At 70.2% G+C, this 115,343-nt stretch carries 96 protein-coding genes and 7 pseudogenes (2 of these 103 running past the window's edge); 56 read left to right on the top strand and 47 right to left on the bottom strand.

From position 1 onward, the window contains the following. The 3 genes in view from OG456_RS02075 to OG456_RS02065 are tightly spaced (at most 29 nt apart) and all read right to left on the bottom strand, a layout consistent with a single transcriptional unit that may run on beyond the window. Positions 1 to 435 carry the 5' portion of an SDR family NAD(P)-dependent oxidoreductase gene (locus OG456_RS02075; RefSeq protein WP_266556636.1) on the bottom strand. It extends 324 nt beyond the left edge of the window, so 435 of the gene's 759 nt are visible here — the first part of the coding sequence; it begins with the start codon at positions 433 to 435; its stop codon lies off the left edge, out of view. Between the two features lie 29 nt (positions 436 to 464). Next, positions 465 to 1,493 carry a phosphotransferase family protein gene (locus tag OG456_RS02070; protein WP_266556634.1) on the bottom strand — a complete coding sequence of 343 codons (1,029 nt, stop codon included), beginning with the start codon at positions 1,491 to 1,493 and terminating at the stop codon, positions 465 to 467. Further along, complete coding sequence (locus OG456_RS02065; protein WP_266556632.1) at positions 1,490 to 2,695, bottom strand: acyl-CoA dehydrogenase family protein; 1,206 nt, start codon at positions 2,693 to 2,695, stop codon at positions 1,490 to 1,492. The genes OG456_RS02070 and OG456_RS02065 overlap by 4 nt, the downstream gene beginning before the upstream one ends. 138 nt (positions 2,696 to 2,833) lie before the next feature. Between OG456_RS02065 and OG456_RS02060 the strand changes: the two genes are divergently transcribed. After that, positions 2,834 to 3,496, top strand: a complete 663-nt coding sequence (locus OG456_RS02060; protein WP_266556630.1) for a TetR/AcrR family transcriptional regulator — start codon at positions 2,834 to 2,836, stop codon at positions 3,494 to 3,496. Between the two features lie 34 nt (positions 3,497 to 3,530). On the opposite strand, the gene OG456_RS02055 is transcribed toward OG456_RS02060, so the two are convergent. Beyond that, complete coding sequence (locus OG456_RS02055) at positions 3,531 to 3,998, bottom strand: helix-turn-helix domain-containing protein (protein ID WP_266556628.1); 468 nt, start codon at positions 3,996 to 3,998, stop codon at positions 3,531 to 3,533. Positions 3,999 to 4,090: 92 nt separating this feature from the next. Here OG456_RS02055 and OG456_RS02050 point away from each other — a divergent pair, with 92 nt between their 5' ends. Next, complete coding sequence (locus tag OG456_RS02050) at positions 4,091 to 4,585, top strand: PaaI family thioesterase (protein WP_266556626.1); 495 nt, start codon at positions 4,091 to 4,093, stop codon at positions 4,583 to 4,585. Positions 4,586 to 4,766: 181 nt separating this feature from the next. On the opposite strand, the gene OG456_RS02045 is transcribed toward OG456_RS02050, so the two are convergent. Then, positions 4,767 to 5,006, bottom strand: coding sequence for a hypothetical protein (locus tag OG456_RS02045; RefSeq protein WP_266556624.1), 240 nt, complete (start codon positions 5,004 to 5,006; stop codon positions 4,767 to 4,769). 224 nt (positions 5,007 to 5,230) lie between these two features. On the opposite strand from OG456_RS02045, the pseudogene OG456_RS02040 reads away from it, so the two are divergent. Continuing rightward, positions 5,231 to 6,404 (top strand): annotated as a pseudogene (locus OG456_RS02040) (RNA-guided endonuclease InsQ/TnpB family protein); the annotation flags it as partial. 153 nt (positions 6,405 to 6,557) lie between these two features. On the opposite strand, the gene OG456_RS02035 reads toward OG456_RS02040, so the two are convergent. After that, positions 6,558 to 7,061 (bottom strand): MarR family winged helix-turn-helix transcriptional regulator, encoded by a 504-nt coding sequence (locus OG456_RS02035; RefSeq protein ID WP_266556622.1) that lies wholly within the window; start codon positions 7,059 to 7,061, stop codon positions 6,558 to 6,560. 135 nt (positions 7,062 to 7,196) lie between these two features. On the opposite strand from OG456_RS02035, the gene OG456_RS02030 reads away from it, so the two are divergent. Then, a complete protein-coding gene (locus OG456_RS02030; RefSeq protein ID WP_266568997.1) occupies positions 7,197 to 7,712 on the top strand; it encodes a YceI family protein in 516 nt (171 codons plus the stop codon). Between the two features lie 864 nt (positions 7,713 to 8,576). On the opposite strand, the gene OG456_RS02025 is transcribed toward OG456_RS02030, so the two are convergent. Beyond that, positions 8,577 to 9,173, bottom strand: a complete 597-nt coding sequence (locus OG456_RS02025) for a contact-dependent growth inhibition system immunity protein (protein ID WP_266568995.1) — start codon at positions 9,171 to 9,173, stop codon at positions 8,577 to 8,579. Between the two features lie 447 nt (positions 9,174 to 9,620). Between OG456_RS02025 and OG456_RS02020 the strand changes: the two genes are divergently transcribed. Continuing rightward, positions 9,621 to 10,595 carry a DUF1259 domain-containing protein gene (locus OG456_RS02020; protein WP_266556620.1) on the top strand — a complete coding sequence of 325 codons (975 nt, stop codon included), beginning with the start codon at positions 9,621 to 9,623 and terminating at the stop codon, positions 10,593 to 10,595. A gap of 165 nt (positions 10,596 to 10,760) precedes the next feature. Here OG456_RS02020 and OG456_RS02015 read toward each other — a convergent pair whose 3' ends face one another. The 3 genes from OG456_RS02015 to OG456_RS02005 all read right to left on the bottom strand — a co-directional run bounded on the left by OG456_RS02015 (position 10,761) and on the right by OG456_RS02005 (position 12,776). After that, positions 10,761 to 11,576: an SAM-dependent methyltransferase gene (locus OG456_RS02015; protein ID WP_266556618.1), complete on the bottom strand. Its 816-nt coding sequence runs from the start codon at positions 11,574 to 11,576 to the stop codon at positions 10,761 to 10,763. Positions 11,577 to 11,661: 85 nt separating this feature from the next. Beyond that, on the bottom strand, positions 11,662 to 11,913 hold the full coding sequence (locus tag OG456_RS02010) for a DUF397 domain-containing protein (protein ID WP_266556616.1): 252 nt from the start codon (positions 11,911 to 11,913) through the stop codon (positions 11,662 to 11,664). Continuing rightward, the gene (locus tag OG456_RS02005; protein ID WP_266556614.1) at positions 11,910 to 12,776 is read right to left on the bottom strand and encodes a helix-turn-helix transcriptional regulator; all 867 of its coding nucleotides are present in this window, start codon (positions 12,774 to 12,776) and stop codon (positions 11,910 to 11,912) included. The genes OG456_RS02010 and OG456_RS02005 overlap by 4 nt, the downstream gene beginning before the upstream one ends. A gap of 369 nt (positions 12,777 to 13,145) precedes the next feature. On the opposite strand from OG456_RS02005, the gene OG456_RS02000 reads away from it, so the two are divergent. The 3 genes and pseudogenes from OG456_RS02000 to OG456_RS01990 all read left to right on the top strand — a co-directional run. Beyond that, positions 13,146 to 13,550 carry an ATP-binding protein gene (locus OG456_RS02000; RefSeq protein ID WP_266556612.1) on the top strand — a complete coding sequence of 135 codons (405 nt, stop codon included), beginning with the start codon at positions 13,146 to 13,148 and terminating at the stop codon, positions 13,548 to 13,550. 205 nt (positions 13,551 to 13,755) lie between these two features. Beyond that, complete coding sequence (locus tag OG456_RS01995; RefSeq protein ID WP_266556610.1) at positions 13,756 to 14,139, top strand: recombinase family protein; 384 nt, start codon at positions 13,756 to 13,758, stop codon at positions 14,137 to 14,139. Between the two features lie 27 nt (positions 14,140 to 14,166). Continuing rightward, positions 14,167 to 14,299 (top strand): annotated as a pseudogene (locus tag OG456_RS01990) (IS5/IS1182 family transposase); the annotation flags it as partial. 42 nt (positions 14,300 to 14,341) lie between these two features. Here the strand turns inward: OG456_RS01990 and OG456_RS01985 are convergent. After that, positions 14,342 to 14,443: pseudogene (locus OG456_RS01985) on the bottom strand (XRE family transcriptional regulator); the annotation flags it as partial. Between the two features lie 326 nt (positions 14,444 to 14,769). Here OG456_RS01985 and OG456_RS01980 point away from each other — a divergent pair. After that, positions 14,770 to 16,320, top strand: a complete 1,551-nt coding sequence (locus tag OG456_RS01980) for an alpha/beta fold hydrolase (RefSeq protein WP_266556608.1) — start codon at positions 14,770 to 14,772, stop codon at positions 16,318 to 16,320. Positions 16,321 to 16,332: 12 nt separating this feature from the next. Further along, positions 16,333 to 17,925 carry an alpha/beta fold hydrolase gene (locus tag OG456_RS01975; protein ID WP_266556606.1) on the top strand — a complete coding sequence of 531 codons (1,593 nt, stop codon included), beginning with the start codon at positions 16,333 to 16,335 and terminating at the stop codon, positions 17,923 to 17,925. A 70-nt stretch (positions 17,926 to 17,995) separates the two neighbouring features. Here the strand turns inward: OG456_RS01975 and OG456_RS01970 are convergent, their stop codons facing one another. The 3 genes and pseudogenes from OG456_RS01970 to OG456_RS01960 form a co-directional block, all read right to left on the bottom strand. Beyond that, a complete protein-coding gene (locus OG456_RS01970) occupies positions 17,996 to 18,472 on the bottom strand; it encodes a CBS domain-containing protein (RefSeq protein WP_266556604.1) in 477 nt (158 codons plus the stop codon). 200 nt (positions 18,473 to 18,672) lie between these two features. Continuing rightward, positions 18,673 to 19,971 (bottom strand): ArsB/NhaD family transporter, encoded by a 1,299-nt coding sequence (locus OG456_RS01965; RefSeq protein WP_266556602.1) that lies wholly within the window; start codon positions 19,969 to 19,971, stop codon positions 18,673 to 18,675. A 44-nt stretch (positions 19,972 to 20,015) separates the two neighbouring features. Continuing rightward, positions 20,016 to 20,171 (bottom strand): annotated as a pseudogene (locus tag OG456_RS01960) (sodium:proton antiporter); the annotation flags it as partial. 562 nt (positions 20,172 to 20,733) lie between these two features. Between OG456_RS01960 and OG456_RS01955 the strand changes: the two are divergent. The 4 genes from OG456_RS01955 (at position 20,734) to OG456_RS01940 (ending at position 29,126) form a co-directional block, all read left to right on the top strand. Further along, a complete protein-coding gene (locus OG456_RS01955; RefSeq protein ID WP_266556600.1) occupies positions 20,734 to 21,168 on the top strand; it encodes a hypothetical protein in 435 nt (144 codons plus the stop codon). A gap of 143 nt (positions 21,169 to 21,311) precedes the next feature. Then, positions 21,312 to 23,354 carry a flotillin family protein gene (locus tag OG456_RS01950; RefSeq protein WP_266556598.1) on the top strand — a complete coding sequence of 681 codons (2,043 nt, stop codon included), beginning with the start codon at positions 21,312 to 21,314 and terminating at the stop codon, positions 23,352 to 23,354. 104 nt (positions 23,355 to 23,458) lie between these two features. Further along, a complete protein-coding gene (locus OG456_RS01945; RefSeq protein ID WP_266556596.1) occupies positions 23,459 to 28,312 on the top strand; it encodes a DNA repair ATPase in 4,854 nt (1,617 codons plus the stop codon). A 163-nt stretch (positions 28,313 to 28,475) separates the two neighbouring features. Then, positions 28,476 to 29,126 (top strand): DUF6226 family protein, encoded by a 651-nt coding sequence (locus OG456_RS01940; RefSeq protein WP_266556594.1) that lies wholly within the window; start codon positions 28,476 to 28,478, stop codon positions 29,124 to 29,126. A 33-nt stretch (positions 29,127 to 29,159) separates the two neighbouring features. Here OG456_RS01940 and OG456_RS01935 read toward each other — a convergent pair whose 3' ends face one another. Then, entirely contained in the window at positions 29,160 to 30,743 is a 1,584-nt protein-coding gene (locus OG456_RS01935; RefSeq protein ID WP_266556592.1) for a long-chain-fatty-acid--CoA ligase, read from the bottom strand. Between the two features lie 223 nt (positions 30,744 to 30,966). Here OG456_RS01935 and OG456_RS01930 point away from each other — a divergent pair, with 223 nt between their 5' ends. Next, entirely contained in the window at positions 30,967 to 32,130 is a 1,164-nt protein-coding gene (locus OG456_RS01930) for a TetR/AcrR family transcriptional regulator (RefSeq protein WP_266556590.1), read from the top strand. 170 nt (positions 32,131 to 32,300) lie between these two features. Here OG456_RS01930 and OG456_RS01925 read toward each other — a convergent pair whose 3' ends face one another. Then, on the bottom strand, positions 32,301 to 33,509 hold the full coding sequence (locus tag OG456_RS01925; RefSeq protein WP_266556588.1) for an oxygenase MpaB family protein: 1,209 nt from the start codon (positions 33,507 to 33,509) through the stop codon (positions 32,301 to 32,303). Between the two features lie 439 nt (positions 33,510 to 33,948). On the opposite strand from OG456_RS01925, the gene OG456_RS01920 reads away from it, so the two are divergent. The 3 genes from OG456_RS01920 to OG456_RS01910 all read left to right on the top strand — a co-directional run bounded on the left by OG456_RS01920 (position 33,949) and on the right by OG456_RS01910 (position 38,214). Beyond that, complete coding sequence (locus tag OG456_RS01920) at positions 33,949 to 35,511, top strand: succinic semialdehyde dehydrogenase (protein WP_266556586.1); 1,563 nt, start codon at positions 33,949 to 33,951, stop codon at positions 35,509 to 35,511. A 153-nt stretch (positions 35,512 to 35,664) separates the two neighbouring features. Continuing rightward, positions 35,665 to 36,828, top strand: coding sequence for an acyl-CoA dehydrogenase family protein (locus OG456_RS01915; protein WP_266556584.1), 1,164 nt, complete (start codon positions 35,665 to 35,667; stop codon positions 36,826 to 36,828). A 441-nt stretch (positions 36,829 to 37,269) separates the two neighbouring features. After that, positions 37,270 to 38,214 carry a TauD/TfdA family dioxygenase gene (locus tag OG456_RS01910; RefSeq protein ID WP_266556582.1) on the top strand — a complete coding sequence of 315 codons (945 nt, stop codon included), beginning with the start codon at positions 37,270 to 37,272 and terminating at the stop codon, positions 38,212 to 38,214. Between the two features lie 102 nt (positions 38,215 to 38,316). Here OG456_RS01910 and OG456_RS01905 read toward each other — a convergent pair whose 3' ends face one another. From OG456_RS01905 to OG456_RS01890, 4 genes are all read right to left on the bottom strand, one after another. Beyond that, positions 38,317 to 39,771 (bottom strand): amino acid permease, encoded by a 1,455-nt coding sequence (locus OG456_RS01905; protein WP_266556580.1) that lies wholly within the window; start codon positions 39,769 to 39,771, stop codon positions 38,317 to 38,319. 142 nt (positions 39,772 to 39,913) lie between these two features. Further along, entirely contained in the window at positions 39,914 to 41,059 is a 1,146-nt protein-coding gene (locus tag OG456_RS01900) for an aminotransferase class V-fold PLP-dependent enzyme (RefSeq protein WP_266556578.1), read from the bottom strand. 146 nt (positions 41,060 to 41,205) lie between these two features. After that, complete coding sequence (locus tag OG456_RS01895) at positions 41,206 to 41,742, bottom strand: helix-turn-helix domain-containing protein (RefSeq protein WP_266556576.1); 537 nt, start codon at positions 41,740 to 41,742, stop codon at positions 41,206 to 41,208. 92 nt (positions 41,743 to 41,834) lie between these two features. Next, the gene (locus OG456_RS01890) at positions 41,835 to 42,392 is read right to left on the bottom strand and encodes a TetR/AcrR family transcriptional regulator (protein WP_266556574.1); all 558 of its coding nucleotides are present in this window, start codon (positions 42,390 to 42,392) and stop codon (positions 41,835 to 41,837) included. Positions 42,393 to 42,469: 77 nt separating this feature from the next. Here OG456_RS01890 and OG456_RS01885 point away from each other — a divergent pair, with 77 nt between their 5' ends. Next, positions 42,470 to 43,861 (top strand): carboxypeptidase regulatory-like domain-containing protein, encoded by a 1,392-nt coding sequence (locus tag OG456_RS01885; RefSeq protein ID WP_266556572.1) that lies wholly within the window; start codon positions 42,470 to 42,472, stop codon positions 43,859 to 43,861. Positions 43,862 to 44,192: 331 nt separating this feature from the next. Here OG456_RS01885 and OG456_RS01880 read toward each other — a convergent pair whose 3' ends face one another. Both OG456_RS01880 and tnpA (OG456_RS01875) read right to left on the bottom strand, forming a co-directional pair. Beyond that, positions 44,193 to 45,401, bottom strand: a complete 1,209-nt coding sequence (locus tag OG456_RS01880; RefSeq protein ID WP_266556570.1) for a transposase — start codon at positions 45,399 to 45,401, stop codon at positions 44,193 to 44,195. Beyond that, positions 45,398 to 45,835: an IS200/IS605 family transposase gene (gene tnpA / locus OG456_RS01875; protein ID WP_266556568.1), complete on the bottom strand. Its 438-nt coding sequence runs from the start codon at positions 45,833 to 45,835 to the stop codon at positions 45,398 to 45,400. Before tnpA (OG456_RS01875) ends, OG456_RS01880 begins: the two co-directional genes overlap by 4 nt. A gap of 491 nt (positions 45,836 to 46,326) precedes the next feature. On the opposite strand from tnpA (OG456_RS01875), the gene OG456_RS01870 reads away from it, so the two are divergent. After that, a complete protein-coding gene (locus OG456_RS01870) occupies positions 46,327 to 46,857 on the top strand; it encodes a TerD family protein (RefSeq protein WP_266556566.1) in 531 nt (176 codons plus the stop codon). 71 nt (positions 46,858 to 46,928) lie between these two features. On the opposite strand, the gene OG456_RS01865 is transcribed toward OG456_RS01870, so the two are convergent. Next, positions 46,929 to 47,816 (bottom strand): helix-turn-helix transcriptional regulator, encoded by an 888-nt coding sequence (locus tag OG456_RS01865; protein ID WP_266556564.1) that lies wholly within the window; start codon positions 47,814 to 47,816, stop codon positions 46,929 to 46,931. A 233-nt stretch (positions 47,817 to 48,049) separates the two neighbouring features. On the opposite strand from OG456_RS01865, the gene OG456_RS01860 reads away from it, so the two are divergent. From OG456_RS01860 to OG456_RS01845, 4 genes are all read left to right on the top strand, one after another. After that, positions 48,050 to 48,373, top strand: a complete 324-nt coding sequence (locus OG456_RS01860; RefSeq protein ID WP_266556562.1) for a carboxymuconolactone decarboxylase family protein — start codon at positions 48,050 to 48,052, stop codon at positions 48,371 to 48,373. Positions 48,374 to 48,448: 75 nt separating this feature from the next. Continuing rightward, positions 48,449 to 48,853 carry a cupin domain-containing protein gene (locus OG456_RS01855; protein ID WP_266556560.1) on the top strand — a complete coding sequence of 135 codons (405 nt, stop codon included), beginning with the start codon at positions 48,449 to 48,451 and terminating at the stop codon, positions 48,851 to 48,853. Positions 48,854 to 48,903: 50 nt separating this feature from the next. After that, the gene (locus tag OG456_RS01850; RefSeq protein WP_266556558.1) at positions 48,904 to 49,737 is read left to right on the top strand and encodes an alcohol dehydrogenase catalytic domain-containing protein; all 834 of its coding nucleotides are present in this window, start codon (positions 48,904 to 48,906) and stop codon (positions 49,735 to 49,737) included. 56 nt (positions 49,738 to 49,793) lie between these two features. Then, positions 49,794 to 50,048, top strand: coding sequence for a LapA family protein (locus OG456_RS01845; RefSeq protein WP_266556556.1), 255 nt, complete (start codon positions 49,794 to 49,796; stop codon positions 50,046 to 50,048). A 126-nt stretch (positions 50,049 to 50,174) separates the two neighbouring features. Here the strand turns inward: OG456_RS01845 and OG456_RS01840 are convergent, their stop codons facing one another. Then, on the bottom strand, positions 50,175 to 50,552 hold the full coding sequence (locus OG456_RS01840; protein WP_266556554.1) for an amphi-Trp domain-containing protein: 378 nt from the start codon (positions 50,550 to 50,552) through the stop codon (positions 50,175 to 50,177). A gap of 405 nt (positions 50,553 to 50,957) precedes the next feature. Here OG456_RS01840 and OG456_RS01835 point away from each other — a divergent pair, with 405 nt between their 5' ends. The 5 genes from OG456_RS01835 to OG456_RS01815 all read left to right on the top strand — a co-directional run bounded on the left by OG456_RS01835 (position 50,958) and on the right by OG456_RS01815 (position 56,817). Further along, positions 50,958 to 51,284 (top strand): carboxymuconolactone decarboxylase family protein, encoded by a 327-nt coding sequence (locus OG456_RS01835; protein WP_266556552.1) that lies wholly within the window; start codon positions 50,958 to 50,960, stop codon positions 51,282 to 51,284. A gap of 131 nt (positions 51,285 to 51,415) precedes the next feature. Then, positions 51,416 to 52,846 carry a DUF2252 domain-containing protein gene (locus OG456_RS01830; RefSeq protein ID WP_266556546.1) on the top strand — a complete coding sequence of 477 codons (1,431 nt, stop codon included), beginning with the start codon at positions 51,416 to 51,418 and terminating at the stop codon, positions 52,844 to 52,846. 574 nt (positions 52,847 to 53,420) lie between these two features. Next, positions 53,421 to 54,755: a PP2C family protein-serine/threonine phosphatase gene (locus OG456_RS01825; RefSeq protein WP_266556544.1), complete on the top strand. Its 1,335-nt coding sequence runs from the start codon at positions 53,421 to 53,423 to the stop codon at positions 54,753 to 54,755. A gap of 103 nt (positions 54,756 to 54,858) precedes the next feature. Continuing rightward, positions 54,859 to 55,911 (top strand): MASE1 domain-containing protein, encoded by a 1,053-nt coding sequence (locus OG456_RS01820; RefSeq protein WP_266556542.1) that lies wholly within the window; start codon positions 54,859 to 54,861, stop codon positions 55,909 to 55,911. 243 nt (positions 55,912 to 56,154) lie between these two features. Further along, positions 56,155 to 56,817 carry a histidine phosphatase family protein gene (locus OG456_RS01815; protein ID WP_266556540.1) on the top strand — a complete coding sequence of 221 codons (663 nt, stop codon included), beginning with the start codon at positions 56,155 to 56,157 and terminating at the stop codon, positions 56,815 to 56,817. A 206-nt stretch (positions 56,818 to 57,023) separates the two neighbouring features. Here the strand turns inward: OG456_RS01815 and OG456_RS01810 are convergent. Both OG456_RS01810 and OG456_RS01805 read right to left on the bottom strand, forming a co-directional pair. Then, positions 57,024 to 57,284 (bottom strand): annotated as a pseudogene (locus OG456_RS01810) (VWA domain-containing protein); the annotation flags it as partial. A gap of 85 nt (positions 57,285 to 57,369) precedes the next feature. Further along, complete coding sequence (locus OG456_RS01805; RefSeq protein ID WP_266556538.1) at positions 57,370 to 57,558, bottom strand: transposase; 189 nt, start codon at positions 57,556 to 57,558, stop codon at positions 57,370 to 57,372. A gap of 115 nt (positions 57,559 to 57,673) precedes the next feature. On the opposite strand from OG456_RS01805, the gene OG456_RS01800 reads away from it, so the two are divergent. Next, positions 57,674 to 58,831, top strand: coding sequence for a transposase (locus OG456_RS01800; protein WP_266556536.1), 1,158 nt, complete (start codon positions 57,674 to 57,676; stop codon positions 58,829 to 58,831). Positions 58,832 to 58,900: 69 nt separating this feature from the next. Here the strand turns inward: OG456_RS01800 and OG456_RS50370 are convergent. Then, positions 58,901 to 59,011 (bottom strand): annotated as a pseudogene (locus OG456_RS50370) (VWA domain-containing protein); the annotation flags it as partial. 548 nt (positions 59,012 to 59,559) lie between these two features. On the opposite strand from OG456_RS50370, the gene OG456_RS01790 reads away from it, so the two are divergent. Together OG456_RS01790 and OG456_RS01785 are read left to right on the top strand one after the other, a co-directional pair. Continuing rightward, entirely contained in the window at positions 59,560 to 61,140 is a 1,581-nt protein-coding gene (locus tag OG456_RS01790) for a carboxylesterase/lipase family protein (RefSeq protein WP_266556532.1), read from the top strand. Between the two features lie 130 nt (positions 61,141 to 61,270). Beyond that, entirely contained in the window at positions 61,271 to 62,716 is a 1,446-nt protein-coding gene (locus OG456_RS01785; protein WP_266556530.1) for a glyceraldehyde-3-phosphate dehydrogenase, read from the top strand. Positions 62,717 to 62,789: 73 nt separating this feature from the next. Here the strand turns inward: OG456_RS01785 and OG456_RS01780 are convergent, their stop codons facing one another. Continuing rightward, a complete protein-coding gene (locus tag OG456_RS01780; RefSeq protein ID WP_266568993.1) occupies positions 62,790 to 64,148 on the bottom strand; it encodes an aminopeptidase P family protein in 1,359 nt (452 codons plus the stop codon). A gap of 236 nt (positions 64,149 to 64,384) precedes the next feature. On the opposite strand from OG456_RS01780, the gene OG456_RS01775 reads away from it, so the two are divergent. The 7 genes from OG456_RS01775 (at position 64,385) to OG456_RS01745 (ending at position 71,046) form a co-directional block, all read left to right on the top strand. Beyond that, entirely contained in the window at positions 64,385 to 65,551 is a 1,167-nt protein-coding gene (locus OG456_RS01775; protein ID WP_266556528.1) for an FAD-binding oxidoreductase, read from the top strand. Positions 65,552 to 65,577: 26 nt separating this feature from the next. Continuing rightward, positions 65,578 to 65,880: a (2Fe-2S)-binding protein gene (locus OG456_RS01770; RefSeq protein ID WP_266556526.1), complete on the top strand. Its 303-nt coding sequence runs from the start codon at positions 65,578 to 65,580 to the stop codon at positions 65,878 to 65,880. Then, positions 65,877 to 67,316 carry an NAD(P)/FAD-dependent oxidoreductase gene (locus OG456_RS01765; protein WP_266556524.1) on the top strand — a complete coding sequence of 480 codons (1,440 nt, stop codon included), beginning with the start codon at positions 65,877 to 65,879 and terminating at the stop codon, positions 67,314 to 67,316. The genes OG456_RS01770 and OG456_RS01765 overlap by 4 nt, the downstream gene beginning before the upstream one ends. A gap of 129 nt (positions 67,317 to 67,445) precedes the next feature. After that, a complete protein-coding gene (locus tag OG456_RS01760; protein WP_266556522.1) occupies positions 67,446 to 68,342 on the top strand; it encodes a dihydrodipicolinate synthase family protein in 897 nt (298 codons plus the stop codon). A gap of 59 nt (positions 68,343 to 68,401) precedes the next feature. Then, the gene (locus OG456_RS01755; protein WP_266556520.1) at positions 68,402 to 69,403 is read left to right on the top strand and encodes a proline racemase family protein; all 1,002 of its coding nucleotides are present in this window, start codon (positions 68,402 to 68,404) and stop codon (positions 69,401 to 69,403) included. 133 nt (positions 69,404 to 69,536) lie between these two features. Next, on the top strand, positions 69,537 to 70,220 hold the full coding sequence (locus tag OG456_RS01750) for a GntR family transcriptional regulator (protein ID WP_100592868.1): 684 nt from the start codon (positions 69,537 to 69,539) through the stop codon (positions 70,218 to 70,220). 142 nt (positions 70,221 to 70,362) lie between these two features. Further along, positions 70,363 to 71,046, top strand: coding sequence for a DUF6629 family protein (locus OG456_RS01745; RefSeq protein ID WP_266556515.1), 684 nt, complete (start codon positions 70,363 to 70,365; stop codon positions 71,044 to 71,046). On the opposite strand, the gene OG456_RS01740 is transcribed toward OG456_RS01745, so the two are convergent. After that, complete coding sequence (locus tag OG456_RS01740; protein ID WP_266556513.1) at positions 70,988 to 72,784, bottom strand: acyl-CoA dehydrogenase; 1,797 nt, start codon at positions 72,782 to 72,784, stop codon at positions 70,988 to 70,990. The two genes, OG456_RS01745 and OG456_RS01740, sit on opposite strands and share 59 nt — an antisense overlap. A gap of 163 nt (positions 72,785 to 72,947) precedes the next feature. On the opposite strand from OG456_RS01740, the gene OG456_RS01735 reads away from it, so the two are divergent. Then, complete coding sequence (locus OG456_RS01735; RefSeq protein ID WP_266556511.1) at positions 72,948 to 73,376, top strand: hypothetical protein; 429 nt, start codon at positions 72,948 to 72,950, stop codon at positions 73,374 to 73,376. Here OG456_RS01735 and OG456_RS01730 read toward each other — a convergent pair. The 5 genes from OG456_RS01730 to OG456_RS01710 form a co-directional block, all read right to left on the bottom strand. Then, a complete protein-coding gene (locus OG456_RS01730; RefSeq protein WP_266556509.1) occupies positions 73,290 to 73,820 on the bottom strand; it encodes an HIT family protein in 531 nt (176 codons plus the stop codon). The genes OG456_RS01735 and OG456_RS01730 overlap by 87 nt on opposite strands. Beyond that, positions 73,802 to 76,048, bottom strand: coding sequence for a toll/interleukin-1 receptor domain-containing protein (locus OG456_RS01725; RefSeq protein WP_266556507.1), 2,247 nt, complete (start codon positions 76,046 to 76,048; stop codon positions 73,802 to 73,804). Before OG456_RS01725 ends, OG456_RS01730 begins: the two co-directional genes overlap by 19 nt. Next, entirely contained in the window at positions 76,045 to 77,130 is a 1,086-nt protein-coding gene (locus OG456_RS01720; RefSeq protein WP_266556505.1) for a toll/interleukin-1 receptor domain-containing protein, read from the bottom strand. The genes OG456_RS01725 and OG456_RS01720 overlap by 4 nt, the downstream gene beginning before the upstream one ends. 85 nt (positions 77,131 to 77,215) lie before the next feature. Further along, positions 77,216 to 78,715: a branched-chain amino acid ABC transporter substrate-binding protein gene (locus OG456_RS01715; protein WP_266556503.1), complete on the bottom strand. Its 1,500-nt coding sequence runs from the start codon at positions 78,713 to 78,715 to the stop codon at positions 77,216 to 77,218. Beyond that, positions 78,712 to 80,697, bottom strand: a complete 1,986-nt coding sequence (locus tag OG456_RS01710; RefSeq protein WP_266556501.1) for a hypothetical protein — start codon at positions 80,695 to 80,697, stop codon at positions 78,712 to 78,714. The genes OG456_RS01715 and OG456_RS01710 overlap by 4 nt, the downstream gene beginning before the upstream one ends. 330 nt (positions 80,698 to 81,027) lie before the next feature. Between OG456_RS01710 and OG456_RS01705 the strand changes: the two genes are divergently transcribed. Then, on the top strand, positions 81,028 to 82,200 hold the full coding sequence (locus OG456_RS01705; RefSeq protein ID WP_266568991.1) for a transposase: 1,173 nt from the start codon (positions 81,028 to 81,030) through the stop codon (positions 82,198 to 82,200). 80 nt (positions 82,201 to 82,280) lie between these two features. Here the strand turns inward: OG456_RS01705 and OG456_RS01700 are convergent, their stop codons facing one another. Both OG456_RS01700 and OG456_RS01695 read right to left on the bottom strand, forming a co-directional pair. Beyond that, positions 82,281 to 83,921, bottom strand: a complete 1,641-nt coding sequence (locus OG456_RS01700; RefSeq protein ID WP_266556499.1) for an IS4 family transposase — start codon at positions 83,919 to 83,921, stop codon at positions 82,281 to 82,283. Positions 83,922 to 84,166: 245 nt separating this feature from the next. Then, the gene (locus OG456_RS01695) at positions 84,167 to 84,709 is read right to left on the bottom strand and encodes a MarR family winged helix-turn-helix transcriptional regulator (protein ID WP_266556498.1); all 543 of its coding nucleotides are present in this window, start codon (positions 84,707 to 84,709) and stop codon (positions 84,167 to 84,169) included. Positions 84,710 to 84,748: 39 nt separating this feature from the next. On the opposite strand from OG456_RS01695, the gene OG456_RS01690 reads away from it, so the two are divergent. After that, entirely contained in the window at positions 84,749 to 85,672 is a 924-nt protein-coding gene (locus OG456_RS01690; RefSeq protein ID WP_266556497.1) for an EamA family transporter, read from the top strand. Between the two features lie 9 nt (positions 85,673 to 85,681). Here OG456_RS01690 and OG456_RS01685 read toward each other — a convergent pair whose 3' ends face one another. From OG456_RS01685 to OG456_RS01660, 6 genes are all read right to left on the bottom strand, one after another. Next, on the bottom strand, positions 85,682 to 86,158 hold the full coding sequence (locus OG456_RS01685; RefSeq protein ID WP_266556495.1) for a thioesterase family protein: 477 nt from the start codon (positions 86,156 to 86,158) through the stop codon (positions 85,682 to 85,684). Then, positions 86,155 to 87,123, bottom strand: coding sequence for a 3-hydroxyacyl-CoA dehydrogenase NAD-binding domain-containing protein (locus OG456_RS01680; RefSeq protein ID WP_266556493.1), 969 nt, complete (start codon positions 87,121 to 87,123; stop codon positions 86,155 to 86,157). The genes OG456_RS01685 and OG456_RS01680 overlap by 4 nt, the downstream gene beginning before the upstream one ends. 2 nt (positions 87,124 to 87,125) lie before the next feature. Then, positions 87,126 to 88,046, bottom strand: coding sequence for a 3-keto-5-aminohexanoate cleavage protein (locus OG456_RS01675; protein WP_266556491.1), 921 nt, complete (start codon positions 88,044 to 88,046; stop codon positions 87,126 to 87,128). Between the two features lie 62 nt (positions 88,047 to 88,108). Further along, positions 88,109 to 88,966 carry a TetR/AcrR family transcriptional regulator gene (locus tag OG456_RS01670; RefSeq protein ID WP_266556489.1) on the bottom strand — a complete coding sequence of 286 codons (858 nt, stop codon included), beginning with the start codon at positions 88,964 to 88,966 and terminating at the stop codon, positions 88,109 to 88,111. A 127-nt stretch (positions 88,967 to 89,093) separates the two neighbouring features. Continuing rightward, entirely contained in the window at positions 89,094 to 91,142 is a 2,049-nt protein-coding gene (locus OG456_RS01665) for a hypothetical protein (protein WP_266556487.1), read from the bottom strand. Positions 91,143 to 91,189: 47 nt separating this feature from the next. Next, positions 91,190 to 92,431, bottom strand: a complete 1,242-nt coding sequence (locus OG456_RS01660; protein ID WP_266556485.1) for a glycosyl hydrolase — start codon at positions 92,429 to 92,431, stop codon at positions 91,190 to 91,192. A 198-nt stretch (positions 92,432 to 92,629) separates the two neighbouring features. Between OG456_RS01660 and OG456_RS01655 the strand changes: the two genes are divergently transcribed. From OG456_RS01655 to OG456_RS01620, 8 genes are all read left to right on the top strand, one after another. Then, a complete protein-coding gene (locus OG456_RS01655; protein ID WP_266556483.1) occupies positions 92,630 to 93,679 on the top strand; it encodes a LacI family DNA-binding transcriptional regulator in 1,050 nt (349 codons plus the stop codon). Between the two features lie 85 nt (positions 93,680 to 93,764). Continuing rightward, positions 93,765 to 95,453, top strand: a complete 1,689-nt coding sequence (locus OG456_RS01650) for an ABC transporter substrate-binding protein (protein WP_266556481.1) — start codon at positions 93,765 to 93,767, stop codon at positions 95,451 to 95,453. A gap of 7 nt (positions 95,454 to 95,460) precedes the next feature. Further along, on the top strand, positions 95,461 to 96,537 hold the full coding sequence (locus OG456_RS01645) for an ABC transporter permease (protein WP_266556479.1): 1,077 nt from the start codon (positions 95,461 to 95,463) through the stop codon (positions 96,535 to 96,537). Continuing rightward, the gene (locus OG456_RS01640; RefSeq protein ID WP_266556477.1) at positions 96,534 to 97,526 is read left to right on the top strand and encodes an ABC transporter permease; all 993 of its coding nucleotides are present in this window, start codon (positions 96,534 to 96,536) and stop codon (positions 97,524 to 97,526) included. The genes OG456_RS01645 and OG456_RS01640 overlap by 4 nt, the downstream gene beginning before the upstream one ends. Beyond that, entirely contained in the window at positions 97,523 to 98,599 is a 1,077-nt protein-coding gene (locus OG456_RS01635) for an ABC transporter ATP-binding protein (RefSeq protein ID WP_266556475.1), read from the top strand. Before OG456_RS01640 ends, OG456_RS01635 begins: the two co-directional genes overlap by 4 nt. Beyond that, positions 98,583 to 99,602: an ABC transporter ATP-binding protein gene (locus OG456_RS01630; protein WP_266556473.1), complete on the top strand. Its 1,020-nt coding sequence runs from the start codon at positions 98,583 to 98,585 to the stop codon at positions 99,600 to 99,602. The genes OG456_RS01635 and OG456_RS01630 overlap by 17 nt, the downstream gene beginning before the upstream one ends. Beyond that, on the top strand, positions 99,602 to 100,861 hold the full coding sequence (locus tag OG456_RS01625) for an alpha-L-fucosidase (RefSeq protein WP_266568989.1): 1,260 nt from the start codon (positions 99,602 to 99,604) through the stop codon (positions 100,859 to 100,861). The genes OG456_RS01630 and OG456_RS01625 overlap by 1 nt, the downstream gene beginning before the upstream one ends. A 65-nt stretch (positions 100,862 to 100,926) precedes the next feature. Further along, positions 100,927 to 103,311, top strand: coding sequence for a beta-N-acetylglucosaminidase domain-containing protein (locus OG456_RS01620; RefSeq protein WP_266556471.1), 2,385 nt, complete (start codon positions 100,927 to 100,929; stop codon positions 103,309 to 103,311). Positions 103,312 to 103,364: 53 nt separating this feature from the next. Here OG456_RS01620 and OG456_RS01615 read toward each other — a convergent pair whose 3' ends face one another. Continuing rightward, the gene (locus OG456_RS01615) at positions 103,365 to 104,687 is read right to left on the bottom strand and encodes a transposase (RefSeq protein ID WP_266556469.1); all 1,323 of its coding nucleotides are present in this window, start codon (positions 104,685 to 104,687) and stop codon (positions 103,365 to 103,367) included. On the opposite strand from OG456_RS01615, the pseudogene tnpA (OG456_RS01610) reads away from it, so the two are divergent. Continuing rightward, positions 104,646 to 104,993: pseudogene (gene tnpA / locus OG456_RS01610) on the top strand (IS200/IS605 family transposase); the annotation flags it as partial. The gene OG456_RS01615 and the pseudogene tnpA (OG456_RS01610) overlap by 42 nt on opposite strands. Continuing rightward, positions 104,981 to 105,172 (top strand): transposase, encoded by a 192-nt coding sequence (locus OG456_RS50365; protein WP_266932845.1) that lies wholly within the window; start codon positions 104,981 to 104,983, stop codon positions 105,170 to 105,172. The pseudogene tnpA (OG456_RS01610) and the gene OG456_RS50365, both read left to right, overlap by 13 nt. A gap of 84 nt (positions 105,173 to 105,256) precedes the next feature. Here the strand turns inward: OG456_RS50365 and OG456_RS01605 are convergent, their stop codons facing one another. Then, entirely contained in the window at positions 105,257 to 108,205 is a 2,949-nt protein-coding gene (locus OG456_RS01605) for an NACHT domain-containing NTPase (RefSeq protein ID WP_266556465.1), read from the bottom strand. 159 nt (positions 108,206 to 108,364) lie between these two features. On the opposite strand from OG456_RS01605, the gene OG456_RS01600 reads away from it, so the two are divergent. Together OG456_RS01600 and OG456_RS01595 are read left to right on the top strand one after the other, a co-directional pair. Beyond that, positions 108,365 to 110,119 (top strand): histidine kinase, encoded by a 1,755-nt coding sequence (locus tag OG456_RS01600; protein ID WP_266556463.1) that lies wholly within the window; start codon positions 108,365 to 108,367, stop codon positions 110,117 to 110,119. Continuing rightward, positions 110,110 to 110,754 (top strand): response regulator transcription factor, encoded by a 645-nt coding sequence (locus OG456_RS01595; protein WP_323136276.1) that lies wholly within the window; start codon positions 110,110 to 110,112, stop codon positions 110,752 to 110,754. Before OG456_RS01600 ends, OG456_RS01595 begins: the two co-directional genes overlap by 10 nt. Before the next feature lie 215 nt (positions 110,755 to 110,969). Here OG456_RS01595 and OG456_RS01590 read toward each other — a convergent pair whose 3' ends face one another. Continuing rightward, complete coding sequence (locus OG456_RS01590; RefSeq protein WP_266556461.1) at positions 110,970 to 112,082, bottom strand: cobalt-precorrin-5B (C(1))-methyltransferase; 1,113 nt, start codon at positions 112,080 to 112,082, stop codon at positions 110,970 to 110,972. 17 nt (positions 112,083 to 112,099) lie between these two features. On the opposite strand from OG456_RS01590, the gene OG456_RS01585 reads away from it, so the two are divergent. Further along, positions 112,100 to 112,861, top strand: a complete 762-nt coding sequence (locus tag OG456_RS01585) for a cobalt-precorrin-6A reductase (protein ID WP_266556459.1) — start codon at positions 112,100 to 112,102, stop codon at positions 112,859 to 112,861. 63 nt (positions 112,862 to 112,924) lie between these two features. Here OG456_RS01585 and OG456_RS01580 read toward each other — a convergent pair whose 3' ends face one another. Next, entirely contained in the window at positions 112,925 to 113,566 is a 642-nt protein-coding gene (locus tag OG456_RS01580) for a precorrin-8X methylmutase (protein ID WP_266556457.1), read from the bottom strand. A gap of 100 nt (positions 113,567 to 113,666) precedes the next feature. On the opposite strand from OG456_RS01580, the gene OG456_RS01575 reads away from it, so the two are divergent. Further along, positions 113,667 to 114,854 (top strand): acetyl-CoA C-acyltransferase, encoded by a 1,188-nt coding sequence (locus tag OG456_RS01575; protein WP_266556455.1) that lies wholly within the window; start codon positions 113,667 to 113,669, stop codon positions 114,852 to 114,854. 272 nt (positions 114,855 to 115,126) lie between these two features. Here the strand turns inward: OG456_RS01575 and OG456_RS01570 are convergent, their stop codons facing one another. Next, positions 115,127 to 115,343 carry the 3' portion of a hypothetical protein gene (locus tag OG456_RS01570; RefSeq protein ID WP_266556453.1) on the bottom strand. 533 nt of this gene lie beyond the right edge of the window, so the window shows 217 of its 750 coding nt (coding positions 534–750); its start codon lies beyond the right edge, outside the window; the stop codon is at positions 115,127 to 115,129.

The raw sequence follows: 115,343 nt of genomic DNA, 5'->3' as shown, positions 1-115,343 counted from the left end.
GAAGATCGACGCGATGTTCACGATCGAGCCGCCGCCGGCCTCCTCGATCGCGGTGCCGGCGTGCTTCATACCGAGCCACACACCGGTCTGGGTGACCGCGATGACCTTCTCCCAGGACTCCTGGGTCTCCGTCTCCACCGTGTGCATCGCGGCGATGCCCGCGTTGTTGACGAGCACGGACAGGCCGCCCAGCTCGTCGGCCACCTGCGCGACCGCGCCGCGCCACGCCTCTTCGTCGGTGACGTCGAGGGCGAGGCCGAGCGCCCGGGCGCCGTCGGCAGTCAGCTCCTTCGCCAGTTCCGCACAGCGTTCGGCGTCCACATCGGTCACCACCACCGCGGCGCCCTCGGCGGCCAGCCGGCGCGCCACGGCGGTGCCGATGCCGCCCGTGGCACCGGTGACCAGGCAGACCCGTCCGGACAGTCGGCTCGACACATGAACTCCTTGGTTGCGTTCGACGGCGGTCACGACAGCAGCTCCGCACCCGAGCGCAGCAGCGCCGGCACCGCCGAGCCGACGCGCTCGAACCCCGTGCCGACGGTCTGTCCCGCGAGATAGCGGGCGTGGATGCCCTCCGCGATCACCGCGAGCTTGAAGCACCCGAGCGCCTGGTACCAGGCAATGGAGGCGACGTCCCGGCCCGACCGCGCGGCGTACCGCTCTGCCAGTTCGCGGCCGGTGGGGAAGCCGGGGTTGGCGCTCGGGACATGGCTCGTACCGAGGACGGGTTCGCAGACCGGATCCCAGTACATGAGGAGCATCCCGAGGTCGGCGAGCGGGTCGCCGAGCGTGGCCATCTCCCAGTCGACGACCGCCGCGATCCGCCCGAAGTCGCCGGGCGCCAGGATCGTGTTGTCCAGGCGGTAGTCGCCGTGTACGACGGCCGCTCCGCTGCTCGCCGGAAGGGAGGCGGCGAGCCGGTCGTGCAGCGCGCCGAGGCCGGGCAGTTCGCGCGTGGCGACCTTGGCCCACTGCCCGCGCCACCGTCGCAGCTGGCGCTCCAGATACCCCTCGGGCCGGCCGAAGTCGCCGAGCCCGGCCTCGGCGGCGTCCACCGAATGCAGCTCCACCAGGGCGTCGACGAGCGCGTCCCCCGCGCGGCGGGCGTCGGCGGCGGGCAGTGCGGCGGCTTCTTCGCCGTCGCGCAGCACGGCGCCCTCGACGAAGTCGACGACGCAGAACGGCGCGCCGATGACCTCGGCGTCCGTGCACGACAGCACCGCGCGGGCGACCGGTACCCCGGTCCCGCCGAGCGCCGCGACGACCCGGTACTCGCGGTCCATGTCGTGCGCGGTCGGCGTCAGCACGCCCAGCGGCGGCCGGCGCAGCACCCAGCGGTGCGTCCCGTCCGTCACCTCGTACGTGAGGTTGGAGCGCCCACCGTGCAGCAGGCTCAGGCTCAACTCGCCCGCACACTCGGGCACATGACGCTCGAAGTGGCGCTGCAGGGCGGGCACGTCGACGCCGACCACCGCGGCGCGCGCCGGGCTCATCGCGCGTCCCGCTGCTCGGCCGCGGCTCGCACCGCCCGCTTGGCGATCGCCCAGCGATGGGTCTCGGACGGGCCGTCGTAGATACGGAAGGGACGCACCTCCCGGTACAGCCGGGACAGCGGGGTGTCCCCCGAGATGCCGAGTGCGCCGCACACCTGCACGGCGCGGTCGACGACGCGGTTGACCGCCTCGGACACGTAGGTCTTGGCGATGGAGGTGTGCTGGGCGGCCGAGCGGCCCTGGTCCAGCTCCCAGCAGGCCCGCCACAGCACGGCGCGGCTGGTCTCGATGTCGATCTCGGAGTCGGCCAACAACTGCTGCACCATGCCCAGTTCGGCCAGGCGGCCGCCGAAGGCCGAGCGCTCCGCCGCCCGCTCCAGGGCGATGTCCTGCGCCCGGCGTGCCACCCCGAGCCAGCGCATGCAGTGCGTCATGCGCGCGGGGCCGAGCCGCACCTGTGCGTACCGGAAGCCTTCGTCCACCGCGCCGAGCACGGCACTGTCGGGCACTTCGCAGCCCTCGAAGACGACCTCGCTGTGCCCGCCGAAAAGGCCGTGGTCCAGTGTGTCGATGTTCCGGACGATCTTCAGCCCCGGGGTGTCGGCGTCGACGAGGAACATCGTCGCTCCGCCCGCGTCGCCCGGAGCACCGCTGGTGCGGGCCATGCAGATGGCGACCGCCGCCCCGTCGGCGCCGCTGATGAACCACTTGCGGCCGTCGATCCGCCAGCCGCCGTCCGTACGCGTCGCCGTGGTGGCCAGTGCGCGCGGATCGGATCCGGCCCCGGGCGCCGGCTCGGTCATGGCGAAGCAGGAACGCACCTCGCCCGCGGCGAGCGGACGCAGGTACCGCTCCTTCTGCTCCTGGGTGGCCACCACCTCGAGCAGATGCATGTTGCCTTCGTCGGGCGCTGCGCAGTTCAACGCGAGCGGACCCAGCAGCGACCGGCCCGCCGCCTCGAACACGACGGCCTGATCGCGCAGATCGAGCCCGAGCCCGCCGAACTCCTCGCCGACGTGCGGGGCGAACACCCCCGCCGCCCTTGCGGCCTCCTGAAGCCGCCGCCGCAGCGGTTCGGGCCCGGCGTGCACGTCACCGCCGCCGCATGTCTGTTCCTCGGGTATCACCACGTCGCGGACGAACTCCGTGGTGCGCCGTGCGATCGCGGCGACCCGCTCGTCGATCTCGAAGCTGATGGACACATCTCACCCCTGATCTTGGCTACTGACCATTAGCCATCAGATGGCCGAACCAGGCGTGGTGTCAAGAGAGCGAGCTATAGTGACTGCTCAGCAGGAGCACCACGGGCGGCTAACCATCAATAGCTTCATGGGGGTCAAGTGAGCGCATCGCCACGCGAGACGTACGAGCGTCCGCACCGGCCGCCGCGCCCGGAGGGCGCACCCGCGGCCGACCGCCGGTCCGGGATCCGCGAGGCCGCGCTGAGACTCTTCGCCGCCCAGGGCTACCGGTCCACGACCATGACCGACATCGGCGCCGCCGTCGGCATCCGCGGCCCGAGCCTCTACAAGCACGTGGCGTCCAAACACGAACTGCTGGCCGAGATCATGATCGGCACGATGGAGCAGCTCATCGCCGACAACACGGCGGCCGTCGCGGGCACCGACGATGTACGGGAGCAACTGCGCCGCTCCGTGGAGGCACACATCCGCTACCACGCCCGCCACCGCCTGGAGGCGTTCGTCGGCAACCGCGAGATCGGCAGCCTCGAAGAGCCCGACCAGGACCGGGTGCTCGCCCGCCGCAGCGACTACGAGCGCCGCTTCCGCGAACTGATCGAACGAGGCATGGCCGAGCGCGCGTTCGGGGTGCAGTCGGCCAGGATCGCCTCGTACTCGATCCTCGACATGGGCATCGGAGTGGCCAGTTGGTTCCGTGAGGGCGGGGAGTTCACCGTCGATCAACTCGCTTACCAGTACGGCGACATCGCGCTGCGCATCGTGGGCGTGCGCACCCCGGACGTGTCGGGTGACGACCAGTAGTACGTCGTCGGGCGGGGGGAGTCCGCTGGTGGGGTCAGGCGCGGGGGAGGGCCGCCGGGCCGGGCCGTGCGGTGACGTCGGCGGGGGACAGGGCGGTGTGGCCCTGCTCGCACTCGACCGCCACGCGCACCGGGGCTCCGCACTCCCCGTGCCGCAGGTCGATGACCGGCCCCTGCCCCTCACCCGTGTGTGCCTCGCCCCACTGCTTCAATGCCACCAGGACCGGCCACAGGTCCCAGCCCTTGCGGGTCACCCGGTACTCGTTGCGGGAGCGGCTGCCGGGTTCCTGGTACGGCACGGCCCTCAGGATGCCGGCCGCGGTCAGCTTCCGCAGGCGGTCGCTGAGGAGCGCCTCCGACAGGCCGATATGGCGGCGGAAGTCGTCGAAGCGGCGGACGCCGTTGCAGGCATCGCGCAGGATCAGCAGCGTCCACTTCTCCCCGACCACGTCGAGCGTGAGCTGGACCGGACAGTTCTCCGTGCTCGTCTCAAGCCACTCCATCCCCCCATCCTAGGACCCTGACTTCATGATTGACAGCCAGATGGTCCAGGGCTAACTTCAAGTTGCAAAGTCAGATCGGGAGGAGCGGGGCTGTGGGACGGACGCGTACGTATGAGTGGGAGGACCCCGCGCTCACGGCAGCCGCCGTGGGGCAGTCCTCCGGCCTGGACTTCCTGCGCGAGATACAGGCAGGACGCCTGCCCGCCGCGCCCGTGAGCGCGACCGTGGACTTCCGCCTCGACGAGGTGGAGAAGGGACGCGTGGTGTTCTCGCTGGTCCCCGGGGAGGAGCACTACAACCCCATCGGCAGCGTGCACGGCGGGATCTACGCGACCCTGCTCGACTCGGCGGCCGGCTGCGCCGTCCAGTCGACGCTGCCCCAGGGAGTCGCGTACACCTCGCTCGACCTGACCGTGAAGTTCCTGCGGCGGATCACCGTGGACACCGGCAGGGTCCGCGCCATCGGCACGGTCGTGAGCAGCGGCCGCCAAACCGCCCTCGCGCAGGCCCAGTTGGTCGACGCGACGGACCGCGTACTCGCCCACGCCACGAGTACATGCATGCTGTTCCCGGTGCCGGCCGCGTGAACCGGTTCGCCTGAGTGCTCCGCCTGAGAGGAAGCGCCAGAGTGTGACGTGCGTCGGTTCGGGGAGATAATTCGAGATGCCGCGCAATGTCCCTCTCGCTCAGAGTGAGGGGGATGAGGGCGCCTGGCGGGGCAGAACCCTGTGGGGTTCCAGAACTGGGGCGCTGTGCTGACCTGCGTCTCTACGCCGCTCGCTCGTACTCGTTGATGAGGCCGCTGAGGACTGGGTGGCGCTTGATGCTCCCGTGGGTGAGGTCTGCGGTGGGGTGGTCGGGTCGCGGTGGGCGCAGCTGTGTGTCTGCAGTGTGGTCTTCGCCCACGTTGTAGTGCTGGGCGTACTTGTTCTGCCCGGTGCGTAGGTGGCGCTGGCTGAAGACGGGCATCCGGTCGGTGACCTCGGAGTGGACGGTGCGCACGAACATCTTCGCGTACCCACTCGCGTGAGGGCATCGCGGAGGGATCTTCACCGGATTCCTCCGAGGATGCCCCGGCCTTCAGGCCGGGGAGGAATCGGACTCCTGCGGAGCAGGGCAGGAGAAGCCGATTCGCCGGCGGGGCGGATCGGCGTCCGCCCGCCGTGGTGGTGAGGCAGCACATGTTGGGTCAGAGCTCTCGACTGTCAGTCCTCCCGGATAGGTTGTTGTTCATGACGAGTGCGGCGCTGGAGACGGCAGGTGTCGGGCATACCCGCTACACCTTCCGCCTTCGTGTGTCGTCCACTGCGACTGGCGCCCTCGAAGCGGAATGGGCGCGGTGCCGGTGGCTGTGGAATGAGTGCTGCGCCCGCTCGAAGAAGGCGCACGCCGAGAACGAGAAGTGCGGTCCGGCCCGGCTGGACAAGATGCTGACCGAGGCGCGTGCCTGTATGGGCTGGCTGTGTGAAGGCTCCAGTGTTCCTCAGCAGCAGGTGATACGCGATTTCGCGAAGTCGCGGGCGAAGGCGCTGAAGGACATCAAGGCCGCTGTGCCGGTGCGGCAGCGGGCCGGGATGCCCCAGTACAAGAAGAAGCACCAGGACGACCTGTCGCTGAACTACACCCGGCGGGGTTTTCGGCTCAAGGACGGCCGCCTGCACCTGGCGGGCGGCATCGCTGTGACGGTCGTGTGGTCGCGTGCCCTTCCCGAGCCGCCCTCCAGCGTCCGCGTCTACCGCGACAGCACCGGAGCTTGGTACGCGTCGTTCGTCGCCCGGGGCATGACCGAGACGCTGCCGGGAACCGGCCGGGTGATCGGGATCGACTGGGGTGTGAAGGAGATTGCGACCACTACCAGCGATGACCACGACCTTCCTCACCCGCAGCACGGGAAGAGTGCTGCCCAGCGCTTGGTGCACTATCAGCGGATGATGTCCCGGCGTAAGCCGAAGCGTGGATGCGCCGGGTCGAAGGGCTACCGCGAGGCGAGGCGGCAGGCGGCGAAGCTGCACAAGAAGGTGGCCCGGCAGCGTCAGGACACCGCCCGCAAGTGGGCCAAGAAGGTCGTCCGTGACCATGACGCCCTGGCCGTGGAGGACTTCCGGCCGAAGTTCCTTGCGAAGTCCACCATGGCCAGGAAGGCCGCTGACGCGGCGATCGGCGCGACCAAGACTGCCCTGGTCGAGATGGGCCGTAAGCACGGCCGGTGGGTGCATCTGGTGCACCCGGCGCACACCACGATGGACTGCGCAGACTGCGGAGCGAGAACCAAGCACGCGCTGCCTCTCTCAGAACGAACGTATACGTGCACCACGTGCGGGATGTCCCGGCCTCGGGACAAAAACTCGGCCCGTGTGATGCTCGTCCGGGCTGGTCTCTGTCCCGGCTAGTACTGATCGTGTAAGACCTGCATCCCCGCCGGGGATCAGGCCACGTGAGCTAGGAATCCCCCTGAGCAGGGGGAGGTTTCAAGACCTTGATGTCCTCGCTGTGCTGGCGAGGACAGTGTCGAATGACTTGCTTTGCACTTGCTGAACTGGCCGGCCCGGCCCAGCGGTCCTACGGTTCCTGTGGCTGCTCGGCGAGGTCGGGCAGGAGACCGGACATCGCCTCGTGCTGGTCCGGCCCCATGACGTGGGAGAGGGCCCGGGTGACCGTCGCGGCGAGGGTGTCCGAGGCCTCCTCCAGAAGGCGGCGGGCCTTGTCGGTGAGGGCAACCTCGATGCCACGTTTGTCACCACAGACCGAGCTGCGGGTGACGAGGCCGGCGTGCTGGAGGCAGGCGATCTGGTAGGTGAGCCGGGTCTTGGGGCGGCCGAGGAGTTCCGCGATGCGCGTCATGCGCAGGCCCGCCCTGGGCTGTTCGGCGAGCAGGCACAGGATCAGGAACTCGTCGTGAGAGACGTCCAGCCGCTCCTTCACAACCGTGCGCAGTTCCTGCTCCACCGACCCCATGGCTGCCAGCATCAGCATCCAGGCGCGCAGCTCCTTGGGCAGCAGTCCGCCACCCTGCGCGGACGGGCATTCGGGCAGGTCACTGCGGGGCGCCTCGGGGTCGGCCATGGATTCGAGTGTACCTGTCGTTCAATTTTGGACGAGATCGTTGTTCAAAATTGGATGATGAGCTAGCGTGCAGTCATCCAATTTTGAATTACTCATCCTCGAATGAACCCCCGCCCCCGCTCACTGGAGAAGATCATGACCGTCGCCGTCGAAACCGGTGTGTGGCAGCTCGACGCCGCAGCCTCCACCGTCGCCCTGCGTCACAAGACGATGTGGAACCTGGTCACCGTGAAAGGCACCTTCGGTGTCGTCGGCGGCCGCGGGGAGGTGAGTTCCGACGGCTCCGCCATCGGCACGATCACCCTCGACGCCGCCTCCCTCGACACCAAGAACAACAAGCGTGACGAGCATCTGCGCTCGGCGGACTTCTTCGACGCCGCCAACCACCCCGAGATCACCTTCGCGGTCCACAGCGCGAAGGTCCGTACCGCCGACTCCGTCGAGGTGTCCGGTCAGTTGACCGTGCGCGGCATCAGCCGCGCGCAGACTCTCACCGCGCGCCTGGTCGCGGCGGACGGTGAGGCGGTCACGCTGGAGACGGAGTTCACCGTGGACCGCGGCGAGTTCGGCCTCAAGTGGAATCAGATGGGCATGATGCGCGGCCTGGCGACGGTCTCCGCCACACTCCGCTTCATCCGCGCAGCAAGCTGACGCACCGTCATGCGACCTGTCGGGCACGCGCGTCGGCACTGTGCGCCGTCAGGTGGACGTTCCGAGAGGGCGCGAGTCTTCTGGTGGGAGCCTCGTCGGCCGACTCGAGGGTTCGGAAGGTTCGCTTCCCTCCACGCAAGCAGGCCCGGTTGAGGCAGCACCGGAAGGCCCTCTATGAGGGCGAGCCGTAAGGCCGTGGATCGCGACCGGAGCCGATGACCGGCCCCCAGGTGCGGGCTTTCGGGCCCTTCGCCGCTCTTTGCGACCGTGGCCTGGGTCGCCGACACCGACTCGGGCCTCGCAGAGCCGGCGCCATCGTGCAATCAGTGAGCATCCACTTCGCGTTGCCTGGACCGCCGCCTCACTCCGCGATCCCGGAGAGGACGCGGGGCGCCCGGCAGACTGACACACGCTCTGCCGGGCGCCCCGAGACGCCTACCGGTGACGAAGGTGCACGGTGACGTGGAGTAGAGCGCGGAAGGCCGGTGGAGCGAGAGCAATTGTCAAAAGCTGTGGATCAGTAGCCGCACGCCGCGCGCATCGACCCCGCCCCGCAATGGTCCGGCCCTATGTGGCGCCGGTTACTCACCGTCCAGGCGCACGGCATCCTCGCCGTCGACTTCCTCCACGCAGCAGCTCCCCCCAGACAGCGCCGAACGTCCCGCCCTGGCCACCGCCGACCTCCAGGCCGGCCGGTTCTGGCGACAACCCGTCCTCAGCGGCCTGATCAATGAGTATCGCCAGGCCTCCTGGCGGAACGTCATCGCCGCAGTTCGCAGCACCGAATCGTATATGCGAGCGCTACAGGGCATCTCGGGGCTCGGCTGCAAACGGCCTGCGGCGGGGCCGGGCATGAGCCGGCCCTCAGGAGGTGGGGCGGTGGTGGGTGAGGACGTCCTGGACATCGGTGAGCCAGTGACGGAGAGAGGCACCCTCGGGCGGATAGATGCTCAGGCCGAGGATGCGCGTGGCCTGGTCGAGATCGCTGTCCGAGGTCAGGAGTTCGGTGAAGGAGCGGATCTCTTCGGCTGCCTCGGTGAACATCTCCGGAGGGTTTCCAGTGAAGTAGTCGTCGAGTGCCTCATCTGTGTGAGACGTAGAACCTGGAGAAGTCCTGGTGGAAGTATCCGGCCAGCAGGTATCCGAGCTTTGGGAACTGCTTGCGCCACTCCCATCGGTCTGGGGGAGGCCGGAGTGGCTGGTAGGCGCCGCCGTTGCGGACGCGTTCCAGAAGGGTCTGCCCCGTGGGCTCGGTGCCGAGGGCGGCCAGCTCGGCCCGGCCTCCTCCCACTGCGCCTGGAGGCGTTCGGCGTGACGCAGCAGCGTGCGAGCCGCGCTCGTCAGCCGGATACCCCGGCCCTGCTGGACCACCAGTTCCACGCCCACATCGGCGGAGAGCTGGCGCAGCTGGTACGAGACGGCCGATGGCGTGTAGTGCAGGACCTGCGCCGCGGCGGTCACCGTGCCGTGCTCGGAGACCACCTGAAGGGTGCGGAGCCGGGAGCCAATCACGGGAACTGTCTGCGCGATACGCCTCGGAGTCGTGTGATTCCGCTGCCCTTGACGGAACCGTCCCCCAACGGCCCGGACTCCCAAAGGGAGGTTGCCCTCGCTCGGGGGCGCGGTCGCCGCGGGCGCTGAACCCGCTACTGGCTGGTGCCCGTGGCCGCGACCGGCAGTGAGATGGCTTGTGGCGAAGACGTCGAGCAAGCAGCGCCCAACTAGTCATGGGGGGAAACGGTCTTAGGTTGGCCCCCTCATGAGGGTGCTGACGATTCGCGAGGCGCCACTCAAGGCACGTTCGATGACAGATCGAAAGGCCCATCTGGCCTATCTGGCCCATACTGGCCCAGTCAATGCCAATAACACACATTTCTCATGGTTTCATCTCGCCATGGAGGAGATCAGATGATGACTGGAGACAACCAGGCGGCCACTTCCCGGCGACGCGTGCTGGCCGCTGCCGCACTGACACCGGTGCTGGCCGGGGCGGGGCCGGCCAGCGCGCGTACGGCGCCCGAAGGGGCGATGGTCAAGCCGCTGACCACCGCCGTGTCGGACTGGGCGGCCGTAGCGAAAGCGCTGGGCCGCAGCGGCAACCTGCTGCGAGGGACGACGTACCACACCCCCTTCCCTCGCGACGATCTTCGCGTCGTCGTCGAGGGCAACATCGTCATCACACCGGAGCTCGCACTGGGTGCGCACGTGGCCTTCGTCCGCTACGCCGACGGCAGCACGATGTGCATGGGCGATGTGGCGGTCACCGAGAGGGAACTGCAGCGGGTGATCGACGCCTGGCAGGCGCACGGAATCGCGGTGACCGCGCTCCACAAGCATCTGCCCGCCCATCGCCCCGACATTTGGTGGGTCCATGTCCACGGACACGGCCAGCACGAACTGGCCCTGGCGAACGGCCTGCGCGCGGGATTCGACCGCACCGGCATCCCGCCGGCAAAACCGGCCGGCCCGCCGAGCCCCGTCGCCCTGGACACCGCCGGAATCGACGCTGCGCTGGGCGCCAAGGGTTCCAGCGACGGCGTGGTCTACAAGGCCGTCTTCGCCCGCCGCGAGACGATCTCCGACGGCCATCTGGTACTGCCCTCCGGTCTGGGCGCGACCAGCGCGTTCATTTTCCAGCCGCTGGGAAAGGGCAGGGCAGCGCTCAGCGGCGACTGCGTCATGCTCGCCGAGGAGGTCCAGAACGTACTGGGAGCCCTGCGGCGGGGCGGGATCCAGCTCGTCGAGCTGCACAACCACCACTTGACGGAGAGCCCCCGCCTGTTCTTCACCCATTTCTGGGCCGTGGGCAACGCCGTCCAACTCGCCAAAGCGCTGCGCCCCGCAGTGGCTGCCACCAACGTGGTACCGACCAGCGGCGAATGACGAGCAGACGGCGGATTGCTGCCCCCACGGCATCCCCGCAGGCCGACTCTCGCCATCCACGACCTGCGACAACCTCGTGAGCCCCGAGCTCCCACAGCTTCCCCGGGGAAACTGCGCTGCGGACGCAGGTGCCCAGCCGACCGGACCGTCGGGGCCTGACCCCGGTCAGCGCTTGATGCCTACGCCCGCCAACAGGCTGATCTGGGCGTCCGCGGGCTCCGTCCCGTCGGCGGGACCGGCGGGCCGCCAGCGGTGGCAGCAGACGATGCCGGGTTCGATCAGGTCGAGCCCGTCGAAGAAACGGCGGACGTCGTCGTGCGATCGGAACTGCACCGGAGACCCGGACTTGGTGTAGACCTCCGCGACCTTGTTCCAGGTGTCGGGGTCGAAGTCGGGCGTGCAGTGGTTCATGGCGAGGGCGCTGCCGGCCGGGAGCGGGTCGAGCAGCCGGCGGATGATGGCGTACGGGTCGTGCGGGTCGGTGATGAAGTGCATGAGCGCATTGAGGGAGAGGGCGATGGGCTGGTCGAAGTCCAGGACCTCCGAGGCTTCCACGGCGGTCATGAGCGCATCGGGGTCGGTGGCGTCGGCCTCGATGTAGGCCGTGCGTCCCTGCGTCGTACTGCGCATGAGGCGTTCGGCGTACTTGAGAACGAGGGGGTCGTTGTCGGCGTACACGACGCGGGCATCGACGGCGACGGACTGGGCGACCTGGTGCAGGTTGGGCTCGGTCGGGATGCCCGTGCCGATGTCCAGCCACTGGCGGATGCCGTGCTCCTGCGCCAGCACACGGGTGGCCCGGTGCATGAACGCCCGGTTCTCGCGGGCGGTCACGTAGATGCCGGGGTGGGCCTGGGCGGCGACCAGGGCCGCCTCCTTGTCGATCTCGAAGTGGTCCTTGCCGCCGAGGAAGTAGTCGTACATTCGGGCCGAGTGCGCCTTGCTCGTGTCGAGATCCCGGCCGGCCTGCCTGGTGGTCATGCTCTCCCCTTCAGGTGTGTGTCTGTCGGCCCGCAGGCCAAGGACGGGACCGGTGTCGTCGTCCCTACTACTGCCCGCCGCCGGTTCACCCGGCGGCCAAGTGATCGGCCAGGCCCTCTTTGACCCCGCGGACGAACGCTGCGATCTCGTCCGGCGTGTAGATCAGGGCCGGCCCGGCCGGGTCGGTGGACTGCCGAACGGCCACGCGGCCGTCGGCGAGTTGTTTCGTCTCGACGCACTGGCCGCCGTTCGGCCCGCTCCAGGGACGCTCCCAGCCCTGTTCCCCGAGATCGCGGGCCGGCATCCCGTTGTACACGCCCTCGTCGGTGATCGTCACGAGTACTCCTTGCGCATGCGGTTCAAGAGCGCCCTGCTGTCCTCGGACGACGTCGCCAGCGCCATACGGGAATGCGCCTCGAGATGGGCGACGACGTCCGCGCGCTGGTCCAAGTAGACGGAGGCGGACAGGAGTTCGCTGTAGACGATGTCGGGCAGCTCGGGCTCCTCGAACCGGAAATACGTGAACGGTGCACACGCCCCGACATGCGCACCCGCGGTGAAGGGCACGATGTCGACGCTGATATGGGCGAGCTCGGACACGTCCAGGAGCCGCTCGATCTGCTCCCGCATCACGTCGGAGCTGCCCACCGTCCTGTGCAGGACGGCTTCCTCCATGACCACCCACAACGTGGGGGCGTCCTCGCGTTCCAGCAGGCTCTGGCGGTGCAGCCGCAGCTCCACGCGGCGCACGAGCTCCTCCTCGCTGCCGTTCGGCAACCCGCCGCGCAGTACGGCGCGCGCGTAGCCGGGAGTCTGCAGAAGGCCGGTGACGTACTGGGGTTCATAGGTGCGCAGGGTCTTGGCGCCGGTCTCCAGGCTGACGTAGGCGGTGAACCAACTGGGGACGACGTCGCGGTAGGAGTGCCACCAGCCGGGCTCGTTGGCCTGCTCAGCCAGGTCGACGAACTCGTCTATCTCCTGGCGGTCCGCGCCGTAGGTCTCCAGGAGCTTCTCCACGTAGAGAGGCTTCAGCGCGACCTCGGCCTTTTCCAGCCGGCGGATGGTCAGGGTCTTCACACGGAGGGCTCTTGCCGCGTCCTCCAGCGAGGCGCCGGCGCCGAGCCGCATGTCCTGCAGCCGGCGGCCGAGGATCATGCGCAGGACTGTCGGCGCGCTCGTGCTGGAACGGGCTTCACTCACGCCCAACCTCCTGAAGGATCATCAACAACACCATTCTGGCAGTGACTTGAAGACGACGCCAGGGTGATACTCCACTGCTGAAATTATCAGCGAGTCGGTTGCAGCGTGAACACGATCACGCGCATAGTTGACATGTGAGCGGTCAAGTCACAGCTCTGACGCAGCATCCGGCCCGGACGGGAGACGTGATGCTGATGCCGTCGTCGGCACCCCACCGCAGGGCGCCTGCCTCGGCACACGCCTCACACCGCTCGAGCTGCAGCCCGCATCCCCACACCACGCCTGCCCCGCGGAAGGCACTGGAAGGCGACATCCGTGACTCTGCCCACGCCCTCAGCCCCGGCTTTGACCCCCGCCTTAGCCACGACCGTGCCTCGTCGGGAGTACTGGTTCGGCCTGCCCGCCCTGCGCACCAGCGCGAGATCCGCCCGCGACACCGTGCGCGACCGGCTGCGCGCCTGGAAGGTGCCCGGAGACGCAATGTGCGACGCGGTGCTGCTGGTCTCCGAGCTGACCACGAACGCCGTACTCCACACCGACAGCGGTCAGGTCCTGTGTGGCCTCACGCTGACCGGGGACGAGCGGTGCCTGCGTATCGAACTCCACGACGCCGGCCGCACCCCGGTCCGCCCGCCCGAGCACCACGCCGGCCCCGGCGAGGAGAGTGGGCGAGGCCTGTTCCTCGTCCAGCAGCTCGCGGACCGCTGGGGCTCCGCACGCTCGACGCGGGCCGAAGGCAAGGTCGTCTGGGCAGAGTTGACGGCTCACCCCTGATGCCGTGGGCGCGGGCCAGCGCCGAACGTGGGGCCCGACCCGGCGGCGACAGCTCGGATGCAGCGTGGCCAGGCCCGGCCTGCTGCACGCCAGACCAGTTCCCCCGTCCAATGGCAGAGACCGCAGTCGGCACCGCACGGCCCCGCTACGTCCCCTACACGCGGCGAGGAACCCCTTCTCCTCGATCCACCTACAGAAGGCGCCCATGACCCCCCACAGCGAAACCGCTCCTTCTGTCGTGCTGTACGTATGCGCCGACCGAGCCCGGGGTGCGCCCGGGTCAGCCACGCGGTGCGCGCAGACGGAAGGACACGCGTTCGCCCAGGAGCGCGGACTGGCGATCGCCGAGGTCGTCACCGACACGTACGGTGAGCCCGACCCGGCCCAGCGCAGCGGGTGGCGGCGTGTGAGACAGCTGGCACAGACGGGCGACGTCACCGCGGTACTCGTCCGCTGGCCCAGCGCCATCGCCCCGGAGTCCGCGCACGAACTACGGCACCGTGAGACCGCCTGGCTCCACGACCACGGCGTGCGCGTCCAGTACACCTGGGCGCCCTTGTCTTCCAGGAGCGGCGACGAGGCCCGGTGATCCCGCTCGGCGATGTCCGGATTGGTCATTCATCCGGCCAGTGACAGCAGCCGCCGTCCACTGGCAGTTCTGATAACCCCGGTCAGCGGGGTGACGCCCGCAGCTGATCACGGTCCTTAATCGCATCCGTGTTCCTCGTCCAGCCGGTGGCCGCACGCGTCAGCCCCGCGTCGTGTCAGCCCCGTGCGGGACCGGTAGAGCTCCTTCGTAAAACCACCGAGGCGGCTTTCAGGATCTCGGTCGCCCGCTTCAATTCGGCCATTTCTTCGCGGAGTTGGTTCAGTACGGTCCGCTCGTCGGCACTCCCTCAAACGCGGTGCCCGCGACGAGCGCTCCCAGAGGACGGGCTGCCCATCGGCGTCATGATTCTCCGGCCGCCCCGGCGGTGAGCTGGCGGAACTGCTGGAGGTCGCGTTCAAGCTGGAAGTCGACCGCCCGTTCCGGCCGTGAATCCAGGACCTCTGACACCGCCGCCGTCCGCCAGGTGATTGCCCCCTGCACGTAGCCGGCGGCCGCCGGAGTGCGCGAGTCCGCACCCCGCGATACCGTCGAAATGCGTGTGTTCCGCCCACACCGCTGCGGCGTTGCCCGGCTGGGCAGCCTTCGACATCGGCAGAGGAACGGAATCCCATGAGACAGCACCGCCTCCACGCGGCGGCTGCCGGGGCCGCTCTGGCCTGTCTGGCGGCGTTCGGCCCGACACAGAGCAATGCCGCCGCACCACTCGCTCACACGGCCGGGCCCAGCCCGGTGGGACCGGCACGGTTTGTGCCCGGTCCCTGTCCGAAGACGCCCGAGCCGATCGATGCCCTGAGCACGGCACGGTGCGGACACCTGGAGGTCCCGGAGAACCGCGGCCGGACCGGTAGCCGGACCATCAAGCTGGCCGTGGCGGTCATCAAGGCCGCCTCGGCCAAGCCCTCCGCGGATCCCGTGGTGTTCATGGCGGGCGGACCCGGCGGCGACACCTTCGACGACATTCCCATCCTGGTCGACTCCGGTCTGAACAAGGACCGCGACCTGATCATCATGGCCCAGCGCGGAAACCTCTACGACCAGCCGAACCTCGCCTGCCCCGAGATCGACCGCTTCAACGCGAAGGCCGTCGGGCTGGGCTACGACTCAGCAGCGGCGCAGCGGCTCATGCTGGACGCGGTGAAGAAATGCCGGGACCGCCTGAAGGGCGACGGGGTCGACCTGAGCGCATACAACACCACCGAGAACGCCGCGGACTTCGCCGACCTGCGTACGGCACTGGGCATCTCCCGGTGGAACGTCTACGGGTACTCCTACGGATCCGACCTGGCCCTCACCTACCTGCGCCTGCACCCCAAGGGGATCCGCGCGGTGGCGATCGACTCCGTCACACCTCCACAGAGCGCGATCCTGCCGTGGGGCTGGAGCAGCGCTCGTGAGGGGATCGACACCATCCTGGAGGCGTGCGCGGCCGAGCCCCGTTGCAAGAGCCGCTACCCGGACCTCGCCACCACCCTGACGGAGCAGGTACGCAGGCTGGAGGCGAAGCCGCTCACGCTCAAGGCGAAGCCGCCGAAGGGCGGAGACCCGGTGAAGGTCGTCCTCGACGGGGGCGCGGTGCTGAACCTGCTGGTCGCCAACGCCGTCAAGGCGAAGGACGTCCCGGCGGCGATCGACGAACTCAGCCACGGACGTCCGGACCGCTTCGCGCGGGCCCGCACGGCCGACTCGGTCCAAGCCGTCGGCGTGACCGCGCACGGGCTGACGGAATCGGTGGCATGCGGCGAATGGGCACCGGGCTCTTCGGAATCCGACGTGCTGAAGGCAGGGCGCCGAGCCTTCCCCGGGTGGCCCGACACGGTCCTGGCCCAGGTGCCGCAGCTGCCCTTCCAGTACGACGTGTGCCGGCTCTGGGATGTTCCGGACCGCGCCGCCGGCCAGCGGGTGGCCACCCCCAGCGCGGTGCCGACGCTCCTCGTCTCCGGGACGTTCGACGCGAAGACCGGGGCGAGTTGGGCGAAGGGAGCCGCCCGTACGCTGTCCCGCTCGACCTCCGTGCTCGTCCCCGGAATCACTCACTGGGTGGTCCCCCAGTCGCCCTGCGCGCAAAGCGTGCTGGCCTCGTTCCTCGCGCAACCGACCGCGCCCGACACCGGCTGCGTAGCCGGTCTCACGCCGCAACCGTTCACGATCACCCCGAAGTGACCGGGAGGACAGATGGCTTCCCCTCAGGCGCCCAGCCGTCGGCGCACCGCACGACGGATCCACGCCACCGCGGCCGGTGCGGCGGCGGGGCTCCTCGTCACCGGCCTGCTAGCAGCGCCCGCCCAGGCACGGGACGACACCGGAGGGCCGATCGGAACGACCGCCGGCGAGGCCGACGACGCCCGCTACGAGCCGGGCCCGTGCCCGAAGACGCCCGAACCGATCCCCGAGCTCAAGGGAGCCCGCTGCGGAACGCTCACCGTGCCCGAGAACCGCGCCAAGCCGAACGGTCGAAAAATCGAGCTCGGCGTCGCGATCGTGCCGGCGCTGGCCGCCAAGCCCAAACCCGACCCGATCGTCTGGTTGGCCGGCGGACCCGGCGACGACGCAGTCGGAGAGGCGAAGATGGCCGTCGACGGCCTCCTGAACCGCGACCGGGACGTGATCTTCATGTCCCAGCGGGGCACGTACTCGGCCACCCCGAGGCTCACCTGCCCCAACATCGACAAGTTCAACGCCCGCGCGGTCGGCCTCGTCTACGACGCGCCGTCCACCGAGCGCCTGCACGTCGAGGCCACGAAGGCCTGCCACGACCGACTGGCGGCCCGCGGCAACGACCTCAGCGCCTACAACGACACCGAGAGCGCAGCCGACTACGCGGACCTGCGAGCCGCACTCGGCGTGAAGCAGTGGAACCTGTTCGGCATCTCGTACGGCACCGACTTGGCACTCATCTACATGCGCCAGCACCCGGAAGGACTCCGGTCGGTCGGCATCGACGGCATCCTGCCGCCGTCCAGGGCAGGATCGGCCGCGACCTGGAGCAGCGCCCGGCAGGGCTTCGACGGCCTGTTCAAGGCTTGCGCCGACCAGCCCGCCTGCAACCGCCGCTATCCGAACCTGCCGGCCACCTTCGACCGCCTCGTGCGTCAGCTGGAGGCCAAGCCGGTCACGACCACCGTCACGGTCCCCGGCCAGGCGAAGCCGGTGAAGGTCGTACTGGACGGCGGAGCCCTGGTGAACTGGATGACCTCCGCCACCCACGTGGCACCCCAAGTCCCCCTGGCCCTCGACGAGCTGGCCCACGGCAAGCCGCAGCGGATCGCCCAGCAGTGGGCGGGCGGCAAGCTCAGCCCCCAGGCCGTCGGAAGGGTCGCCCACGGACTCGCCTACGGCGTCTTCTGCAGCGAGTGGACGCCGTACGAGAGCAAGGAGGAGGCGCTCCGGGGCGGGCAGGAAACGTTCCCGTCGTTCCCCCACTCGGTACAGGCCCAGGCTCCACAACTCACCTTCCTGCGCCCGGACTGCGACGTCTGGAACGTCCCGGCGGCGCCGCGCTCGATCCGGGACGTCACGCGCGGCGACATCCCCACCCTCGCCATCTCGGGCGGGTTTGACTCCCAGACCGGCGCGGACAACGGACCGTACGTCGCCCGCACGCTGAGCAAGGCCAAGGTCGTCACCGTCCCCTACGAACCCCACGTCGTGTTCGCCACGTCGAAGTGCGCGCAGAAGATCACCGTCTCGTTCTTCGACACCCCGACCGCCCCGGACACCGCATGCCTCAAGAACCTCAAGCCACCCCGGTTCGAGACCGGCCGCTGAAAGCCGAGGGCAGCGCCTCGGTGTCCGCATCCTCGTCCGGCCTGCTCAGCCTCTGTGATGTGCTTCGGCGTCAGGGTGTGGGCAAGGTGCCCGAGGCGTCGAGGAGTTCGTGCAGCAGGTGGGAGGCGGTGATCACGCCGAGCAGGTGGGTGCCGTCCTTCGACTTCTCAGCCACGGCGACCAAGGGGCTGCGAACCTGGGCCATGAGGGCGGCGACCTCCAGCGCGGTGTCGTCCGGGGCGGCGACCGGCGGCGGTGTGATGTCACGGGGGAGGCAGTCGGCGACGGTGCGGCCGCGCAGCGCCTGGCAGAGCCGGTCGGCGTGCTTCTCGTCCACGACGGCGGCAAGTGACGGGTCGTCGATGACGTACTGGGGAACCAGTACCTTGATCAATTGGGAGGCGGGCAGGATCGCGCGGGGCGCGCTGTGCTCGTCGAGGACGAGGAGCCCGGGGAGTTTGTGCTCGGCCATGAGGCGGGCCGCTTCCGTGGCGTCGCTGTCGACGTTCACCGATTCGTAGGCGACCGCGAGGTCTCGTGCGCGCACGAACGCTCCTCTGTTGCGTGGTGTTGGTCCAGGGTCGTACCGCGAAGGCGTTGCCGCCAGGGCCTTGATGGGAAACATACGCGGATGGGTGCGCGGGGCGTGCCGGTGTGCCGTTCGGGCCGCTGCGGTTCAGCGCCCGGAGGGAGGGCGGCCCCGGGTGCGCCGGCACGCGCTCGCGCAGGCGAGTGTCCGGAGCGGGCTCAGGCCAGGGCGAAGTAGCGCAGCCACACGTATGCCGCCGAGATGGCCACTGTGACGGCGGTGACGATCAGGCCGTACTTGGTGAACTGCCAGAAGGAGATCGGCTGCCGGTTGCGTTCGGCGATGCCGAGGACGACGACGTTGGCGCTCGCGCCGATGGCCGTGGCGTTGCCGCCGAGGTCGGCGCCGAGGGCCAGGGCCCACCACATGACGTGATGGCCGGAGCCGCCCATGTCGTGGACGAGGTCGGCGGTGATCGGGGCCATGGTGGCGACGTACGGGATGTTGTCGACGATGCCGGACAGGACGGCGGAAGCGCCGAGCAGGACCATGGAGCCGCTGAGTTCGTTGCCGCCGATGACGTCGGCCAGGGCCTTGGAGATCTCGCCGATGACGCCGGTCTCGATCAGACCGCCGATCATGATGAACAGGCCCGCGAAGAAGGCGAGGGTGGGCCACTCGACCTCGGCCAGCACCTCTCCGGTCTCCACCGTGGAAATGGCCACGAGCAGGCCGGCGCCGAGCAGGGCGACGATGCTGGGTTCGTAGTGCAGCACGGGGTGCAGGACGAATCCGGCGACGACGAGCACGAGGACGATCAATCCCTGGACGAGCAGGCGCGGGTTCTTGATGGCTTCGCGTTCCTCCAGGGTCATGATTTCGGCGGCGCGTTCCTCGTCGTAGACGAAGGACTTGCGGAACATCACCCGGCACAGCAGGACGAGGACCACCGTCAGTACGGCGGAGAGGGGCGCGAGATGGGTCAGGAAGTCGTTGAAGGTCAGGCCCGCGCGGCTGGCGATGATGATGTTCGGCGGATCGCCGACCAGGGTGGCAGTGCCGCCGATGTTGGACGCGAAGACCTCGGCGATCAGGAACGGGGCGGCGGGCAGCGCGAGCCGCTCGCACACCAGGAGCGTGACCGGGGCGATCAGCAGGACCGTGGTGACGTTGTCGAGCAGGGCCGAGGCGAGCGCGGTGATGACGATCAGCATCACCATGACCCGGAAGGGTTTCGCCCGGGCCTTCTTCACGGCCCAGATGGCCAGGTACTCGAACATGCCGGTCTTCTTGAGCACACCGACGATCATCATCATGCCCATGAGCAGGAAGATGACGTTCCAGTCGATGCCGGATCCGGTCGAGTAGAACGCCGACTTGTCGTCGGTCGCGCCGATCGCCAGCATGAGCGCCGCGCCGCCGAGCGCGGCGGCGACCCGATGGATCTTTTCGCTGATGATGAGCGTGTAGGCGCCGACGAAGACGGCGATCGCTGCGCAGCTGTGCCAGTCGTTCACGATCCTCCGATGAGTCGTTGCATCAGGCGGGCGTCCTTGCCGGCGCCCGCCATTGGCAGGTCGCCGAACAGCTGCGGGGTGAGCAGCGCGCCGGACACCAATAGGACGGCGAAATCGGCGAGTTCGGCCAGTGACTCGCCCAGCGGCGCGGACGTCTGCTTCGCCTGCGGGGAGCGTGCGCCGAGCACGGAGCCCGCGGAGACGGGTGTGAGGGGGGCTGGATGTCGGTGGGGCCGTGCGGGTGGCGAGACCCGGCAGGAGGACCGCGATGAGCAGTGCGACTCCGAATACCGCGACCAGAACCACGCCCGGTGCCCCCGATCAGCGAAGAGACTTGTCCCCTATCGCCGACCAGACTTCCCGGCACACCGGGAGGAACCTTACAGGTCCTTAACGCGGCACTGACAGTTTCCTGGCGTGCAGTGCAAGGGGTCTGTGCTTGCCGGGGTCCGGCAGCGCTGTCGGGTGTGGCGGGACCGATCTGCGGTCCGGGGTGAGGTGCGCCATCGAGGGCGACGCCCCCGAGGCACGGACGCTCTGACCCGCCGGACCGGCTCAGCCGGGTCGTGCCGGGGTGTCGGGTACGTCGGGCACCGGCATTGAAGAGTCGTGAAGACTGCCGGTGTACGGCAATGCGCCGGGCGTCGCGGACGCCTCAGGATGGGTGTGGCAGGAACGGGGGCCAAGCCCTGGTGCCGGGCTTCGCAAGTGAGGCCTGGCACCGGGGTGGAGCCTAGGGGCGCACCGAACGGGGGTCGGGGGATGGGGGAGTTCCTCGCTGCGGTGATTGGCTTTCCGGGGCTGTTCTTCACTTCCGCGCTCGTTGTCTCCTGCGGGTTCTGGGTGTTGGTCGCGCTGGGCAGGGTCGAGGCCGGGGCGTTCGACGCGGATGTCGAGCTGGACGCATGGGGGCTCGGGGGAGGGCCTGTCGCCGGCGCGGTGTCGTTGGTGATCGCCGTCGCGTGGCTCGTGACGGTGACCGGTTCGATGCTGGCCGAGCTGGTCGCTCCGGGGGGATTGACGCATGCCGCGCTCGAAGCGGTGTTGCTGATCGGCTCGCCCGTGGTCGGCCGCCGGGTGGCCCGCCGCCTCATGGGCTCGCCTGCCGAGCTGCTGATGAACCCGGCTCACTCCGTCGTGGTACCGGGGTCACGGCCGGCGGCCGCGAGGGACCCCTTCATGGCGGCAGGGCCCTGAGGGAACAGGGCCGCTGAGGTGCCGGGCGCGGCCCGCCCCGCTGTCCTGTTCCGACCCGGGCGCTGCCGCACCGCTGCCCCGGCATGTCTGTCTCCTTCTTCATCCAGGGGCGCCAACCGCCCCTGAAGCCAAAGGACTTCATCATGGATGCCACCACCGTGGGCATCGGCGTGTCCGTCGTCGTTGTCCTGATCGTCGTCGCCGCGCTGCTGCTCGTGTTCACCCGGCTGTTCCGCAAGGTGGAGCAGGGCAAGGCCCTGATCGTCTCGAAGATCCGCAAGGTCGATGTGACGTTCACCGGGCAGGTCGTGCTGCCGGTGCTGCACAAGGCCGAGGTGATGGACATCTCGGTGAAGGCCATCGAGATCACCCGGACCGGCCGGGACGGGCTGATCTGCCAGGACAACATCCGTGCCGACATCCGCATCTCGTTCTTCGTGAAGGTCAACAAGACCGTCGAGGACGTCATCAAGGTCGCCCAGGCCGTGGGCACCCAGCGGGCGAGCGACCAGAAGACGCTGCAGGAGCTGTTCCACGCGAAGTTCTCCGAGGCGCTCAAGACGGTCGGCAAGCAACTGGACTTCACCGATCTGTACACCAAGCGCGAGGAGCTGCGGTTCCGCATCATCGAGGTCATCGGTGTCGACCTGAACGGCTACCACCTCGAGGACGCGGCGATCGACTACCTGGAGCAGACGCCGCTGGCTCAGCTCGACCCGAACAACGTCCTCGACGCGCAGGGCATCCGGAAGATCACCGAGCTGACGACCATCGAGCACGTACGCACGAACGAGTTCCAGCGGACGGAGGAGAAGGAGATCACGCGGCAGAACGTCGACGCCCGCGAGACCATCCTGGAGCTGGAGCGCCGCCAGGCCGACGCCGAGATCAAGCAGAAGCGGGAGATCGACACCGTTCGGGCGCGTGAGGAGGCCGAGACGGCGCGGGTGGTGGAGGAGGAGCGGCTGCGCTCGCAGGGTGCGTTCCTCGTCACGGAGGAGAAGCTCGGTGTGCAGCGCGAGAACCAGGCCCGTGAGGTCGCCGTGGCGCAGAAGAACCGCGAGCGGGTCATCGCCGTCGAGAACGAGCGCATAGAGAAGGACCGTCTGCTGGAGGTCATCGCGCGGGAGCGGGAGACGCAGCTGACGAAGATCGCCGCTGACAAGGAGGTCGAGGCGGAGAAGCGGGAGATCGCCGAGGTGGTGCGTGAGCGGGTCGCCGTGGACCGTACGGTGGCCGAGCAGGAGGAGTCGATCAAGAAGCTGCGCGCGGTCGAGGAGGCCGAGCGCGGGCGGCAGGCCGTCATCATCGCGGCGGAGGCCGCGGCGCAGGAGAAGCTCGTCAAGGACATCAAGGCCGCGGAGGCGGCCGAGCAGGCTGCCACGCACCGGGCGGCCGAACAACTCACCCTCGCCGAGGCCGAGTTGAAGTCAGCCGATCTGCAGGCACAGGCCAAGCTCAAGCGCGCCGCGGGCATTCAGGCGGAGAGCGCGGCCGCCGGGCTCGCCGAGGTGCAGGTACGCGACAAGGAGGCCGAGGTCATCGAGAAGGCCGGCCGTGCCGAGGCGGAGGCCACCGAGGCCAGGATGCGCGCGGAGGCGGAGGGGGCTCGCGCGAAGGCGCTGGCCGAGGCGACCGCCATCGCGGAGAAGCTGAAGGCGGAGGCCGAGGGCATCAATCAGAAAGCCGTCGCGATGGCCGCCCTGGACGACGCGTCGCGCGGGCACGAGGAGTACCGGCTGCGCCTGCAGGCCGAGAAGGAGATCCGGCTCGCCGGCCTGGACGTGCAGCGGCAGGTCGCCGAGGCCCAGGCAACGGTGCTCGCGACCGGCCTGGAGAACGCGGACATCAACATCGTCGGTGGCGAGTCCGTCTTCTTCGACCGGCTCGTGTCCTCGATCGCGCTGGGCAAGGGCGTCGACGCCTTCGTCCAGCACTCCGAGACCGCGCAGGCGCTGGCCAGGCCGTGGCTGGACGGCACCGAGAGCTTCACCGAGGACGTGTCGAAGATCCTCGGCTCGCTCTCTTCGCCCGTGCAGAACCTCACCGTCTCCGCGCTGCTGATGAAGCTCATGAAGGGGGGTGGCGAGCAAGCCGGGCAGGTGGGTGAACTGCTCGACAAGGCGAACCAGTTGGGCATCGCGAATGTGCCGCTCGCCGACTTGAACGGATCGCGCAGGAACTGATCCGCCCATTGAATCGCGCCCGGTCCCGCGGTACGGGGGTCCGCGGGTCCGGGCGCGCCCAGCACCCGCACACATAGCAGCAGAGCCGGAAAGGGAGACCGGGCATGGCCACCGGAACGGAACCGCGGACCGGTCTGGACGCGGGCACGTACGAAGTCCTGCGCGACCGACTCGCCCTACAGGCCCGGGAGTTGACCGACCGTGCCACGGCGCTCAACGACCGCCGCGTTGCCGCGTTCGGCTCCACCGATCTGACGCTCGCCGCGAGCGGGGCCGTGCGCACCGACGAGCCGCGGGTCGCACGCGATGTCGTCGCCGTAGGGGACGTCCTGCTGCTCGGTCTGCGCACCTCGCCGGGCACCCGCACGCCCGACATCGGCGACGTCTTCACCCTGCACGACCGCGACCTTGCCCGGCTGCCCGGCAGCGCCGTTGCGGGCCTCCTCGACGACCCCGCGTTCGTGACGGAGTTCGCCGCGCTCTTCCGCTATTACCGTCAGACGCGCCTCCTTCAACTCCGTGATGTCGAAGGCAAGTTGCTCGCCGTCTTCCAGATCGGCGAGAAGCCCGACGACATCCGCGTGCTGCGCTGGGAACACGACGGCCGTGGTGGCGTGCGGTTCCTCGACGCGCGCGGCGAGCGTGATGACGTGCTGCCGCCCGCGCACGGCGTCAGCTGGCGGGACGCGACCCGCGAGGACCACGTTCCAGGGCGTCACCCGCACGTCTCCATCGGTGGCGAGGTGTACGTGTCCACGGTCGGCGGCGCCCTGACCGTCAAGGTCGAGGACGACACCGAGACCGGTGACTGCATCCACTCCGAACCGGTCGACGAGCCGCTGCAGTCCCTCGCGGACGCCGACATCGCGCATGCCCGCGTCGGCGCCCTGCTCCTGCTGCGCATCCGCCCGTACAAGGAGGACGCCTGGCGCCACCTGGTCTTCAGCACCCTCACCAGGACCGTCGCACGCCTCGACGGCATCGGCCAGGGCTGCCGTGTCCTCCCCGACGACCAGGGCATCCTCTTCCCCGGCGGCTACTGCCTGGCCACCGGCACGCACAAGACGTTCGACGCGCTCGACACCATGGGCCTGGCCTACGACAGGACGATGCGCTCGCCTAACGGCGAGGACGTCCTGTACGTCTTCCGCGCCCGGGCCGCGGGACGCACTCTGCTGCTCCCGTACAACGTGATCCGCAAAGAGGTCGCCGCCCCGCTCACCTGTCGCGGCCACGCCGTCTTCGACGACGGTATCCTCATGCTGCTCCGGTCCGGCGAGGCCGATGAGCCGGCGCGCGTGCACCCGGTCCAGACGTGGCGCACCCCGTTCACGGCCGACACCTACGCTGCCGAAGAGCCCGGTGACGACACGTCGTTGACCCGCATAGGCAACGCCGATCTCGTACGGGGCATCTCCGACTGCCTGTCCGTCGCCCGCGCCGTCGCCGGGACCGCGCACGCCCCCACCGCGAACGCCTACGAGGCGCTGGCCGCGTCCTGCGAGCGCGCCGCCGACTCCTACCACTGGCTCGCCGAACCCGAACTCGGCCATCTGGACGAACCGTTGGAGGCGGTGCGAGCCACCGCGCGGCAGGTCCTGACCGAGTACGAGACGGTCCGGACCCTGACCCGGCAGGCCGGCGACGCGCTTGCGGACGCGGCCTCGCACATCGCGGGCCTGGTACGCAGGATCCGCGGGGAGGTGCCGCGAAGTGCCCACGAGTGGGTCGGCCGCATCACCGAACTGCGAAGAGCACAGGGCCGATTGCTCACGCTCAAGGAGCTCAGGTACGCGGACGTCGACGGCATCGACACCCTCGCCGACGACCTCGCGGGAGATATCGCCGCGGCCGCAGCCCGCGCCGTCACCTTCCTCGCGCGCCCGGACGCCTTCGCCGCCCACCATGCCGACATCGAGGAGCTCACCGCCGAGGCCGCCCAGCTGCAGACGGCCGCAGAGGCGACCCCGCTCGCCACCCGCGTCGCCGACCTCGCCGAGCAGCTGCAGACGGTGACCGGCATCGTCTCAGGTCTCGACGTCGGCGAAGCGACCGTGCGTACCGGCATCCTGGAGCGCATCGCCGAAGTCCTCGCCGGCGTCAACCGGGCCCGCGCCACACTCGACGCACGCCGCCGCGAACTGACCGCGAACGAGGGGCGCGCCGAGTTCGCCGCCGAATTCACGCTGCTCGGCCAGGCCGTCAGCGGCGCCCTCGCCGTCGCCGACACACCGCAGTCCTGCGACGACCACACCGCCCGCCTGCTCCTCCAACTACAGTCACTGGAAGGCAGGTTCGCCGACTCCGACGACTTCCTCGCCGGCCTCGACGCCAAGCGCACCGAGATCCACGAGGCGTTCGCCGCCCGCAAACAGACCCTCGCCGACGCCCATGCCCGGCACACCGAACGCCTCGCGCTCTCCGCGCACCGCGTCATGGAGACCGTCACCCGCCGCCTGGCCGCCCTCGCCTCACCCGACGACATCGCCACATACCTGGCGTCCGACCCGATGGTCGCCAAGGTCCGCCGCACCATCGACGAACTGCGCGCCCTCGACGACCAGGTGCGCGCCGAAGAACTCGACGGCCGCCTGGCCGTCGCCCGCCGGCACGCCCTGCGCACCCTGCGCGACCGCACCGACCTCTACACCGACGGCGGCAGCGCCATCCGCCTCGGCCGCCACCGCTTCCCGGTCAACACCCAGCCGCAGGAACTGACCCTCGTCCCCCACGGCGACGGCATGGCCATCGCCCTGGGCGGCACCGACTACCGGGCGCCCGTCACCGACCCCGGCTTCGCCGAACTGCGGCCCTACTGGACCCAGTTGCTCCCCTCGGAGAACGAGACGGTCTACCGCGCCGAGCACCTCGCCGCCCGCCTGCTCGCCGACCACGGCGCGGACGCGCTCCTTGCCACCGACGACCTGCGCGCCCTGGTGCGGGCCGCGGCCGAGAAGTCGTACGACGAAGGCTACGAACGCGGCGTCCACGACCACGACGCGACCCTGATTCTCACCGCCCTGCTGCGCCTGCGCTCCGGCGCAGGACTGCTGCGCCACACACCAGCCGCCCGCGCCGCCGCGCAGCGGTTCTGGGCGCTCGGGGCGGACGAGGGCGAGCGCGAGCAGTGGACCCGCCGCGCCGCCTCGCTCGCCCGCGCCCGCGACACCTTCGGCCTGGTCCCGGTCATCGCCGACTGGTGTGCCGAACTCGCCGCCCGCATCGGAGACGCCCCGGCCGCCGACTACCTCTTCGAGGAGCTGACGTGCGCACCCGATGGCTTCGTCACCTCGGCCGCCACCCGTACGTTCCTCGACAAGTTCCGTCGCGCCGTGGACAGTTCGGCCTACGAGGCCGACCTCGCCGGTGTCACCGACCTCGCGGCCCGCCGCTCCCTGGCCGAGGCCTGGCTGTCCTCGTACGCCGCCTCGACCGGAGAGGGAGACACCGACCTCCCCGAGGCCGTCGCCGTCGAGCTCTGCCCCGGCCTCGCCCGCTACGACAACGACGAGCCGCTCACCGCGACCGTCGACGGGCTCCTCGGCACCCACCCGCGCCTGGACGGCCGCCGCCTCACCCTCCGCCTCGACGAACTCCTCGCCCGCACCCGCCAGTTCCGTGAACACGTCGCCCCCGGCTTCCGGACCTACCAGTCCCGCCGGGCCACCCTCGTCGCCGCGGAGCGCGCCGCGCTGCGCCTGGACGAGCACCGCCCGCACGTCCTGCCGTCCTTCGTCCGCAGCCGCCTCATCGACGAGGTGTACCTGCCGCTGATCGGCGACAACCTCACCCGTCAACTCGGCACCGAAGGAGGCCTCTTGTTGCTCCTCTCGCCGCCCGGCTACGGCAAGACGACCCTCGTCGAGTACGTCGCCGAACGCCTCGGCATGCTCCTGGTGAAGGTCAACGGACCGGCCCTCGGCCACCAGGTCACCTCCCTCGACCCCGCCCAGGCCCCGAACGCAACGGCACGCCAGGAGGTCGAGAAGATCAACTTCGCCCTTGAGGCGGGCAACAACGTCCTGCTCCACCTCGACGACATCCAGCACACCTCGCCCGAACTCCTCCAGAAGTTCATCGCGCTCTGCGACGCCCAACGCCGCATGGACGGCGTCCGGAACGGCGCATCACGTACGTACGACCTGCGCGGCAAGCGGTTCGCCGTCTGCATGTCCGGCAACCCCTACACCGAGTCCGGTGCCCTCTTCCGCATCCCCGACATGCTCGCCAACCGCGCCGACGTGTGGAACCTCGGCGATGTCCTGACCGGCAGGCAGGACGCCTTCGCCGTCAGCTTCGTCGAGAACGCGCTCACCGCGAACGACCACCTGGTGCCGCTCGCCGGCCGCGACCGCGCCGACCTCGACGCCCTCCTCCGCCTTGCCGCCGATGGTCCTTCCTCGGGCCCCCGATCCGGCGCGCCCACGGAAGGAGGCCCCATCGTCCGCACCGACCGGCTCAGCCACCCGTTCGCCCCGGCCGAGACCGAGCGGATCGTCGCGGTGCTGCGCCACCTGCTCACGGCCCGCACGACCGTCCTGACGGTGAACGCCGCCTACATCGCCTCGGCCGCGCAGTCCGAAGACGCCCGCACCGAACCACCCTTCCAACTCCAGGGCTCCTACCGCGACATGAACAGGATCGCGGCCCGAATCGACCCGGCGATGAACGACGCCGAACTCTCCGCCGTCCTCGACGACCACTACGCGGCCCAGGCCCAGACGCTCACCACGGGCGCCGAGGCCAACCTCCTCAAGCTCGCCGAACTGCGCGGCACCCTCACGCCCCAACAGACCGAACGCTGGTCGCAGCTGAAGGCCGCCCACGTCCGCGCCCGCACGCTCGGGGGCGCCGACGGCGACCCTGCCGTCCGCGCGGTCGCCGCGCTGGGACTGGTGGCCGACCGCATCGCTGCCGTCGAGTCCGCGATCACTCGCGTCACCGCTCCCAGTGAGTAGGTTGCCGCCTGTCATCCGCAGTTCAGCGCCGTACGGGCCGTATCGCCGAAGGGCCTGGCGAGGTCTGTGCTGTCCGGGGAGGTGGGGTGGCGCGCTCGCCGCTGTCGACGTACCCCTGGTCGGTGGCGAAGCCCGTCCCGGCTTCGCGCCGTAGGGTGCCGGTATGGATCCAGTGGGGCTCGGCCGGGCTGTCGATGAGGCATTCGCCGTCACTGGGTTGGACACCCCTCCCTGGCCCGATCCGCATCCTGACGGCGAAGTGCGGGACGAGGAGTACTCGCGGTGTCCGGCGCCGGAGAAGTACCGGGTTCTCGCTGCCCGGGCCGACGCCTGGACACGGGCGTTGTCCCGGCTCGGGCTGGCCGAGGTGGAGACGGTCACGGATCCGGCGGCGATCTGGAGGCGAGAGCCGGGCGTGGCCGTGAGCGGCGCTGTCCGGCTGCAACCGGTGCGCGCAGACGCGGTACCTCTCGTGTTCGGGTTCTCGGCCATCGACGAGGTTCCCGGGACGGTTCTCGTGGTGGGGGCGGGGGAGCCCGCTGTGACTCTCGAGCAACTTCCGGACTGTGGCTGCGATGCCTGTGACAGCGGTTCCGCCGATCTGCTCGAGGCGCTGGACGAGGTAGTGGTCGCCGTGGTCAGCGGCACGTTCGTGCACGTCGACGCCGGGGAGGGGCGCGAGATCGTGTGTACGGGGGACAACTGGTCGGCGAGCAACTGGGATGCGTTCGGGCCGCCGGTCGAGGAGGCGCTTGCCGCGGCGCGGGCCGGTCGGTCGCCGTACCGCGTCGTGCGGGGGCAAGCCTGGGAGTGATCACCCGTGCGAGGTCACGTCACGCGAAATCGATCACCGTTCACTGACGCCGGCCTCTTCCGCGTCCCGGGTGCGGAGCAAGGACTTGACCACCTTGCCGCCCGCGTTACGGGGAAGCTCGGCAACCAGCACGAGGTCCTTCGGCCACTTGAAAGACGCGAGCTTTCCTTCGAGGAACTCCGTCAGCTCGCGCAGCGACAGTCCGGCTCCCGGGGTGACGGTGACGTAGGCGACCGGCACCTGGCCCCAGCGCTCGTCGGACCTGCCGATCACGGCGACCTCCCGTACGGAAGGGTGCGCGGCGACGGCGTTCTCCAGCTCGGCGCAGTAGATGTTCTCGCCGCCACTGATGATCATGTCCTTCTTGCGGTCGACCACCCAGACGAAGCCCTCGTCGTCCCGCTTGACCAGGTCACCGGAGTGGAACCACCCTCCGTCGAAAGCCTCCGCGGTCTCCTGCGGCTTCCTCCAGTACCCCTGCGTCACCGTGGGCCCGCGGTAGACGATCTCACCGACCTCGCCGACGGCGACGTCGTTCATGTCCGCGTCGACGATGCGGTACTGGATGCCCGGGATCGGCCGACCGACCGAGCCGAGCTTGCGCAGCGCATCCTCACCGCGGAGCACGCAGGTGATCGGCGAGGTCTCCGTCTGGCCGAACACCGCCACGTTGAGCGCGGCGGGAAACTTCTCGCCCATGGCGCGCAGGGTCGCATGGCTCGCGGGGGCGGCACCCCAGCTGATGATCCGCAGCTTCAGGTCACGCTTGTCGATGTCGGGCTGGGCGCAGATCAGGTCCCACTGCTGCGGAACGTTGAACACGACGGTGGCGCCTTCGCGTTCATAGGCGTCGAGCACCGCCCGCGGGTCGAACGCGCCCAGCGGATGGATCACGACCGTGCTTCCGACCACGAAGTTCGCCACGATCGAACCCAGACCCGCGATGTGGAAGAAGGGCGCCGTCAGGAAACCGACATCGGAGTCGTCGAACATCTCCATCGCGCGGATGCACGTGATCGCCTGCACCTGCATGTTGCGGTGGGACAGCATCACCCCCTTCGGCCGGCCGGTGGTGCCCGAGGTGTACATGATCAGCGCGGTGGACTCCTCGCTGATGTCGGGCAGTTCCATCGGCTCGTGCGCCGACAGGAACTCCTCGTACGCGGTGCGGCCTTCGGCCTGGGCCTCGCCCGATTCGCCGATGACGACGACCGTGCCGATCGACGTGGCGTTCGGCACGGCCTGGAGCAGCGGCAGGAGATGTGCGTCGACGACGATCGCCGACGGAGCGCAGTCGGTCAGGATGTAGTCGAGTTCCAGCGGCGCGAGCCGGAAACTGAGCGGCACGGCCATGGCCCCCAGGCTGTTCGCCGCGAACACGCTTTCCACGAACCACGGATGGTTCAGCGTGAGCATGGCCACGCGGTCACCCGCGGCGACGCCTCGGTCGGCGAGTGCGGCGGCCAGTTGCAGCGAACGCCGCGACAACTGCGCCCAGGTCGTGGTCTTTCCGAGATGGCGCAGCGCGGGCTTGTCGGGTCGCATCATCGCGTGGGTGGCCGCCTGGGACATCCAGTGGTGCCGGAAGGACCAGGCGGGCGCCGTGTCGGTCGACATGGGTGACTCCTCGGGTGTCGTATCGATCGGTGGCCGCTGCGGCATTGTGCCGTCCAATGCCGCGGTTCGAGAAGCGTCGCGACGCATTTTGTTAATGGAAAATCACATAGGTGGCGTCTCGGGACCGCATGTCGCACGGTCCGCACTCGGGTCGCCCCAGCACCTGCCCGACGTGTGATTGACTGGGCCGTATGGCCCCGTCTCCGCATGCGTGTGTGCGTTCATGACCACCGAGCCGAGCGCGGCCACTCGCCCCCGCAACCGCAGGCAGCTCATCGTCGAGGCGGCAGGCCGGCTCTTCAGCGAGCGCGGCTACCACGCGGCGTCCATGGAGGAGATCGCCGCCGGTGTGGGCATCACCGCCACGGCCCTGTACCGGCACTTCCCGAACAAGTACGCACTGTTCGCCGAGTGCGCGCACGCCATGGTGGACCGGCTCGTCGGCGCGCTCGTCGAGATGCCGCCCGAGGCGACCCCGGCAGACGTGCTCACCGCCCTCATCCGGGTCACCCTCGCGCATCGCGCGTCGGGCGGCGTGTACCGATGGGAGGCCAGGTACCTCGACCGCGAGGATCGCCGGCTCCTCAGGGCGAAGTTCGCGTACGTCGTCGGGCGGGTCACCGAGGCAGTGCGGCGCGAGGAACCGCGGTCCGATGAGCAGTTGCGGGTCGCGGCGGCGCTCGGCGCGATCGGGTCCATCACGATGCATCGCACCTCCATCGCTCAACGGCGGGTCGAGGAACTGCTGTCGGCGTGCGCCCTGCGCGTGATCGCGACCGACCCCGTACCGGCCGTGGGGAGCAGGCGCTCCGTCGAGCTGCCGGTCCTGCCAGTGCCGCGCTCACGACGCGCGGAGATCCTCGCGGCCGCCGTCCCGCTGTTCGCCCGGGACGGGTTCGCCAACGTCACGAACGGCCAGATCGCACAGGCGGTGGGGCTGGCCCCGTCCGCGCTGTACCGCCACTACCCGGGCAAGGTCGACATCCTGGCGGCGGCATGCCTGCAGGCGGCGGGGCTGCTGGCTCAGGCGGTGGACCGGAGCCTGCAGAAGGTGGCCGATCCGCGTGACGCCGTCGCGGCGCTGGCGGCGACGTACGTGGCCTACAGCTTCGAGCACACCGCTCTCACGAGCGTCGCCGAAGCAGAGTTCGTCGGCCTGCCGGCCGACCTGCAGCGCCCCTTGGTCCTCGCGCAGCGTGAGCACATCGCCGTCTGGGAGCAGCAGTTGCGAGGGGCGCGTCCGGAGCTGGACCCGCGTCAGGCCCGGGTGCTGGTGCACGCCGGGTTCGGCGTGGTGGTCGAGGCCGGGCGGAGACTGCGGTGGCAGGACAGCCCTGACCACCGGGCCGCCGTGACCAGCCTGGTCGCGGGCGCCCTGGGTCTCTGAGCAGAAGCCCGGGCCTCGGGGCCGAGCCTGGGTCGATGAGCGGAGCCCTGGGTCTCGGGGCCAGCCTGGGTCTCTGAGCAGAGCCGGGGTGTCTGGGCGGAGAGCGGGCGGATGCCCGTCCTGCGGCAGGTGTGCCGTGGGACGGGCCTGCGCGCGATCGGCTCCGGTCCTCAGGAGGCCGCTCTGTTCCCGGTCGGGATCACGATGGGGGTGGTCGTCCCCGAGGCGCCCTTGTTGAGGAACAGCATGGCCAAGGCGCGTACGAACTGGTCGAAGACGTAGAAGGCGCCGGGCGCGACGGGCGACAGCCCCTCGCGGAACAGGATGAAGGCCGGCCACGCCGTGCGGATCAGTGCCGCCGAGGCGTAGTCGCGCTTCAGTCCCAGCCAGTCGCCGATCTCGTCGCTGAGGACGTAGCGTACGAACTCGTTGAGGAAACCGCGCGTGACGCCCAGGTCGACCTGTGCGGTCAACCCGAGCAGGTCCTCGGCCAGTTCGATGCCCTCGGTCGTCGGGGCGAGGATCGGTGTGAGGACCTGCCCCGACTGTGCTTCCGCGTCGGCCCACGACTTGGGGATGTACTCGTCCCGCACGCCGAGCAGGTGCAGGGCGACCTGCCAACTGTGCAGGAAGGCGTCCTGGTCCTCGGCCGAGAACGGGACCTTCCAGTCGAGCAGCTTCCTGCGCACGAAGGTGCCCAGGCTGTGGAAGGTGACCAGGATGTCGGCGTTGCTGATCGGGATGCGCTCGTCCGTGACCGCTGTCCAATGGGGCGACTGCGGCAGCAGGTGACGCACCGCGGCGTGCACCACACGCGTCTTGTTGGCCGTGACCACGAACTGGCCCGTCGGCTCGAAGCCCTTCAGCTGGGCCAGGTCGTAGCCGAACGTGAACGTCTTCGCCGCGCGGTCCTGCATGTTGGCGCCGCCCGCGGACCAGTAGACGCTCCTGGCCTCCCGCGGGATCACAGTGCTCATGATCCCGCTGCCGAGCCCGTACAGAAGAAACAGGTACGTGTCCTTGCGCCGGTTGAAGTCGGCGGCGCGAGCCAGCTTGGCGGGGTCCGCCCAGGAGGGAAGTTTGTTGACCCTCTGCAGGTATGCGGTGAGGTCGGCCGGCAGGCCACTGGGCAGCGGGTCGTTGTTGTTCACCCACGACGCCATCGCGGTGTTGACCGCCGGAACCTGGCCATTGTCGATGAGCGAGGCCACCAGCTGGTCCACCTCGTCGTCCCACACGTATTCCGGATCGGTGCCCGTGCCCGTTCCGGCGACCGAGCCCGTCGGCGACCACGCCCACGCATTGGCGGTGCTCGTCGCGCTTACGAGGCCCAGCGCGGCACCGAGGGACAGGACTCTTCTGCGGCTGAGATTGTGCATTGACTTGCTCGCCTTCCTGGTAGGACGTGCGGCCCATCTCGCTCTGTGTGACGCGGAGTTGGCGTTGCCGGCACGGTTCAGAGCTTGTTCCAGGATGTGATTTCTGATTAACATAGCGAGGTGCGCTGCCGTCGACAAGGGCATCGACGTGACCGACGAGCCGTCGCCGGCTCAGGCCCCGGCCCACCGGATCCGCACCGGGGGAACCGGACGCAGGGCCACGGCATTCCGGCTCGAACCAGTCCCGTACGACCGAGGAGCCCGCATGACCACGGAGCAGGACCAGATCCCCGCGCCTGACGGTCCGGCGCCTGACAGCTCAACCCCTGACGGTCCGGCGCCTGACAGCTCAACGCCCGACGGTGCAGCGCCTGACAGGCCCGTGCCCAACAGCCCCGCGCCTCCCAGTCCTGTGACGACGAGCTCTCGACCCGCGTGGGTGACGGACGAGTTGATCACGCAGTGGTGCGCGTGGGTGCGCCGGGACGTGTCGCGACGCGGGCCCGGCAGTGCCGAGCCCGTGACCGCGGTCGCACCGTTCGACCTGACGCCGATCGCGGCCGTTCCCGCGTGCGCCCCGGAGGACGTCTCGGCGGCGGTGGCCGGTGCCCGGGCGGAGCAGCCGGAGTGGGCGGGGACGCCGCTGAGGCGCCGCGGCGATGTGGTGCTCGCCTTCCACGACCTGCTGTTGGAACGGCAGGACCAGGTGATCGATCTGATCCAGTGGGAGACGGGCAAGGCGCGGTATCACGCCTGGCAGGAGGTGGCCCAGGTCGCGGCGATCGCCAGACACTACGCGCGGCGTGCCCGGCACTACCTGGCCCCCCACCACGTGCGCGGGATGGTGCCCGGCCTGACGAAGGTCAAGGAGGTGCGGGTGCCGAAGGGTGTCGTCGGCGTCATCTCTCCGTGGAACTACCCCCTCTACCTCGGTGTCGGCGATGTGCTGCCGGCCCTGATGGCCGGCAACGCCGTGGTCTCCAAGGCGGATTCCCAGACCGCGTTGACCATGTTGTGGACTCGTGCCCTGATGGCGGAGGCCGGGCTGCCGACCGGTCTGTGGCGGATCGTGGCCGGTCCCGGGGCCGAGGTGGGGACCGCCCTGGTCGACGCCGTCGACTTCGTCTGCTTCACCGGGTCGACCGCCACAGGACGCACCGTCGCGGAGCGTGCCGCGCGGCGACTGGTCGGCGCCTCCCTCGAACTCGGCGGCAAGAACCCGCTGATCGTGCGTGAGGACGCAGACGTGGCCGCCGCGGCGACCGGCACGGTGGTGGCGGCCTTCGCCAACACCGGGCAGATGTGCATCCATATCGAACGCGTCTATGTGCACGAGAAGGTCTACGAAGCCTTCCGCGCCGAGCTCGTCCGGGCGACGCGGGCGCTTCGGCTCGGGCGGTCCTACGACTACGCGGTGAACGTCGGGTCACTGACGTCGGCGGCGCAGCTCGCGGCCGTCGAGGCACATGTCGACGGTGCGGTGGCCGAGGGGGCGACCGTACTCGTGGGTGGCCGGGCCCGTCCCGACATCGGCCCGCTCTTCTACGAACCGACCGTCCTCGAAGGCGTCACGCACGGGATGGCCGTGTGCGACGAGGAGACGTTCGGCCCGGTGCTCTCCCTCTACGCCTACGGAGCGGACAGTGAGGCTGTGGACCTGGCCAACCAAGGAGCCTACGGACTGTCGGCGTCGATCTGGTCGAAGGACTCCCGCGAAGCCGGCCGGATGGCGGTGCGGATCCGCGCCGGGTCGGTCAACGTCAACGACGGTGCCGCGGCGGCGGCCGGCAGCATCGAGGCCGGGATGGGCGGCATGGGCGAGAGCGGACTCGGCAGGCGCCACGGGGCCGAGGGAATCCGCAAGTACACCGAGAGTCAGACGATCGCCACACAGCGGCTCCTGCCGCTCGGACCGCCGAAGCCCGGGCAGAGCGGCGTGGAGCGCTTCGTTCGCCGCACCAACGGACAGCTGGCCCTGCTGCGTCGGCTCGGTGTGCGATGAGCGGCGACACGTCGCCCGTGGGGGCCGGCCCGGCGCTGAAGCCCGTGCTCGTTCCGACCCGTTGACCGTTCTCCTCACCCATTCCTTCTTCCGTCCTCGTTCCCCTGCTCTCTTCGTGCCGCATGCACGAGTTCAGTTCAGATCGGAGTCCTGATGGCCAGTGCGATCTTCGGTGAACGGTCGCTCTACGGCGAAGACCACGAACTCCTGCGAGGGACGGTTCGCGCGTTCGTCGACAAGCACGCCGCGCCGCACGCCGAGCGGTGGAGGGCCGAGGGCAAGGTCGACCGCGAACTCTTCGAGGAGGCCGCCCGGGCCGGCATTCTCGGCTTCAACATCCCTGAGGAGTACGGCGGCGGCGGGATCACCGACTTCCGCTTCAACGCGCTGATCGGCGAGGAGTTCTCCCGCCATCCCGTGTCGGACGGCCTCGCCGGGGTGGGTCTTTCCAGCGATATCGTCGTGCCCTACTTCACCGACCTGACCGACGACGAGCAGAAGGCCCGCTGGCTGCCGGGCATCGCCGCCGGGACGCTCATCGTCGCGGTCGCGATGACCGAGCCGGGAACCGGGAGCGACCTGGCCGGCATCGCCACCACCGCCGTCCGAGACGGCGACGACTATGTGGTCAACGGCAGCAAGGTCTTCATCTCCAACGGCCAGAACGCCGACCTGGTCGTCACCGCCGTACGGACCGGCCCGGACCGCCACGGCGGGATCAGCCTGCTGGTCATCGAGGCGGATCGGCCGGGCTTCTCGCGGGGGCGCAACCTGGAGAAGGTCGGCCTGCACGCCCAGGACACCAGCGAGTTGTTCTTCCAGGACCTCCGCGTGCCCGCCGCCAACCTTCTCGGAGAGGAGGGCTCCGGCTTCAAGGCACTGATGCGCAAGCTTCCCCAGGAGCGGATCTCGATCGCCGCCAACGCCCTGGCTTCCATCGAAGGTGTGCTGGAGCGGACCGTGGAGTACGTCAGGGAGCGCAAGGCGTTCGGCCGGTCCATCGGCTCCTTCCAGAACACCCGCTTCCAACTGGCCGACATGGTCACCACCGCCCGTGTGGGCCGCGCCTACATCGACGATCTGCTCGCCAGGCACTCCCGCGGCGAACTCAGCGCCGTGGACGCCGCGTCGGCGAAGTTCTGGGCCACGGAGAATTACGTCGACATCGTCGGGCGCTGCCTCCAACTGCACGGCGCCTACGGCTACATGCTCGAATACCGCATCGCACACGACTACCTCGACTCGCGCATCAGCACCATCTACGGCGGCACCACGGAGATCATGAAGGAGATCGTCGCGCGCGACCTGGGTCTGTAGGACCCGTCGGCCCATTGCCGAATCCGGCCTGGCTCCCGGGGAGCCAGGCCGCGGGCTCGTGCCGCACGAGCCACTGAACGCAAAGCCGAGCACTTGCTCACGTTCGTGCGCGTAGCGATGCCCTCCTATGGCACGGATCTCCCATGATGGACGCGTGGTGTCGGCCCGCAGGGCTCTGCGTTAGGGTGACCGACATGCAGACGCACTCGAACTTCCGTGAGGATGAGCCGCAGCACAGCGGCCCCCGCGGTGAGTGCGCGCCCCGCGGATACGGCTTTCTGCGCCGCCGCGGCCGGGTGGGTTCGCCCCCGGCGTCTTCCTGTCGCTGAATCCGCCGTAAGCCTGCGTATTCGGGCCTGAGCATTCCCGTACCGGTTCCCGGAAACGTCGCGTCGCGCCGTCCGCCGCCGGCCCTTCTTTTGAGCTTCGAAGGAGTTCGCCATGTCGCTCACCCATGACGTCGCCCCCGTATCAGCCCTGCGCGACCACCGAATCCCCGCCGACGGCCTGTACGAGGGCACGCGCATCCTCGATCGCCTGCCGGACGGTGTGCGGGAGCGGCCGTACGAGCGTTTCGAACTCGTTCCGCAGGGCCGCGTCATCGGAGCGGAGATCCGCGGCCTCGACCTCTCGCGGCCCTTGTCCCTCGCGGTGCGGGAGGAACTGAACCGTGCGTTCCTCGAATGGAAGGTGCTCTTCTTCCGCGGCCAGCACCTGACGTCCGACGCACAGCGTCAATTCGCCCGCAACTGGGGTGAGTTGGAGACCAATCCGCTGCTCGCCCAAGGTGATGCCGACGACGTGGTCCGCTTCGACAAGTCGGCCGGCGCCGTTCCCACCTACGAGAACGTCTGGCACACGGACGTCACCTTCCGTGAACGCCCGGCCCTGGGTGCCGTGTTGCAGCTGCGGGAGGTGCCGCCGGTCGGGGGCGACACGATGTGGGCGGACATGGCGGCCGCGTACGACAACCTGCCGGTCGGGGTGCGTGAGCGGATCGACGGCGCGAGTGCCGTCCACGACTTCCTTCCGGGCTTCGCGCGCTTCTACCCGCCGGAGCAACTTGCCCCGTTCCAGGAGCAGTTCCCGCCCGTCCAGCACCCTGTGGTGCGTCGCCACCCGGAGACCGGACGCCGGATGCTGTTCGTCAACACCTCCTTCACCACCCGGATCATCGGCCTCGAGCGTCCGGAGAGCGACCACCTGCTCCGGCTGCTCTTCCAGCAGGCCCACGTCCCGGAGTTCCAGGTGCGGTTCCGCTGGCAGGCGGGCGACGTCGCCTTCTGGGACAACCGCGCGACCCAGCACTACGCCGTCAACGACTACGCGCCGTACCCCCGGGTCGCCGAACGCGTGGCGATCGCCGGGGACCGTCCGTTCGCCTGAGCTGCCGCGCGGCGGCATGACCGCGGGTGCTCGTTCGGCGACGTGCCGCAGTTCCGTGCGAGGGGGCGAGAGGCCGGGTCGCCGGCGCTACCGAGCGCGGCGTCAGCTCGGCCCCGCCTCCGCACCGGACGGCCCATCGATGAGCAGCGCCTCGCCGTGAGTGTCAGGGAGGCGGGCGTCGGAACGCTCGGGCAGCAACGTGCTGTCCGGCAGTGGTTCCGCCGTCTCGTAGCGCCGAGCGCCGAAGCGGTACACGACGATGAGCAGCGCGAAGAACGGGAGGCCGGCCTTCCAGGAGTCCTCCAGACCCTCGATGAACGCCGTGGAGACCAGGATCGCGGCCAGCGCGAGCGCCGCCGCGACGGTGGTGAACGGGGCGCCGCGCAGCCGGGCCGGGGAGGAGGGGAGGTCGTGGCGTGCGCGGTGGCGGCGGAACATCAGGTGCGTGGCGAGGATGAGGATCCACACGACCAGCGCCCCGAACACCGAGATGCCGAAGAGCAGGACGTACGCCGTGTCCTCGGAGTGGACCGAGAGGATGGCGGCGGCGCCCAGGCCGAGCCCGGAGACGGCGAGTGCTCGGTGAGGGACTCCGCCGCGGCCGACCCGTGCGAACGTCCGTGGCGCGTGCCGGTCCACCGCCAGGGAGTGGATCATGCGGGTTGCCAGGTAGGTGTTGGCGTTGGCGCTGGAGAGCGCCGCGGTCAGGACCACGAAGTTCATGATGCCCGCGGCGGCCGGGATCCCGGCGACGTCGAAGAGCTGGACGAAGGGGCTCGCCGTGACGTCCCCGCCCGCCGCCGTGCGCGACCACGGCACGACGGTGACCACCACCGCCATGGCCAGAACGTAGAAGAGCGCGAGTCGCACGACCATCCGCCGGGCGGCACGCGGGATGTCCCGCACCGGGTTCTCGGACTCGGCGGCGGTCACCGCGATGATCTCGGTGCCGATGTAGCTGAAGATCACGAAGACGAAGGCGGTGCCCAGGCCGCTCATGCCGTGCGGAAGGAGACCGCCGGGCCCCGAGAGGTTCGAGGTGCCGACCGCCGTGTGGCCGGGCAGGCCGAGGAAGACGTAGGCGCAACCGAGCAGGACGAAGACGCCGATCGCCGTGATCTTGATGGTGGAGAACCAGTACTCCAGGCGGCCGAAGACCCCGACGGTCAGTGCGTTCGCCGCCAGGAGCAGCAGTGAGGACGCCACCACCGGTGCCCACAGCGGCAGTTCGGGCCACCAGAAACGGACGTAGATGCCGACGGCGATGACCTCGCCGCCGATCGCGATCACCTGGATCGTCCAGTACGTCCAGCGGATCACGAAGCCGGCCAGCGGGCCGAGATAGTGGCGGCCGATGGTGCCGAACGAGCCGGTCGCCGGGTGTACGGCGGTCATCTCGGCCAGCGCCCAGCCGATCACCAGGGCGATCAACGCGCAGAGCACGTACGCGATCACGGCGGCGGGCCCCGCGGCGGAGATGGCGAGACCCGAGCCGAGGAACAGGCCCGTTCCGATGGCGCCGCCCAGGCCCATCATGCTGAGCTGACGTCCGGTCAAGGACCGTCTCAGGCCATGGTCTTGGCCGTCGGCACCAGTGCTCTGATGCGGGCCAGTGGTGGGGGAGGGGGCGGCCGTTGGGCTGCTTCCGGCGTCGTCGGGCATGTCACTCGCTCCGTGGGGTGCGGTGTTCCTGGACGTGCTACTGGGCGCGTATCTCGCCGAGCGCGTCGACAAGTGCGTCGACGTCGGACGGGGTGTTGTAGTAGTGGAAGGAGACGCGGAGCAGGGTGCCGCGCGGGCTGGTGACGATGCGGCGCTCGGCGAGCGCGGCAGCGAGCGCGTCCGGGGCGGGGTCGGTGATCGCCACTTGCGGGCCGCGCAGTTCCGGGTCGGCGGGCGAGGCAGGCGTCTCGCCGATCTCGGTCAGGCGTGTGTGGGCGTACGTGGTGAGCGCGCCGACGTGCGCCTCGATGTCCTTCGGGTCGACGTCGGCGAGGGTGCGAAGCCCGGCGGCGGCCGCGTACGCGGAGGGGATCGACGGGGTGCCGGTCTCGAAGCGGCGCGCGGTGTCCGGGAAGTCGAGGGAGCGCGGGTCGAAGCCGAAGGGGTCAACTCGCCCGAACCAGCCGGTCAGTTGAGGGTCCACGTCGTCGCGCAGGCCGCCGCGCGCGTAGAGGAACGCGATGCCGGGGACGCCGAGCAGATACTTCAGAGCACCGCACACCAGGTAGTCGCAGTCCAGCTCCCGTACGTCCACCGGGAGTACGCCCAGTCCCTGGTACGCGTCGACGAACACCCGCGCGCCGACCTCTCGTGCCGCCCGAACCGTCTCGGCCACCGGCAGCCGGACGCCGTTGCGGTAGGAGACGAGCGGCACGGAGACCAGCTTGGTCGAGTCGTCGATCGCGGCGGCGTAGTCCTCGGCGAGGACGGACCCTTCCCGCTCCGGAACATGACGCACCCGGGCGCCGCGTCGCTCCTGCGCCAGCCAGACGTGGGCGATGGACGGGAACTCCATGTCCGTGGTGATCAGGCCGGGGCGGCGCGACCAGTCCAGCGTGGACGCCACCTGGTAAGCGCCTTCGGAGGCGCAGCCGACCACCGCGATCTCGTCCGGCTGCGCGCCGATGTGGGCGGCGAACGCTTCGCGGGCGGCGTCCACTTGGGCCATCCACGCGCCCCAGGGCGCGCCCTGGCTGCGCATGGACCACTGGAACTCCTGCAGCGCCGTCAGTACGTGCTCGGAGGCTGCGCCCTGGCTGCAACTGGCCAGGTGGACCGTGTCCTTGAGGGAGGGGAATCGGGCGCGGAAACGCTCGGTGGCGTCGAGGGGCACGAGGGACACGGGGCAGCTCGCATTTCAATCACGGTGAAATTGTTCAGTGCGAGTGATCGAAGCAGCCGAGTCATGTGCCCGTCAATGGGTGGGAGGCCGGCCATCGATTCGGGGCCGGCCGTCAACTTGTGAGAATCACCTACGCGTTGCGAGGGTCACCGGCTCGGCGGTGTCACGCTCACCAGGAACCGTGCGGGCTCGCTGCCCTCGTTGACGTAGCGGTGCGGGACTCGGGAGTCGAAGGTGCAGCTGTCCCCGGGCCCCAGCTCGTGGCGGCTCTCGCCCGCCTCGACGACCAGGCTGCCGCTCAGCACCACGACGCACTCCTCCGAGGGGTGGCTGTAGCGCTCCTCCGAGGACGCCCCGCCCGGCTCCAGCGCGCCCTCAAGCACCTCGAGGCGCGCGGAGCCGGCCGACACACGTGTGTACTCGACCCCGCCCTGCGGCGAACGCACCACGATCCGGCGCTCGCGCCGCACCAGAGCGACGTCATCCGGATCGTCCTGCCGGAACAGGTCGAAAAGGGGGAGCCCGAGGGCGGCGGAGAGCCTGCGCAGCGTCTCCAAGCTGGGATCGGTCAGGCCGCGTTCGACCTGACTGACCAGACCGGTCGACACCCCGGCGCGCGAGGCCAGGTCCCGTACGGTCATCTTGCGGGACTGGCGCAGCTCGCGTATCCGGTTGCCGATCACGCGGTGAGGGTAGCCCAGGCGCGTTCTCGCGGGCGGAACGGTGCCTCGCCCTCCCGGTTCTCCCGCGGTCCATGCCACGATGGTGCGCCGGTTCACCGCCTCGGCTCGACCACCGACTCGATGAGATGGAAGGCCGCAGCGTCGGTGCGGGCCGCGTCATCGGTCACCAGGCGGTCCTGGCACAGGCCTCGTAGGCCGGAGACGAGGAGAGTCGCCCGTTCGCGGGCCACCTTCCTCGGGTGGCCCAGGCGCCCGACGGCGTCCGCGATCGGGCCGATCATGACCTCGACGGTCTCGCGGGCCAGATCTCCGTACTCGTCCGGATCGGTCGCGGCCAGACTCAGGAGCTGGAGCAGTATCCGGACGGGTCCGGCCTGCTCGCCCACGGTGATCGCCTTCCACAGTGCCCGGGCCGACCGGCGCAGATCCGCCGCGTCCTCGACCGTGTCGAACATCGCGTGGGCATCGGGTCGGCTTGCCGCCAGGGCCCGGGCCAGCAGATTCCCCCGGCTGCCGAAGTAGTAGAGCAGCATGCGCTTCGTCGTGCCGATCTCCTCGGCGAGCGGGCTCAGCGAGAGGTCCGCGAGGCCGTGGCGCTGCACGTACTCCACCACTTGACCGAGGAGTTCGGCACGCTTCTCGGTGTTCATAGGACGGGACACAGTTTGAACGTACCGCACGGTACATGTATCGTCCAATCGTTGTTTGTGTGCCGATCGGTACATCCATGGATGCGGGAACGGAGCGCGACACGGTGGAGAACGGCACACGACCGCGCGGGGCGGTGGCGAAGGCCCTGGCCGAGGCCGCCTGGTTCCCCGCGGTCCTCTTTCTGGGCGTGATCTTCTTCTTCGCGCCCGCCCTGCACGCCCCCGGACCACACCACGTGAAGGTGGTCGTGGCCGGAGGCGCCGAGGCGGACCGGGTCGAGGCGAAGCTGCGCGCGCAGACCGCCGGCGGATTCGACGTCACGGCCGTGACAGGTCGGGAGCGGGCGCGGCAGGCCGTCCTGGACCGGGGCGCCTTCGCGGGCTACGCCGTCGACGGGGGGCACCCGGTGCTCTACGTCGCGAAGGCCAACGGCGCCTCGCTGGAACAGACGTTGATCACGTCCTTCAGCAAGGTCACCGGCACGGCGGACACGCTCACGGTTCGCGACGTCGCACCGACCACGGCCAAGGACCCGATGGGCTCGACCGTGCTCTACTTCGGCATCGCATGGAACATCCCGGCCTACATCCTCGCCACGACGTTGCTGCGCGCGGTCACCCTCAACCGTCGCCGCAAGCTGCTGGCCCTGACGGTCGTCGCCGCGCTGTTCAGCACCGTCGGCTACGCGGTGGGGGTCGGCCTGGGCTACCTGAACCCCGAACCGTCCGTGATGGCGGTCGCCTTCCTGCTCACCACGGCGGTGGCCACGACCGCATCCGGACTCGCGCCCTTCACCGGCCGGTTCCTGCCCGCGGTCGGCATGACGCTCTTCATCGTCATGTCCATCCCCACGAGTGGAGGCGCGGTGCCCGCACCACTGCTGCCGGAGTTCTATCAGGCCGTGCACGCCGTCATGCCCTTGGCGAACGCCATCGACGCGCTGCGCGGCATCTTGTACTTCGGCGGCGCGGGCGTACTCAAGCCGGTCCTCGTGCTGTGCGGCTGGATCGCCGGAGGTGCAGCGCTCCTCGCACTCGACGCTGGGCGCCATAGGCGTGCCGCGCTTGCGGAAGCGGTCACCGAGCCGCCCGCGGACGACCCCGCTCTCGAGACGCCCGTACCCACCGCGCTCCCGGTGCACCGCCACCACTTCGGCGAACCGGTGCCCGCGCTGGCCGGCACGGTCCGCGACGTCGACCAAGAGCCGGTGCGCGGCGCGGTGGTGGTCGTTCTGGACAGCAGAGGGCGGCAACTGGTCAGCACTGTCACGGACGAACAGGGACGCTACGCCGTCGCGGGTCTGCCCGAAGGGCATCTCGGCATCGTGGCGTCGGCGCCCGGGCGGCACCCTCTGGCCCTCCGCAAGTTGCTGCGGGCGGGCGAGACGGTGGACGCGGACTTCACGCTGCGGGGGCGCGAGGAAAGCGCGGTCGGCGCCGAACCCGGCAGACTCACGGTCTCCCGCTGACTGCGATTGCTCGGAGCGGAGTGAACTTCTTTCCTTGACCCGCACGGTCACGGCGACGTCGGTGTGGCGGAGGGGCACGTTGAGGCTCTCGTAGAGGTCGGCGAGGAGATCGTTGTGGGAGGCGCGGGCCACCGCCACGTTGAAGGGCAGATCACGCCGATGAATGCTTTCGCCGGCAGGTGGCCCCGTCTGCACTTCGCACCCTCCGACGAGATCGTGAGAGCCGACCGGAGCGTTCTGCCCCGGCCGTCGACTGCGTTTTCACCGACGGCACCGCAAGCCTCGTGACTCCTCCCCCCGGGTAAATCCGGGGGGCTTCTCCTGTCGGTGGCTATGCCACGTCGGGAAGGACCAGCCCGGCCCTGAGTGCGACGTTCCAGGCGCCCACGCGGTCGGCGTGGTCGATGTGCTGGCATGAGGTGCACTGGAACTTTTCGCCGTCGCGGTTCTGCGCGTCCACGTGCCCGCATTCGGGGCAGGTGCGCGAGGTGTTGCGGGGGTCCACCGGGATCAATACACGAGCGGCGCTTTCAGCCTTCTGCGCGAGGATGCCCAGGAACACCCCCCAACCCGCGTCAAGAATGCTGCGGTTGAGTCCGGCCTTCGAGGCGGCGCCGTTCGCCAGGAACGCTCCGGGCATCTCGGGGTCGGGCTTCGGCTTGGGAGTGCGAACCATGTTCGCGATACTCAGCCGCTCGTGCGCGATCTGGTCGTAGTCGCCAACCAGGCAGAACGCGGCTTTGTGCGCGTGGTCCAGACGCTGACGGCGGACCTTGCGGTGCAGCTTGGCAACCTTCTCCACGGCCCGGCAGTGCTTGGCGGTGCGGGTCTCCCGCGTGCGCCGAGGGAACGCCTTGAGGGCACGCTGAGCCTCGGCGAGGGCGTCGGCGTTGCGCTTGCCGTGCCGGGGGTTTTCGACGTGCGCGCCCTGGGAGGTGGTGAAGAAGTGCGTGACACCCATGTCGATGCCGCACGCCGCGCCCGTGGCCGGCAGCGGCTCGGCGGCCACCTCGTCGCAGGCGAGGACGACATACCACTGCCGACCCTCGCGCTTGATGCTGACGGTCTTGACGCGACCCTTCACGGGCCGGTGCTGGTGCACGCGGACGTGCCCGACGCCTTGCAGGCGCACGCGGGTGACGGGGTCGTGCCCGGTGGAGTCCCACCGGCAGCCGTCGCCATCCTTGGGGAACTCCACCGTGTCGAACCACATCGCACCCCGAAACCGGGGATAGCCCGGCTTCTGTCCGGCCTTCACGCGCCGGAAGAACGCTTGGAACGCCTTGTCCAGACGGCGAAGCGTGGCCTGCTGGGAGGAGAACGACCAGCGGCCCTGACGCTCCGGGTCGAACGCGCGGACCTCCTTGAGCTGCGCGGACTGCTGCCCGTACTTGATGCTGGTCTTCGAGGCGTGCCGGTAGGCGTCACGGCGTTCCTGTAAGGCGCCGTTGTAGAGCGAGCAGTGATCACGCAGCATGTCGCCGAGCGCCTGGCGCTGGCGGACGGTGGGGCGAAGGAGGAACTTGTAGGCGCGTATCACGCCTGTCCCTCCGTCTGCTTCTTCGTCCAGGGCCGTTCCCACTGGGTGTTGATGTACTTCTCCACCGTGTGCGCGCTGACCGCGCCGACCGAGGCGACGAAGAACGACGACGACCACAGCGTGGGCATCTGCGACTTCAGGTGCACGAACTCCGAACGGAGCACGCGGGAGGTGAAGCCCTTGAACTGGTTCGCGACGTAGGACGCGGAAGCCTTCGGCTCGTGCTTGACGAACAGGTGCACGTGATCAGGCATCACCTCAAGGGCGATGATCTCCCAGCCCTTCTCTGCTGCCTTCGCCTCGATCAGCTCACGCAGCCGGACCGCGACACGGCCACCAAGAACCCGGCGACGGTGCTTCGGGCACCACACCACGTGCAGCCCCAAGTCGTACACGCCACCGGAGTACCGGCGAACCTTCCGCGTTACCGTCACCACGATCACTATACACACGGCACACATCTAGTCGTCTCAGGTCAACAGTGCAGACCCGTGCACCGAGTTGAGGTCAGAGCAGCCCTGAGAAGCGATTCCCCCCATGCCTAAAGGCACGGGTCCCCTCGCTAGATAGCTGATGGGACCTGAAAAACTTGGGCTGGTGCTGCCTTACCGTCTTCCTCATCTGCTGCGCCGCGCTACGGCTGATAAAGACCCCGGCGCGCCTCTGAAGGCGTGAACCCGGGTCGGCGTCCGTCTTGCTGCCACCGGTGAGCCGCAGCCCGATCCGGCCGCCCGTGAACTGGTCCACCTACGGCTTGATGACCTTTTGACCAGAACCACCCGGCGGTACCACCAGCGGCCGATGCCCTCATCGGGTGGTGATCCTCCGCTAAGAAAGCATCAACAGGCTTGCCGGCGGCCATACTTGAACATGCGGGGGATTCCCGTGGCGACGTCGTGTCGTGTCGTGACGTGGGGGAGGCGAAGTGACCAGCGCCAGCACAGGGCTTGGGAAGGTCGAGATACGGCTTCGGTGGGATCCGAGCCCGCTGGGGGAGTCGCCTCGCCATCTGGACATCATCGGCGCCGTCTACCCTGCGAACGCCCCTCAAGGGCGACCAGTGTACGTCGTCCACACCGAGAGCCGTTCTCCCGACGGCACCATCAACATGAGCCGCCACAGTGAGAATGGCCAGGGCTTCGGCTTCGTCGAGGTGATGGTCCTGGAGTTCGACCGGATGCCGTCCACCTCCGGGCGGGTGGTGGTGGGGGTGGCCATCCATCAGAGCGGCGGTACTCGAACGTTCGGTGAGATATCAAACGCCGGCGTGCAAGTCGTCGAGGGGTACAGGGAGCTCCTGGCGGACGACTTCGCGCAGGTGGCGGGGGCGACGGCCGCGACCGTCGCGGAGTTCACCCCGGATGACTCCGGAGCCTGGGCACTGCACGAGACGATCCGCGGGTTCGACAGCGACCCGGTGCGCTTCATGGCCGAGATGGGCGGCGACGGCTCGTAACGTGTGCCGGTCGGCTTGGCCGGACCCGCAGCCTGGGGGAGTGGCCCCTGCCTGGCAGCCGTCGGTAGTGGCTACGCCTCGCGGCTTTGCGGGCTGGGGGAAGGATGGGCGTCCTCGGTGGCGGCCCAGGCGGACAGCAGGCGCAGCGCGTCCTGATCGCGTGATCCCGGTTCGGCGCTGTAGACGGTCATGGTCAACCCGGGCTGGGCAGGCAGGGCCATGGCGTCGAAGTCCAGGCGCATCTCGCCGATCTCGGGGTGACGGAAGGGTTTGCTGCCTGTGTGGTGCAGGCGCACGTTGTGCTTGGCCCACGCGGTGCGGAACTCGTCGCTGCGCGTCACCAACTCCCCGATGAGCCCCGTCAGTTCGCCGTCGTGCAGAGCGCGTCCCGCCTCGGTGCGCAGCAGGGAGACGGTGGTGTTGAGCGAGGCCTCCCAGTCGGGGAAGAAGTCCCGGCCTGCGGGGTGGAGGAACTGGAAGCGGGCGATGTTGACCGGCCGCGGCGCGTCGGCGGCGAACAGCGGAGCGTAGAGAGCGCGGCCGAGCCGGTTCACCGCCAGGATGTCCAGGCGTCCGTTGCGGACGAAGGCCGGGGTGTCGGCCATGGAGTCCAGCACACGCTGGACGCTGGCGGGGATCGCGCCGCGTGGCTTCTTGGTACGGCGGGCTGGGCGCCCGCGCTGGGCGGCCGCCAGGTCATAGAGGTGGGCGCGCTCGGCCTCGTCGAGCTGGAGAGCGTTCGCGAGCGCGTCGAGGACCGCCTCCGATGCCCCGGCAAGATGGCCGCGCTCAAGGCGCACGTAGTAGTCGATGCTGACCCCGGCCAAGAGAGCGACTTCCTCGCGGCGCAGCCCCGGAACCCGGCGGTTTCCCCCGTAGGCGGGCAGTCCAGCCTGCTGGGGCGTGATCTTCGCGCGGCGGCTGGCGAGGAACTCGCGGATGTCCTGGGCCGTGTCCATGCAACCAGGCTAGGCGGGCTGCGCCGGGCCTGGGGGGTCCTGTCAGTACCTGTAACGACAGTACCTTCCGCACACGCGTGACCTGCGGTTCCGTAGGTATCGGCGGTACTCGGACAGCAGGCCCCGACGGGGCCGGGCGACTGGCTGCGGCTGCCGGACAGAGCCACTTCGCTCACCGTGAGAGGAGATGGCTCCATCAGGAACGTTGGCGAACCATTGCAAGGAGACATCACATGGCGAAGCAGTCCGCGCCACGGGAGCTGGCCGGGATCGCGCCGAAGCTGGTCGAGCTCACCGACGACGTGCTCTTCGGCGACGTATGGGAACGCCCCGAGCTGTCGCCGCGCGACCGCAGCCTGGTCACGGTGAGCGTGCTGGCCGCGCTCTACCGCAGCGAGCAGCTCCCGTACCACCTGGGCAAGGCCCTCGAGAACGGGCTGAGCGTCGAGGAGCTGTCCGAGGCGATCACGCACCTCGCCTTCTACGCGGGATGGCCCAACGCCATGACCGCGATCAACCAGCTCAAGCAGCTCGCCGACCGGCAGCCGCAAGTCTGACCCGTACCCCGACCCGTACACCCAACCCACACCCCTGACCCGTACACCCTGTGTGACGAAGGAGCGTTTCTCACCATGGAACTGCTGAAGAAGCAGCCGACGATGAAGCTGCCGGCCGAGTGGTTCACCGGCGACGCCTGGGCCGATGTCATCTACCGCGGAGAGGAGCCGTCGCAGGCCCGCGCCAACGCGGTGCACTTCGCGCCCGGCGCGCGCACCGCCTGGCACTCCCACGGCCTGGGCCAGACCCTCTACATCGTCGAGGGCATCGCCCTGATCCAGTCCCGCGGCGGCGACATCGTCGAGGCCCACCCCGGGGACGTGATCTGGACTCCGGCCGGCGAGGAGCACTGGCACGGTGCCGCCCCCGACCACTTCATGACGCACATCGCGCTGTGGGAGACCGACGACGTCGCCTGGCTGGAGCACGTCACGGACACCGAATACACCGGCGAGCGGCGCAGCACCCGCCGCCGCTGACCAGCCGACGCACCACCGACGCCGACGCACCACGGACAAGGAACACCACCATGCGCGGGGCCATCCTGCACGCACCCGGCGACGTGCGCTTCGAGGAGCGCGACGACCCGAAGATCATCAACCCGACCGACGCGGTCATCCGCACCGTGGCGACCTGCGTGTGCGGCTCGGACCTGTGGGACTACCGGGGGATCAACCCAGCCGGTGAGCCCACCCCGTTCGGGCACGAGTACGTCGGCGTGGTCGAGGAGGTCGGCAGCGACGTCAAGAACGTCCAGGTCGGCCAGTTCGTCATCGGCTCGTTCTTCGCCTCGGACAACACCTGCCCGAACTGCCGCAACGGCTACCAGACGAACTGCCTGCACCGCGAGTTCGTCGGCGCCGAGGGCTGCCAGGCCGAGCGCATCCGCGTCCCGCTGGCCGACGGAACCCTCGTGGCCACCCCCAAGCAGCCCGCCGAGGAGCACATCGCGAGCCTGCTGGCCTGCTCCGACGTCATGGGCACCGGCTGGCACGCGGCCGTCGCCGCCGAAGTACGCCCCGGTGACACGGTCGCCGTCGTCGGGGACGGCGCGGTGGGCCTGTGCGCGATCATCGCCGCCAAGGAACTCGGCTGTGGCTCTGCAGCCCCGACGCGAGCTTCGTCATCGGGGTCGCACTCCCTGTGGATGGTGGCTTCACCGCCCACTGAGCAGGCGGCCGCCCGACCGCCACGCACAACCTCGTCGATACGTTTGAGGAGACAAACAATGCACGGTTTTGACGCCTGCGTTCCGCCGACCCGCGCTCCCGGGATGGACGTCAGCGTTTCCTGCGGGGTGTGCACGCTGGGACACGTCCCCCTCCGGGCCGCGCTGACGGCCGGGAGCGGCATTGGCCTGTGATGACACGGCATCGGCCACAAGTCGACCGATGGGCCCAACCATAAGAAAATGAGGTCATGACTCAGAGCTCCGCGCAGGGGCATGGCCCGTCAACCGTGACGGTCAAAGGGCGCGCCATGCGGTTGCGCACCATTGGTTTCGTTGTCCTCGCCGCCCTGGCCATCTGGTTCATCGCGGCCAATACGGGATCTGTCACGATCAGGCTGTGGATCCCGAACATGACGCTCCCTCTCTGGAGTGTCCTTACCGTCACCCTCATCGTGGGCCTGCTGCTCGGCCTGTACATCGCGCGCCGTCGCGCCCGTCGCTGACGCGGATCCCGTGGCCTCGCTCGAAGGAACGGGCGCCGGGAGCGGCCGGCACCGGCTATCGGCAGCAGAGTGGTGCCGGCCCACCGCGGCAGGACAGGGATGCCGGAAGGCGGTGCTCGGTACGGCTCAGGACGTTTTCGCAGCCCTCTTGGCAGACCGCTTCGCACTTGTTCCTCTGCCGGCGCCGGTAGCGCTGCGCCTTGGCCTGGCGGGCGTGCTCTTTTGTCCTGGGGTCTCCCGTGTGGTCGAGGCCGTCCGCGATGACGCTTTGCGGGTCGATGCCGTCGGCCACTTGAACTCGATCTCCAGCTCGATCTCCCCGTCACCGACCTCGACCTCGATCTCGCTGCGGAGGTCGTCGGGGAGGCGCAGGCTCAGCGTTCCGGCGCCGAGTTCGAGTTCGGCATCCCCACCCTTTCTCAGCGCGTCGGCGAACGCGGTGAGCTGGTCAGCCGCTTCGAGGCGTGACAGCGTGCGCTTCTGCTCGAGTTTGAGATCTCTCATGCGTGTCTCCGATCCCGGCACAGCCCGGAGGCCGGGCTGCATCGCGCGGCGAGAGCGGTGATCACCATCGCCGGCTCCCTCGTGTCGTGGACCCCGCACAACCGCGCGGTCACGCTCGGCTCATCGGGCTCCTACCAATCTCGGCCCACCGCGTTCGCTTCGCACCTCGGGGTGTGCGGCCGGCAGCGCTCGGTGGGCAGCTCATGTTCCATCTGTGCAGGTCAGAATGGGCACACCGACCAGGCGTGACAACGAACCCGAACCATGGGCCCCGTGCGCGCGGGGCCTGGAAGGGTTTTAGAGTTGAGGTGAGCCTGACGCTCCCGGGCTCGGTTCGTTGCGCCTCATATCTCGCTCGGGCTCGTGTCTCCCTCCGGCCCGGAACTCACCAGGAGGTCATGCGGTATGTCCACTGCATCCGACACCCCTGTCCTGGACACCCTCGCCGCCATGACGGCCGACTCGATCGACCGTTGCGGGCTGGCGCCGGACATGCTCCTTCTCGCGCGTATCGCGGCGCTCGCCGCCTCGGACGCCCCGCCCATCTCCTATGCGGCCCATATCGACCCCGCGTTCAAGACCGGCCTCACCGCAGACCAGGTGCAGGACGTCCTGGTCGCCATCGCGCCCATCGTGGGCACCGCCCGTGTCATGACGGCAGCGGGCAACATCGCCACGGCGCTCGGCATCGCCATCGCCGTCGCGGACGCCGAGACCGGCGCCCTGGGCTGAGAGCAGACGCTCACCAGGGATCGATCGTCCGCGCGAACCGGCATCGGGCGGAAAGCGACGAGTTCGCCCTTCCGCCCGATGCGCCCTGTGCCGGGCGTTCCCGCGGCCGCAGGGCCAGGCAGGAGGGTTCGATGTCCCGGAGCGCGACCACGGCGATGCGTGCGTCACCCCACATCACCCCCGGAGAACGCGCGGCCCTCGGCAAGGAGGCGCGTCGCCGCTCTCCTCGGGCGAGCCACGCCGTGTACAGGCCGTCTCCTGACCGGCCGGACCCGCTGGCGATCCTGGAGGAACAGTCGGCGGCACGGGTTCCTGAACTCGTCCCGATCCGCTACGGCCGCATGACGGAGTCCCCGTTCCGCTTCTACCGGGGCGCCGCCGCGATCATGGCGTCCGACCTTGCAGACAGCCCGCGCTCGGGACTCACGGCCCAACTGTGCGGGGATGCACACCTGCTGAACTTCCGTCTGCTCGCCTCACCGGAACGGAAGTTGATGTTTGACATCAACGACTTCGACGAGACGCTGCCGGGCCCCTGGGAGTGGGATGTGAAGCGGCTCTCGGCGAGTCTTGTCATCGCGGCGCGGGCGAACGGGTTCGACGACGCGGAACGCCTCCGCATCGTGAGCGCCACGGTCCGTTCGTACCGTGAGGCGATGATCCGCTTCGCGGGGACAGGCAACCTCGACATCTGGTACACGAGGATCGACGCCGACCTCCTTGAGACCTTCACCGCGGGCCGGCTCCACAAGCGCGGTCGCAAGAAGCCGGCCCGCGCGATGGCGAAAGCCCGTACCCGTGACAGCCTGCAAGCCTTCGACAAGCTCACCGAGACGGTCGCCGGCCGGGTCCGGATCGCGGCGGATCCCCCACTGCTCATCCCGGCCGGTGACCTGCTGCCGGACGTCGAACGCAGCGCCCTCGAGCGCCAGTTCCGTGACCTGATCGAGCGGTACGGCAGCACTCTGGTTTCTGACCGGCGCGCGCTCCTGGAGGACTACCGACTGGTCGACGTCGCTCGCAAGGTTGTCGGCGTCGGCAGCGTCGGCACCCGGTGCTGGATCTTCCTCCTGATCGGCCGTGACGGCCGGGATCCGCTCTTCCTGCAGGCCAAGGAGGCCGATACCTCCGTGCTCGCCGCGCACCTCGGGGCAAGCCGGTACCGCAACCAGGGCGAGCGGGTGGTCTCGGGCCAGCGGCTGATGCAGGCCACGAGCGACATCTTCCTCGGGTGGGAACGGGTGGACGGGTTGGACGGCAGGCAACGCGACTTCTACGTCCGTCAGTTGCGCGACTGGAAGGGCATCGCCATGCCGGAGACATGGAGCCCGATGGACATGACAGCCTTCGGTGAACTGTGCGGGGTCACCCTGGCCCGTGCGCACGCGCGCTCCGGTGACCGCATAGCGATCGCCGCGTACCTGGGGCGCGGTGGCGCGTTCGACCGCGCATTGGCGACGTTCGCGGAGGCTTACGCAGACCAGAATGAGCACGACCACCAGGCCCTGGTCGACGCCGTGCGCGCGGGCCGACTCTCCGCAGCGGAGCTGCCGGCGGCCTGACCCGGGGGAGGCGCACCTCTGATAGTGCGGGCCGCCCTCGACGCGGGCGCCGGCGCGGAAAGCGTGACCACGGTCCACGGGATGACGGGCGGACGGTGTGCCCCTGAGCCGAGTGCCCGGCATCCTGCTGCGGGGCCCCGGCAGTCGCTGACGGCGTTGTTCACGTCCCGGCGCGGACCACCGGCGACACATGCACCGGTTCGGCCAACGACTTTCCGGCCCTGCGAGCTTCCGACGGACATCTACTGCGGTCGTATCCGCTCCGCACGCCTGCACCTGTCCTGCGGAACCTCTGCGGTCACCCTTGCGGCGGACCTTTGACACCGTCGCAGACCTGCTCGGCCGAAGCTGCACAGCCGTACCGCTGTGCAGCGGCGACGCCGTCCCCACACATTTGAAATAATGACCTCATTGCCCTTTCTGTCACGCAATGCGATGAGCTCGACTGCCTAGGGTCCTGCCAGGAGGTCCAAATGCACTCCTCGATCATGTGCGCGGACCCGGCAGCGGTGCGGCTCGACTGCTGCAGCCGGAAGGCGACCGAGACCAGCCGTGCCGTCCTCGGGCGCTCGTGATGGCGGGAATCGTGGGGGGCATCCACCCGAGGCAGCCGCATACGCCCGACCTGCACGCGCGTCTGCGTGCCGAGCTCGGCCGGATCGACGAGCAGTTGCGGTCTCTGCTGGACGCCATGGATCGAGTTCAGGGCCTGCTGGATGCCGTGGTGTCCATCAGCCGGGAGGTGGAGCTGCCCGCGGTGCTGAACCGTATCGTCACCACCGCCATGGATCTGGTGGGTGCCCGCTACGGGGCGCTGGGCGTGCTCGACGAGTCCGGAGACCATCTGGAGCAGTTCATCGCCGTCGGCCTGTCCGGACAGGAACGCGCTGATCTGGCCGAGACCGGCTTCCCTCGCGGTAAGGGAGTCCTCGGACACCTGATCCGCCACCCGGAGCCCCTGCGCCTGGAGGGCATCCTGTCTCATCCGTCGTCCACGGGGTTCCCGTCCGGTCACCCGCGTATGCGGACCCTGCTCGGCGTCGCGATCAACGTCCGCGGCGAGATCTACGGTGATCTCTACCTCTCCGAGCGGCGTGACGGACAGCCTTTCGACGCTCACGACGAGAACGTCGTCGTCGCCCTTGCCGGCGCTGCCGGGATCGCGATCGAGAACGTCCGCCTCTTCGAGCACATACGGGTCGGAGCCGAGCAGTTCCAGCGGCTTCTGCTGCCCACGCTTCCCGACCTGCGGCCTTTCACCGCGGCCGCGATCTACCGTCCCGCGGCCGAGCCCAGTCAGCTCGGCGGTGACTGGTACGACGCCATCCCGCTCCCCGGCAATGTCGTGGCGGTCGTCATCGGTGACGTGGTCGGGCACGATCTGCGAGCCGCGGCTTCCATGGCCTCCACCCGCAACATGCTGCGCGCTCTGTTGTTCGAACAGAGCGGTGCACCCGGTGCCGTCCTCACCCAGCTCGACCGCACCCTGCAGGCCATGACCAGCAGCCCCATCACCACCACGACGCTGGCGCGTATCGAACCGGCCGGACCGGGCTGGCGCCTCCACTGGAGCACCGCGGGCCATGTTCCGCCCCTGCTCATCGTCCCGGGGCGCCGTGCGGAATCCCTGTTCGCCGAGCCTGGGCTGCCGCTCGGGGTCGACCCTGAGCAGCCCCGCCCCGACCACTCCCGGCACGTGCCCCCTGACTCCACCGTCGTCTTCTTCACGGACGGGCTGGTCGAACACCCTGCCCGGTCCATCGACGAGAGCCTCGACGAGCTCATCGATCTCGCCACCGAGTACGCCGCCCTGCCACTGCCGGAATTCGTTCAGGCACTGGCCGATCGCCACCCCAGCGACGGTCACGACGACATGGCCGTCCTCGCCCTGCGCACCCCGCCCGCCTGACCCCGAACCTGCGCCCGACGCCCGGCTCGACGGTGCCATGGAGGATCCCGGGGAAGCGGCGGATGATGGATCACGGAGGGATGTCGAAGCGGAGGCCGCCCCCATGACTGTCGCCCGGCAGGACCGGCTCCGGCGCGGCGCTGCGGCCGCCCTGGAGATATGTGTCGTGGCCGCGGTCTACTACGGCTCGGCCAAGCTGGGACTGCTCCAGCAGCTGGTGCGCGGCCAGGTCACCCCTCTCTGGCCGCCGACCGGAATCGCCCTGGCGAGCCTGCTCCTGCGCGGCCCGCGGGTCTGGCCCGGAATCGCGCTGGGTGCGCTCCTGGTCAACGCCTCGCTCGGCCCGTCGCTGCCGGCCGTGCTCGCCATCGTGGCGGGCAACACGCTCGCGCCCGTCTGCTCGTACGCACTGCTCCGTCGTGCGGGATTCCGCATCGAACTGTCCCGGTTGAGCGATGTGCTCGCACTGATCTTTCTCGGCGCGTTCACCGGGATGCTCGTCAGCGCGACGATCGGCAGCGGGACCCTGGCCCTCGCCGGAGTGGTGGGCGCCCACGGGTTCTGGCCGACGTGGTCGGTCTGGTGGACCGGCGACGCGATGGGCGTCCTGGTGGTGACGCCGGTCCTGCTCGTTCTCCGCTCGGCACGCTGGCCGAAGGACGCTCCGCCGTCCCGTTGGGCGGAGGGCTTCCTGCTCCTCGTGGCCACAGCCTGCGTCGGACTCCTCGGGAGCGGCAGCGCGCCCCTCATGTTCCTGGGCTTCCCGCTGCTGATCTGGGCGGCCTTCCGTTTCCAGCTGGCCGGGGCCGCACCCTGCGCCCTGGCCGTGTCCACCTTCGCGATCGTCGCCGCCGCCCGCGGGTCCGGCCCGTTCGCCGGTCACGATCTGCTCACCAACATGATCACCCTGCAGGCTTTCAACGCTTCCTCCGCGCTGACCGCCCTGCTCGTCGCGGCGGCCGTCAGCGAACGCAACCAGGCCCAGAAGGAGATCTCGCGAGCCTGCGGGTATCTCGCCGGGATGGTGGACAAGATCTCCGCGGGCGGCTACCAGCCGACCCTCCCCCTCCACTACGACGAAGAGAACACGTCGGTGACGACGAGCGGGAAGGGCGCGGCCGAGGAACCAGAGGTCCAGCGTGATCAGCCGGGCTAGGAGACACATCACCCAGCCACGCTCCCCACTCGGCAAGAGCTCACCCCTCGCCCGCGTCGCCGGGCGGACCGTGCGGGACCCCGGGCATGCTCTTCGCCCACCGTGGCTACGACCGCGACCGGGACGGAACCATTTCCGAAGGCAGCTCGGGGCGTGGGCGTGGGACGGCTTTCCCTGCGCTCGGTCGCAGGTTCAGGTGGGAGGGTGGTAGGACGTGTTCCGTTCCGAGGAGGTAGTTCCCACATGCGCCTGCTGCTCATACGCCATGGCCAGACCCCGTCCAATCTCAAGCACCTGCTGGACACGGCGGCGCCGGGGCCGGGACTGACGCCTTTGGGGCAGGACCAGGCGGCCGCACTGCCGCAGGCGTTGGCGGGGGAGACGATCGATGCCCTCTACGTGTCCACGCTGTTGCGCACCCAGCTGACAGCCGCCTCTCTGGCCGCTGCGACGGGGCTGGAGGTCCAGGTCCGGGACGGTATTCGGGAGCTGGCTGCCGGAGAGCTGGAGATGCGGGGCGACGACGAGGCTGCCGCCCTGTACCTCTCCACCGCGTTCGCCTGGTCCGCAGGCGACGTGGAACGCCGGATGCCCGGAGGCGAAAACGGCGTGGAGGCCCTGGGGCGCTTCGATTCCGTGGTTGCGGAGGCCGCCAGGTCGGGGGCGGAGACGGTGGCGATGGTCAGCCACGGTGCCGCGATCCGGATGTGGGTGGCCGCCCGGGCGGCCAACGTGGACGTGGCGTACGCGTCGAGCCGCGCGCTGGGCAACACAGCCGTCGTCGTCCTGTCCGGCTCGCCCGACCGGGGCTGGCAGACGCTTGTGTGGGAAGGCCGGCCGCTCGGGCCGGAGGGAACCTCACCGCAGGACGGTGGCCCGGCAGGGGAAGCAGTCCCGACAGCCTGAGTGGAGGCCGGGCGGCGGAGTCGGGCCCGACATGCCGTGCGCCGAAGCCGGTTGAGACCGGCCTCGGCGTCGGGGCAGCGCCATGAGTTACGGTTCGGAGCCGCGACGAAGCAGAGGCTGCCCGCCAGAGCGGAACCCCGGATCAGATCACGGCTCACGAAGCCACCACACCTCAGTGGCGGACTGACCGAGGTTGCAGCACAAACTCAGAGAATGATGAGAAGGCGTGTCTTCGGCTTGAGCTTCCTGTTCACCGAACGACTCTGTACGTATACCTCCAGCTTGGGATTGTTCCCCGCCTTCACGGAGACGGTCCCCTGTATGTCCGTACCGAACAAAAGGCTACGCGCGGCGTCGCCCGTATAGGCGCGGTCGGTGTCCTTCTCGACCACGATGACTTCCTTGTTCGGCTGGACCTGAGCCCGGGCGCCGAGCTGGTAGTAACAGGAGCCGCGTTCGTACGTCACCGAACCCCGGGCGTTCGCACCTGGGAGGAATCGCTTCTGCGGACTGCTCTGGCCCGGGCTGGGGCACAGGTCCGCGCTGTTGGCGTCAGCCGGGATGTTTCCGGTTCTTGATGTATTTGATGCCGAGCGGGGCGCCGCCGCATGACGCGGCGGAGTGGGACGGCGACCAGAAGCGGAGGCCCCACAGGTACTTGCGGATGTAGGCGGGCAACTCCTGGCGCAGGCGCCGGGCCCAGACGCCTTTGAGGGAACTGGCGAGAGCGAGCAGGGGCACTTTGGTGGGTGGTGCACGAGCAGATGGACGTGGTCCTTCTCGTCGTTGACCTCGACCAGTTCGGTTTCGAAGCTGATCCCAGCGGGGTGGCATTGGTCAACGAACGATCGCGTTCGTGAAGATTGTGGTGCAGGTGAAGTTGATGCCGGAGGCCAGCCAGGCTTCCGCGCTGTCGGCGACCCTGCGCACGGTGAACGAGGCCGCGTGCTGGGTCTCGGAAGTCGCCTTCGAGCACGGTGTGCCGCGTGAGTACGAACTGCGCAGGCACACCTACGCCGAACTGCGGGCCCGCGGGATCGGGTCGCAGGCCGCCCAGCACACCATCAAGAAGGTGCGCGACGCCCACACCACGCTGAAGGCGAACATCCGGGCTGGGAACCTGGGAAAGCCGGGTTCCAAGCGCCGGCGCAAGGCACAGACGAAGCCGGTCGCTTTCCGGCCCCAGGCCGCACATCCCTTTGATGACCGGTGCCTGTCCTGGCAGTACGACGGGCAGACGGTCAGCATCTGGACCACGTCCGGACGGCTGAAAAACATCCGCTTCACCTGCTCTGCCGACGCGCTCAAGTCGTTGCGTGAGCACCGGCGGGGCGAGTCGGACCTCCTCGAACGGGATGGCTCCTTCTACCTGGTCGCCGTGTGCGACATCCCTGAGCCCGACCCCTATGAACCTGGCGCCTTCATCGGCGTGGACCTGGGCATAGCCAACATCGCCACCACTTCCACCGGTTACAAAGCCGCTGGACGCAACCTGAACCGCCACCGCAGACAACAGCGCGAACTGCGCCGGAAGTTGCAGGCCAAAGGCACCAAGTCCGCCAAACGGCGGCTGAGGATGCGGCGCCGCAAGGAACAGCGGCACGCCAGGAACATCAACCACATCATCGCGAAGAAGATCGTGACCGAGGCTGAACGCACCTCGTCCGGCATCGCCCTGGAAGACCTGGGCGGCATCCGGCAGAGGGTACGGCTCCGCAAGCCCCAACGGGTCACGCTCCACTCCTGGGCGTTCCACCAGCTCGGATCCTTCCTCGAATACAAGGCCCGCCGCGCGGGCGTCCCGCCGGTGTATGTCGACCCTGCATACACCAGCCAGACATGCGCCGACTGCGACCATGTCGACAAGAAGAACCGCGTCGACCAAGCCACCTTCATCTGCCGGAACTGCGGGGTCGTTGCCCACGCCGACCGGAACGCTTCCCGCAACATCGCCACCCGTGGCGCTGCTGTGTGGACTGCGGGGCGTGAGTCACGCGTCCCTGCCACCCCATAGCGGGTGTCTGGACGGAGGAGCCAACCCAGCAGCCAGCCGGGCACTACCTCCAAGCCCGGCCCTTCAGGGCCGGGTCAAGTTGACGAGCCGGTACTTGTCGGCCGGAACCGGTTCGAGGTTCGCTCGCACTTCGGCAACCGATATGTCCTGGCCGACGGCGAAGAGGTTCTTCGTGCCGCGGCCATCTGGGATGCGGATTCCCAAAAGGGCGTCGAGGAAGCGATCGGCTCCCGCCAGCTCCTGGAAGCGCTCGGCATCATCGCGGTGATGGTGTCGGTGCTGGAGGCGGAGCCGCCGACGATGACGCCCAGGACGCTCCCTGTTCACCGGCAAGTTCGCCGTCAAGGTCGACTACCCCGACGTCAGCACGGGCCGGCGGGCCAAGGCACCCCTGTGGACCGGCATCGGCCACGGCAAGGTCGTCTGGCACGACTACGCGGCACACCGAGGCAGCGGCGACACCTTCGACATCGTCCCCGGCGTCTGTGCGGACAGGCCCGGCGACTCCTGCACGGAAACCCTGCGGCGGGCCGACTCCACCGCGCTGCTCAGCGGCCATGTCGCCATCGAGCCCGTCACCGCGGACCGCACCTACGGCGCCACCGTCGACGGCGGGAAGAACCTGCGCAAGCTGAAGCACTACGTCGAGCAGGATGCCCCGAGGCCGTAAACCGGGGCAGATCTCGACTCCGCCACCTCGACGCCGTACAAGACACCAGGAGCAGCCAGTGACCGACCACCCCGCGGAGCAGCCCGTCGTCCGTACCGCCCACGGCGCCGTGCGCGGTGAGCGCCGTGAGAGCGGCGCCCGATTCCTCGGCATCCCCTACGCCCAGCCCCCCGTCGGCGAACTCCGGTTCGCCGCGCCCGTTCCTCCCGAGCCATGGTCCGGCGTCCTGGACGCCACCGCCTACGGACCGACCGCACAGCGCCGCCCCCTGGCAGAGGTCACCTTCATCCCTGAGCCGAGCATTCCGGGCGACGGAACGCTCAATCTCAACGTGTTCACCCCGGACCCCTCTCCGGACGCCGGGCTGCCGGTGATGGTGTGGATCCACGGGGGTGGCTTCCTCGCCGGATCCCAGGCGAGCCCTTGGTACGACGGCGCCGCCTTCAACCGCGACGGGGTGGTCGTCGTCTCGATCGGCTACCGGCTCGGCTTCGACGGCTTCGGATGGATCTCCGACGCACCGCACAACCGCGGCGTCCGTGACTGGTTGCTGGCCCTCGAATGGGTGCGGGACAACATCCGGCGCTTCGGCGGGGACCCCGACCGGGTCACGATCGCCGGTCAGTCGGCGGGCGGCGCGGCCGTACTGACCCTGCTGGGAATGCCCCGCGCGCAGCACCTGTTCCAGCGCGTGCACTGCCTGTCCGGCCCGGTTTCGCAGGTGTCGACGGCCGGGGCGGAACGTGTGGGCCGAAAGCTGGCCGAACTGGGCGGCGCGCAGCCGACCCGATCCGGACTGTCCCGGCTGAGCGAGGAGCAGATCCTCGATCTGCAGAAACAGGTGTCATCCCTGGCAGCGGACCCCGACCCCGACACGGATGCGGCTACGGACACGGACACGGACACGGGCACGGGCACGGGCGCGGACCCGGAAGATGCTCTGGCCGGGCTCACCAGCCTGATCAGCAAAAGCCTGCCCTTTGCTCCGTTGGTCGATGGGGACTTGATCCCCCAGGCCACCCTCGACGCCCTCGCCGCGGGTGTGGGAGCCGACAAGGAGCTCGTACTCGGCGCCACCGACCACGAGTTCACGATGGCGCTGCACCCCGTGCGGGACCGACTTGCCGCGTCGGCGCCGGCCCGGATCCTCACCGGGTGCGGCGTGGACGAGGCCGTCGCCACCGCGTACGTCGCAGATCACCCGGACCTGGACACGGCCGACCTCGTCGGTCAGTACGTCACGGACCACGTCTTCCGCACCGCCGTGGCCCGGGTCGCCCGGGCGCGCGGCACCGCCCCCACCTGGCTGTACCGCTTCGCCTGGCGCTCGCCCGTCCTCGGCCTTGCCACGCACTGCCTCGACGTGCCGTTCCACTTCGACTGCCTCGACACCGAAGGGGTCACCGCCGTAGCCGGTGCGGAGCCGCCCAAGGCCCTGGCCACGGATGTCCACGGTGCGGCGGGCGCGTTCATCCGCGACGGCAGGCCGGGATGGACGCCCCACACCTGCGGCGCCCCCGCCACCCGGGTCTTCGACACCCGCTCCTACGACACGGGCGACGGCTATGCCGACGTGAGCGCCCTGCTCACCGACCCGCACCAAAGTCCGACGACGCCCGGCCGGCTGAGCGGCGCCTAGGGGCGTGCCGGGGGCGAGGGGGGCTTTCGCTGGGCGGGACCGTCTGAACGATCAACCCGGGGGACCGTTTGAACGATCAAAATGGAGGCGGGTTAGCATATGAGCGCCGCCTAGCTCGAAAGATAAACCTGTGACTGTCAAAGACGACTCGTTCACCAACTGGAAGAACCGCGAGGAGATCGCGGAGTCGATGATCCCGATCATCGGGAAGATGCACAGGGAGCGGGACGTCACCGTCCTGCTCCACAGCCGCTCCTTGGTGAACAAGTCGGTGGTGAGCATCCTCAAGACCCACCGCTTCGCCCGCCAGATCGCCGGCGAGGAACTGTCGGTCACCGAGACGATGCCGTTCCTGCAGGCGCTGGCCGCCCTCGACCTCGGCCCGTCGCAGATCGACATCGGCCTGCTCGCCGAGACGCACCGGGCCGACGACCGGGGTCTCTCGGTCGAGGAGTTCACGGCCGAGGCCGTCTCCGGCGCCACGGGTGAGAACAAGATCGAGCGCCGCCAGGCGCGTGACGTCGTCCTCTACGGCTTCGGCCGCATCGGCCGCCTCGTCGCCCGCCTGCTCATCGAGAAGGCCGGCTCCGGCAACGGACTGCGGCTGCGCGCCATCGTCGTCCGCGGTGGTGGCGACCAGGACCTCGTGAAGCGTGCCTCGCTGCTGCGCCGCGACTCCATCCACGGCCAGTTCAACGGCACGATCACGGTCGACGAGGCGAACAGCACGATCGTCGCCAACGGCAACGAGATCAAGGTCATCTACGCCAATGACCCGTCCGAGGTCGACTACACGGCGTACGGCATCAACGCCGCCATCCTGATCGACAACACCGGCAAGTGGCGTGACCGCGAGGGCCTGTCGAAGCACCTCCGTCCCGGCATCGAGAAGGTCGTCCTGACCGCTCCGGGCAAGGGCGACGTCCCGAACATCGTGCACGGCGTCAACCACGACATGATCAAGCCGGACGAGCAGATCCTGTCCTGCGCGTCCTGCACCACCAACGCGATCGTCCCGCCGCTGAAGGCGATGGACGACGAGTACGGTGTGCTGCGCGGCCACGTGGAGACCGTCCACTCGTTCACCAACGACCAGAACCTGCTGGACAATTACCACAAGGCCGACCGTCGCGGGCGTTCCGCGCCGCTCAACATGGTCATCACCGAGACCGGCGCCGCCTCCGCCGTCGCCAAGGCGCTGCCCGACCTCAAGGCGCCGATCACCGGCAGCTCGATCCGCGTGCCCGTGCCGGACGTCTCGATCGCGATCCTCAGCCTGCGCCTCGGCCGCGAGACCACCCGCGAGGAAGTCCTCGACTACCTCCGCGACGTCTCGCTGAACTCGCCGCTCAAGCGCCAGATCGACTTCACCACCGCCCCCGACGCGGTCTCCATGGACTTCGTCGGCTCGCGCCACGCCTCCATCGTGGACGCCGGTGCCACCAAGGTCGACGGCGACAACGCGATCCTCTACCTCTGGTACGACAACGAGTTCGGCTACTCGTGCCAGGTCATCCGCGTCGTCCAGCACGTCTCCGGGGTGGAGTACCCGACCTACCCGGTCCCGACCGCGTAAGCGTTGACCGTCCGAGGGGCCCGGCCGTTCCGACGGCCGGGCCCCTCGGGCTTTTGTCACAGCAGCGGGACCCCTACCGGTCGCCCGCGAGCGTGCGCATCCACGCCTCGACCTCGTCCGCCGACCGCGGCAGGCCCGCCGACAGGTTCTCCGTGCCGTCGGCCGTGACCAGGAGGTCGTCCTCGATCCGCACGCCGATGCCGCGGTACTCCTCCGGCACCGACAGGTCGTCCGGCTGGAAGTACAGGCCGGGCTCGACCGTCAGCACCATGCCGGGCTCCAGCGGACCGCCCACGTACGACTCCGTGCGCGCGGCAGCGCAGTCGTGGACGTCGAGGCCGAGCATGTGGCCGGTGCCCGCCATGGTGAAGCGCCGCTGGAGACCGAGCTCGAAGACCCGCTCCGGGTCACCCTCCAGCAGGCCCCACTCCACGAGCTTGCCCGCCATGTGACGCTGCGCCGCGTCGTGGAAGTCGCGGTAGGCCGCACCCGGCTTCACGGCGGCGATGCCCGCCTCCTGGGCCTCGTACACCGCGTCGTAGATCTTGCGCTGGAGCGGCGTGAACGTGCCGCTGATCGGGAGCGTGCGCGTCACGTCCGCGGTGTAGAGCGTGTGGGTCTCCACGCCCGCGTCGAGGAGCAGGAGTTCACCGGGGCGCACCGGGCCGTCGTTCTGCTCCCAGTGCATGATCGTGGCGTGCTCGCCGGCCGCGCAGATCGAGCCGTAGCCGACGGCGTTGCCCTCCAGGCGGGCGCGGCGGAAGAAGGTGCCCTCGATCCAGCGCTCCGAGGTCGCGATCGCCGTGGCCAGTTCCCGTACGACATCGGTGAATCCGCGCACCGTGGAGTCGACGGCCTTGCGCAGCTCGCCGATCTCCCACTCGTCCTTGACCAGGCGCAGCTCGGACAGCGCCTCCTCCAGTCCGGCGTCGCGCTCCGCCTCCGTCGTCACGGCGGCCTCCAGTGCCGGGTCGTGGCCGCGGACGATACGGGTCGGCGCCTCGGGCGCGGCCGACAGCTCGGCGGCGGCGTCGCGGATGTCGCGGCAGGGCAGGCCGAGGACCAGTTCCGACTCGGCGAGGCTGCGGCGCCGGCCCATCCACAGCTCGGACGTCATGCCGGTCCAGAACTCGTCGCTGTCACGGCTGTCGCGGGGGAGCAGGTAGAGGTGGATGTCGTGTCCGCCGCCCTCGCGTGGCTCGAACACGACGGCGCTGTCCCGCGCCTGATCGCCCGTCAGGTGCACATACGCGGAGTACGGGCGGAAGGGGTAGTAGCTGTCGTTCGAGCGGATCTTGAGCTTGCCGGACGGGATCACCAGCCGCTCGCCCGGGAACCGCGCGGACAGGGCGGCGCGGCGGCGGGCGGCGTGCGCCGCCTGCTCGTCCGGGCGCAGGTCGCGCTGCTCGGTGTCGGCCCAGCCCGTCCGCATGAGGGCGGAGAGCTCGTCGGAGAGGCCCGCGTAGAGGCCGTTCTTGCGTCCCTTGGGCCGGGGTTGGGCCTCGGGCTGAGTCGTGGGCTGTGACGTCGCCTGAGTCGTGGGCTGTGGCCTGGGCTCGGAGGAGGACACGGTGCACCCTTCTGCAGTGTTCCGTAGTGGTTTCGGCTGAGCTGCCCGTCAGCCTAATGACCCTTGGCGCCCTTGGGAACATGTGACATAGTACTGCCGTGACTACGCGGCTGACCTGCGATGTTGTAGTGGTCGGCGCCGGAATGGTGGGCGCCGCCTGTGCCCTCTACGCGGCGCGGGCGGGGCATTCCGTCGCCCTGGTGGACCGGGGCGCCGTGGCCGGGGGCACCACCGGCGCGGGAGAGGGGAACCTGCTCGTCTCCGACAAGGAACCCGGCCCCGAGCTCGAACTCGCCCTGCTTTCCTCCCGGTTGTGGTCCGAACTCACAGCAGAGCCGGGGGCGGCCGAGGCCGTCGAGTTCGAGGCCAAGGGCGGAGTCGTCGTGGCGTCGTCCGCCGAAGGCCTCGCGGCACTGGAGAAGTTCGCCGTGGAGCAGCGCCACGCCGGTGTCGACGCGCGCGCCGTCACGGCCGACGAGCTCTACGATCTTGAACCGGAACTCGCCCCCGGAATGCCGGGCGGCGTCCACTACCCGCAGGACGCCCAGGTGATGCCCACACTGGCCGCAGCACACCTCGTACGGCTCGCGCGCGCGGCGGGAGCACGGCTGCTGACCGGCGCACCCGTCACCGAAGTGCTCCGGTCGGCGGACGGTTCCGTACGTGGCGTCCGTACCGGCCGGGGCGAGATCCACGCCCCCGCCGTCGTGAACGCGGCCGGCACCTGGGGCGGCGAGCTGGCCGCACTCGCCGGGGTCCGGCTGCCGGTGCTGCCGCGGCGCGGCTTCGTCCTCGTCACCGAGCCGCTGCCGCGCCTGGTCCGGCACAAGGTCTACGCCGCCGACTATGTGGCCGACGTCGCCAGCGACTCCGCCGCACTGCAGACCTCACCGGTCGTCGAGGGCACCGCGGCCGGTCCCGTGCTGATCGGCGCGAGCCGCGAACGCGTCGGCTTCGACCGCACGTTCTCGCTGCCCGTCGTACGGTCCCTCGCGGCGGGGGCGGCACGGCTGTTCCCCTTCCTGGAGAGCGTCCGAGTGATGCGGTCCTACCTGGGTTTCCGCCCGTACATGCCGGATCATCTGCCGGCGATCGGCCCGGACGCGCGCGTGCCCGGCCTCTTCCACGCCTGCGGGCACGAGGGCGCCGGCATCGGACTCGCCACGGGAACAGGGCACTTGATCGCCGGAGCGCTCGGTGGCGCAGGGCCGGATCCCGCGCTCGCGCCGTTCCGCCCTGACCGGTTCCCCGAGGAGGCGTCCTGAACAGCAAGCGCACACCACTGGATCTTGTGAGGGCCGAGCCCGGGCCCGCGTACACCGTCACCTTCGACGGCGCGCAGGTCGCGGTGCTGCCCGGGCAGACCGTCGCCGCGGCACTGTGGTCGGCGGGCGTCACCGCCTGGCGCACCACGCGCGGCACGGGCGAGCCGCGGGGAGTCTTCTGCGGCATCGGCGTCTGCTTCGACTGCCTCGTGACCGTCAACGGCCGCCCCAACCAACGGGCTTGCCTCGTACGGGCAGAACCCGGCGACGACATCCGTACCCAGCACGGCACGGGCCACGAGCACGTGGTGGGCGGGGAGGAGCGATGAGCCGTAGTCCTCATGAAGGCGCCGATGGCGGCACGGCGTGTCCCTCGCTCGCGGTGATCGGGGCCGGGCCCGCGGGGCTCGCCGCCGCACTCGCCGCGGCCGTCCGCGGGAGCCGCGTGACGCTGATCGACGCGGGCGCGCAGGCCGGCGGCCAGTTCTACCGCCAGCCCGCCGAGGAACTGGGTGCCCGCCGCCCGCAGGCGCTCCACCATCAGTGGCGGACCTGGGAGCGGCTGCGGGACGGCCTGGCCGCACAGATCGCGGCGGGCCGCGTCACCCACCTGACGGATCATCATGTGTGGTGCGTGGAACGGCTCGAGGAGACATCCGGCTTCCTCGTCCACGCGCTGCACGGCCCGGCCCAGGAGGAGCCGTCCGTGGTGCGCGCGGACGCCGTCGTCCTGGCGACCGGCGCCTACGAGAAGGTGCTGCCCTTCCCGGGCTGGACCCTGCCGGGCGTGATCACCGCCGGCGGCGCGCAGGCCATGCTCAAGGGCGGACTCGTGCTCCAGGGGCGTACGGCCGTCGTGGCGGGCACGGGGCCGCTGCTGCTGCCGGTCGCCGCCGGACTGGCCGCGGCCGGTGCGGAGGTCGCCGCGCTCGTCGAGTCCGCCGGGGCGCAGGGCGTCGCCCGGCACGCGAGGACGTTCGCCGTCCACCCGGACAAGCTTGTCGAAGGGGCCGGTTACGTGGCTGAACTGATGCGCCGCCGCGTACGGTTGAAGGCCCGGCACGCCGTCGTGGAAGCGCAGGGCGACGGTGCGCTCGAAGCCGTCAGCGTTGCCGCGCTCGACCGCGACGGGCGCGTCGTGCCGGGCTCCGAGCACGTCATCGCCTGCGACACCCTCGCCGTCGGCCACGGCCTGCTGCCGCACACCGACCTCGCCGAGACGCTCGGCTGCCGCCTCGAAGGGACGGCCGTGGCCGCGGACGACGAGCAGCGCACCGACGTCCACGGAGTGTGGGCCGCGGGCGAGGCCACCGGCGTGGGCGGCGCCGCCCTCTCGCTCGCCGAGGGCCATATCGCGGGGTGCTCCGCCGCGGCACGCCTCGCGGGGCGCGAACCCGACCCGCGCGCGTGGGAGGCCGCCGCCAAGTCCCGTGCGAAGACCAGAAAGTTCAGCACCTCCCTAGACGCCGCCTTCGCGCCGCGTGCGCACTGGGCCGAGCAGGTCACCGACGACACCGTCGTGTGCCGCTGCGAGGACGTGCCGGCCTCCGCGATCCGTGAGGCGGTCGGCGAGCTCGGGGCCACGGACGCGCGCACCGTGAAACTGCTGACCCGAGCCGGTATGGGCTGGTGTCAGGGCCGCATGTGCGGACCGGCTGTCGCCGGGCTGACGGGATGCGAACCGGTCCCGTCCAGAAGGCCGTTCGCCCGACCCGTACCGCTCGGCGTGCTCGCTCGGGCGGGGGAGGACCTGCCCGACGAGTGAGCCCGGACGCCCCTCCGGCGGCCGCATCCATCAGACCGGACATCCATAAGACCGGACATCCATCAGACCTCCGACCGGACACCCGTGTCCATCAGTGCCATGTCACACGCCACAGAGGAGACTCAGCCCATGACCACGCCACAGCGCAGCCCCTGGCACGGCGTCCTCGTAGCCACACCACTCCCGCTGAACGACGACCTCTCCGTCAACTACGCCAAGTTCGCCGAGCATTGTGCCTGGCTCGTCGAGAACGGCTGCGACGGAGTCGTGCCCAACGGCTCGCTCGGCGAGTACCAGGTGCTCACGCCGGAGGAGCGTGCCAAGGTCGTCGAGACGGCCGTCGCCGCGATCGGCGGCCAGCGCGTGATGCCCGGCGTCGCCGCCTACGGCTCCGCCGAGGCCAGTCGCTGGGCCGAGCAGGCCAAGGACGCCGGCTGCGCCTCCGTGATGCTGCTCCCGCCCAACGCCTACCGCGCCGACGAGCGTTCCGTCCTCGCCCACTACGAAGCGGTCGCCGCGGTGGGCCTCCCCGTCGTCGCTTACAACAACCCCGTCGACACCAAGGTCGACCTGGTGCCGGAACTGCTCGCGAAACTGCACCACGAGGGATTCGTCCGCGGGGTCAAGGAGTTCTCGGGAGACGTGCGGCGGGCGTACCGCATCGCCGAACTCGCCCCCGAACTCGACCTGTTGATCGGCGCCGACGACGTCCTGCTCGAACTGGCCCTGGCCGGCGCCAAGGGCTGGATCGCCGGGTACCCCAACATGCTGCCCGCCGCGTCCGTCGAGCTGTACCGCTCCGCCGTCTCCGGCGACCTCGCCACCGCGACCACCCTCTACCGGCAGCTCCACCCGCTCCTGCGCTGGGACTCGCGCCCCGAGTTCGTCCAGGCCATCAAGCTGTCCATGGACATGATCGGCCGCCACGGAGGCCCCTGCCGCCCGCCGCGCATGCCTCTTCTGCCGGACCAGGAGAAGGCCGTACGCGCCGCCACCGAACAGGCGGTCGCCGCCGGCCTCGTCTGAACCACGCGACCGCACTCGCACACGTCCACCGCATCCACTTCCAGGGAGCAGCTTCCGACATGCGCAGCAAACTCGTCCTGCACGCGGTCGACTCGCACACCGAGGGCATGCCGACACGGGTGATCACCGGCGGCATCGGAACCGTCCCCGGCGCCACGATGAACGAACGCCGCCTGTACTTCCGTGAGCACCGCGACGACATCAAGCAGCTCCTGATGAACGAGCCGCGCGGGCACGCCGCGATGAGCGGAGCGATCCTCCAGCCGCCGACCAGGCCCGACTGCGACTACGGAGTCATCTACATCGAGGTCTCCGGCTACCTCCCGATGTGCGGGCACGGGACGATCGGCGTCGCCACCGTCCTCGTGGAGACGGGCATGGTCGAGGTCGTCGAACCGGTCACCACCATCCGCCTCGACACGCCCGCCGGGCTCGTCGTCGCCGACGTCGCCGTGGAGAACGGCGCGGCGAAGTCCGTCACCCTGCGGAACGTGCCGTCGTTCTCCGTCGGCCTCGACCGCGAGATCACGCTCGCCGACGGACGCACGGTCACGTACGACCTGGCCTACGGCGGCAACTTCTACGCGATCCTGCCGCTCGACCGGTTCGGTCTGCCCTTCGAGCGCGAACGCAAGGACGACATCCTCGCGGCGGGTCTCGCGCTGATGGACGCGATCAACGCCAAGGACGAGCCCGTACACCCCGAGGATCCGTCCATCCGCGGCTGCCATCACGTCCATCTGTACGCGCCCGGGGCGACCGCCCGGTACTCCCGGCATGCGATGGCGATCCACCCCGGCTGGTTCGACCGCTCGCCCTGCGGTACGGGAACGAGCGCGCGCATGGCCCAGCTGTACGCGCGCGGTGAACTGCCGTTGCACACGGAGTTCGTGAACGAGTCGTTCATCGGCACCCAGTTCACCGGCCGGCTGCTCGGCACCACCGACGTGGCCGGGACCCCGGCAGTGCTCCCGAGCTTCACCGGCCGCGCGTGGGTGACCGGCACGGCCCAGTACCTGCTCGATCCGGACGACCCCTTTCCGGCGGGCTTCGTCCTGTAGTGCCAGTCCCGTAACAGCCACCTGTCCCGCAACACCTGTCCCGCAACACCCGTTCCGTAGCGCCCGTCCCGCAGCACTCCACCCGCCACGGGATACTTGTGGAACGTGACATGTCACCTAGGAGGACCACCCCATGGCCGACCGGCGCAGCGCCCCGTCCGCCGCTCCCGCCCTGCCCAGCCTCGGCGGGACGCGCAGCAGCTACCGCGAGCGGGTCGCCGACGCGCTGCGCGCCGCGCTGATCGCCGGTGAGCTGCGGGCGGGCGAGGTGTACTCGGCGCCGACCCTCGCCGTCCGGTTCGGGGTGTCCGCGACCCCGGTGCGCGAGGCCATGCTCGACCTCGCGAAGGAAGGTCTCGTCGACGCGGTGCCGAACAAGGGCTTCCGGGTCACGGCAGTCTCCGAGAAGCAGCTCGACGAGTACAAGCACATCCGCTCGCTGATCGAGATCCCGACCACGGCGGAACTCGCCACCACCGCCGACCTCGCGGCGCTGGAGGCGCTGCGGCCGGTCGCGCGGGAGATCGTCGACGCGGCGGTGGCCGGTGACCTCATCGCGTACGTCGAGGCGGACATCCGTTTCCACCTGGGGCTGCTCGCCCTCTCCGGCAACGAGCACCTGGTCGAGGTGGTCGGCGACCTGCGCAAGCGTTCCCGGCTCTACGGGCTGAACGCGCTGGTCGAGGCGGGCCGCCTGGAGGCGTCGGCCGAGGAGCACCTGGAGATCCTCGACGCCCTGGTCGCCCGCGACGAGGAGGCGGTGCGCGCCGTGATGACCCGCCACCTCGGGCACGTGCGAGGGCTCTGGGCGCAGTAGGCCACCGTTGGGGTGATCGGCCGTGTGACCCCGGCGCTCCCGTGTCGGCGCGGCGGGCCGCTGCCCGCAGCGTCGTAGCGTGGCCGCACTGCGGACGGCGACGGGCGTCGGCGCGCACGACCCGGAACCGTGGTGATGTGGCATGTGCTGGAGCGCGACGGCCGATCTCGTGGCGGGCACCGCGATCGCCGCCGTGGGTGCCGTCTGCGTCGTACGGACGGTCCGCGCGCGACGGCCCCGCGACCTGCCGCTCGCGGCGCTGCCTCTGTTGCTCGGCGCCCATCAGATCGTCGAGTCCGTCCTGCGGCGGTCCGGTGGCGGGACGGGTTCGGCCACCCTCGCCTGGGCCGTGATCGCCCTTCCGGTCCTGGCCCTGTGGGTGCCCGCCGGGGTGGTGTGCGCGGCGCCCCGGCGGGCCCGCGGGCGGCTGCTGATCCCGCTCGCGGCCGGGGCCGTGACCGCGGCGGGACTCGCGTACGCGCTGGCGACCCGCACCGTGACCGCCGAGATCCGCGGGCACACCGTCGGGTACGCCCTCGGCCTGCCGCACGCCGGGCTCCTGGTCGCCGGGTACCTTCTGGCCACGGTCGGCTCCCTGCTCCTGTCCGCCGACCGCGGCCTCGTACTGCTCGGTGTGCTGGTCGCGGCCGGCGCGGCGGTGTGTGTCGCGCTGTGGCGGTGGGAGTTCATCTCGACGTGGTGCGCCTTCGCGGCCGTCTGCTCCGTCGCCCTTTTGTGGTGGACGGGCCGGAGCGCCGGTCAGGCGGTCAGAAGGCGTCCTCCGCGAGATCGACAGCTGTCCGGTCCAGGGACTCCAGAAGGCTGAACTGGGCGTCAGTCTTGGGCAGTTCATGCCGGAAGAAGTATCGGCACGCGCCGCGCTTGCCCTCGTGGACGGCCTCCGTGCCGGATGCCGCCGCGAGCAGCTGCTCCAGCCACATCCAGGCGACGACGACGTGCCCGACGGCTTCGAGGTAGACGCTCGCATTGGCCAGGGCGGTCTCCGGGTCGCCGGCCGACCACAGGCGCTGGGTCACGGCGACCGCACGGCGTAGGGCGATGTCGAGCCGGGCGCCGTACTCGGCAGCTTCTTCGCCCGCTTCGGCCGCGCGGGCGGTCGTCGCGGTGACGCGCTCCACGAGGAGGCGGAGCCCGGCCCCGCCGTCCATGACGACCTTGCGGCCGAGCAGATCGAGCCCGTGGATGCCGTGCGTGCCCTCGTGGATGGGGTTGAGACGGTTGTCGCGGTAGAACTGCTCGACGTTGTACTCGCGTGTGTAGCCGTAGCCTCCGTGGACCTGGATCGCGAGGCTGTTGGCCTCCAGGCACCACTGCGAGGGCCAGCTCTTCGCAATCGGGGTGAGCACGTCGAGCAGCAGCTTGGCCTCCGCGCGGGCCTCGGGCGTGGCGCCGGTGTGCTGCTCGTCGAGGAGTCGGCCGCAGTACAGGGTGAGCGCCAACGCCCCCTCCACGTAGGCCTTCTGGGCCAGGAGCATCCTGCGGACGTCGGCGTGCCCGAGGATCGGGACCTGCGGCGCGGCCGGGTCCTTGCCCGTGAGGGGGCGGCCCTGCGGGCGCGTGCGGGCGTAGTCGAGAGCGTGCAGATAGCCGGTGTAGCCGAGCGCGGTGGCGCCCAGGCCGACGCCGATCCGGGCCTCGTTCATCATGTGGAACATGTAGGAGAGCCCGCGGTTCTCCTCGCCGACGAGATACCCGACGGCGCCCGGCGCGCCGCCCGGCCGGTGGGCGCCCTCACCGAAGTTGAGGAGGGTGTTCGTCGTGCCCCGGTAGCCCATCTTGTGGTTGAGGCCCGCCAGGACCACGTCGTTGCGCTCGCCCGGCGAACCGTCCTCGCGTACCAGGACCTTGGGGACGATGAACAGCGACAGGCCCTTCACACCGGCCGGCCCGTCCGGGGTCCTGGCGAGGACGAGGTGCACGATGTTCTCCGACAGCTCGTGCTCGCCGCCGGAGATCCACATCTTGTTCCCGAAGAGGCGGTACGTCCCGTCCTCCTGCCGCTCGGCCCGCGTGCGCACATCGGCGAGCGACGATCCCGCCTGCGGCTCCGAGAGGCACATCGTGCCCAGGAAGCGGCCCTCCACCATGGGGCGTACGTAGGTGTCGATCTGCTCCTTCGAGCCGTGCGCGAGGACGAGGTTGGCGTTGCCCATCGTGAGGAACGGGTACGCGGCCGTGCCGACGTTCGCGGCCTGGAACCAGGCGAAGCACGCGTCGGCGACCACCGACGGCAGCTGCCCGCCGCCCACCTCGTGGTCCATGGTGCTCGCGATGAGCCCCGACTCCCCGAAGACCCGGAGCGCCTCCTTCACCTCGGGGATGATGTGGACCCGCTCCCCGTCGAAGGTGGGCTCCTGCGTGTCGTTCTTCTTGTTGTGCGGGGCGAAGTGCCGCGTCGCGATCTGCTCGCTCAGATCGAGCGCCGCGTCGAAGGTCTCGCGGGAGTGGTCCGCGTACCGCTCGCGGGACGTGAGCGCGCAGACGTCGAGCCACTCGTACAGCAGGAACTCGAGATCGCGGCGGGACAGCAGCAGGGATGCCATGCGTTTACTCCAGGCGCACTGGTGGTGACGGGCGGTACTGATCCACGGGGCCGGCGGGCCCCGCCCCCTCAGCGTACTAAGCAGTCGCTTATTCGACCAGTGAGTGACGGGGGTAACGGCGCCATGCTCCCCTCGGTAGGGTTCCGCCCGAAGGGGGAATGCCGTGACAGGGGAACCTGCGAGCCGGACAGTTCTGGACGACGGGCAGATCAGGCACCTCGAACTGATCCAGGCCGTCGTCGCGCGGATGGGCAACAACTCGTTCCTGATCAAGGGCTGGGCGCTGACCCTGATGGGTGCGCTGCTCGCCTTCGCCGCCGGGAACGAGAGCCGGACGGTGGCGGCCACGGGCTTCGTCCCCATCGTGGCGTTCTGGCTGCTCGACGGGTATTTCCTGTACAAAGAGCGGCTGTTCAGACGGCTCTACGACAAGGTGCGGCGGCCGGCCAGCGGCATAGAGCCGTTCAGCCTCGACGCGAGCGCCGGCGCGGAGCGGGCCGGCGCGCTACGGGCCGCGGGTTCCCTGACGGTCGCGCTCTTCTACGGCGGCCTGGCCCTGGCCCAAATCATCGCCCTGGTCGTCCTGTTCTAGGGCCTTGGACAGCCGGCTCGCCGCGTCGTCCAGGGCGACGGGTGACCCGTCGGCCGGGGCGGGCCAGATGGCGCCCATCCGGTCGTTCGCGAACCGCGGGACCACATGGACGTGGAGATGCGGCACCGTCTGGGTCGCCGCGGCCCCCGACGACTGGATGACGTTGAGCCCGTCGGGCCGGAACACCGTACGCACGGCGTGCGCGACGCGAAGTACCGTACGGGTAACGGCCGTTGCTGTCTCCTCGTCCAGCTCCCAGATGTCCTCCAGATGGCGCCGGGGCACGACGAGGACATGGCCGGGATGGACCGGGCGCAGCGGAAGGAAGGCGATGACGTCCGGTCCTGCGGCGATCAGGCGGGCCGGTCCCGTACCCGCGGCGATGTGGCAGAACGGGCAGTCGCGCGCCGGTCTCCGGTTCGGTGTCACGTGTGATGGGGCCATGCCGCGACGATACGGTCCACCAGTCTGTGCACCGCGGTCACGGTCTCGTCGGGAGCGGTGGCGCCGCCGGGGTCGACCAGCGTGAGCGCCCGGGCCATGGCACGGAACAGGTCCGGGGTGGTCTGGTCGTAGGCGAAGTTCACGAGCAGGTGCACCCGTCTTCTGAGCGGGTCGACGAACTGCGTGACCGCGGGATGGTGATCCTGGTCGACGTCCCGGAGCACGGCCTCGACCCAGGGCGTGTACCGCGTGGGCTCACGCAGCGGTCCGGTCGTCAGGGCCTCGATCAGCCGGGTCTTGTCGGAGGCCGCCGGGGGAGTGGGGGCGGTCACGGCCGGGGGTTCGGTGGGCCGTACCGCAGGCTCGGGCCGGTCGGGAGAGACACGAGAGTCCGGCACGAGGGAGGGCGCGGGGGTGTGCTCCGCCTGCTCGGGGGGCGCCGGATCCGGTTCAGGCGTCGGCGTCGGCTGCGGCTGCGGCTGCGGCTGCGGCTCGGGATCGGGGTGCGGCTGGGCGCCGCCCGTCCCGAGGTCCGATCCTGTCGTGGAGCCCGACAGCGACGTGTCCCCCGTGTCCCACTCGCCGAACGCGAGCGGAATGTCCCGTACGGCGTCCGCGTCGAGCGCCGGAAGATCGCGGTCCGCCGCGTCGATCATGGTGTCGGCGAGCCTGCGGATGAAGGCCGCCGCCTTCTTCTTGTCCTCGCGCAGCAGGTCGATCAGGTTGTCCGGGGCTTTGCTCCCGCCGAACAGCGCGGGCGAGCTGTACTGGATGGCGGCCAGATCCTTGGGGAGCGGGCCGCGGGGCTTGACCCAGAACAGCGGCAGGATGGCAACCGGCTCGTCCCCCAGCGAACGCCCGGCCCGGCGGGCGCGCTCCGTCATCACGGCCCACTCCCGCCTGCACCACTCACTCTCGAAGTAGTCCGCGGTGATCAGCGCGACAAGGAGCCGCGTCGAGCGGATCGCCTCGACCATCGGTTCCCGCCAGGTGAGGCCGAGCTGGAGACTGCGGCGGTCCAGGAAGCCCGTACTCGTCACATTGCGGCCGCGCTTGATGCGCAGCTCCTGTTCGAGCTGCTCGTGGAACTCGGCGACATGGTCCTGGTCGTCCTCACGGTTCGCGTAGCTGGTGAAGAAGAACGGGGCATCGGCGGGGCGTGGGGGCAGCACGGCGCGTATCGGCTCCTTGTTCTCGTTCCAGTTCGCCGCCGCCGGGCCGATCAGCGCCCGGACGAGCTGCGCCTCGTGCCGGCCGGCCCGGTCCTCGAAGGCTTTGGCGAGGGCCAGCAGGACATCGGGAGCGTCCCGGCTGAGGGCGATGGACACCAGGCCGACGACGCGCGTGCGGATGGTCTCCGTCTCCGACGGCAGGCCGGACGATACCGCCGCCCGCCGGTCGATGGCCTCGATCCAGGCGCGGTAGCTGGGCAGGTCCCGGCAGACCGGCGAGGACAGCAGGGTGTCGATGAGGGTTTCCCGGTCCTGGGCGCTCATCCGCACGTGGCCCGACGGCTGCGGCGGTGCGGGCCGCGTGGGCGCGGGCGCGAGCCGTACGGCGTCGGCGAGTGTGACGCACGCGGCGGGCGGGGTGCCGCGGCGGATCTGCTCGGCCACCGCGATGATCTGCCGCGGATGTCCCGCGAACGTGCGGGCGAGATCCTCGGCCACGGGCTGCCGGATCTCGGCCAACTGACGGAAGAGACTGGCCACTTCAGGCGGGTCGAGGTCGCCGACGGGCAGCCGGGCGGCCTCGTCCCACGCCGCGCCCGGCGGGCGGGAGGTGACCAGGATCCGGGCGTCGCCGGCCGGTAAGAGGCCCTGGATACGGTCGGGATCGGCCACGTTGTCGTACAGGAGCAGCCACTTGTCGTCCGGCCGTTCGGGGATGTCCGTGACGCGCAGGACCTCGCGGTACCGGGTGTGCAGCTCGTCCGTCCCGCGCTCGATCAGCCGCCGCAGCCGGTGGGGATCGCTCTCGTGCGAGCAGTTGAACCACCAGGCCACGCGGTAGCGCATGCGATAGCGATGGCAGTACGTGATGGCCGCCTCCGACTTGCCGTACCCGTGCTGCCGGTCGGCCGGGTCGTGCAGGAGGACCGCTCGGTGGTCCTCGAACAGGTCCTGGATGGCGGCGATCTCTTCGTCACGGCCGACGAACGGGGTCGCCTGGACCGGCAGGTTCGATATCGGCGGCGGATCGGTGGCGGAACGTCTCGACCCGGTCAACGCGCTCCCCCCGCCGGGTCGCGGCGCGCCGTACCCGTCGTGTCCATGACTCCTTCGCGGAGCCGTTCGGCCTGGTCGGGGCCGGACCCCTCCAGTGTCAGGACCTTGACGCCGCGTACGAGAACGGGCCGGGGCGCCGCGTCGATCTGTACGGCGACGAGCCAGGACGGGTCGGAGGCGGGCGGATTGAAGGCCGCCTCCCAGTCGGTGGGGGCGGTGTTCCCCGCGTCGAAGTAGCTGCGGGAGAAGACGACCACGACACGGTCGGCGCCGTCCCGTGCGCGCTCCACGGCCTGCGACAGAGTCTCACGCCCGACCCGCCGGCGCCGCTGCCGCACGGTGTGGCCCTCCTCGCGGAGCACGCCGTCCATCCAGTCGGCCCACGCCTGGTCGGCGCCGACGTAGCTGATGGCGACCGAGCGTGGCTCACCGGCGGCGCTCTCGTGCCGGGGAGCAGGCTGCTCGGGCACCCTGAGATGGGGGCCGCTCGGGCCGGCCGCGCCCTGCGCGGAGCCGAACGCGGGGAGCGTGTCGCGCGCTTCGTCGGCCCCGAGCGGTGCCAGCCCCGCGCGCCCGGCCTCCAGAATGCTCTTGGTCAGCTGCTCGACGAACACGTAGTACCGCTCGTCGGCGCCCGGGTCCGACGACGACACAAGGGCCTCCAGGCCCTGCTCCCTGAGCCAGTCGAAGGCGCCGGGCCCGGGGAACGACTCGGAGCGGCGCACCTCCTGCGGGATCAGACGCTCGGCCACGGGTTTCCAGCAGACCGGGATGAGACAGCCGGGGACCTGGATGCCCTCGACGTTCGCACGGCGGCGCATCCGGGACTGGATGACGGCCCACTCCAGGCCGCAGCCGCGGTCCAGGAAATACCTGGGGGAGTAGAGCGCGATCATCACGCCGGCCCTGGTGATGGCGCTGCTCGGCACCGTGTCGGGGTTCATCGCCGCGCCGAGCGCGCCACTGATGCCGTAACCCTCCTGTGCCCGCAGCCGGTACTCCAGATCGGCGTGGAAGCGGGTGAGCGCGGGCCAGCCGTCGCCACGGGTGCAGCTCGTATAGAAGAAAGCGGATGGATCCACGCGCCCTCACAAACTGCCGCCGGGGCCGACCGGTTCAACACCCCCGAGAATAAGCCGGGTTGACCGCCGTGGGTAGCGGGACGCACTACCCGCCCGTCGCCGGTTCGCCCCCCGGTGCCGACACGTCCACCAGCTCCGACTCGCCCTTCGGAGTGAGCCGCAGGATCGGGACCGCCTTGTCGCGCGGGTCCCCGTTGTCCTTGAACGACAGGAAGCCGCTCGCGCCCGGCACCTTGCGGTCCCCGTCGAGCTGGAGGAACATCCGGCCGACCGAGCGCCCCGTCACCTCGCCCTGCCAGTTGGACGCCATCCGGATCGCCTGCGCCGCCGTGAGCACCGCGTCGTGACCCATGATGTCCTGGCCGTCGTAACGGGCGTCGTCGGGGAACCACTTGTCGAGGGCGCCGCCCCGCTGGAAACTGCCGGCGGACGGTCCCGAGACCGCGCCCGGGTCGTTGCGCCACATGTCCGCGTGAGCGAGGCCCGTGTAGAGCATGGTCACGCCGGTGCGCGCGGCGGCCGCGAGTTCCCTGGGCGTCAGGTTCGTCGTGTCGTCGCCGGTGAGCACGGTGAAGTTCCGCGACTGGCAGGTGCGGTTGGCGAGCGCGTTCAGGAAGTGCGACAGATGGCGTCCGCGCCCCGCGAAATAGACCACATCGGGCCGCTCGCCGCACAACTGCTCAGCGGTGTAATGGAGTTCGTTGGGCCAGGCCGAGGGCACCGAGGAGTCGTACGTGATCCGGTCCGCGACCAGGCGGTGCTTCTTGTCCGGGTACTCCGCGCTGAACGCGTCGCCGAGGGTGGACGCGTAGAGGTCGTCCTTGTCGGCGTCCTGGATGACGACGGCGGTGCGGTACTTGTTCTTCTGCCGCTTGAGATACGCGGCGCCCGCCCGCGCCTCGTCCGCGTTGGTCGGCGCGACCCGCACGAAACCCTGTATTCCCTTGATGTCGGTGGCCGTCATGATGCTGGAGACCGTCGCGATGCCGTTCCGCGACAGCTTGCGCAGCGCCGCCACGTCCGGGCCGGTGCTCGGGCCGAGGCCCGCCACCGCGACGAGCCGGTCGGGAGCGCTCTTGCGGGCGATCAGCTCGTCGACGGTGTGCTCCCAATGGCGCGCGCCGCTCCCGGTGTTGGCGACGAGCAGCCGGATCTTCGGGGAGGCGGCGAGGTCCCCCGTGTTGTGCCGGATCTGCGCGAGATAGGCGCCTTCGAGCTCGTGCCGCACCGAGTCCTCGGAGTTGCTGTCGTCGTCGGTGACGGTGAAGGAGGTGAGGTAGGCGACCGTGACGTACGGGTCCGTGCCGCGGTGGTCGTAGACCCGCTTGTTCTCCTCCTCGATCTTCTTCTCGACCCGCTTGAGATGTCCGGCGAACGGGAACGAGCCGTCGGTGACTCCGACACACTCCCGGTCCGGGTCCACATGCGTCACGCCGTCGGCGCAGCGGGCGCGGGCGTCCGAGACCTTGTCGACGATCACGAATCCGGCGACGGACAGCACCACGGCGAGCGCCACACCGGCCGCGACCAGCTTCACCGTCCGCCAGGACCACTCGCGCCACCGGGGCCAGGCCAGAGGGCTCACGTCCCGCTCCCGAGTATCGGCGACGTACGGGTGGGTGTCGTGAGCCGGTAGCGCTCCGCCTCGTTGACCAGAGCCACGTTGTAGTTCCTCCACAGTCGGGACAGGTGCACGAACCCGTCGGCCAGGACCGGGCTCAGCTGCCTGCCGGGATCCGTGAGCGGGTCGCTCCACAGCCAGCGCGCCACCACCAGGTCGCGGATCACGGCGGGGACGGTGACCTGGTCGCCGGGGTCGGACGGCGCGAGCCGCGCCCGCAGCTCCAGCGGACCGCCGGGGTGGGCGAGCCGGTTGGGGGCCGAGGTGATGGCGTGGAAGGCGCTGAGCCACTCCTCCGTCCGCGCCGTGTTGCGCAAGGTCACGAGGTACTCGGCCACCTCGTCGACCTTTTCCAGCGCGAGAAGGTGGTAGAGCTCCTGAACGCGCTGCTCCCCGTTCGCGTAATGCTCCGCGAGGACCTCGTGCGCGGTGTCCCAGGCGCCGGCCCGCCCGGCCAGGTGCCACAGCAGCATCCGCCGGAGCCAGGGATGGAGGGACAGCGTGCCGGGAGCGCTCAGCAGCCAGCGGCTGCGGATGTCGGTGAACAGCTCCGCGCCACGGCCGAGCAGCTGCGCGCCCACGAACAGGTCGTCGGCGGCGGCACATTGGGCGAGCCGGTCGCGGTCCGCGGCGTCGAAGTCGGCGAGCAGGTCGTCGAGCGCGGCGTCCACGAGCAACGGCTTGCGTCCCCCGGCCGACACGGTGCGGTGCGGCAGGTCGCGCAGCCAGAGGTTCTGCCGCGGGCCCGGCACCTGGGGCACGTTCGGCCCCCCGAGCACTTCGAAGACCTGCTGGACGGCCTTCGGCAGACCGCCGGTGAGCCGGTGGACGAACGGCGCGAGCGTGGTGAACGGCGTGAGCTCGGGGTGGGTGTTGAGCTGCTGCTCGACATGGATGCGCACCTCGTCGCGGTCGAGGTCGCGCATGCGCAGCGGATACCACCACGTGTCCTGGCCGTCCCCGGAGGGGCGGTGCTCGTGCCAGTCGGCGAGCGAGGCCCGGTCGGGCTCGCGCGGCCGCCAGGGCCACTCCTCGCCGGTCGCCGGGCCCCAGCGGGGCAGCCACCGGTTGCAGCCCGCCACGACGGACAGCGGGTCGCACGGGCGGCGCCCGAGCACGGTGTCGTCGTGCCGCGCCTGGAGCAGCAGATCGAGGAACTCACGGCCGTGGTCGGTGTGCGTCTCGTCGAGCAGCAGCAGGTACGAGCGCGGCCGGAACAGCCCCTTGACGCTGGTGCGCAGGTCCTCCAGGAAGGCGGAGCACAGGAGTTGGTCGAGCCGGAGCTTGTCGCGCTCGTCGCCCTGGTGGCGCCAGCGGTTGAGTTCGAGCAGGGACTCCCACGGGTCGGAACTGTGGGTGAGGCGGTGCTGCCCGAACCAGGCGGCGGCCGAGTGGTCCCAGCGCCCGGCCCAGGACCGCGCGGACGTGTCGGTCGCCGCGGAGAGCAGCGTACGCGCGCTCCGGCTCGCCCCTTCGGGCGCGTCGATCGAGGCCTGGGCGACCGTCAGATAGGCGGCCAGATAGTCGCCGTGCTGATGTTTGGCCTTCTTCTCGAGATCCGTGAGGGCGCCCCGGATGCCACGCTGTCCACCCGTGAGGGCCTGGTGCGGAAGGTCCTGGTCGGAGGCGAGGAGCCCGAGGGCCAGGCGCGGGAACGCCGTGTGCCGGTAGCTCGGCAGATCGCGGGCCAGCTGCCGTGCCAGCAGGCCGAGCGCGTAGCGCGGCAGCAGCTCCTGGCCCGAGGTGAACTTGACGTATCCGAAGGGGTATTGGCTCCCGAACTGCTCCATCAGGACGCACAGCAGCTCGCTGGTTCCGCTGCCGCGTGGCCCGAGCAGCATGGTCAGCGGACGCTCCGCGGCACGGTCGAGCGCGAGCGTCGACTCCACGAGCGAGACGATGCCTCCGCGCCCTCGCACGCCGGTGACTGCCGAGTGCTCCGTCACGCCCAAATGCTCCCTCGTATCTCGATGATCTGCAGGGCATCAGTGCAGCGAGAATGCCACAGGAGGCACTCCGTGACGTCAAGTATTTAGCGGATTCTTGCGAGGACCTCCGGGCGTTCACGCCCGGGAGGAGTCGCATGCACAGGGTGCGACGCGAAGCGTCGCCGTGATGTGCCTAGGCCATGACGGCTGCGGAGCGACCGGGAGACGTTCCGGCGGAGCCGCGCTAGGGCGGTGTGCGCGGGGAGGGCCGGGGCGGGTATCGCTCGTTCGGGTGAGGTGGGGCGAACGCGTGGTGGGTCTTCGGCCGGGTGTATAGATTCGCTGATCGTGAAGCTGGTGGTGCGGGTGAAGCTGCTGCCGACGCCCCTACAGGCGGCGGCACTTGAGGCGACCCTGCGTGCTTGCAACGAGGCCGCCACGTGGGCCGCGTGCGTCGCTTTCGAGAAGGAGGCGCGACGTCCGCTGGAGTTGCGCAAGCACACCTATGCCGAGATCCGGGTCAGATGGGGGCTTGGCGCGCAGGCCGCCCAGCACGCGATCAAGAAGGCGTGCGATGCCTACACCACCTTGAAGGGGAACCTGCGTAACGGACGGTACGGGCGGCCCGGTTCCAGGCGGCACACTCGCGCCTCGGGCAAGCCGGTGGTCTTCCGGCCCCAGGCGGCGCAGCCTTACGACGACCGGATGCTGTCCTGGCAGCACCAGGCTCGCACGGTATCGATCTGGACCACGGCCGGCCGGCTCAAGGGTGTGCGGTTCACCGGGCAGGCCGAGCAGCTGGCTGTGCTGGCAGGGCGCCGCCAGGGCGAGTCCGACCTGCTGTGCCTGGACGGGAAGTGGTTCCTGATCGCGACCTGCGAAATCCCCGAGGGGGATCTGAACACGCATCCGGTCGGGTTCCTCGGGGTGGACCTGGGGATCGTGAACATCGCGGCCACTTCCGACGGCGACCGCCACTGCGGCAGGCAGATCAACCGCAAGCGGGAACAGGATCACAAGCTGCGGCGCAAGCTGCAGAAGAAGGGCACCAAGTCCGCCAAGCGGCGGGCGAAGAAGCACGCGGGCAAGGAAGCCCGGCGTGCCAAGGACATCAACCACAAGATTTCGAAGCGGATCGTGGCGGAGGCTGAACGCACCGGTCGCGGGATCGTCCTGGAAGAACTCACGGGCATTCGCGAGCGGGCACGGCTGAGAAAGCCCCAACGCACCACGCTCCACTCCTGGCCCTTCGCCCAACTCGGCTCGTTCATCGCCTACAAAGCGAAGCGAGCCGGGGTGCCGGTCGTCTACGTCGACCCGGCGTACACCAGCCAGGAATGCTCGCAATGTCATCACACCGGACGCGGCAACCGGCCCTCCCAGGCCCGTTTCTCGTGCCGGGTCTGCGGATTCGTTGATCACGCAGACCACAACGCGTCCCACAACATCGCCCACCGTGGGTGGTACGTGTGGGTCTGCGGGGCCCAGTCAACGGCCCCTGAACTCACCCTCATCGCGTGAGTCCTGGACGCAGCCGAACCCGTCACAGCCAGTGATGACTCGAGCAGCAAGCCCGGTCGTTCGCGACCAATGCCGCGTAGTTAAGCCGGGATGGCGGCTGTCGAGTCCCGTGAACCCGCTGGTGGCTGGGGTGTCTTGACCCATTGGGGATGGAGTCGGTAGCGGCCATGACCTGACCTGATGAGGAATTTCTGCGTGATCCATTGCCCCATCTGCGCCGAGAGGCTGCGGATGTGGTCGATTTTGAGGGCGTCAGCGATCTGCCGGGGAGTCCAGTCCTGGCCGGGATCGGCTGCCACCAGGAGTCGGAAGACGTGGGAGCGTCGATCGGTGTTCGCCGGTGACGGTGGCAGGGCTGTGGGCTGCTCGGTGGCGGCGAGGACGGTGATGTCCAGGCGGTTGAAGGAATGGCTGCTCAGTGGGCGGGTCTCGTTCTGTGTGGTGCCGTAGCGGGACATCGGACACTTCACCTTGCGGGCACTGATCCGGGGTCGGCGGGCCGGCAGCAGCCCGGCCAGGACAGCCCGGGCGATGCCGCCGCCGTCACTGTCGTCGCCGGTGATGCCGCAAGCGTCGACGATCTGGTCGGCGGCGGCCTGCAGGGCGATGGTGAAGCTGGCCCGGTCGGGGTCGGTGCCCGGGCGGGACTCGGCCGCGTCGCACATCGCTCGACGCAGGACCTGGTGGACGGTGAGCCAGGCCCACAGTTCCTGTTCCAGACCGCAAGCGTCGCAGGAGCGCAAGACTCGGCCAGTGAGCAGGGTGTGCCGCAGGGCGAGGAAGGCCGACTCGACCTCCCAGCGCTCGTGATAGAGGCGGGCCAGTCGCTCAGCGGGGTCGGTGCGGTGGTCGAGCAGCGTGGTGATCAGCATGTAGTGGTCGCTGATCCGGGTGCCGTCGTCGCAGGTGGCTGTGATGTCGACGTTGATGATGCGGAACGTCCGGTCCTGGAGCTGGGTCAGGAACGAGCCGTCGGGCAGCGCGGTGAAGACGGTCGGCCGACGGCGGGAGTTGAGCCGGACCAGCAGTTGGGCGCCGGTGTCGGCGGTGTCGATGAGGAAGTCGTTCCCGGCGAAGGCGCGGTCAGCAAGCAGCAGCATCGTGTCGTTCAGCAGGGGAAGGAGTCGGCGGGCGTAGTGGGTCTCGCCCTTGTTGGTGGGGCCGAAGACGGCGCCGAGCAGGCCCCGGGTGCCGGTCTCGCACAGGGCTATCAGTCGCAGATGCGGGTAGCCCTCCGGGCCGTAACCGGCGTTGAGGATCTTGCCCAGCCAGGCGCGGACGCGTGGCTGGTCGGGGGCCCGCAGCGAGCTGCAGCCGTCGAAGGCGACCGTGCGCCACTTCCGGTAGCAGACGCCTGGGGTGCGGGGCTGGGCGATCGGGCCGGCCACGGTCTCGAACAGCATCTTCAGCGGCGCGGCTCCGATCCTGCGGCGCAGGTCACGCAGGGCCTTTTCACAAGGCCGGACCGGAGCCAGCGGGCCCAGCCCGGCGACCAGTTTGCCCCACACCCCCAGGTAGCCGACGGCCGGGAAGACGGCCAGGGCCAGCACGAAGTACACCCCCACGCGGGAAGGCAGTAGACGCAACCTGCCCTGGACAGCCCGCGACCTCGCCAGCACGTCATCGACCAGCTCGAAGGGCAGATACTGCGTCAACTCCCCGAGATGCCCCGGCGCGAAGACACCCCTCGCCACGGTGATGGTGCGGACGAAACTGGTCATGGCAGACTGCTCGGACAACGGGACCCCTGCTCAGCGTGAAGACCTTGGACGGCTTCACCGCTGTAGCAGAGGTCCCGTTCTCCATGCCCGCCCCGGCAAGACCCACCGAGCTGATCAAGTTGACGCCACCCGCGGCTTCTTAACTACGCGGCATTGCGTTCGCGACTGGGTAGTTGACGTTTCCCGCGGAGTTCGCTGATCTTTGGCGGGAGCGGCTTGCGGCTGTTACGGGTGCGGCCCCGATGTCAGGCGCCGCGCGGCGGTTCCACGCGGGCCAGCCACGAGGTGAGCAAGGACTCCAGGTGCTCGGCCTCGTCCGGGTCGAGGGCGTCCAGGAGGCGGCGTTCGTTGGTCATGTGCTCGCTGAACGCGTCGTCGATCAGGTCCCGGCCCGCGGGCGTGAGGGCCACCACCCGGCCCCGGCCGTCCCCTGCCGCGCGGCGGCGCGTGACGAGGCCGTCGCGTTCGAGGCGGTCGATCCGCTTCGTCATCGCTCCGGTCGTGACCATGGTGTGCGCGGCCAGCTCGCCGGGGGCCCGCTCGAAGGGCTCGCCGGCGCGGCGCAGCGCGGCCAGGACGTCGAACTCGCCTTCGCTCAGGCCGTATCGCCGGTAGACGAGGCACAGTTGCTCGGTGAGTAGCGCGCCCAGGCGGTGCAGGCGGCCGATGACTCCCTGGGGGGTGACATCGACGTCCGGCCGCTCGCGGGCCCACTCGGCCTGGATGCGGGCGATGTGGTCGAGGGGTCGACCGGGGCGGTGGGGCCCGTGGGACTGTTCCGGGGGCATGACTTCACTATAGCTTCCATGGAAGACATAATGCCTTCCATGGAAGCTACTCTGCGGTGGACGATGGTCACGGCGATCGCACCCGTGGCATGGGGGACGACCTACTTCGTCACCCACGCCTACCTGCCCGCGGGGAGCCCGCTCTACGGGGCGGTACTCAGAGCCATCCCGGCCGGGCTGCTGCTCCTGGCGGTCCGGCGCGAGCTGCCCCGCGGATCGTGGTGGTGGAAGTCCCTCGTCCTCGGCGCCCTCAATATGGGAGCCTTCTTCGCCCTGGTCTACGTCGCGGCGCAACTCCTGCCGACGAGCACCGCCTCGACGATCATGGCAACGTCCCCGGTGGTCATTATGGCCATCGCCTGGGCGCTGCTCGCCGAACGGCCCAGCCCGGCGCACCTAGTGGGTGCCGCCGTCGGGATCGTGGGCGTCTGTCTGATGCTACTGACCGGGGCCGCGTCGGCCGACCCCCTCGGAGTGCTCGCCTCCGTCGCGGCGATGGGCATGTCGTCCCTCGGCTACATCCTCGCCAAGCGCTGGAGCCACGCGTCCGACGTGCTCGCGTCGACGTCCTGGCAGCTGATCGCCGGAGGCCTCCTGCTGCTGCCGTTCGCCGTGATGGTGGAGGGGGCGCCGCCGTCGCTCGACACGCCAGCCGTCCTGGGCTTCGGCTACGTCACCGTCGTGGCGACGGCGCTCGCGTTCGCCGCCTGGTTCGCGGGCCTGCGCCACCTGCCCGCCGCGACGGTCGGACTCGTCGGGCTGCTCAACCCGGTGACCGGGGTACTCCTGGGCACGCTGGTGGCGGGGGAGTCGCTCACCGCGCGTCAGGTCTGCGGCCTGCTCCTGGTCCTCGCCGGCATCCTCATCGGCCGGCGGGCACGCCGCGCCCCGAGGATCCGTCTCACCGCGGCAGCGGTGACGGTGCCCGCCCCCGCTCCGGAGGTCGGGCACCGTCATGAGTGAACTGCGGACCTAAACCTCCGCGATGGACCGTCCCGCCCACTCCGGGGCGGGCTCGGTCAGCTCGGTGAAGCGCTCGCGGACCTCGTCGGGGAACGGCGCCGCACGCCCCGCCTTCTGGTCGACGTGCACGGCGAGCAGTTCCGTCGTGGCGACCGGCTGCGCGTCCTCGGCGGGTTCCGTGCCCGGGGCCGTGACGACGTACATCTCGTGGGTGAAGCGGGCCTTCTTGGCGGCGGCGCCCAGGACCCTGCTGCGGACGGCGAGTGTCGCTCCCTCCGGGACGTCGCGCAGATAGCGCAGGTGGGACTCGACCGTGTACAGGGAACAGCCGGTGGACTCGCGGTACCCGGAGTGCAGGCCCGTCTCGATCATCAGCGCGTCGGTGGCGTGCCCGAAGACGAGGACGTAGAACGCCTCGCTCATGTGGCCGTTGTAGTCGATCCACTCGGCGCGGACGGTGCTGTGGAGCAGGGGCAGCGGCGTCACTTGCCGGCCTCCTTCCGGGCGCCCGGCAGGCGGCCCGTCGCACGCAGTACGTCGATGACGCCCTGGTCGCGTTCGGCCACGAGGTCGGCGATGGTCCGTCCGGCCGCCGCGTCGTCGCAGCCGGCGACCACGGAGTCGTACAGCGCCTTGTCGAGTTCGGGGGCTTCGAGGCGGGTCCACGGCGACTTCAAGGAGGGGCCGAAGTGGTCCAGCATGTGTGCCATGCCGCCCTCGCCGCCCGCGAGCGCGAACGTCAGCATCGGGCCCATGAAGGCCCAGCGCAGTCCGGGACCTTCGGTGATGGAGTCGTCGATCTCCTTCACCGTGGCCTCGCCGTTGGCGACCATGTGCAGGGCCTCGCGCCACAGTGCTTCCTGGAGGCGGTTGGCGATGAATCCGGGTACCTCGCGGTCCATCGTGATGACGGACTTGCCCGCCACCTCGTAGAAGCGGGAGGCCCACGCCACCGCCTCCGCCGAGGTCCGCTCGCCGCCGACCACCTCGACCAGCGGGATGAGGTACGGCGGGTTGAACGGGTGCCCCACGACGAGGCGGCCCGCACCCTCCGCGTCCGTCTGCATGTCCGTCATCGGATAGCCGGACGTGGACGAGGCGATGACGACTCCGGGCGGTGTCGCGGCGTCCAGGCGGGCCAGCAGATCGCGCTTGAGGTCCAGCTTCTCCGGAGCGCTCTCCTGTACGAACTGGGCGTCCGTCACGGCCTCTTCGAGAGTGGCGGTCACCGTGAGGCGGTCCGTGGACGCCCCGTCGGCGAGGCCGAGCTGCGTGAGCGCGGGCCACGCGGCGTCGACGAGGCGGCGCAGCCGCAGCTCCGCGTCGGGCGCCGGGTCCCAGGCCGTGACGTCGTAGCCGCGGGCCAGGAAGTGGGCGACCCAGCCGCCGCCGATCACCCCGGCGCCCACACAGGCGACGCGGCGTACGTTCTCGGGTTCGGTCGGCGTCATGGTCAGGCGGTTCCTTCCTGGGTGACGGACGGGGTGCGGGGCTTGAGGCCGAGCTTCTGACGGGCCTCGTCCGGGGTGGCGACGCGGGCGCCCATCGCCTCGACGATCGTCACGGAGCGCTCGACGAGCTGCGCGTTGGTGGCCTTGACGCCCTTGCCGAGATAGAGGTTGTCCTCCAGGCCGACGCGGACGTGCCCGCCGAGCACGACGGACTGCGCGACCCACGGCATCTGCATGCGGCCCAGCGCGAAGCTCGCCCACTGCGCGCCCTCAGGCAGCATGTTGACCATCGACTGGAGCACGCCCGGGTCGGCGGGCGCGCCCCACGGGATGCCCATGCAGAGCTGGAACACGGTCGGGTCGTCGAGCAGACCCTCGGCGAGCAGTTGCTTGGCGAACCAGAGGTGACCCGTGTCGAAGATCTCCAACTCGGGCCGTACGCCCAGCTCCTGGATGCGCCGGGCGCCCGCGCGGAGCATGTCCGGGGTGGAGACGTAGAGGTTGCTGCCGTCGCCGAAGTTGAGGGAGCCGCAGTCCAGGGTGCAGATGTCGGGGAGCAGGTCCTCGACGTGCGGGAGCCTTTCGAGGCCGCCGACGAGGTCGGTGCCCGGCAGCTGCCTGAGCGGCTCGTCCGGGTCGATGACCAGGTCACCGCCCATTCCGGCGGTGAGGTTGATGACGACGTCGGTGCCGGTCTCCTTGATCCGCTCGACGACCTCGCGGTACAGCCGCGGGTCGCGCGAGGGCGCTCCGGTCTCGGGGTCGCGTACGTGGATGTGGACCTCGGCGGCGCCCGCGTCCGCCGCTTCGACCGCGGAGCGGGCTATCTGATCGGGGGTGACCGGTACGTGGGGGCTCTTGCGGACGGTGTCGCCGGCGCCGGTGAGGGCGGCCGTGATGATGACGTCCTGGTTCATGGGCATGCGGACATCGCTCCTTGGGCCCGAAGGCCGTTGGGGGCAGGGGGATGTGAGGGAAGGTCAGTTCATCGGGGGGCGGGCGCGGTCAGGGTGCTGTCGACGTACGCGAGCAGCGTCGTGTGCATCGACTCGGCGTCGGTGCCGGGGGCGCCGGGAGCCGTGGCGAGTACCTGGGTGGCCAGGCCGTCGATCAGGGCGGTCAGCGCGAGTGCCGCCGCCTCCGGGTCGACGGGTCTGAACGAACCCCGGGCGACACCGCGCCGCACCACATCGGCGACGGTGTCGCGCCACTGCCGGTAGTACTCGGCGTGCAGCCCGCCGACCGTCGTGGAGCGGGCCGCCTCGGCCCACAGGTCCAGCCACACCGTCCACTGCCTGCGCTGCTGCGCGGTGCGCGGTGTCTGGAGCGCGATGAGCTGGCGCAGCTCGTCGGCCGGGTCCGCCGCGTCGGCGGTGCGCGCCGCCCGATGGGCGGTGTCCTCGTCCATACACCACCGCACGGCGGCCTCGAGGAGTTCCGCGCGGCCGGGGAAGTGGTAGTGGATGGCGGCCGTGCTGGTCGCGCAGGCCTCGGCGATGTCGGAGACCCGTACGGCGTGGAAGCCGCGCTCGGCGATCAGGCGGACCGTCTCGCGCACGATCTGCGAGGGGCGGCCGCCCTCGACCGGGAGGGCGGCGCCCGCCTGGCGGGCCGGGGGCCGGTGCCGCGCGCCGAGCAGTCGGCCCGCGTCCACCTGCCCCTCGTCGGCGATCCGGGCCAGCTCGGCCGCCGTGAAGCGGCGCGAGCCGCTCAGGGACCGGGACAGCTTGGAGGGGTCCATGACGATCCGCCGGGCGAACTCGCGCTGGCTCACCCCGGCGGTGGTGATCACCTCCCGCACTCGGGCGGCGATCTCGTCTCGGTTCTCGTCTCCGTGCTCCACGGTCGACGACTCTAATCACATGTTGAGCAGACCTCAACACCTGTTCGCACATCAATCCAGATCAGTCGGTGTATTGAGCCGCTGACTGGCGCATCAGTCAACGGCTCAATACGCGTTCAATGCGCGCTCAACGGGGCCGGTGGGCCTCCGCCGTGGCGGGCGCGCTCCGGGACCCGTCCGGCGCGACCGCCACGAGCCGCAGCCGCGTGACGGTCTCCGACGCGGCGGGCGCCGGAAGACTCAGGCAGTACACGTCGTCGTAGATCCGGCCGAGCCAGCTCCCGTCGTCGTCGCGCAGCAGGTCGTAGTGGCGGACCCCGTCCCCGGTGAGGCGCCAGGACAGGAAGACATGGACCGACTCTCCGTCCGCGAGCACCTCGTCGACCGTGAAGTCCTCAGGCGGGGCGGGCGGTGTGAACTCGGGCCCGAGCAGGGCCAGTTCGCCGATCCGTATCGCGCACCGGGTCGGCCGACGGGACGACACGCGCAGGCCGACGGCCGCGATCGTCCGTCCCCGGAAGGTGCCGAGGCCGTGCGTCGTCGTGTGCCAGCCGGCCGCCGACCCGGCCGCGAGCCAGACGAAGGCGTCGGGCGCGTCCTGGAACAGCAACCCCACCTCCAGATCGACGCCGTCCGTGCCGTGCGCGGTCACGGCGAGGCGTTCGGCCCCGGTGACCGTCAGCGCCGTCTTGTAGAGGCGCACCGTCATCGCGCCGTCCGGCCCGAGCGGACCCGACACCAGCAGCGAGGACCCGCCGTCGTACGCGAGCTCGTGGTCGAAGCCGACCGACAGGGGCGCACCCGCACCCTCTGGGCCCGCACCCTCGGCGCCCGCACCCTCGGCGCCCGCACCCTCGGCGCCCGCACCATCTGCGCCCGTGCCTTCTGCGCCCACGCCTTCCGCCCGTGTCCAGAACTGCCAGGTCGGCAGGACGTCCTGGACGGAGGCGTTGTGCCAGTCGCCGTCCGCCGCCCGCCGTCCGTCGAGGAAGAAGGCGCGTCCGTGACCGGTGTTGAAGCGGGTGACGAACGGGAACGCGCCGATCACCGACCGCTCGGTGATGTGGTGCGCCACGCCGTCCCACGCCCGGTGGTCGTCCCGGTCGCGTGGCGTCCGCCGGTCGTGGGGGAGGAGGCGGCCGCTGCGGGTGGGGTCCTCGCGCGGCCCCGACCAGTAGCGGCGCTCGCGCCCGAACACCTCTTCCTGGGCGTCCGGGTCGTCGTGGCGAGGGGCCAGCTCCTTCACGAAGTGCGAGCCGAACAGCGCCCAGCTCGTGCGCGCCGCTTCCCCCGGCGGGAACAGCAGCCGCGGGTCGTACTCGGGGTCGAAGCCGAACTGCTCGTTCTCCGTGCCGTGGAAGACCGTCGCGTAGGGGTCCCGGCCCAGCTTCAGGGCCGTCGCGCGCGACGTCTCGACGCCCTCAGATGTCATCCAGTAGTTCGCGAAGAAGCTGTCGGACACGTCGAGCCAGGGGGCGTTGACCGTGTTGAGGTGGTTGAGGTAGTCGAGGTGCCCGTGCGGCGTGATCGTGTCGTACCACTGGAGGTGGAACCCCTCCGGGGCGCGCTCCCGCAGTGAGCGCAGCAGGTCGTGGAGCCGCGCCGCCTGGCCGGGCGGTGTCTCGGCCTCGTGGTTGACGAAGTAGCCGTCGAAGCCGAAGTACGCGGCCATCTCGATCAGCTTGTCCGCCACGGGGAACGAGCCGTCGGCGCGCTGTTCCAGATAGTCCTCGAAGTCGCCGGAGCGCGGCCAGAACCAGCAGCCCAGACTGCGTACGCCGTTGCGGTGGGCCGCGTCCGTGTAGGCGGGGTTGGGCAGGTTGACCAGGCCGTGCGCGGGATCGTCCACGGGCGAGCCGTCCACGGGCAGCCCGTGCCAGGAGCCGTAGAAGTCGGAGTACTGCCAAAAACGCAGGAGGCGGCGCGCGAACGCGTCACCGTACTTGCGGGCCGTGAAGAAGGCGTCGTCGTAGTCGTAGGTCAGATTCATGAGACGCGGGCCCGTCGCCAGGTCCGGGTGCGCCTGCGTGGCGGGGAACGGGGCGATGCGCGGCGCGAGCGGGACACGCGAGCGGAAGTGGCGCGCCCAGCGGTCGGTCCCGGGGCTCCAGCTCTTGAGCGCGGCGGCGTCGTAGCCGTGCATGTACGGGCGCACGGAGGAGTGGTCGTCATCCATGAGGCAACTCCGGTGAGGCGGGGACGAGTTCAGGGGCGGGGCGGGGATCAGGCAACGTTGTCAACCGTCACGACCTCGGTGATCCCGCGTGCCGCGAGATGCCCCGCGTCGTCCGCGAGGCCCGCCAGGACCGTCGTCGGACGCGCCCCGTCCGCCGTCAGACGCGTGAAGGCCTCGAACACGGGCCCGCCCGGCGCGCACACCGAGCGGTGCGGGGCCCGGTCCTCGTCGCCGGCGTCCACGACCAGGGCCGTCGTGCGCGGAGCGGGCGCGTGCTCGCGGCCCCGCCACTGGGCGGCGATCGCGGACACGGACTTGCCGGCCGGCTTCACCGCGCCCTCGTTCGTCAACAGCCCCAGGGAGTACTCGAGTTCGGGGAAATCGGCGAGGTCACGGCTGACGTCGTGCGAGCACCACCAGGTGACGCCCCACAGATCCGGGCAGTCCAGGGCGGCCTCTACGGTGGCCTCCGTGAACTCGGCCGCGTACTCGGCCGGGATCAGCGGCTGCGGCGCGCCCACCTCCTGGAGCCACACCGGCCGCCGCGCGTCGAGCGCCCACGCCTTCGACAGCTCGACCAGATACGCGGCATGCCCGGAGGTCGCCGGGCCGCTGCGGCCGTGGCGCTGCGCGGTGCCGTTGAACACCCAGGAGTGCACCGCCGTCATCGCGCCGAGCCGCGCCGCGTGCGCCGGGGTGAACGGCTGGTCGTCCTGGTACCAGGAGGCGTCGTACTCGGCGTGCAGGTGCGGCAGCCCCGGAGCCCCCTCCTCGCACGCGGCGAGCACCCGCTCCAGCCAACTCCCGGCCTGCTCGGGGGTGATGCGGTCCGGGTCCGGATGCGGAGGGCCTGCCGCGAACTGCGCGATCTCGTTGCCGATCGTCATTCCCAGGAAGTTCGGCCGGTCGGCGAGTGCGGAGGCGAGCGTCCGGAGATAGTCCTCCTGGGCCGAGACGACGTCCGGATCGGTGAAGATATTGCGGCGGTGCCAGGTCCGCGTCCAGGCGGGCAGGAAGTCGAAACTCGACAGGTGCCCCTGGAGTCCGTCCACGTTGACATCGAGGCCGCGCTCGCCGGCCGCGTCCGCGAGCGCCACCAGCTGCTCGACCGCCCGCGGTCTGATCAGGGAGCGATTGGGCTGGAAGACGGGCCACAGCGGGAACACCCGCACATGGTCGAGGCCCAGGGCGGCGATCGCGTCCAGGTCCGCGCGCACGGCGGCGAGGTCGAAGTCGAGCCAGTGGTGGAACCACCCCTGGCTGGGCGTGTAGTTGGCGCCGAAACGCATCGCGGACTCCCGGCTATCGGAATCGAATCCCGGGCAGTCTGCCCTCAACTCCTGGCTCGCATCCACCCTTTGCACAGTTCCAGAAGATTTTTACGGGCCCTCTTGCCGAGGCGGCTTTAGCGCTTTAGTCTCCACCGAACTCAAGCGCTTTAGCCAGCCGTGCGAACCGTCCGGCGAAGCGGATCCAGGAGCCAAGCCATGCGGCGTACCCCCGCCAGACGCCCCACCATCAAGGACATCGCGCTGCGCTCGGGCGTGTCCGAGAGTGCCGTCTCCTTCGCGCTCAACGGCAGGCCCGGTGTCTCGGAAGCCACCCGGGACCGGGTCCGCCGCGTAGCCGACCAGCTGGGCTGGCGGCCCAGCGCGGCGGCGCGCGCCCTGTCGGGCGAGGGTGCGGCCACGGTCGGCCTCGTGCTTGCCCGCCCGGCCAGCACGCTCGGCGTCGAGTCGTTCTTCCTCCAGCTCGTCTCCGGCATCCAGGAGGTTCTCGCCAGGCGCCGCCTCGGCCTGCTCTTCCAGGTCGTCGAGGACCTGTCCGCGGAGTGCGACGCGTACCGGCGGTGGTGGGGGGAGCGCCGCGTGGACGGCGTCCTCGTCGTCGACCCGCGTGCGGACGACCCCCGGCCGCCGCTCCTCGACGAACTCGGCCTGCCGGCCGTCGTCATCGGCTCCCTGCCGCCCGGCGACGACGGCACCGGACACCCCGGCATCTCCAACCTGTGGGCCGACGACGCCCGCGCCATGGCGTCCATCGTGAGTCATCTGCACGGCCTCGGACACCGCAGGATCGTGCACATCGCGGGCCTGCCCGACCTCGCCCACACCCGGCGCCGCATCCAGTCGCTGCGCACCGAGGCGGAGCGGCGCGGCCTCACCGACGTCCGGTCGATCACCACGGACTACTCGGACACCGAGGGCGCCGAGGTCACGCGCCGCGTCCTCGCGTCCGACGCCCCGCCGACGGCGATCGTCTACGACAACGACGTCCTTGCCGTCGCCGGGCTCGCCGTCGCCGCCGGGCGCGGCATCCCGGTGCCGGACGGGCTCTCCATCGTGGCCTGGGACGACTCCGTCCTGTGCCGCACCGCGCACCCCTCGCTGACCGCGCTCGTCCGCGACACGGCAGCGTTCGGCCGGCGGGCCGCGGAGGAGCTGCTCGCCTTGCTCGACGGCGGACCGGCCCTGCGTGTGGAAGACGAACTGCCCCATCTCGAACAGCGCGGCAGCACCGCCGCCGCGTCGCCCTGAACCGGACCCACCGTCTGCGCCGCCCCCCACACGCACGCGCTCGGACAACGATGTCGACCCCTCGTCCCGGAGGTTTCAGGTCCCCATGAACCCCAAGAACCGCACGAACGCCACCACCCCCACGACCCTGTCCCGTACCCACGCGATCCGAACCGGCACCGTCGCGGCCCTCGCCCTCGCGCTCGCAGCGACCGGCTGCTCGGCCACACCCACCGCGTCCGGAGGGGCGGGCGCCTCGTCGCTCACCGCGAACCTGGGCTTCTCGGGCACCACCATCACCCGGAACTTCAACCCGTTCTCCCTGACGGCGTCACAGGGCACCTTCGGCTTCCAGTACGAGGCGCTCTTCGACTTCAACATCCTCAAGGGCGGCGAGTTCAAGCCGTGGCTCGGCACCAAGTACACCTGGTCCGACGGCGGCAAGAAGATCACCATCGACCTCGACAAGCGCGCCAACTGGTCGGACGGCTCCCAGCTCACCGCCGCCGACGTGGTCTTCACCATGGACTACGTACGGGACAACAAGCTGCCCCCGAGCTGGGCCTTCGACTACAAGAAGGCGACGGCCGCCGACGACCACACGCTCGAGATCACCTTCGACAAGCCCGCCTACTCGAAACTCGACTCCATCGGCGGGATCACCCCCGTACCGAAGAAGGAGTGGCAGGACAGGAACGGCAAGACGTACACCAACCCGGACCCGGTCGGCTCGGGCCCGTACAAGCTCAGGCAGTACAGCGCCCAGCAGCTCACCTTCCAGGCCCGCGACAACTACTGGAAGCAGAAGAACATCCCGGTCAAGACGGTCAAGGCGCCCGTCATCACCCAGGCGGCCGAGGTGCCCAAGCTGCTCAGCGGGGAGCTGGAGTGGAGCGGCGGGGTCGTGCCCGACGTGCAGAAGCAGTACATCTCCAAGGACCCGAAGAACCACCACGCCTGGTACCCCACCTATGGCGGGCAGTACATGTTCTTCAACCACACGAAGAAACCGTTCACCAATGTGCATGTACGCCGTGCCCTCTCGCTGGCCGTCGACCGCACCCAGCTGCTCGGCATCACCAATCCGGGCATGTTCAACACGCTCAACCTGACCGGCCTGGACTCCAGGACCCAGGGCAAGTGGATCGACGCCAAGTACAAGGACGCCGAGCAGCCCAAGGCCGAACTCGCCAAGTCCCTGGCCGAGTTCGAGAAGGCCGGTTACACGAGGAAGAACGGCAAGCTGGTCGACGGCAGCGGCAAGCAGCTCTCCTTCTCCATCATCGAGGTCTCCACCTGGGGTGACGCCGTCCAGTTCGACAAGGTCGTGGCCAGCCAGCTGGAGAAGGCAGGTGTGAACGTGTCGGTCAAGCCGACCGACGCGTCGCAGCTCGACGTCAAGCGCAAAAAGGGCGACTTCGACGTCCTGATCGGTGGCGCGGTCTACTACTCCACCCCGTACAACTACTTCAAGGACATGCTCTGGAGCGGAAACGCGGGCGTGTGGACCAACTACGGCCACTACAAGAGCGCGAAGGCCGACGCGCTCATCAAGGAGCTGGGCGAGACCGGCGACCAGGCCGAGATCAAGAAGATCTCCGCCGAGCTCGAGGGAATGATGGTCGACGACGTGCCTGCCGCACCGCTGATCACCATCGGTGTCTCCAGCGAGTACAACAGCAGGAACTGGACCGGCTGGCCGACCGCGAAGAACCCGTACGCGCAGCCCGCGCCCTGGGCCGGCGGGATCGACTCCATGAGCATTCTGCTCAACCTGCGCCCCGCGAAGGGCTGACGACGCCATGACCGTTCCCGCCCTCGGCACGGTGGACGCCACCGTCGTCGAGCCCCCGCCCGGCCGCCGCCTCAGGAGCGCCAGGCTCGGCACCGCCCGCTACTTCCTGCGGCGACTGGGCTTCTACGCCGTGGCCGCCGCCCTGGCCATCACCCTCAACTTCCTCATCCCACGCCTGATGCCGGGCGACCCCGCCTCCGCCCTCATCGCGCAGATGCAGCAGAAGCAGACGCTCTCCGGCGACCAGGTGCACGCCATCTACCGGCTGTTCGGGACGCCGGGGGAGCCGCTCTGGGACCAGTACGTCACCTATCTGAACCAGGTCCTGCACTTCAACTTCGGTATATCCGTGGCCTATTACCCCACTCCCGTGTGGGAAGTGATCCGCACCGGGCTGCCCTGGACGGTCGGCCTGGTCGGCCTCACCTCCGTCCTGTCCTTCGTCCTCGGCACCGCCGCCGGCGTCGTGTCGGGCTCCCGCGTGGGGTCGCGTTTCGACTCGTTCATGACGCCCGCGTCCATGTTCATGGGGTCGCTGCCGTTCTTCTGGGTCGCCCTCATCCTCGTCCTCGTCTTCGGGGTGCAGCTCAGCTGGCTGCCGACCAGCGGCGGCTACGACGGCGACATGCTGCCCGGCTTCAACGGGCCCTTCCTGGCCAGCGTCCTGCAGCACGGCATCCTTCCGGCGCTCACGATGGTGATGGCATCGGTCGGGGGCTGGCTCGTCGGTATGCGGAACATGATGGTCACGACCATCTCCGAGGACTATGTGCTGCTCGCCCGCGCCAAGGGACTGTCCAAGGCGCGCGTGATGTTCCAGTACGCCGCACGCAACGCCGTCCTGCCGAGCGTCGCGGGGTTCGCGCTCACCATCGGGACCGTCGTCAGCGGGCAACTCCTCGTGGAGATCGTCTTCGCCTATCCGGGCGTCGGATACCTGCTCTACCAGGCGGTCTCCAGTGTCGACTACCCGCTGATGCAGGCCCTGTTCCTGATCGTCTCGCTCTCCGTCCTCGCCGCGAACTTCATCGCGGACTCCGTGTACGGGCTCATCGACCCGCGTGCGAGGGAGGCCCGCTCATGAACGCATCGGTCCGCGGAAAGCACAGCCTGCGCCGCCTGAAACTGCCCCCGAACCCCAAGGTCCGTGTCGGGATCGCGATCTTCGTCTTCTTCGCGCTCCTCGCCCTGCTCGGCCCGTTCGTCGTGCAGAACGTGATGGGCCTCTCGCCCAGCGACGTCGACACCACGCAGGCCATGGAACTCCCCTCCGCGGAGCACCTGTTGGGGACCACGGCCACCGGCGAGGACGTCTTCGCGCAGCTCGTCGTCGGCAGCAGGATCTCGCTGCTCGTCGGGTTCGTGGCCGGCGTCATCACCACCACGCTCTCCGTCCTCGTCGGGGTCGCAGGGGGATATCTCGGCGGGCGCGCCGACTCCTTCCTGACCGCCGCCACCAACGTCTGCCTCGTCATCCCCGGCATGCCGCTGCTGATCATCGTGGCCAGCTATGTGCAGGGGCGCGGCGGCTGGCTCACCGTGGCCCTCGTCATCGGGCTCACGGCCTGGCCGTGGGGTGCGCGGCAGAAGCGGGCGCAGACACTGTCGCTCCGCCACCGGGACTTCGTGTCCGCGGCCGAGATGACGGGGGAGAGCAGGTGGGGCGTCATCACCCGCGAGCTGATCCCCTCGCTCGCGCCGATCATCTCCGTGAGCTTCCTGGGCGCGGTCGTCGGCTCGATGTTCGCGGACGCCGGCCTCTCCTTCATGGGGCTCGGCAACATCAACATCACGAGCTGGGGCTCGATGCTCTACTGGGCGCAGAACGGAGCCGCCCTGACCCGGGGCGCCTGGTGGTGGTTCGTGCCACCGGGCGCGTGCATCGCCCTGATCGGGGTCGCCGCGGGCCTGATCAACTTCGGAATCGACGAAATATCCAACCCCCGGCTCCGCAAGCCCTCCAAGGAGGTACGCGCCAGGGCCCGCGCCGCCCGGCTGCACGCGGCCGCCGGCGGCTCCGCGGCCAAGGCCACGGCCGGGAAGTCCGCGCCCGTTCAGGAGGCCGCGTCATGAGCAGCAGCGGCACGCCGCACTCATCGATCTCGAAGCAGGACACCGTGCGTGGAGGTGAGGACCGCACCCCCCTGCTGACCGTCCGTGGCCTCCACGTCGACTACTTCGACAAGGCGGACCCCGTACACGCCGTGAGCGGCGTCGATCTCGACCTGCTCCGCGGCGAGACCCTCGGCATCGTCGGGGAGAGCGGCTGCGGCAAGTCCACCCTCGTCACCGCCATCACCCGGCTCCAGAGGCCCCCCGCGGTCACGACCGCCGGCTCGGTCGTCTTCCACGGCCACGACGGCACCGAGAGCATCGACATCCTGCGCCTGACCGAACGACAACTGGCCGCTCTGCGCTGGGAGAACATCGCGGTCGTCTTCCAGAGCGCGATGAACGCCCTCAACCCCGTCCTGCGCCTGGGCAGCCAGTTCGCCGATGTCCTCCGCCGCCACAGCCGCCTGTCCAAGCGCGAGGCCTGGGAACGGGCAGGAGAACTGCTCGCCATGGTCGGCATCCCCGCCGACCGGCTGCGCTCGTACGCCCACGAACTGTCCGGCGGCATGCGCCAGCGCGCCACGATCGCCCTCGCCCTCGCCTGCGAGCCCGACCTCGTCGTCATGGACGAGCCGACCACCGCCGTCGACGTCGTCATGCAGCGCCAGATCCTGCGCCAAGTCTCCCGCCTCAAACGGGAGCTGGGCTTCTCGGTCATCTTCATCACGCACGACCTGTCCCTGCTCATCGAGATCGCCGACCGGATCGCCGTCATGTACGCGGGCAGGGTCGTCGAGACGGGACCCGCGCGACAGCTCTACACCGCCCCGCAGCACCCGTACACCGAGGCGCTCCGGGGCGCCTTCCCGCCGCTGCACGGGCCGCGCCGCGAGATCACCGGCATCCCCGGCTCCCCGCCCGGATTGCGCACCCTGCCCGCGGGATGCGCCTTCCACCCGCGCTGCGCCCGCCGCTTCGAACCCTGCGACAAGGCGACCCCGCCGCTCCTCGCCCTCGGCGCCGGCGAGGCCGCCTGCCATCTGCACCAGGCCGTACGCGGCGAGGAGGACCACCATGCCCGCACCCGCTGAACCCGTCCTCGAAGCACGCGACGTGGTCAAGAGGTTCCCGCTGCACGGGCCCGGCGGGCACGGCAAGGAGGTGCACGCCGTCGAGCCGACCAGCCTCGCCCTGCACGCGGGCCGCATCACCGCACTCGTCGGCGAGAGCGGCAGCGGCAAGTCCACGCTCGCCCGCATGCTCGCCCTCGCCTACCCGCCCACCGAGGGCGAGATCCGCCTCGACGGCGCCCCCGTCAAGCAGGCCCGCACGGCCCGCGGCAAACGCGCGTACTACCGCCAGGTCCAGATGATCTTCCAGGACCCCTTCTCCTCGCTCAGCCCCGTGCACCGCCTGCGCTACATCCTCAGCCGCCCCCTCCAGCTGCACGGCCACGCCGCCGGGCGCCCGGAGCTCGAACGGCAGATCCTCGACCTCCTCAACCGCGTCAACCTCACCCCCGCCGACCAGTTCATCGACAAGTTCCCGCACGAGCTGTCCGGCGGCCAGCGCCAGCGCGTCGCCATCGCCCGCGCCCTGGCCGCCGGCCCCAAGGTCCTCCTCGGCGACGAGCCCGTCTCGATGCTCGACGTGTCGATCCGCCTCGACATCCTGAACCTCCTCGGCACGCTCCGCGACGACGAGGGCCTCGCGATCCTCTACATCACCCACGACATCGCGGGTGCCCGCTACTTCGCCGACGAGATCAAGGTCCTCTACGCGGGCCAGCTCGTGGAGTCGGGGTCCGCCGACGCCGTCGTGGAACAGCCCCGGCACCCGTACACCCGGCTCCTCCTCGAGTCCGCGCCCGACCCCGAGCGCGACGGAGGGCTCCTCGACGAGCCCGAGGTCGTCGACGACGAGGAGACCCTCGGCGAACCGCCCAGCCTCGTCGATCCGCCGGCGGGCTGCCGCTTCCACCCGCGCTGCCCGCTCGCGAAACCCGTCTGTGCCACGGCGTTCCCGCCGCGCACACATTTCGACGACGGACAGTGGGTGCACTGCTGGAGCTACGACGAGGAGAACTACCGATGATGCAGCCCTGGTTCACGGACGGAAAGCTCGGCATCTTCCTGCACTGGGGGATCTACAGCGTCGACGGCGTCGCCGAGTCCTGGTCCTTCTTCAACGGGCAGGTCCCGTACGACACCTACATGGCACAGCTCGACGGGTTCGACGCCCAGAAGTGGGACCCCGACGCCTGGGCCGACCTGTTCGTCGAGGCGGGCGCCGCTTACGCGGTCCTCACCGCCAAGCACCACGACGGGGTCGCCCTCTGGGACACGCAGGCGGGCGACCTCTCCGTCGTCAAGCGGACCCCGGCCGCACGCGACCTCATCACCCCCTACGTGGACGCGCTGCGCCGCCGCGGTCTCAAGGTCGGCCTCTACTACTCGCACCTCGACTGGTCCCACCCGGACTACGCCACGGTCCGGCCGGACGGGCAGGACCCCGACGACCGCGGCAACCCCTACGCGATGCCCGCCGTCGGCGAGGAGTCCCCGGAGCGCTGGGACGCCTTCCTCGCTTTCCACCGCGCCCAGGTCCGCGAGCTCCTCGGGCTCTTCCAGCCGGACCTGCTCTGGTTCGACGGCGAGTGGGAGCGCAGCCCCGAACAGTGGGGCATGGCGGAACTCGCCGAACTCATCGCGGAGTTGAGCCCGCACACCGTCGTCAACGGACGCCTCACCGGACACGGCGACTACGCGACACCCGAACAGGGCGTGCCCGTCGAACCGCCGAAGGGCCCCTGGGAGCTCTGCCTCACCGTCAACGACTCCTGGGGCTACCAGCCCCAGGACGACCACCACAAGTCGCCCCGTCAGCTGGTCCGCGTCTTCGCCGAGACCGTCGGCGGCGGAGGCAACCTCCTGCTCGCCGTGGGCCCGAAGGCCGACGGCACGATCCCGCCCGAGCAGGCCGAGCGCCTCGAAGCGCTCGGCGAGTGGATCGCCGGACACCGGCCCGCCGTCCGCGACACCGGGCGCGGCCTGCCCCACGGCCACTTCTACGGCCCCTCCACCCTCTCCGCCGACCGACGCACCCTGTACCTGTTCCTCTTCGACCGGCCCAACGAGTACGTCGTGCTGCGCGGCGTGCGCAACGCCGTCCGCTCGGCGCGGGTCCTCGGGACCGGCACGGACGTCCGCCACGAGCGCGTCGGAGGGCTCGGCGAGGTCCCCGGCTGGGAATACCTGTACGTCCACGACGACCAGCTCGACCCCCTGTGCACGGTCGTCGCCCTCGAACTCGACGGCGAACTCGACCTGTACCGCGAACACACCCGCGACTGACACCCCTGCACTCCACCCCCCCCTCGACCGACCGACACAGACACCGATCTCGGAGGCAGAGCCCCATGGCAGCCCGAAGAGCCCTGCACGCCTGTTCCGTCGCCACCCTGCTCGTCGCCGCGTCCGCCGCGGCGGTCCCGCCCGTATCGGCGCACGCGACGGACCGGCCCCTGCCCGTCGTCTCGCCGACTCCGCAGCACATGACCCGCGCCGGAGCCGACATCGCCCTCCCTTCGCGCGCCGAACTCGTCGTGGACGACACCACCGACAAGCCGGCCCGCGACCTCCTCACCGCGACCCTGCGCGCCCACGGAGTCCGCCACGTCGACGTCCGCACCAAGGCGTCGGGGCACGCGCCCCTGACCGTGCTCCTCGGCCCGGCCACCCGCCCCGACGTGGCCGGCGCCCTGCGCGGCACCGACGTCCCCACCCAGGACGAGGGCTACGCCGTGCGCGTGGCGGGACGCACCGTGGCGCTCGGCGGCACCGACGCGACCGGCCAGTTCTACGCGGCCCAGACGTTCAGGCAGCTCGTCACCAAGGGGAAGATCGCCGGGGCGTCCGTCTCCGACTTCCCGTCCATGCGGCTGCGCGGCTCCATCGAGGGCTTCTACGGACCGCCCTGGACTGAGGCGGAGCGCCTGGACCAGATGGACTTCCTCGGCGAGGTCAAGTCCAACACCTATGTGTACGCGCCCAAGGACGACCCGTACCACCGCGACAAGTGGCGCGAGCCGTACACGGCGGACAAGCTCGCCCAGCTCGGCACCCTCGTCGACCGGGCCCGCGCCAACCACGTCCGCTTCACCTTCGCCGTGTCGCCCGGCGGCTCGGTCTGCTACTCGGACCCGGCCGACGTGAAGGCCCTCACCGCGAAGCTCCAGGCGCTCTACGACCTGGGCGTGCGCTCGTTCTCGGTGCCGCTCGACGACATCAGCTACACCAAGTGGAACTGCGACGCCGACCAGCAGAAGTTCGGCGCCCCCGGGCGCGGCCCCGCCGCGAAGGCCCAGGTCGGTCTGCTCAACACCGTCCAGCAGGACTTCATCGCCACCCACGACGGCGCCAACCCGCTCCAGATGGTGCCCACCGAGTACGGCGACCTCACCGACACCGCGTACAAGCAGGAGCTCCGCGGGAACCTCGACAAGAACATCGAGGTGATGTGGACCGGCACCGACGTCGTCCCCCCGGAGATCACCAACGACCAGGCGCAGAAGGCGTCCGAGCTGTTCGGACGCAAGGTGTTCGTCTGGGACAACTACCCGGTCAACGACTTCGGCCGGACCTCGGGACGCCTCCTGCTCGCCCCCTACGACAAGCGCGAGCCCGGCCTGTCCGAGCACCTCAGCGGCCTCGTCTCCAACCCCATGAACCAGGAGGCGGCCAGCAAGCTCGCCGTCTTCACCATGTCCGACTTCTCGTGGAACGACCGCGGCTACGACCGCACCCGCTCCGCCCGTCAGTCCGCACTGCACCTGGCCGGCGGGGACCCGCGCGTCGCTGACGCCGTACAGACCTTCGTCGACCTCAACCACATGGCGCCGACGTTCGGCGCCAAGCCGTGGCAGCCTCAGTCGCCGATCCTCAGCGCACAGCTCGAGAAGTTCTGGAAGGCGTACGAGAGCGACCCGGCGGCCGCGATCCGCTCCTTCACGCCGACCGCGACCAACATCGGGCACACCCCGGCCGTCCTCCGCGCCGGAGTGCCCGACCAGCAGTTCCTGCACGACGCCGGGCCCTGGCTGGACTCCACCGCGCTGTGGGGCAAGGCCCTCGGGCACGGTCTCGCCGCGCTGCAGGCCATCGACGCCCATGACGCGGACAAGGCGGCCGCCGAGCGCGCCGCGATGGAGAAGGCGGCCGAAGCCGCCTCGCACATCACCATCGACCCGGCCGAGCACCACCAGCCCGGCCCCGTGAAGATCGCCGACCCGTTCCTCGGCGACTTCGTCAGCCAGGTCCAGGACCTGCACGACGCCTCGAAGGGCCTCAAGCCACTGCGGCAGCTCGCCCTGAACAAGGACACGAAGCAGAGCTCGGACTACGCGTGGGACGGCGGCTTCCCGTTCGGCGCGGCCAAGGCGGCCGACGGCGACCGCTTCAACTTCTCGACTACCAGCGGCAAGGAGGCGCAGCCCTGGTGGCAGGTCGACCTCGGCTCCGTCGCCGACCTGGAGCGCGTCGACGTCTACAACCGCAGCGACTGCTGCGCGGACCGCACCCAGGACTACTACGTCCTCGTCTCCGACGAGCCCTTCACCGGCACCCTGTCCGACCAGCTGACCAAGCCCGGCGTGTGGTCCCACCACGAGACCGCGCAGGCCGGCGGCCCGACGGCGATCCCGGTGACGGCACACGGCCGCTACGTGCGGGTGTGGCTGGCGAGCGAGAAGCCCGTCGAACTGAACATGGCGGAGGTCGAGGTGTACGGCAGGGCGCGGAGCTGACCTACCGCGTGAACGATTGAAGTGCTCTCCCCCGTAACAAGGGAGATTCCTGCCTACCTTGCGGCGGCGGGCTTGGCGCCACGGGTGCGCCTGACGACTGCCCTCCCGGCAGCCGAGATGAGCGCGTGGCCCATCCGGTATAGGTGCAAGACGTTGCGGGCCGCGTTCCAGTCGGCGTTGCCGGACCATCCGCAGCCTTCGTTCTTGCACACGAACGTGGCCTGGTCCTCCCGGCTGCCCGGTGTGTTGAACCCACATGCTGAGCAGCGCAGGGAGGTACCGGGCGCGGGAACCTTGTGCAGGGTGCCGCCACAGCGGGCGGTCTTGTACGTCAGCATCGTCACGGTGCGGCCCCATGCCTCCTGACTGATGGAGCGGTTCAGGCCGGACTTCTGCGCGAGGTTCTTCCCTGGTTCCTCGATGGTGCCCTTGGCTGACTTGACCATGCTCGTGATGGTGAGAGCTTCGACCACGACAGTGCCGTACTGCTGGGCGATACCGGTGGTGGTCTTGTGCTGCCAGTCAACAGCGCGGCGCGTGGCTTTTGCGCGCAGCTGCTTGATCTGGTCGTAGGTGTACTGCAAGCGGCGAGAAGTCTTCTCCCCGCGCCCCCGGTGCTGCCTACGCCGGGCGGCGCGTCGTTGAAGGTCAAGCAGCTTGGCCTTCTCGTCCGGGTTCAGCCACTTGTCCCGGTCGGCCTTCCCGCCAGGGAGGCGGGGCGGTCGTCCGTGGCTTTGGTGGTTGCCGTCGGAGAGGGCCAGGGGCAGGTTCACTCCGGCGTCGATGCCGACTTCCGGCCCCTGGTGGGGCTCAGGCTTGGCCTGGCGGGTCTGGACGCGGAAGGCGATGTGCCAGCCGAGCGCGTCCTTGACCAGCCGCGCCCCCGTGATCCGGTTCTCGCTGTCGGCCCGCTTGCCGACCGGGAGGTCCTTGGTCCAGCGGAAGCGGACACGTCCGACCTTGGGGATGTTGACCATGCCCCAACGGCGGTGCACACGGCGGATGTTCAGGTCCCGCCCCTGCGGAATGTCCACCGACATCACCGTGCGCAAACGGGCCTTGAAGTTCGGCGCCTCCGCGCGGCCTTCCCAGCAGTTCTTCCACGCCTGGACGTACGTCTTCAGCACCGCCTGCCCGGCCTGGGCGGGGAGCACTCCGAGCCAGTCGATCTCCTTGCGGGCCTGGCGGATCGCCGCATCGGCGGCGGCCAGGGAACGCTTGTCCTTGGGGAGCATCGTCCACCAGTCGTGCAGGCAGTTCCACATAGTGCGGGCCGCGTGTGCCTGGTCGTCCATGAGCCGGATCTGTGCAGGCGTCAGCGCCAGCCGGGCACGATGCCCGAACTGCCGCTTGCCTTCCGCACGTTCCGTAGTCACATGGTCACCATAACGCTGGACCCCATGTCGCCGAGAGGGAACCAAAATCCCGAGGTGCGTTCTGGTCGCCACGTCATCTACAACCTGTCTGCCCACATGGATTTTATCGCCAAGAATCGGCGCGAAGCGTTCATGGACGAGCCGGCAAGGTGCGAGGAGACCATGCGCAAGGCCTGCGAGGACGAGCCGAAGCAGTTCAACGGCGAGGAAGATCACATGCACCTGCCGGTTCACTACCCGCCGAAGGTGCAGCTCTCCAAGCTGGTGAACTCCCTCAAGGGCACGTCCTCCAGGTGCACCTGTGCAAGGAATTCGACGCGCACGTCCGCCGGTACCTATGGGGCGGCCACTTCTGGGCCGGGTCGTACTTCGCCGGAAGCTGCGGCGGGGCACCGCTGACCGTCCTACCCCCAGTACATCGAGAACCAACAGCGCCCCGTACGGCCAGGCCGGGGTCAACAGCGCAGATCCATGTTCGCAACTAGCGCAGATCCATGTTCGCAACTAAGGCCAGAACAGTACTGAGATGCGCTTCACCTACCCCGTAAACGGGGGAGCACTGTGCAAGATCAGTGGTAGATCTCGCGCCGCAGGTCCGCTGGCAGCCGCGCGTCGTCCCGCTCCGCGGCGGTGGCGAGCAGCGCCGTGACGCGTTGGACGTGGCTGCCCGGCAGGGCCTGGATGCCGCGCAGCACCCGGCGGTACGTCAACTCCAGCTCGGCGTCGGTCAGTTCCGCGCCGCCGCTGAGCAGGAGGTGCAGCAGGTCGTGCGCGAGCGAGGTGGCCGGCTCCCCTTCCGTGGCCACGAACGTGGTCACGGAAGGGCCCAGCCAAGCGAACACCGGGTCCATGACGTGCCGCACGAGCGAGTCGTTCGTCCCGCCGGACACCTCCATCTTGTGCCAGATCTCGTCCCAGTAGGGCCGGGACCAGCCGGGCCCGCCGTGACCTCGGGGGTAGCGGTAGAGCCAGTTCGCGTCGACCGCTTCCGGCGGCGCGGGCGCGCCGTACCGCGGCGCGACGACGAGCGTGCGGCGGCCGTCGGCGTCCCAGGACCGGTCCAGGGTCATCGACAGGGCGAAGTCCGTCCACTGCTCCTCGTTGAACGCCGAACGCCACAGCAGGACGTGCCGGTGCCAGGCGGTGACCGGGTCCGCCGAGCCGGGGAACAGCTCGGCGGCCGTGGTGCCGCCCGTCAGCAGCAGGATGACCAGGACGAGATTGGCGCCGTAGAGGCCGTGCCGCGACGCGACCCTCAGCGTCGAGGGCCGGTAGGCGGGGTGCTGGTCACCGGTGCGGGTCTCGTGCTGGTCGAGTACGCGGATCAGGACTCGGCTGAGCCTGTCCCGCTCGGCCGGCTCCATCCGCGCCGCCATCGCACGGGCGAACCGCAGCATCTGACGCCCGGACAGGGGCGCGTACGAGAGGAGCGCGTACGCCAGGTCGTCGTCCACGCGCTGGTCGCCGAGGGCGAGGGCGGGCCGGTTCTGCACGAGCGCGCTCAGCACGTGCAGCGCGAGCCGCACCGCCAGATACTCGCCGAACGTGGCGTGCAGGAACTCGTACGTCGCGAGGACGTGGCCGTCGCGCACCGACTGGGCGCGCTGCACGAAGTAGAACCTGCCGAGCGCGACCTCGGCGGCGCCGAGCGGCGTGCGGAAACCGGACGCCCCGGCGGACGAGCGGCCCAGGAGCGCGGCCAGGTCCTCGTCGAGCTCGGCCGCCGAGACCCACTGACGGCGCCGGTTGAGCAGGGCGAACGCGACCAGGGACAGGCGTTGCATCTCCAACTCGGCGCGCTCGCGCAGGAGGTTGTCGGACGCCATGTCCCCGCTCGTCTTGCCGACTTCACGGCGCGCGAAGGAGAACAGGAGCTCCTCGTAGAGATCGGCCTCGTCCAGCGGTTCCCCGCCGTCGCTCTGCAGGCCGTTGCCCGCCACGTCGTACAGGGCCAGCATCGTCAGGAGCAGCGGCTGCGCCGCGAGCGCCGCGTGCCGCGACACCACCTCCCACGACAGCGGGCGCAGGCCCCTTGCCGTGAACCCGGCCGCGTTGGCGTCGTTCCACACCGCGAGCCACTGCTGGATCTGCGCGGCCCGGAACGGTTCGAGGCGCAGCGCCACCATGCCGTCGGGGTAGCGCGCGCGGTCGGCGACGGACGTGCGGCTGGTCACCAGGGCCAGCAACGGACGGCCCTGTTCCGCCTCGCGTTCCTGGAAGCGGGCCACCCGGACCAGGAAGTCGTTGTGGTGCACGCCGGTCGTCTGCAGCAACTCGTCGAACCCGTCGAGCAGGAGCACCGGGACTGCGCCGCCGGCCGAGCGGACCAGATCGGGCCACGTGACGCGCTCGCCGGTCGCGGCCCGCACCGCCTGCTCGATCTGCTCCTGGAGATCGTCCTCGGCGCGTACGTCGCGCAGCGGCACCCGCACCGGCAGGAATCCGGCCGCGGGGAGCCGCGCCGCGAGCACCCGGGTCAGGACGGACTTGCCCGCGCCGGGCTGCCCGAGCACCAGCAGCGGAGTCCGCTCCTGCCCCGCCGAGGTCAGCGCCCCGGCGAGGTACCGGGTCAGGTCCTCGCGCACCGGGGCCCGCTCCCACCACGTCTCGTCCGCCGGCCCGTGCTGCCCGGCCACCGGCCGCACCCGGAAGTCCGGGTCCAGATACATCTCCTCCAGGGCCGGTACGCGGATGCCGTCGGGCGCCGACGCCGCGTCCAGGACCGGACGGGAGAGTGCCGCCTCGTGGGAGCGGGCCAGGGCGGCCGCGACATCCACGGGCGGCCGCGCGTGCGACGCCGTACCGGCCAGCAGTGCCTCGATCCCCGCGAGGGCCCGCTGTACACCGGCCCGTGTCGCCCGGTGTTCGGTCAGCGTGGCCCAGAACCCGAACTCGGGTGCCTGTTGGGCGAGTTGGGCGTACAGGCTGTCGTAGTGGACGCACGCCGCACCCGGCAGCCCACCCGTCAGGGCCCGCTCCGCCGCGTCGCGCCCCGTCGGCGTGAGCGTGTCCCACACCGCGAGGCCCGCCACGAACCGCAGGAAGCGCCCGGACAGAGCCGTGTACCAGCCGTGGAGTTCCCGCCCCACGTCCTCCGGCGCGAGGTGCGGTGCCGGGAACGGCGCGTCCACCGCGGCGAGGGCCCGCGCGAAACCGGCGTCCGCCTCCCCGGCCCCGACCAGCGACAACTGGTCGCCACGGGTCATGCGCACCGCGTCGAGGGAGAACGGAAGGTCCTGCTCCGCGAGCGCCTCGAACCAGCCGAGGACCACGACGACCGTGTGTGCGGCCCGCAGCAACTCGCCCCGCTCGACCCGCCCGTCCGCCGCCCCGAGCCGCGCCCCGACCCCGCGCACCGCGTCACGGCCGAGCCCCAGGATCCGGCCCCGCGCGTCCGCGATACGCAGGAGTCCGTCGCTCACGCCGCCCGTCGCCACGGCCAGCACCCCGCCGAGCGACCGGTCGAGCGCCACGAGGCGCGGCGGATCCGCGCCGAGCAGCACCAACGCGTCGGACAACGACAGCAGTCTGCGCGAACCCACCCGAACCCCCCCATGGATCATGTGCGGACGGCGGCCACTCTGCCAGGACACGAGGTCGGGGTCCATCGACCACGGTGCGTAAGCTGAGCGACACCGAGTGCGCGCCGTTCCCCCGAATGGCTTACCGTGTGGGCCGTGGACAGTCAGGGGAAGCGTGCGGTTCGGCTGCGCCTGACCGGGGCCGCGGCGCTGGCCGCCGTATCGGGAGTGGCGGGCTCGTGGGCGTACCTGCGGGCCGGTGGGTCCGCGGGCGACGTGGTGCGGGACCTCGCCGTGGGCTGGGCGTACGCGGCCGCGGGGCTCATCGCCTGGCGGCGCAGGCCCGCCAACCGGACCGGCCCCCTGATGATCGCCGAGGGCGTCACCTGGTTCCTCGGAAACCTCCAAGGCACCTCCGTACCCGCCCTGTTCGCGTTCGGCGCCTGGTGGGAGGCGCTGAACATGGCGATCCTCCTGCACCTCATCCTCTGCTTCCCCGAGGGCCGCCTCACCACGGTCCTGACCCGGCGTCTGGTCCAGTTCGCCTACGGTCTCGTCGCGGTCGGCGGCCTGCTGCGCACGCTCCTGTTCGACCCGGGACAGGCCACCGGCGCCACCTACCTGGACTGCGCCGGCTGCGGCCCGAACGCCGTGTTCATTCCCGGCACCCACGACCTCTTCGGCCCCGTCGACACCGTGTACCACGCGCTCGGCTGGGTCATCTCCGCCGGCGCCGCGGTCGCCATCGTGCAGCGCTGGCGGCACGCGTCCGCCGCCCGCAGGCAGGCGCTGCTCCCGGCGTGGATCGGCATCGGCGTCGCCGTCGTGTTCCTGATGTGGGACATGCTCTTCTACGTCGTGCCGTGGTTCGGCGACGCCGGCGACACCGTTGAACAGGCCGTCTATCTGCTGTCCGACCTCGCGCAGGTCGCCGTGCCGTTCGCGTTCCTCGCCGGACTGCTGCGCATGCACCTCCAGCGCGCCGAGGTCAGCGGCCTCGTCATCGAGGTCGGCACCGACCCCGACCCGGCCCGCCTGCGCGAGGCGCTGGCCCGCGTCCTGGGCGACCCGACGCTGCGGCTCGGCCTGTGGCGCGAGGAGCGGCACGCCTACGTCGACGGCTCGGGGCGCGAGGTGACGGCGGACGGCACCGGCCGCACCCCCGTCGGAGCGGCGGACGGCCGGCCGCTCGCGCTGCTGCACCACGACCCCGCCCTCATGGACGACCCGGAACTCCTCGCGTCCGTCGCCGCCGCGCTGCGCCTCGCCCTCGAGAACGTCTGGCTGCGCTCCCGCGCCAGGGACGTGAGCACGCGGATCGTGGAGGCGGCCGACTCCGAACGCAAGCGCCTGGAGCGGGATCTGCACGACGGGGCGCAGGCCAGGCTGGTCTTCGCCCTGATGGCCCTGCGACGTGTCGAGCGCGGCCTCGCCGACCATCCCGACGCCGCCCTGCGCGAGTCCGTGACCGAGGCGGAGTCCAGTCTCAGGCTCGCCATCGAGGAGTTGCGCGGCCTCGCCCACGGTCTGCACCCGGCGGTCCTCACGCGCGAGGGCCTCGGACCCGCGCTGACCGCGCTGGCCAGGGAGGCGGCCCTGCCGGTCGTCGTCGCGGCCGAACCCCGGCGCTACGACGCGGTCGTCGAGTCGACCGCCTACTTCACGGTGTGCGAGGCCTTGTCGAACGCGGCCAAACACGCCGGTGCCCGCGCCGTCAGTGTCTCCGCGACGCACCAGGACGGGCGGCTCGTCATCGAGACCGTCGACGACGGAGTCGGAGGAGCGGACAGCATGCGCGGCAGTGGCCTGCGCGGCCTCGCGGACCGACTCGCCGCCGTCGACGGAGTGTTGCATGTACACAGTCCCGCCGGTGGCGGGACCAGAATCAGGGCGGAGCTTCCGTGCGGGTGATCGTTGCCGAGGACTCGGCGCTGCTGCGGCAGGGGATCGTACGACTGCTGTCGGACGAGGGTTTCGAGGTGTCCGCGGAGTGCTCCGACACGGTGCCGCTCCTCGCTCTCGTCGCCGAGCACCGTCCGGACGCCGTGCTCCTCGACATCCGCATGCCGCCGACGCACACCGACGAGGGTCTGGTCGCGGCGGCCGCGATCCGCGCGGCGCACCCCGGCACGGGTGTGCTGCTGCTGTCCCAGTACGTCGAGACGACCGACACCGTCAGGGCGTTGGCGGAACAGCCCGAGGGCTTCGGCTATCTCCTCAAGGAGCGCGTCGCCGACATCGACGAACTCGGCGGGGCGCTCAAGCGCGTGGCGTCCGGCGAGACGGTCCTCGACCCGCTCGTCGTGGCCAAACTCATGAACACCCCCCGCCCCAGGAGCCCCCTCGACGAACTCACCGGCAGAGAGCGGGACGTGCTGGCGCTGATGGCCGAGGGCCACTCGAACGAGGCGATAGCCCAGCGTCTCGTCATCGGCGGCAAAACGGTGGAGACGCACGTACGGAACATCTTCGGCAAGCTGCGTCTGGAGCAGGACCTGCTCGAACACCGGCGCGTGCGCGCGGTGCTCACCTACCTGCGCGCCTGACCCCGCCCGTGCGGGCGGGGTGAAGTGGTCCCGGCTGGCCGCTCCGAAGGCGACGTCATCCCCCGATTTGCCCCCGTGGCTCCCCCGTACGTCGACTGCGGAGCGGTGCCGGTGAACTCAACTCTAGGCAGGCCGCGCGCCCGGGACATCAGGGCCAGCCCTGAGATCCGGAGTAGTTGCTACCGGAACCGGGCCACGGGGGCCGAAGTCAGTGTTCAGCGGGGTGCGCAGCGCCCGACCACCGCACCCGCTCGGTCGATGCAGAGTACATCGACCTGAACGGGTGCGCCCCGCAACACGCGCAACGCCTCGTCGCGGGCGGTCGCCGCGACCAGGTCGCCGAGCGGCGGCCACAACTGGAGTGCCGCGAGGCCCGTGTTGGCGTCCGCCACCGCCGCCGCGACCTCGGCGCCCGCGCTCGCTTCAGCCGCGAGGCCGGCCAGGAACGACTTGTCGACCTGCGAGCGCGCCGAGTGCAGATCCAGGTGCCCGGCCGCGAGCTTCGACAGCTTGGCGAACCCGCCGCAGATCGTCAGCCGGTCGACGGGATGACGCCGCACGTACTTGAGGACCGCGCCCGCGAAGTCACCCATGTCGAGGAGCGCGTCCTCGGGCAGCCCGTACTCGGCGACGACGGTCTTCTCGGACGTCGACCCGGTGCAGCCCGCCACATGCGTGCGCCCGGCGGCCCGCGCCACGTCCACGCCCCGCCGGATCGAGTCGATCCACGCGGAGCAGGAGTACGGCACCACGATGCCCGTCGTCCCCAGTATGGACAGCCCGCCGAGGATCCCGAGCCGCGGATTCCAGGTCGACCGGGCGATCTCCTCACCATGGTCGACGGACACGGTGATCTCGACGTCACCGCTCCCGCCGTGGCGCTCGGCGACGGCCGCGACGTGGTCCCGCATCATCTGCCGCGGCACGGGGTTGATCGCGGGTTCCCCGACGGCGAGGGGCAGCCCCGGACGGGTCACCGTGCCGACGCCCGGCCCGGCCCGGAACACGACGCCGGACCCGGCGGGCAGCAGCCGCACCGAGGCCCGCACCAGCGCACCGTGCGTGACGTCCGGGTCGTCGCCCGCGTCCTTCACGATGCCCGCCATGGCGTGCTCGCCGGCCAGCTCCTCGGCCGCCAGCGCGAACGCGGGCGTCTGCCCCTTCGGCAGCGTGATCGCCACCGGGTCGGGGAAGTCCCCGGTCAGGAGCGCGGTGTACGCGGCCGTGGTCGCCCCTGTCGCGCAGGCACCGGTCGTCCAGCCGGGCCGCAGACCGGTGTGCTTGAGTTGGGCCCCGCGTCCGCCCTTGGCGCCGCCCGCGTCACTCATGAAGGGACCCCGCACCCGTGCACGTACTGATCCTCGGCGGCACGACCGAGGCCCGGCGCCTCGCGCAGGCCCTGACCGCCGGCCACTCCGGGTGGCGCGTGACGAGCTCGCTGGCCGGCCGCGTGGCCCGGCCCGTGCTGCCCGAGGGCGAGGTGCGGACCGGCGGTTTCGGGGGAGCCGATGGCCTGGCCCGCGCGCTGCGCGAGCTCCAGGTGGACGCGCTCATCGACGCCACCCATCCTTTCGCCGGGACGATCAGTTTCCACGCGGCACAGGCCGCGGCCACCGCCCATGTTCCCCTGCTGGCACTGCGGCGCCCCGGGTGGGTCCCCGCACCGGGCGACGACTGGCACCACGTGAACTCCCTGGAGGAGGCGGCGACGGCACTGCCGTCCCTGGGCACCCGGGCGTTTCTGACGGTGGGCCGCCTTGGCCTCCCGCCTTTCGCGTCCATTGACGACGTCCATTTCCTGATCCGCTCGGTGGACGCCCCCGAGCCGCCTCTGCCCCTTCACTCGGAGGTCCTGCTGGACCGGGGTCCCTTCACGCCGGAAGGCGAACGGGAGTTGCTCCGGACTCGCCACATCGACGTACTGGTGACGAAGGACAGCGGGGGAGAGGCGACGGCGCCGAAGCTCGTCGCGGCGCGAGAGGCGCGGATCCCGGTCCTGGTGGTACGACGGCCGCAGGTGCCGGCGGGAGTGCCAGTGGTGGGATCGGTGGCGGAGGCCGTGGAGTGGGCGGGGAACCTGGGCACAGCAAGCCTGTCCGGCGTTTGAGGACGAGCCCGAACGGCGACGGCGGGGGCCCGGGGGCGCCGCCCCCGGGATGTGCGCCCGGACTTATTCCACGGCACAGGCAACCGCGTTGACCGCCGCGGCGGCCATTGCACTGCCACCCCGCCGCCCCCGCACCACCAGGTACTCCAGCCCCAGTTCCCCCGCGTGCTCCACCAGCGCGTCCTTCGACTCGACCGCGCCCACGAACCCGACCGGAACCCCGATCACCGCGGCGGGCGGCTCCGCGCCCTCCCGCACCAGTTCCAGGAGCCGGAAGAGCGCCGTGGGCGCGTTGCCCACAGCGACGACGGCCCCACGCATCCGCTCCCGCCACAGCTCCAGCGCCGCGGCGGAGCGCGTCGTGCCGAGCCGTTCGGCCAGCGCGGGAACCGACGGGTCGGACAGCGTGCACACCACGTCGTTGTCCGCGGGCAGCCGCTTCCGGGTGATCCCGCTGGCGACCATGGACACGTCGCACAGGACGGGCGCGCCCGCGCGCAGCGCCTCGCGGGCGCGGACCGCGACGTCCGGCGAGTACGCGAGGTCGCCCGCCAGGTCGACCATCCCGCACGCGTGGATCATCCGGACCGCGACCTGGGCCACCTCGGCGGGCAGCCCGCCCAGATCGGCCTCGGCGCGGATCGTGGCGAAGGACCGGCGGTAGATCTCCGCCCCGGACTTCTCGTACTCGAACGCAGTGCTCACGGCGGGGAGCCTATCCAGCGGTGCGCACTTCACAGGGTGCGGGGCCCGGGTCTATAGTCCAAAACTAGCAGTGCTAATTAACTTCCCTCAGGAGCCGCACGTGCGTCCCGTCCACTTCGCCGCCGCCCGCCGCACCTCGATCGGAAAGCTGCGCGGGTCCCTGTCCACCGTGCGCCCGGACGACCTTGCGGCCGGTGTCATCCGCGGTCTGCTCGCCGGTGTGCCGGAACTCGACCCGGCCCGGATCGACGACGTCTACTGGGGCGCCGCGAACCAGGCCGGCGAGGACAACCGAAACATCGCGCGCATGGCCGCCCTCCTCGCGGGCCTGCCCGAGTCCGTACCCGGCGCGACCGTGAACCGCCTGTGCGCCTCCGGGCTCGAAGCCGTCACCACCGCCGCCCGCACCATCGCCTCCGGCGAGGCCGATGTCGTCCTCGCGGGAGGCTCCGAGTCGATGAGCCGCGCCCCCTTCGTGCTCCAGCGCCCCGACGAGGCGCTCCCGCACAAGATGGAGACGTACGACACACGCCTGGGCTGGCGACTGGTCAACCCCAAGATGAAGGAGCTGCACGGCGTCCTCGCCATGGGGGAGACCGCCGAGGAGGTCGCCGACCGCTACGACGTGCCGCGCGAGCGCCAGGACGCCTTCGCGCTGCGCAGCCACCACAACGCCGCCGAGGCCCGCAAGAACGGCCTCTTCGACGCCGAGATCCTCCCCGTCACGCGCCCGGACGGCGTCGTCGTCGAGCAGGACGAGTGCATCCGCCCCGACACCTCCCTGGAGAAGCTGGGCACCCTCAAGCCGGTCTTCCGCAAGGGCGGCACCGTCACCGCGGGCAACGCCTCACCCATGAACGACGGCGCCGCGGGCCTGCTCCTGGTCAGCGAGGACGCCCTGCACGACCTCGGCCTCGAATCCCTCGGCCGGTACGTCGCCGGAGCCTCGGCCGGTGTGCACCCGGACGTCATGGGCATCGGCCCCGTCCCCGCCACGCAGAAGGCGCTCGCCCGCGTCGGCTGGTCCATCGGCGACGTCCAGGAGGCGGAGTTCAACGAGGCGTTCGCCGCCCAGGCCCTCGCCTGCGTCGACGCGCTCGGCATCGACCCGGAACTGGTGAACCCGACGGGCGGCGCCATCGCGCTCGGCCACCCGCTCGGCTGCTCCGGCGCCCGCATCCTCACGACCCTGCTCCACCGCATGCGCCGCACCGGCGGCTCGCGCGGCCTCGCCACCATGTGCGTCGGCGTCGGCCAGGGCTCCGCCGTCCTCGTCGAGCGCGCCTGAACCCCCGCACAACGTAAGGAACGTGAAGAAGATGAGCAGCAGGTTCACCGGCCGCGTGGCCGTCGTGGACCTCACGGCAGAGCGTGCCGAGGCCACCGTCGACGCTCCAAGGGCGGGCAGGCGTCGTACGGCTGCGACGCCACCGACCAGGACGCCGTCGAGGCCACCCTCGCATGCGTCGACGACGAACTCGGCGGACTGCACATCCTCGTCAACAACGCGGGCGTCACCCGCGACGGCATGTTCTTCAAGATGCCGAGGCCCGATGCCGGTCAGATCGCGGGGTCGTCCAAGGAGCACCTGGGCCGCCACAAGTACCGTTCCTGGAGGCTGAGTGGGAGCGTGTCCTGTGGCCAGGGCCGCTGCTCAGCCGCGTGCTCCGAACGGTGTTGGGCACGCTGGTCGCCCGCTTTCGTGCCACTGCCGGGCGGCACGCCTCTGGTGCGTGGTCCGGGCGGGTGGGGGCGGGGTTCCTCACGCTGTCGGGCC

This window comes from Streptomyces sp. NBC_01446 (assembly GCF_026340095.1).
GTDB lineage: Bacteria > Actinomycetota > Actinomycetes > Streptomycetales > Streptomycetaceae > Streptomyces > Streptomyces aureus.
Note: the sequence above shows the minus strand (reverse complement) of the source record. Positions and strands in the feature narration are given on the sequence as shown.

Bases quoted from the DNA above. Each gene is read 5' to 3' on its own strand.
- OG456_RS01740 (WP_266556513.1), bottom strand. From the start codon at position 72,784: ATGGCATCCCTGCTGCTGTCCCGCCGCGATCTCGAGTTCCTGCTGTAC.
- OG456_RS01745 (WP_266556515.1), top strand. From the start codon at position 70,363: ATGTGCTGGAGCGCGACGGCCGATCTCGTGGCGGGCACCGCGATCGCC.
- OG456_RS01765 (WP_266556524.1), top strand. From the start codon at position 65,877: ATGAGCCGTAGTCCTCATGAAGGCGCCGATGGCGGCACGGCGTGTCCC.
- OG456_RS02030 (WP_266568997.1), top strand. From the start codon at position 7,197: ATGACCGTCGCCGTCGAAACCGGTGTGTGGCAGCTCGACGCCGCAGCC.
- OG456_RS01945 (WP_266556596.1), top strand. From the start codon at position 23,459: ATGGCCACCGGAACGGAACCGCGGACCGGTCTGGACGCGGGCACGTAC.
- OG456_RS02045 (WP_266556624.1), bottom strand. From the start codon at position 5,006: ATGTTCGTGCGCACCGTCCACTCCGAGGTCACCGACCGGATGCCCGTC.
- OG456_RS01660 (WP_266556485.1), bottom strand. From the start codon at position 92,431: ATGCGTTTCGGCGCCAACTACACGCCCAGCCAGGGGTGGTTCCACCAC.
- OG456_RS01620 (WP_266556471.1), top strand. From the start codon at position 100,927: ATGGCAGCCCGAAGAGCCCTGCACGCCTGTTCCGTCGCCACCCTGCTC.
- OG456_RS01640 (WP_266556477.1), top strand. From the start codon at position 96,534: ATGAACGCATCGGTCCGCGGAAAGCACAGCCTGCGCCGCCTGAAACTG.
- OG456_RS01930 (WP_266556590.1), top strand. From the start codon at position 30,967: ATGACCACCGAGCCGAGCGCGGCCACTCGCCCCCGCAACCGCAGGCAG.
- OG456_RS01690 (WP_266556497.1), top strand. From the start codon at position 84,749: ATGGAAGCTACTCTGCGGTGGACGATGGTCACGGCGATCGCACCCGTG.
- OG456_RS01935 (WP_266556592.1), bottom strand. From the start codon at position 30,743: ATGTCGACCGACACGGCGCCCGCCTGGTCCTTCCGGCACCACTGGATG.
- OG456_RS01890 (WP_266556574.1), bottom strand. From the start codon at position 42,392: ATGAACACCGAGAAGCGTGCCGAACTCCTCGGTCAAGTGGTGGAGTAC.
- OG456_RS01750 (WP_100592868.1), top strand. From the start codon at position 69,537: ATGGCCGACCGGCGCAGCGCCCCGTCCGCCGCTCCCGCCCTGCCCAGC.
- OG456_RS01700 (WP_266556499.1), bottom strand. From the start codon at position 83,921: ATGACCAGTTTCGTCCGCACCATCACCGTGGCGAGGGGTGTCTTCGCG.
- OG456_RS01835 (WP_266556552.1), top strand. From the start codon at position 50,958: ATGTCCACTGCATCCGACACCCCTGTCCTGGACACCCTCGCCGCCATG.
- OG456_RS02055 (WP_266556628.1), bottom strand. From the start codon at position 3,998: ATGGAGTGGCTTGAGACGAGCACGGAGAACTGTCCGGTCCAGCTCACG.
- OG456_RS01830 (WP_266556546.1), top strand. From the start codon at position 51,416: ATGTCCCGGAGCGCGACCACGGCGATGCGTGCGTCACCCCACATCACC.
- OG456_RS02015 (WP_266556618.1), bottom strand. From the start codon at position 11,576: ATGACCACCAGGCAGGCCGGCCGGGATCTCGACACGAGCAAGGCGCAC.
- OG456_RS01590 (WP_266556461.1), bottom strand. From the start codon at position 112,082: ATGAGTGACGCGGGCGGCGCCAAGGGCGGACGCGGGGCCCAACTCAAG.
- OG456_RS01980 (WP_266556608.1), top strand. From the start codon at position 14,770: ATGAGACAGCACCGCCTCCACGCGGCGGCTGCCGGGGCCGCTCTGGCC.
- OG456_RS01695 (WP_266556498.1), bottom strand. From the start codon at position 84,709: ATGCCCCCGGAACAGTCCCACGGGCCCCACCGCCCCGGTCGACCCCTC.
- OG456_RS01855 (WP_266556560.1), top strand. From the start codon at position 48,449: ATGGAACTGCTGAAGAAGCAGCCGACGATGAAGCTGCCGGCCGAGTGG.
- OG456_RS01730 (WP_266556509.1), bottom strand. From the start codon at position 73,820: ATGGCCCCATCACACGTGACACCGAACCGGAGACCGGCGCGCGACTGC.
- OG456_RS01755 (WP_266556520.1), top strand. From the start codon at position 68,402: ATGCGCAGCAAACTCGTCCTGCACGCGGTCGACTCGCACACCGAGGGC.
- OG456_RS01635 (WP_266556475.1), top strand. From the start codon at position 97,523: ATGAGCAGCAGCGGCACGCCGCACTCATCGATCTCGAAGCAGGACACC.
- OG456_RS01650 (WP_266556481.1), top strand. From the start codon at position 93,765: ATGAACCCCAAGAACCGCACGAACGCCACCACCCCCACGACCCTGTCC.
- OG456_RS01940 (WP_266556594.1), top strand. From the start codon at position 28,476: ATGGATCCAGTGGGGCTCGGCCGGGCTGTCGATGAGGCATTCGCCGTC.
- OG456_RS01840 (WP_266556554.1), bottom strand. From the start codon at position 50,552: ATGAGAGATCTCAAACTCGAGCAGAAGCGCACGCTGTCACGCCTCGAA.
- OG456_RS01850 (WP_266556558.1), top strand. From the start codon at position 48,904: ATGCGCGGGGCCATCCTGCACGCACCCGGCGACGTGCGCTTCGAGGAG.
- OG456_RS01825 (WP_266556544.1), top strand. From the start codon at position 53,421: ATGGCGGGAATCGTGGGGGGCATCCACCCGAGGCAGCCGCATACGCCC.
- OG456_RS01975 (WP_266556606.1), top strand. From the start codon at position 16,333: ATGGCTTCCCCTCAGGCGCCCAGCCGTCGGCGCACCGCACGACGGATC.
- OG456_RS01645 (WP_266556479.1), top strand. From the start codon at position 95,461: ATGACCGTTCCCGCCCTCGGCACGGTGGACGCCACCGTCGTCGAGCCC.
- OG456_RS01815 (WP_266556540.1), top strand. From the start codon at position 56,155: ATGCGCCTGCTGCTCATACGCCATGGCCAGACCCCGTCCAATCTCAAG.
- OG456_RS01865 (WP_266556564.1), bottom strand. From the start codon at position 47,816: ATGGACACGGCCCAGGACATCCGCGAGTTCCTCGCCAGCCGCCGCGCG.
- OG456_RS01845 (WP_266556556.1), top strand. From the start codon at position 49,794: ATGACTCAGAGCTCCGCGCAGGGGCATGGCCCGTCAACCGTGACGGTC.
- OG456_RS01910 (WP_266556582.1), top strand. From the start codon at position 37,270: ATGTCGCTCACCCATGACGTCGCCCCCGTATCAGCCCTGCGCGACCAC.
- OG456_RS01675 (WP_266556491.1), bottom strand. From the start codon at position 88,046: ATGCCCATGAACCAGGACGTCATCATCACGGCCGCCCTCACCGGCGCC.
- OG456_RS01780 (WP_266568993.1), bottom strand. From the start codon at position 64,148: ATGCGGACGGGCTGGGCCGACACCGAGCAGCGCGACCTGCGCCCGGAC.
- OG456_RS01915 (WP_266556584.1), top strand. From the start codon at position 35,665: ATGGCCAGTGCGATCTTCGGTGAACGGTCGCTCTACGGCGAAGACCAC.
- OG456_RS01885 (WP_266556572.1), top strand. From the start codon at position 42,470: ATGGATGCGGGAACGGAGCGCGACACGGTGGAGAACGGCACACGACCG.
- OG456_RS01625 (WP_266568989.1), top strand. From the start codon at position 99,602: ATGCAGCCCTGGTTCACGGACGGAAAGCTCGGCATCTTCCTGCACTGG.
- OG456_RS01950 (WP_266556598.1), top strand. From the start codon at position 21,312: ATGGATGCCACCACCGTGGGCATCGGCGTGTCCGTCGTCGTTGTCCTG.
- OG456_RS02035 (WP_266556622.1), bottom strand. From the start codon at position 7,061: ATGGCCGACCCCGAGGCGCCCCGCAGTGACCTGCCCGAATGCCCGTCC.
- OG456_RS01955 (WP_266556600.1), top strand. From the start codon at position 20,734: ATGGGGGAGTTCCTCGCTGCGGTGATTGGCTTTCCGGGGCTGTTCTTC.
- OG456_RS01680 (WP_266556493.1), bottom strand. From the start codon at position 87,123: ATGACGCCGACCGAACCCGAGAACGTACGCCGCGTCGCCTGTGTGGGC.
- OG456_RS02070 (WP_266556634.1), bottom strand. From the start codon at position 1,493: ATGAGCCCGGCGCGCGCCGCGGTGGTCGGCGTCGACGTGCCCGCCCTG.
- OG456_RS01760 (WP_266556522.1), top strand. From the start codon at position 67,446: ATGACCACGCCACAGCGCAGCCCCTGGCACGGCGTCCTCGTAGCCACA.
- OG456_RS01995 (WP_266556610.1), top strand. From the start codon at position 13,756: ATGACCCCCCACAGCGAAACCGCTCCTTCTGTCGTGCTGTACGTATGC.
- OG456_RS01665 (WP_266556487.1), bottom strand. From the start codon at position 91,142: ATGGATGACGACCACTCCTCCGTGCGCCCGTACATGCACGGCTACGAC.
- OG456_RS01630 (WP_266556473.1), top strand. From the start codon at position 98,583: ATGCCCGCACCCGCTGAACCCGTCCTCGAAGCACGCGACGTGGTCAAG.
- OG456_RS01655 (WP_266556483.1), top strand. From the start codon at position 92,630: ATGCGGCGTACCCCCGCCAGACGCCCCACCATCAAGGACATCGCGCTG.
- OG456_RS01860 (WP_266556562.1), top strand. From the start codon at position 48,050: ATGGCGAAGCAGTCCGCGCCACGGGAGCTGGCCGGGATCGCGCCGAAG.
- OG456_RS02020 (WP_266556620.1), top strand. From the start codon at position 9,621: ATGATGACTGGAGACAACCAGGCGGCCACTTCCCGGCGACGCGTGCTG.
- OG456_RS01820 (WP_266556542.1), top strand. From the start codon at position 54,859: ATGACTGTCGCCCGGCAGGACCGGCTCCGGCGCGGCGCTGCGGCCGCC.
- OG456_RS01925 (WP_266556588.1), bottom strand. From the start codon at position 33,509: ATGCACAATCTCAGCCGCAGAAGAGTCCTGTCCCTCGGTGCCGCGCTG.